Origin of the sequence: Pseudomonas sp. PA-1-3F, from assembly GCF_021609665.1 — a bacterium.
GTDB classification, from domain to species: Bacteria; Pseudomonadota; Gammaproteobacteria; order Pseudomonadales; family Pseudomonadaceae; genus Aquipseudomonas; species Aquipseudomonas paracarnis.
This window is the reverse complement of record NZ_WJZD01000021.1, coordinates 1-115343: the sequence shown is the minus strand read 5'-3', so window position 1 is coordinate 115343 and position 115343 is coordinate 1. Positions and strand designations below refer to the sequence as shown.

The following is a 115343-nucleotide window of genomic DNA, read 5'->3' as shown; positions in this document are numbered from 1 at the left end:
ATCATTTAAATGCCCACCATTTGGGCAACAACTGCCGCACCCGCTGCTCCCCAAACCGGTCATCAATCAACATCACCACCCCCCGATCCTGTTGGCTGCGAATCACCCTCCCCGCCGCCTGCACGACTTTTTGAATACCCGGGTACAGATACGTGTAGTCGTACCCCGCGCCAAAAATCGCGCCCATGCGCAGTTTCATCTGCTCGTTCACCGGGTTGAGCTGGGGCAAGCCCAGGGTGGCGACAAACGCGCCGATCAAGCGCGCGCCGGGCAAGTCAATGCCTTCGCCGAACGCTCCGCCCAGTACCGCAAAGCCGATGCCCTGGCTGTGCGGGGTGAACTGGTCGAGAAAGGCCTGGCGCTCGGCCTCGGCCATACCTCGGGATTGCAGCCACAGCGCAATCTGTGGGTGTCGCTCAGCCAGTAGCTGCGCGACCTGTTGCAGGTAATCGAAGCTGGAGAAAAACGCCAGATAGTTACCCGGTTGCGCGGCGAACTGCTGGGCGATCAATGCCACGATGGGTTCCAGCGATGCCTGGCGATGCACGAACCGCGTGGAGATCCGCTCAACGATGCTCACCTGCAACTGCTCGGCCTTGAACGGTGATTCAACGTCGACCCAGGCGGTGTCCGCTGGCAGGCCCAGCAAATCGGCGTAATAGTGCCGTGGGCTCAAGGTCGCGGAAAACAACACGCTGCTGCGCGCAGCGGTCAGCCTGGGCCGGATGAACTCGGCCGGTACCACGTTGCGCAGGCACAGGGTCGAGCTGCTGCGCTTGGCGGTGAACGAGCGCTTAGTGATATCGAAAATAAAGTGCTCGTTAAACAGCTCCGCCACTTTGGCCCATTGCAGCGCGTCGAAGTAGAAGGCTTGCAGGTCACCGGTGAGGGCATCGGGGTGATCGTTGAAGTAATCGCCCATGGCGCTGGTGCACAGGCTCAGGGCCTGGAGCAGTTTGTCGGGTTTGGCGGCGTAGGCGTGATAAGGCGCCAGTTGATCCTTGTGCAACGCGTTCCACTCACGGTTGAGGCGCTGCAAGGGTTTTTTCAGCGCTTCGGGTGCACTGTCACGCACGGTCATGAGGCTGTATTGATCCAGGCTGGCGCTGTACATCGAGCGGGCTCGCTCGACCAGGTTGTGGGCTTCATCCACCAGCACCGAGACCTGCCATTGGTTGAGCTGGGCGAGGCCGAACAGCATCGCGCCAAAGTCGAAGTAATAGTTGTAGTCGGCGACGATCAGGTCGCTCCAGCGCGCCATTTCCTGGCTCAAATAGTACGGGCAAACCTGATGAGCCAGCGCCACGTTGCGCAGGCTTTGCTGATCGAGCAGGCGCACCTGGGACGCGGCCTGGCGGGCGGCAGGCAGGCGGTCGTAAAAGTCCTTGGCCAACGGGCAGGAGTCGCCATGGCAGGCTTTGTCCAAGTGTTCACACGCCTTGTCCCGGGCCACCAGTTCAAGCACACGCAGTGGCAGATCGGGACTGCTGTCGTACAACACCTGCGCAGCATCCAGGGCCAGCTTGCGCCCGGGCGTCTTGGCGGTGAGGAAGAACACCTTGTCCAGTTGCTGCGGCGCCAAGGCCTTGAGCTGCGGGAAGATAGTGCCGATGGTCTTGCCAATGCCGGTGGGCGCCTGGGCCATCAGGCACCGGCCGGTACTCACCGCTTTGTAGACCAACTCGGCCAAGGTGCGCTGCCCGGTACGGAAGTCGGCATGGGGGAATGCCAGGCTATGCGCGCCAGCGTTGCGTGCCGCGCGGTGCTGCATCTCCTGCCGGGCCCAGTCCAGGAACAGCGCGCATTGTTGCTTGAAGAACTGCTCAAGGTCTGGCGCATCGAATCGCTGGTTGAGCAAGGTTTCGCCTTCGCCGACGATATCGAAGTACACCAGCGCCAGGTCGATCTCACTGAGCCCGAGCTTCTGGCACATCAGCCAGCCATACACTTTGACCTGGGCCCAGTGCAGTTGCCGATGGTTGGCGGGCTGGGCAGCGAGGTCGCCGCGGTAGGTCTTCACCTCTTCGAGGCGGTTGCTGTCCGGGTCATAGCCGTCCGCCCTGCCCCGTACTTTGAGTTGCTGGTACTCGCCTTCAAGCGCCACTTCATTCTGGTAGTGCGCATTGCGCCGTGACGCTACCGTGCGATGGCCGACGATGCCTTCCTGGGCGCTGGGCGACGGCGTAAAGCGCAGGTCGAGGTCACCGACCTTGGCCGTGAACTCACACAGCGCCCGCACGGCCACGCTGTAACTCAAGCGGGTTGCTCCGCCCAGCGCACGTAGCAGACGGTGACTGGCATCTGGTGCTCGCCGCAGAATTGCAGCCAACGCAACTGGTTGTCTTGCAGACGGTCGCCGGGGCCTTTGACCTCGATCATGCGATAGGTATTTTGCGCGGGCCAGAACTGGATAAGGTCCGGCATCCCGGCCCGGTTGGCACGGATATCCTGCAACAGGCGCGCAAACCAATGGCGCAAGTGTTCGGCGGGCAGGCAGGCCAGGGCTTGCTCGAGCAGTTCTTCGTTGAGCAGGTTCCAGAACACAAAAGGCGACTGAATGCCCCATTTCTCTACATAGCGTTGGCGGATGCTAGCCTTGTAGCGACCATCCTTCAGTTGTGCAAAGCACGCGGCAAACAAAGCTTCTCGACGTTGATAAAAGTCCTCGCTGTGCAAATCCGCCGGCCCACGCTGGAACGGGTGGAAGAACGCCCCCGGCAGCGGGGCGAAAATCGCCTCCCAGCACAGCAAGCCGAACAGCGAATTGATCAGGCCATTCTCGACGTAATGCACGGGCGCATCCGGTTCGCTCAGGTGCGCCAGCACACTGGATTCCACCGACAGCAGCGGCTCCTGCATCAGTGCCAGGTCCAGGCGCGCCACCGCTTGGGGTTTGGCCCTGGGCAGCGCCGGCCCGCCAAGTTTGCGCCGCAGGCGCGGCACTACCCTTAGCAGTTGTTGGTGTTCAGCGGCGCTGTGTGGGGCCTGTTGTGCCTCGGTCGCCAGGGCCATGGCTTGGGCGAAATCCTCCTGGCGCTCCAGTACGCGAATCAGCCGCGCCCGGGCACCGGGGTGCGTGCAGCCGCGGTAAATCTGTTCGGCCAGCGCCAGCTCGGCGCAGCGTTCGCAATACTGGCCGATCTGGAACAACAGCTTGGCGCGGCGCTTTTCCAGCCAGGGGTTGTCGGTACACAACGTGGCGACCTGCGCCAACACCGTATCCAGCGCTTCACCGGCTTCAAAGGCTTGCTGGCACTGGTTCAGGAACAGGAACCCATGCACGTCGTCCCGGCTGCGTAACCCACGCGACTCGGCGCAGAACTCGACTTTTTCATAGGTGTAGATGCCCAGGTCTGCCAGCACGAATTCCGACCAGTCCTGGTGCAGATTGCCGAAGAACATCAGGCGCAGGCGATCACACAACTCCATTACCGTCAGGCTGTAGAGCGCGTCGTCCACGTCGGGGCACCACTGGGCAAAGCTGCGCGGCTCGGTAAATTGCGCGGCCAAGGGTTCAAGCCAGTCGGCTTTGTTACCCTTGGGTTGGTCGATCCAGGGCTTGAAGGCACCGAGCAATTCACTCTTTTGCAGCAGCGCGAAGAGGGTGGCAAACGGCAGCGGGCTTTGATCCTCCACCCATCCCAGCTCACGCAATGGCCCCGCCGCCGCATGGGGGCAACCGATTTCCAGGTAATGGAGTTTAGTGGCGCGAAAATGCACGCCCTTGCGCATCACCATGCGCACCAACAACGCCTGGGAGGCCTGGGGTAACCTGTCAAATTGCTGAATGAATTGCTGTTCGTGCGCATTGAGCAAATCGGCGTAGCGTTGCCCCAACCAAACCAGCACTTGGCGGAAGTTATGCAGGTAATACAGGGGGTCTTCGAGGGGGTTGGCCATGGTGCAATGCAATCAAATACTGGTTATGCATACAGAGTGCCGGGGCAAAGCCGTTGTTGCAATCAGTAATAGATAAATGGCGCCTGCAACTTTTTGCAAAAAAACAATCTGATGAGTGGGTTGATCGCGTAATATTTATGGCCCCGCAAGCAGACGCTGCGGGACTTTTCAGGGTTAAAGGTAAGGGTTATGAACATGAAGAATTTGGGTCTGCCACTGGTTGCACTCACTTTTCTGGTATTGGCCGGTTGCTCCACGCAAACCGTGGTGACCTTGCAGAACGGCACGCAGTATTTGACCAAGGACACGCCCAACGCCAAGACCGCCGACGGCTTCTACGAGTTCACCGATATTGCCGGCAAGCGTATTCGTATCAAGGCCGATGATGTGGCCACGGTGCGTAAGGAAAAATGATCATCTAGCAAAACCCATCAAATGTGGGAGCTGGCTTGCCTGCGATAGCGATTTTTCAGTCACCGCATGGCTGTCTCGACCGCCGCCATCGCAGGCAAGCCAGCTACCACACCGAATGCGTTAGCTGATGACTATCCCCTCCCCCGACAGACTGCTCACACCCACCAGCGTCACCGAATCCGTCCCAAAGCCAATGACTGTATCCCCGCCCACCACCTTGATGTGATCGCGGTAATCATTGCTGCCCGCCACGTCGTTGAACACCAGCTTGTCCGTCGCCTGGTAGCCGATCACCCGGTCATTGCCAAACTGCCCGCTGAACAAAAACGTGTTGTGCCCACTGCTGTCGCGGATGGTGTCATTGCCCTTGCCACCTTCGATAAAGTCCGCGCCCCTGCCGCCTTTGATCAAGTCGTCGCCGTCGCTGCCGATGATGAAGGTATTGCCCTTGTGCGCCTCGGCATTGCGGTTGAGGTCTTGCACCCAGGTGGTGGCCCGTGCCGGGTCGGACAGGTTGGCGACGATCACCGTGGAGTCGCGGGTCATCTGTTCGTAGAACCCCGAGTCGAGGATACGGGTCATGCCGTCACCGTAACCGGTGGGCAAGTGCGAAACCCAAGTGGGCAGGTTGAGGATGGAAAACGGCAGGACGTTCCACAGGGATGAGGCGTAGTGATCGTTGAAACTGACAATGTTGTCGGTGCTCGATTCGTGGGCCTTGTCGTGCACGCCCAGGGACGACAGGTTGAATGACGAGCCATCCAGGGCTCGGAATACTGGATCGTTTTCATAACCGACGTTAAGCACCTTGTCGCCGGCGCTCTGGGTCGGCGATGCGTAGGCCACGTAATTGGCATCTTTATAAAAACCCGACCAGGTACTGTCGCTCAAGTCGGCCATGCTGTTGACCGCCATGCCACCGAGGCTGTGCCCGCTGACCACTACGTCATTGCCGCCCAGGCCCTGGGCGCTGGCGTAGTCCGCCACGTTCTTGAGCAACCCGCCAAAAGCCTCCCCCGCGTAGTTCTTGGCATAATCCTTGGGCCCGAAGGCGGCGAGCAGGTCGTTGATCACATCGCCGATGGAGTCGGTGATCACGTTTTCCCGAGGCCCTGAAGTGCCGCGGAAACTGATGCCGATTTCCAGCAGCTTGCCAGCGTCATCGTACTTGCCCAGCACCTCGGCCTGCGCCGTGCCGTAGCCGAATTTTTCGCCAAAGTAGGTGCCGCGTGCATCGACCTTGCCGCTATAGCCCAGGGTACTGGCGCTGATGGGCGTCCAGCCGGCTGCTTGCACCGCCTCAAGGGCGGCTTTTTCCGAGTCGGGGTTCCAGGGAATCCCGGGGATGACCCCTTGGGCATTGCTGCCGCCAATCAGCGCGCTGACCAGGGTGGCCGGTAACCCCAGCCCGAGGCCATTGTTCTGGTAGCCGACGGCAAAGCCGTTATCCAGGTTGTGGTAGGAATACAGCGTGATCGCCATGGCATCGGCGAACAACGCCTTGGAGCCCTCGGTACCGAGGTTTTTATAGTCAAAGATACCCATTGGTAGTGCCTCTCTGTTGTTGGATTTGTAGAGAAAGCCAAAACACCTGTTATCCGTTACCACCTGTAGGAGCGAGCTTGTGTGGCGAGGGAGCTTGCTCCCTCGCCACAACCAACTGCACCTGGCCTTTAGAACGCCCAGTCCAGGCTCAAGCCGACACCGTGCACCTTCTCCTTGCTGGCCAGCAGGCCGTTGTAATCGAAGTTCACCCGCGCATCCTTGCTCAATGCCAGGCTGACCCGTGCCCCGACCAACGCCGCATCGCGCACCATTGGCGCACTTTCCACCGTGAACGAAGGGCCGCCCGAGGCAAACGCCAGGTGCTGTTCCGAATCGGTGCTGCTCAGGTTGTGCTGCCAGCCCAGGGTGCCGGAGACTTCCAGTTGCTGATGGTCGTTGATATTGAAGGTCTTCAAGGCCCGCATACCCAGGGTACTCAGCACCAGGTCACGGCTGTCGTCGCCACTTCTCAGCGCGGCGGCGTCGCCCTTCTCTTTGAAGCTGTCAGTTGCCAGGTGCACGTAGGCCAGGTTGGCGAACGGCTCCAGGGCCAGTGGTTGCAGGTTGATGCGGTACGCCGCTTCCGTGAACACCTGGGTACTGTGGGCATCGACCTTGGCTTTTTGCTTGCCGCTGACATCGCCGTATTGCAGGTCGCGTTTGACATCGGCGCGGTGCCAGCTGTAGGTCGCGCCGCCACTCAGGCGCCAGGCGCCGATTTCATGCCCGGCATAGGCGCCGAAATGGTAGCTGTCGACCGAGGCGCGGCTGTGGGTGCCGCTGCCCATGTTCAACGACGTGTCGCTGTAACCGGCCACCAGGCCAATGCGCGTGGTCTCATCGACGGCGCCGTCCACACCGGCGAGCATGCCGCCGATAGAGGTGGTGTAGCCCGCCGTGTCGTTGCGGCTGTCGGTCTTGCCCCATGCGCCCAATGCCTTGACCCACACGTTGCCACGGCTGTCGATGGCTTGGCTGGTAGCGCCCATCTCGCCATTGCGCAGACGCTCGCCCACCGCTTCGCGTACGTAGCGGCTGTCATTGACCAGTGCGGTTTCCAGCGCCGGGTAGACTTCCCCACTCAGTTGCTGAAACGCGCCCTGGGCCGAAGCGGCCGTGGGTGCCAGCAGCAGGCTTTCATACACACCGTTGCCCGCGCCCAATTGCTCGACGGCTGCGGCCACGGCGCGCTGGTTCGGCGTGGCGGCCACACTGGCGAAGCTGTTGGTGCGTGCCACATCCAGCTGCACGCCGTTGGCGGCATAGTTCAAGGTACCGCCGACAAACAGGTAGTTGGGAACCACTGCCGCGAAGCTGCCGGTGACGCCACCTGCCGCTTGCAGGATGTTGTATTGGCGGCCGATCAGACTTTGGGCCTGGGGCGCGCTCAACAAGGTCGGGCTGTTTTCCAGGGCCAGGGTCACGGTGCCGCCGTTGAGGGTGGCCGTGCCGCCCGCGACGATACGATCGCTGCTGGTGGGCGACAGTTCTACCGCATAGGTCGAGCCCGGTTCAAAGTTGACGTTGCCCGCCACGTTCAAGGTGCCAATGGAATTGCCCGGTGCCACGGTACCGCCGCTTTTCGCGCTCAGCGAACCGATACGCCCCGAACCACCGACCACGCCGCTCTGGCTCACGGTGACGTCGGAGGTGACCGAACCGTTGATCGCCAGCAAGCCCTGGTTGACCAGCGTCGGCCCGCTGTAGGTGTTGGCGCCGGTGAGCACCAAGGTACCGATGCCCTGCTTGGTCAGGCCGCCATGGCCCGAGATGTCGTTGCTCCACACATCGCGCCCGCAGTGCAGGTCATCGCACACACGCTGGGTGGGTTTGCCGGCATCCACCACCGCGCCGACGCCCGGCAGGTCCGCCACGAACTGGCCGCTGCCGTAGGCGCCGTCGATACGGAACTCGGCCGGGATATCCTCGGCGGTGATAAACATCCCTGGGCCGTTGACCGCCTTGCCCAGGTTGATCATGCCCCAGCCATAGAGGGAGTCGATGCCCGGCGCGCCGAGGTCGGTGGCGGTGGTCTTGAGCACGGTGGATATCTGGTCGCCGCTCATGTACTGGAAGCGTTCCATCAGCACCGCTGCGCTGCCGGCTACGTGAGGCGCGGCCATGGATGTGCCGTTGAAGTTGGCGTAGTCGTTGGTGAGGTTGTCCAGGTTGGTGCCGTTGATGATCGAGCTGTAGATCTTGGTGCCGGGCGCCGATACGCAAAAGCTCGCCGCATAGCCACAGCGCGACGAGAAGGTGCTGATCACATAGGGGTTGGCACTTGCGGTGTCCGGGTTTTGCTGCAAAGCGGCCACCGACAGCCAGTTGGGGGCAATCTCCGGCACAAAGTACGCCAGACCGGAAATGGCATCCGGGTTGTTACGGTTGTAGTCATTACCCGCGGCGAAGATGGTCAGCACACCGCTGCGGGCCGCATCGATGGCGCCTTGATAAGCCCCCCCTGCAATTGTGCCCAGGATCGGTCGAATGGTATTGAATTGCGCCTGGGCTTCGTTGACGGTGAAATTGGGAAACGCCGGATCGCGCCCGCCCTTGGCGTACTGATCACCGATGCCGATACCCCAGCTGTTGTTGATGATGAGAGCGCCGCTGGCAACCAGCGCATCCCAACCGGCTTTGTACACCGCGCCATCGTTGCCCAGGATAATTCCGTCTTCCGGGCCCGGGTCACCGTTTTCGGCACTGATGATTTGCGCATTGAACGCCACGCCATGCATCGGCCCGCCATCGCGGTTACCCGCAGCAATCCCGCCGACATGCGTGCCGTGGTTGCCCAGCTTGCCATTGGAGCCCAGGGACGGAGTGCCGTCGTAACGGAATGCATCTCCGGCCTTCACCGGGATATACGGGTCGGTGTATTGGCGGATGCCCTCGGTGACAATGGTCACCACTTTGTTGGGGCTGGCGAATTCCGGATGTGGCGCATACACCGGCTGGTCGAAGATCCCCAGCTTGACGCCCTTGCCGGTATAGCCGGCCGCATAGGCGGTGTCGGCGTGCACGGCGCCCAGGCCCCAGTCAGCCTTGAACTCATTGCTGCGCCAGCTGGCGGCGTCGCCCAGTTTGCCGGTTTCCACATAGGGTGCAGCCTGGGCGGTCCCCAGGCTTGCCAGGCAACACAGCAACGCGCCGTATGGCACGCAGCTCAGCGCCTTGAGCGGATAGCCCGGGCCTGTGTGGATGGCGGTAGTTAACCCTGACTTGCGTTTTTTCACGGTGACCTTCCTTAGTTTTCTTATTGCACGTGTGTAAATCACTTTCTCCAGAACACCGCCGCTGATCGTTCCCACGCTCCGCGTGGGAATGCGGCCCCGGACGCTCTGCGTCCCAAAGCGTGACGCGGAGCGTTACAAGAGGCGTTACCACGCGGAGCGTGGGAACGATCAGCGGAGCGTGGGAACGATCAGGTTCGCGGTGTCTTCAGAACTGCCAGTTCAGGCTCAAGCCCACGCCCTGGGTTTTCGCGCGCCCACCCAGTTGGCCGTTGTAGTCCAGGTTGACCCGTGTCGATGCATTCAGCGCCAGGCTGGCCTGCACGCCCACCAGGGCGGCATCGCGCAGCAACGGTGCACTGCGCACCGCGAATGAAGGCCCGCCTGCGACAAACGCCAGGTGCTCTTCGGACTCCACCGCCGTCAGGCTGTGTTGCCAGCCCAACGAACCGGATAGGTCCAGTTGCTGGTGGTCATTGAGGGCCAGGGTTTTCAGGGCACGCACGCCAAGGGTGCTAAGCACTGCATCACGCCGGTCGCTGCCGCGTTCCAGGGCAGCGGCGTCGCCTTTTTCGTGGAAGGACTCGCTGTTCAGATGCACATAGGCCAGGTTGGCAAACGGCTCCAGGGCCACCGCTTGCAGGCGGATGCGGTACGCGGCTTCGGTGAAGACTTGCGCCGTGGTCGCGTCCAGCTTGGTTTTTTGCTTGCCGCTGACATCACCCCATTGCAGGTCACGCTTCACGTCGCCGCGATGCCAGCTGTAGGCACCGCCGACGCTCAGGCGCCAGTCACCCAGCTCGCGCCCGGCGTACGCGCCAAAGTGGTAGCTGTCGATGGACGCCGATGAATGGGTACCGCTGCCCATATTCAGCGAGCTGTCGCTGTAGCCGGCGACCACACCCACGCGGGTCTGCTCATCCAGCGCGCCATCCACGCCGGCCAACAGGCCACCGATGGAGGTGGTGGAACCCGCCGTTTCAGTGCGGCTGTCGGTCTTGCCCCAGGCGCCCAGCGCCTTGAGCCACAGGTTGCTTTCACCTGTCACTGGCACATGGCGCAGGCGCTCGCCCACGGCATTACGCAGTTGCAGGCTGTCGTTGATCAGCATCGCACCCACGGCGGGGTAGATTTCCCCGGACAGTTGCTGCAAACCCTGCTGGGCGGTGGCGGCTGACTGCGACTGCAGCAGGCTTTCATACACTGGGTTGCCAGCGCCCAATTGCTCGGCCGCCGCCGCAACGTTGCGCTGGTTGCGGGTGGCGCCGACGCTGGCGAAGCTGGCGCCATTGCGACCGACATTCAGTTGCACGGCATTGGCGGCGTAGTCGAGGGTGCCACCGAGGAACAGGTAGTTGGGCAGCACTTGCCCGAACTGGCCCTGGATACCGCCCTCTGCCTCGAGAATCGAGTATTGGCGGCCGATCAGGCTTTGCGCCTGGCTCTGGCTGAGCAACGTGGGGCTGTTTTCCAGCGCCAAGGTGACGGTGCCGCCGCCCAAGACCGCATTGCCGCCCGCGACAATACGGTCGCTGCTGGTAGGCGTCAGTTCAACTGCATAGGTCGAGCCCGCGCCGAGGTTCACATCTCCCGCTACCTGCAAGGTGCCCACGGAATTGCCCGGGGCCACACGGCCGCCGTTGTTTACCGACAACGCGGCAATACGCCCGGAACCGCCGAGGGTGCCGCTGTCATTCACCGTCACTGCCGAGGTCAGCGAGCCATTGACGGTCAACAGACCACCGTTGACGAGGGTCGCACCGCGATAGGTGCTGTCGCCGCTGAGCACCAGGCTGCCGGCACCGGCCTTGATCAGGCTGCCCTCGTACACGCGGTTGGCAGCGGCCTGCTCGCGGGCGCTGCCAATGGCGTAATCGGTCTGGTCCTGCTGGCTGGCAGTGACGCCCACGCCGTTTTGCCAGCCCTTGTCGATCAGGGTTTGCTGCCAGGCAGTGTGTTCGGCGCGGTCCTCGGCCTGGCGCTGAAGCAGCGCCTGGTCGGAGATGCCATTGCTCCACACATCGCCCTGCCCGGCGGCCAGGTTCACCTCCATAGGCCCGAGCAATTGCCCCGGGCCATGCATCGCCCGGCCCAGGTCAGGCACACCCCAACCGACAATCGCATTGGGCGCCTGGGTGATCGAGCCGTCGAGCTGCGTGGCGGTGGTCAGCAGCACCTGCAAGGCTTGCTCGTTGGTCATGTAGGGATAACGTTCCATCACCAGCGCCAACGCGCCGGTGGCATGGGGCGCTGCCATCGAGGTGCCGGACTTGACCCCGTAACCACCGTCAGGAATGGTGCTGTTGATCAGCGCGCCGGGGGTAGAAATACACCAGTACTTGGCAATGCCGCACTTGTTGTATTTCTGATTATTGGCCTTATCCAGCCCAGACACGGCAAGCCAGTGGCCTTCCAGTTCCGGCTGGAAATACGGCAAGGCCGAGCGCACGCTGGCGTTGGCATAGCCGCTGTTGCCGGCGCTGAACACGTTGATCACGCCGGCCTTGGCCACGTCCGCTGCCGCGTCCAGCCAGGTGCCACGGTTGTAATGCTGGGCGTACGCCGCGTGCATGTTGTCCAGGGTCTGGTAGCTGACGTCCTTGGGCTGGCTGCCCCAGCTGTTGTTGATGGCGCGCACGCCGGAGTCCACCAAAGCGGTGTACACGGTCTTGAAGTATTTGGGATCAGGGGTGGGGCCGAACAGGAAGCTGTCGTTGGCGTTGGTGTTGCCTACATAGACTTGCGCGTTGTAGGCCACGCCATGCATGCCCACGCCGTCGCGGGCGGCGCCCATGGTGCCGGTGACGTGGGTGCCGTGGGAATCATTGTTCGGGTTGAGCGCGCCCGTGGTGCTGAAGGCGCTGCCATCGACATAGGTGCCAGTGGCGGTGACCGGGTGGAAACGGTCTTTGGAGGCTTCGGGGTGATTGGCATCGAACCCTGAGTCCAGCGCGCCGATTTTCACGCCTTGGCCGCTGATCCCGGCGGCGTAGGCTTCATCGGCTTTCATGCGGCCCAGGCCCCAGTCGCTCTGGTACTCGGCAGAGCGCCAACTGGCGGGGTTACCCGGCTGGCCGGTCTCGGTGTATTGCGCCTGTGCCGCAACGGACAGCAAGAGCAAGGAACCTGCGGTGAAGGGTTTGAAACGCGGTGAATCGGTGATCATGTGCACACTCCCTATTATTGTTATTCCCTGCCCTGTGGCGAGGGCGCTTGCTCCCGCTGGAGTGCGAAGCGCTCCCTAAAAAAGCCGGCTCCAGCTTCGCTGTCGAGCGGGAGCAAGCTCCCTCGCCACAAAACACGCGCTCCTACAGTTTTCCATCCGGGCCGAAGGCTTCGTCCACTTTGGCCAAGTCGGTATCGCGCAAGTTGCCCGCGTAGTAGTGCAATTTGGTCCAGGCCATCAAGTAGTCATAACGCGCCTGGGCCAGGTCGCGGCGGGTGCTGTACAGCTGCTGTTCGGCGTTCAGTGCGTCGAGGTTGACGCGCTCGCCGCCGAGAATGCTTTGCTTGGTCGACACCACCAGCGCCTCCGCGGATGCCAGCGCTTTCTGATAGGCGCGCAACTTGCTCACGCCTGACAAGCACGCGCTGAACTGGCGACGCAGTTCGATCAGGGTTTCGCGGGTCTTGCCCTCCAGCTCGTACTCGGCCTGCTCCATCGCACGGCTGGCCTGGCGGGTGGAAGCCGAGATACCGCCACCGGCATACAGCGGCATGCTTACTTCGACGCCGATGGTGTTGGTGTCGTAGCGCTGGTTATAAGTGTTGCCGCTGTCGGACTCCTGTTTGCGCGAGGTGGCATACGCGGTGATTCGCGGCAAATGCCCGGCGCGGTTGCGTTCCACTTCATAGCGCGCCACTTCCAGGGACTGGCGTTGCGACGCCAGCACCGGGTTGTTGGTGAGTGCCAACTCATGCCAGGTGTCGTAGTTGGCCGGGGTCAGGGTGAACGCGGCGAAGCTCTGGTTCAGGGGTGCCAGATCGCTGATGTTGACGCTTTGCACGCCGATCAACGCGCCCAGTTCCCGGAGCGAGGCGTCCTGCTCATCCAGGGCCTGGATCTCTTCGGCGGTGGCCAGCTCATAGCGCGACTCGGCTTCCAGGATATCGGTGCGGGTGCCCTCGCCTTGCTGGAACAGATGCCGGTTCTGCTGGAACTGTTGTTCGAACGCCTTCTTCTTGGCCCTGGCGATGTCGATCTGGTCCTGGGCGAACAGCGCCTGGGTGTAATAGCTCAACACCCGCACCAGCAACGCCTGGCTCTTGTCCCGAAAGCTTTCATCGGCGAACAGCGCCTGGGCTACGCCCTTGCGGTAGTTGGCATAGGCTTCGTAGTCGAACAGCGGCTGTTGCAGGCTGAAGGTCGAGCCATAGCTGTTGTAGTTGCGGTCGTCGCGATAGCTGCCACCGCGACCGTCAGGCAGGTGCGCCTCGGAGTTGTTGCGGCCCTTGTTGTAGTTGTAAGACAGCCTCGGCAGCAGCCCGGCGCGGCCAATGGTGCGGTTTTCCAGGCCGGCGTCGCGCTCCTTGATGGCGCCCAGGAACACCGGGTCGTTGCGCAGCGCCTGCTCGTATACATCGAAGGGTCCCATCGCGGCCTGGGCACTGCCACACACCAGCAACAGCGAAATGAACACTGGCTTCATGCTCATTCCTCGGTCAACGCGGAGCCGGCACGGTCCAGCAGCGGCTTGAACAGGTAATTGAGCAAGGAACGCTCGCCAGTACGCACGAACATCTCGGCGGGCATGCCGGGCTTGATCACCAGGCCGTTGAGTTTTTCCATGGCCGCTTCGCTGACGCTGGTGCGCAGCACGTAATACGGCGCCCCGGTTTTTTCATCGAGCATCTGGTCGGCGGAGATCAGGCTGACTTCGCCCGGCACCCGTGGCGTGCGGCTCTGGTTGAAGGCGGTGAAGAGGATGTCGACCGGCAAGTGCGTGCCGACCTTGTCCACCAAATGCACCGGCAGGTGCCCTTCCACTTCCAGGCGTGTGCCCTGGGGCACGATCTCCAACAAGGTTTCACCGGCACGCACCACGGCGCCTTCGGTATGCACGCTGAGGTTGACCGCAATGCCATCGGCCGGCGCGTTGATTTCGCTGTGTTGCAGATTGAAGCCGGCGGAGGTCAGTTGTTGCTCAAGGGTCAGGGCGCGCAGTTGCGCGTCGGCCAGTTGGCTGCGCACTTCCTTCTGATACTCCTCGCCGTGCTGCTGCAATTTGAGCCGCGACTCGACAATGCCCTGCTCTATCCGGCCGCTTTCCCCGGCGTTTTGCGCCAGGTCCTGCTGCACCTGGGACAACTGGCGCTGGTAGTCCATCAGGCGGTTGCGCGGGATATAGCCGTTGTCGGCCAAAGGTTGCAGATTGCTCAGTTGCGCGCGCAGGGATTGGGCCTGGGCGGTCAAGTCACTGCGGGCACGGCGCATACCGCTCAACTGCGAGGTAGCCCCCTCGATGCTGGCGCGGATCCCGGCTTGTTCACGGGCAAACGCGTCGCGACGGCTGCTGAACAACTGGCGCTGACCTTCCAGCACCAGCATCAGGGCCGAATCGGGATTGGCGCTCAGCTCAGCAGGAAAGGTAACACCGGGCAGGTTGTCACGCTCGCTCTGCCAGCGCGCCACGCTGGCCCAGGCCATGCGGTACTGGGCTTGCAGCGATTGCACATCGGCCTGGTTCTGGGTCTGGTCAAGGCGGAACAGCGGCTGGCCTTGCTTGACCAGTTCGCCCTCTTTTACCAGGATGCGGCTGACCACACCGGGGCTGAAGGTTTGTACCGCCTTGCGCTTGCCCGACACCACCACGGTGCCTTGTACCGGGATGCCCTGGTCCAACGGTGCAAGGCTGGCCCAGAGGAAAAACCCACCGGCACCGACAATGGTCATCACCCAGCCCATTTTTACGAAAAAGCCGGCATCGCGTTCTTTGATTTGAGGTTCAACGGTAAGGCTGCTCATGCGCCTGGATTCCTTCCGGCCTGGTACTGACGACTGAAACTGACACCGGTTTTTTCTTTCGGCGCTTCCTGCTGCCCGGACAACGCCCGCAGCACCTCTTGGCTGGGCCCGAACGCTTGCAGTTGGCCTTCGCCGAGCACTAGCAACTTATCGGCCTGGGCCAATGCCGAGGAACGATGGGTGACCAGCACCACGCTGCTGCCCTGGGCTTTCATCTGCATGATGGCGCTGGCCAATGCGGCTTCGCCGACGGTGTCGAGGTTGGAGTTGGGTTCGTCCAGCACGATCAGCCGCGGCCCGCCGTACAGGGCGCGAGCCAGGGCGACCCGCTGTTTCTGGCCGCCGGACAAGCCACCGCCGTTGTCGCCCAGCACGGTGTCGTAACCCTGAGGCAGGCGCAGGATCAATTCATGCACACCGGCCTGTTGTGCGGCCTTGACCACCAGCTCCGGGTCGGCCTCGCGAAAGCGCGCGATGTTGTCGGCGATGCTGCCGCTGAACAGCTCGATGTCCTGGGGCAAATAGCCGATATGCGGGCCGAGGTCGTCGCGGTTCCAGCGGTGAATATCCGCGCCGTCCAAGCGCACGGTGCCGGCCAGGGTCGGCCATACGCCCACCAGCACGCGAGCCAGGGTGGACTTGCCGGAGCCCGACGCGCCCAGCACGCCCAGCACTTCGCCGGCAGCCAGGTTGAAGCTGACCTGATGCAGGGTCGCCATGCGTCGCCCCGGCGGGCCGGCGCTGACCTGCTCGAAACTGACCTGGCCGTGGGGCGCAGGCAAAGCCATGTGCTCGACCTCTGGCGGGAATTCGCGCAGCAGTTCGTCGAGGCGCTGGTAGGCCAGCTTGGCCGAGCTCCATTGCTTCCACACTGCAATCAATTGGTCGATGGGGCTGAGTACGCGGCCCATCAAGATGGAGCCTGCGATCATCATGCCGGCGGTCATGTCGCCCTTGATCACCAGGTAGGCGCCCAGGCCCAGCACCAAGGATTGCAGGCACAGGCGCAGGGATTTGCTCAACGAGGTGATGATCGAACCGGTGTCGCTAGCCTTGTTCTGCAAACCCAGGAACTGCGAATGCACGCCAAACCAGCGTTGGCGCAGCGCACCAAGCATGCCCATGGCCTGGATGGTTTCGGCGTTGTGCAAATGGCTGGTGGCCAGTTGGGTCGACTGCTGCGAAAAACCGCTGGCCTCGCCCAATGGCTTTTTGGTCAGGTATTCGTTAAGGCACGCCAGGCCAATCAACAGTACCGCGCCGGCCGTGGCCAGCACGCCGAGCCACACGTTGAACAGGAAAATCACGAACAGGTAGATCGGGAACCATGGCGCATCAAAGAATGCGAACAGCGCAGGCCCCGTGATGAATTGGCGCAAAGCAGTCAGGTCGCCCAAGGATTGCCCGGCATGCCCCTGGCCACGCTGCAAGTTGCGCTCGAAGGCGGCCTTGTACACGCGCAAGTTGAAACGTCGCTCCAACTGGCTGCCAATGCGGATCACGATGAAGCTGCGCACCACTTCCAGCAGGCCGATAAACGCAAAGAAGCCCACGACCATCAGCGTCAACATCACCAGCGTGGTTTCATTCTGGGAGGACAACACACGGTCATACACTTGCAGCATGTAAATCGAGGGCACCAGCATTAATAGGTTAATCAATGCCGTGAAACAGCCAACGCTGATCAAAATACTCTTGTACTCACCCAGCGCCCTGAATAAGGGCGCCACCCCATGGGACTTCGCCATATTAATTGTTTTTCCTTGCAGCGAATTACGCAAAAGGGTCACCCCTACCAAATAGGGTACGGCCGCCTAACAAATCGAGTTATATGCTTATAACTTTTAATTAAGGTTTACGTTGCAGCGTTACAACTTCGCCAGCTTTAGTGCGGGCTTGATAGTCGCCCTCTTTCTGGCGATTCAAATGGGTGATCCCCGAGCCTTCAGCGTTAAACAGCCAAATACCATCCGGCGTGGGCGACCACGTCAGCGGCTTGTCGCCCAGCCATTGCTCGGCACAGGCGATATCGCCTTCCAAGACGTTGGCTTGCTCCACTAACTTGAGCGCGCACACCTGATCCTGCTGCTTCAGTTCCCACTGCCCGGCAAGCTGCGCGGAAGTGGGTAATACAAGACTGCTAGCCATTGCGTGGGCTCCTGCCGACACGAACAACACCTGCACAACACAGGCGATCAAATGGGAAAAACGTGGCATATCCAACTCCAGCCTGGAGCGCGGCGCCGAAGCGCCGCGCGCTTTACATCAGGCTACGATGTCACTGGCAGCCGCCTGGCCAACGGTGGTGACGAGGAAATCCGCCACGCCGTGCCCGGAGAAGTCCACCGCCAAGGTGCCCAGGTTGGTACCTGAGGCATAGGTCAGTACAGCATCGCCGGCATGCCCGGTAAATGCGTTGACGAAGGTCACGCCCGCACCCTTGGTGATACCGGACAGGTCGATCTTGTCCGAACCGGAGGTGAAGTCGAAGATCTTGTCCGCAGCCCCTGGCTTGGAGTCGGAACTGGCACCGTACACGAAAGTGTCGCTGCCAGCGCCGCCCCACAGCTGGTCTGCACCGCCGCCGCCGTAGATGAGGTCGTTGCCGGCCCCGCCCTTGATGGTGTTGGCAACCTGGTTACCAATGATCAGGTCGTTACCCGAACCGCCGAACGCGTTCTCGATGGTGACGCCCTTGGCGATGGACACGTTGCCCACCAGGCCGCCCACATCAGAGAACGAGGTGGCAGTGAGGTTGATCTTCTGGTTCTGGGTGAAACCGGAGAAGTCCAGGGTGTCGTTGCCGCCACCGTCCCATACCGAAAACACCAGCTTGTCGGCATTGGAAGTGGCGCTGAGGAAATCACGCCCGGTGTTGGAGTTGAACCCGTAAGTGGTGTCCGTGGCGCGGGTGTTGAAGTTGGCACCGTAGAGCTTCTGGATCGCCGCAATGTCGTCGATCAGCGGGCCGGAAGCGTAAGCCTCGACGCCGCCCTTGCTGAAGTTCTGGTTGGTGTTGCTCTCGCTCCAGTAACTCATGAGGCTATAGCCACGCGTGTCCTGTCCATAGGTTGCGTCGTTATAGGTCGGGTTGCCGTTCCCGGCGTTGTAGTCGCCAGGGTGAGCCAGGCCCAGGGTGTGGCCGATTTCGTGGGTCAGGGTCTGCCGGCCATAGTTGTTCAGGTCCGGGGTCTTGTTCGGCGTGTAGCTGTTGTTGGTCAGGTACCACGAAGTGCCGTCGTAGCCTGCACCGGTACCGGGCAGGTAAGCGAAGGCCGCCGCGCCGTCCTGGCCGCTGCTGTAGTTGCCGAAGGTCATGTGGCCGTCACCGCCGGAAGCCTTTTCGGTAAAGGTCACGTTGGCGACATCCGCCCAGGATTGCATGGCCAGTGCGGCCTGTGCTTTCTGCTGGGTGTTGAATTGGCTGAACCCCGAGATGCCATGTTTGTTCATGGTGCTCTGGGTAGCCGAGGTGAGGAAGGTGTAGGTCAGATCGATCTTGCCGTTGCCATCAAAGTCCCGGTACGCAGCACCATCCCGCAGCAGCTGGGTCGCTGCCTGGTCCACGGTGTAGGACGGTTTGCCATTGACCGTGAGATTACCGCCACGGTCATACAAATGGCTGAAGCTATCGATTTGCGAGTAAGCAGTGCTGGCTTGCGCGGCAGATACAATAGCCTTGTCTTTTACTTTTGACATAAACGTACTTCCTTGTTTGCAAGTGCATCAGTCTTTGTTCGATAGGAACCTCGCGGGCGAGGATAGTCCTATCACTCACCTCTTTTGAAGGCGTAAGAAAACTGACACAACTTGAAATCTTTCGTCTACATCTATTTCCATCGCACAATTGTGACGCAGGTTCAAGTTGCAGAAGTCCCACGCAGTGTTTATTGGGGGCCGTTGCGTTTATGTGGCCGAATCGGCGCACACCACTATTTAAATATTAAATACAAGTAAAGCCGCTCTAAGCGAACGGCTCACTTGATTAATGGATCCAATATATTGTCACGGTGTCATTAGCAACATTAAAGAGCCACTATTCGCACTATTAAAGTGCGCTGTCCCCCATTACCGGGACATACTCCAGCCACACTGTTGCAGCGCTGCCAAGAGGGTCTCGCCAGCCAGGCCCGGCACCTCGACGCCGTCTTGGGTGGTCATGTCTTCACCTGCCAGAATGGCGTTGATGATCGCCTCCTCCACCACCTCTGCCGCCGCGCTGAACAGCGGCGAAATATGGTCGTTGTTGACCATCTGCAACCCGGTGCTGAGGGGCAGGTCCTTGCGCCCATAGTCGGCCGGTGGCAAATCACGGTTACCGGTGGCAAACGCCAGGAACAGGTCGCCGCTGGAATCTTCGGTGCCGCCACCGGTACGCGCGATGCCGATGGACGCGCGCTGCGCCAGGCGCTGGCATTGGTGGGGCAGCAAGGGGGCGTCCGTGGCGATGATCACCACGATGGAGCCCATGCCGGGGGTGCCTCGCTCGGCAAAGGGCGAAGCAATGTCCATCAAGTGACGGCCCACCGGGTAGCCATCGACCCGCAGCTCCTGACGCTTGCCATGGTTGGCCTGCACCAGTACGCCGACAGTCCAGCCGCCCTGCTCTGCTGGCAACCGCCGTGACGCCGTGCCGATGCCGCCCTTGAACTCGTGGCAAATCATGCCGGTACCACCGCCCACCGCGCCTTCCTGCACCGGGCCGCTTTCGGCCTGGTCCAGAGCCTGGCGCACATGCTCTGGGCGCACGTGCTGGCCCCAGATATCGTTGAGCAGGCCATCGTAGGTTTCCATGACCACCGGCATGCACCAGTACACCGCAGGGTCCGCCAGGCGCTCGCGCTCCAGGGCGATCAGGCTGTCGCGCACCACCCCGATACTGTGGGTGTTGGTGATGGCCATCGGCGTGGTCAACAGCCCCGCCTCGCTGATCCACTCAAGGCCCGTGGCGTCGCCGTTACCGTTGAGCACGTGGTAGCCGGCAAAACACGGTTGCTGCCGCGCTTCCCCGGCTCGCGGCTGGACCAGCGTGACGCCGGTGCGCACCTGCTTACCGTCAACACAGGCCTTGATCGTCGAGTGACCGACGCGAACCCCGGGAACATCGGTGATGGCATTCAATTCGCCGGGCATGCCCAACCCCAACGTAATGCCCAATTGACGTGCACGCATACCCACTCCTTACAGTTTCTGGAACGCCGGACTCAACCGGCCACTGATGCAATACAAGATCACCGACAGGGCCAGCAAGCCGATGATAATCATGATGTCGCGTACCGAGGCCTCCAGGATCAAGGTGACCAGCAGGTAACCGGCACCCAGTACCGCCAGCAATGCCGGCAGCGGCCATAACGGCATGCGATAGGGATGCTCGCGATCACGCAGCAGCACCCGGCTCATCAGCGCGCTCAGCGCCACCACCAGGTACACCAGCATAATCAGCAGCACGCTGAACGAGGTCAGGTCGGCCAGGTTAGAACTGAAGCTCAACAGCGCCGAGGGTATCGCCAGGAACAGCGTCGCCAGCCACGGCGAGTCCCAGCGCGGGTGAATACGCGTGAACAGCTTGTTGATGCTCGGCGTCCACAGCGCATCGCGACCGCTGCTGAACACCACGCGGCCAATCTGGATCACGATGGCAACGATGGCGTTGAACACCGACAGGAAAATCCCGGCACTCACCAGCCGCGACAAGGTTTCATTGCCATGACTGGTCAACAGATAGCCGATCGGGTCGGGGCTGCTGATCATTGCGCTCAGGGACGGCGCGCCGATCAACAGCGCAGTGATCGGCACCAACTCGATGACCACCACCAACCCCAACGACCATAGCACCGCCTTGTGCACGCCCTTGCCGCCGCACTTCATGTCTTCGGCCAGCAACACCGCCGGGCCGTAGCCGTTGAACGAGAACAGGCCGATGCCGACGGCGCCGATCACCAAGGCCCAGGGTGCCAGGTGCAACACGCCGTTTTCGACGATTTGTGGCTGCAACAACACACTGGCCGGTTGCACCGGGTTACCGAAGCCGATCACCACAATCACCAGCAACGCCGCCACTTCCAATAGCAGGCAGGTGCCGGTGATCCAGGCGTTGAGCTTGATGTTGAGGATGCCCAGGGCGTAGCTGCACACCACGATCACCAGGGCGACAGTTTGCGAATCGAATGTCGTGCCGAGGGCGTTATTCAGGTAAGTCGCCGCACCGGTCGCCAATACCGGCGGGATAAACAGCAACATCACCAACACTGTCAGGAAGGTGGCGTAACCGGCCATGCCACCAAACACGCGCTTGGCATACACATACTCGCCGCCGGCGCTGTTATGGGCGCGGCCGAGTTCGGCGTAACAGAAGGCGAACATCAACGCGAGCAACGCCGCCATCACAAACGCCAGGAACACGCCACTGCCCGCCTGCTGGATGGCAAACGGGGCGATCACGAAGACGGAACTGGCCGGCGTTACCGCTGAAACGGTAATCGCCACGACATCAAAGACGCTCAGGGTGGGCTTGAGCACGCCATCGGGCGCGGGGGTGGCACTCATATCGTTATCCTCTGTCGTTGTTTTTGGTGTGAGGCAGGAACGAAAAATGATTGTTCCTCGGGATATGCTTCCCGTTGGACAGTGTCGACGTTATCGGCTGGTGGGGCTGCCGGCCAATTCCCCTATTGGCGTACTCCCCTTGACGGTGCCCTGCAGAAGCCTAACCCTTGGCCGATCATTTGAGGGTGGGGATGTTGAGATGAGCCTGTTCCGGGAAATCGGTATGCACGCGGGGTTGGGCCGCACCCTGTCACAGATCGGCACCGAGCGGTTCTGGAAGCAACTGGTGCTGTTATTGCACCAGTGCTTGCCCTTCGATAATGCCCTGGCGATTTTCTACCCGCTGGATGGCCCGCCCCAGGCTCTGGAGGAGTACGACGCCCAACCCAGCAGCAAGCCGGCGTCGATGCTGGTGTACCTCAACGGCCTGTACCTGCTCGACCCGTTTTACCAGGCTTGCCGCGAAAACTATGCCAGCGGCGTATACCGCCTGGAGGAAGTGGCGCCGGACCATTTTCGCCAGAGTGAGTACTTCCTCAATTACTTCCACGACAATGTGCTGGAAGACGAAGTGCAAGTGATCCTGCAACTGCCCGGCGTGGGCACGCTGTCGCTGTCGCTGGGCATGCAGCGGCGCTTCAGCTTCGAAGAAACCGGGCTGTTGACCACGCTGTCGGCGTGGGTGTTGCCGCTCATGCACCAGCATTGGCAGCAAAGCACCCAGCGGGCACCGGCCATGGACAGCCAGATTCGCGATGCCCTGAGTCATTTCGGCAGCGGTGTGCTGTCGGACCGCGAGCTGGAAATCGCCCGGCTGGTGTTGCGAGGGTTCTCCTCCAAGGCCATGGCCGAACGCTTGAAGATCTCACCGGACACCGTAAAAGTTCACCGCAGGCATTTGTACGCCAAGCTGGACATTTCGTCGCAGCCCGAGTTGTTTTCACTATTCATCCAGTCATTGGGGCATGACCTGGAGAACCCATAAACCTCATTCGAGCTGAAAGCGTGGTTGGCGCCTGTCAACGCCCCGTCCGTATGGTATTCCATACCCGAGTACGCACCCGGTCGATATTCAACGGCATGGCTTGCAGTGCAAACAGCTTGCCCATCATCTCCGGGCTCGGATACACCTTGGTGTCGGCCTTGATCGCCGGGTCTACCAGGCTGTCGGCCGCCGCGTTGCCGTTAGCGTAGTGCACGTAGTTGGTGACACTCGCCATCACGTCGGGGCGCAGCAGATAGTTCATGAAGGCATAGCCGGCTTTCTCATCCGGCGCGTCGGCGGGCATGGCGACCATGTCAAACCAGATCGCCGCGCCTTCCTTGGGAATGTTGTAGCCGATATTCACGCCGTTCCCGGCTTCCTTGGCGCGGCTTTCGGCCTGCAGGATGTCGCCGGAGAAACCGACGGCTACACAGATATCGCCATTGGCCAGGTCGGCGGTGTATTTCGAGGAATGAAAATACGCCACGTAAGGCCGCACTTGCATCAGCAGGGCTTCGGCCTTCTTGTAGTCCTCGGCTTTTTTGCTGTGGTGCGGCAAGCCCAGGTAATTGAGCGCGGCTGGCAGCAGTTCGGGGCCGTTGTCGAGGATGGCGACCCCGCACTTTTGCAGCTTGGCCATGTTTTCCGGCTTGAAGATCAAGTCCCAGGAGTCCACCGGGGCGTCGTCGCCGAGTACCGCCTTGACCTTGTCGATGTTGTAGCCAATGCCGGTGCTGCCCCACAGGTACGGAAAGCCGTGAGCATTGCCAGGGTCATTGTTTTCCACGGCCTTGAGCAGCACCGGGTTGAGATTTTTCCAGTTGGGCAGCTGGCTCTTGTCGAGCTTTTTAAGGGCGCCGCCCTGGATCTGCCGAGCCATGAAATGGTTGGAGGGAAACACCACGTCGTAACCCGATTTACCGGTCATCAGCTTGCCATCGAGGGTTTCGTTGCTGTCGTACAGGTCATAGGTGAAACCGATGCCGGTGTCTTTCTGGAAATTCCTGGTGGTGTCCGGTGCGATGTAGTCCGACCAATTATAGATCTTCACGGTCTCGGCAGCCTGGCTGATAGTAGCCAGCAACATCAAGGGCAACAGGGCAATGGCTTTCATGGTTCGATTTCCTGGCGGTTTTAGGGCTGTTTTTATGGCAGGCGATCAAGGATCAAAGCGTTACAGAATCAGGACGTAGGTCTTGCGCACGGTTTCCTGGATATCCCAGATACCGGTGCTATTGGCTGGCAACATCAGTGCGTCACCGGCTTGTATGTGCAGGGTTTCCCCGTTGTCGGGCGTGAAGGTGCAGCGCCCTTGGATGAAATGGCAAAACTCCTGGGACTTGATCTGTCGACGCCAGCGCCCCGGGGTGCAGGCCCAGATGCCGGTCTCGACCCCGTCGTTGCGCTCCACGCTCAGGGTCGAGGCCACGGCGATGGGCGCGCCCAGGGGCACCGCCACCGGTGATGAATCTGGCAGAGCGGTGTTCAGCGTGTCTTTGAATTGCGTAATGCTCATGGGTTTTCCCCTGTGGGTGGAACGAGTCAGTGCATGAAGCCTTCCATGAAACCGGCAACGCCGGTTGCCAGCTTGCGGCGCCAGGGCGGGGTGTTGGGGTTGGCCAACACCTGGTCTTCATGGACAAAACTGCGAATGATCGCGTTGTAACCCAGCCAGCGGCACGGCTCCGGCTCCCAGGCCTTGAGCGCCTGGAGTCCGCCTTCGCGAATCACCCAGGGTTGTCGGGTCAACGGGGTGTCGCGGCCCAGGATCAAGTCGGCCAGGGTACGGCCGCCGAGGTTGGTGGCGCCCACGCCCTCCCCGCCATAACCGCCGGACAGTGCGATGCCAGTGGCGTGGTCACAGAGCATGTGCGGACGAAAACGGCGCGACATGCCCAGGTTGCCGCCCCAGGAGTGGGTAATCCTGGCCTTTTTCAGCTGTGGGAAGAGTTCGCCAAACAGGTAGCGACGCAACTCTACTTCGCTGTCCGTCAGGTCGAAGTTGTGCCGTAACTTGCCGGCAAATTGATAGCCACCACGGGCGCCGAACACCAGGCGATTGTCGGCCGTGCGCTGGCCGTAGGTGACTTGTCGGCTGCTCTCGCCAAAAGCCTGGCCCTGGCTGAGCCCGATGCCCTCCCAGGTGCTGGCCGGCAGCGGTTCGGTGGCGACAATCAAGCTCTGCACCGGTAACTGGTAGCGACCCAATGGGGGCAAGGTATTGGCGTAACCCTCGACAGCAGGCACCACCCAGGCGGCGCGCACGCTGGCCCTGGCGGTGCGCAGGCCGCCGGACTGCCAATGGGTCACGGGGCTGTTTTCGTAAATGGTCACGCCCAGGTTCTCAACCGCCCGCGCCAGGCCACGCACCAGCTTTGCCGGGTTGATCGTCGCGACGTGGGGGGCATAGATGCCGCCATAAGGCTTGGCAATGCGGACCTGCTCGGCCAATTGCTGCGGGCTGAGCCAGCGGTAGTCGTCTTCGGTGAGGCCCTGGGCGTACAGCTTGTCCAGATAGCGGCGCAGGCTGCCTTCCTGCTCGGGGTAGCGTGCGGCGCAATACAAGGCGCCGCCTTTGCGGTAGTCGCAGTCAATGCCTTCGCGGACCAGCACCTGTGCCACTTCATCAGGAATGCCATGCAAGAGGTCAAACGAAGCGCGACGCTGCTGGGGGGCAAGCTCAGCCAGCAGACGGTCTTCTCCCAAGAGGTTGCCCATCAACCAGCCACCATTGCGCCCGGATGCGCCGAAACCGGCCGTTTGCGCCTCGATGATTGCAATTTTCAGCTCAGGGGCCTGGCGCTTCAGGTAATAGGCGGTCCACAGGCCGGTATAGCCGGCGCCGATAATCGCCACATTGACGTCCAGGTCGTGCTCCAGCGACGGGCGCGCTACCAGCGGGTCGTCCAACTGGTCCATCCATAAACTGATACTGCGCCATGCCGGCATGCCAGGTTCCCCTACCTCGGTTCGATAGGGCCGATCCTAGAGTGCAGCGTCAGGGGCTGTCTTGCGCGCGTGCACGCACAGAAATTTGTTTGAGGTACGCCTTGGGCGATTGCCCGGTGTGCTGGCGAAAAGCGCTGTAGAACGCCGAGAGTGAATTGAAACCGGCGGCAAAGGCCAGCTCATCGACTTTGACCGGCGCGGTGGCGTGATCCAGCGAGGCCAGTACATGCTGGAGTCGCGCCTGGTTGACGTAGCGATAGAAGCTCTGCCCCAGCACCTGGTTCAGCAGGTAGGACATCTGGTTGCGACTGTAGCCACAGGCCTTGGCGACCCGCTGCAGGTCCAAGTCCGGGTCCAGGTACGGCTGCTGACGCTCGAAATATTGTTGCAGGTCATTGGCCATATAACCCAACTGCTGGGGCGACAAACCCAGGCGGCTGACCGTGGTACGCAGCGCCTGGGTCGGTTGCTCGTGCACCAGGGACGCATATTCATGCACCCGCCAGATCAACCCGTCGCGCACCGTAATGGCCTCACTGGTACGAAACGACACCAGGCCCTGGCCGCCACGCAAGGTAATGCGGTACTGGATAAACGCGGTATCGCCATCGGCGCGGATGCGATCAGTGTGTTCAATCGCCTCATCCGCCTCACGGGGCATGCTGGCCTGCAGGTACTCGCGCAACTCGGCATAGCCCACCACACGGTTCTGGAAAAAATCGTGGTACAGGATCTCGGGGTGGTAGTACGCCATCACCCCGTCCAGATCGCGATGGCGCCAGCACAAGTGATGGCGCAGCACCAGCGCGCCGGTAGCGTGGGAATTGTGACACTCATCGTCTGGAGCGATGTCGGACATATCGGGCTCTACGGCGGGGAAAATTTTTGAGAATGCCGAAGTTTACCCTTGCCTTCAATGGTCAGATTGAGCGTCTGACTAATGGCCTTTTGCCTATTCCTTTGTAGGACATGATCTATATCAAAACCAGGCGAAAGAACCGCCGAACGGGCCGAAAAAAGTCACCTTGCAGTTGCGAACGAATGCTATTTTTAAGCCCTTAGCTGTCATGACCAGTGAAGGTCCTGGCCCCTGCCGCGAGCTAAAGGAAGCGCTCAATGAACAAGGTGGGCAACATGAACAAAGTGACATTTCCCAACGCCTGCCAGCTGATGCGCTGGCATTTTCACCCGATGGGCTTCGAGGGCAGCATGGACGCCCCCGGCAGCATGATCGCCCGCCTGTTCGACCGGGCCAGCGGCGAGACATTGATCGCCATCGCGGGGATCCCTTGCGCTACGGTGATGAACGCGGCTGATGTGGAGCGCATCATCGAGGCAGTGGAGGATGAATTGGAGAGTTTCGTGCCGCCGGTTTCGTTGCGGGCGTGAGGCGGCAATAGCGTAATAACGCCCACTTTGACGGTAACCACGATGCGAAGCGAACCGCTCTTGATCTTGATCTGCTTTGGATCTTGATCTCAGGCGCCCCGTTAAACCACGCTGGCCGAACGCAGGCTTGAATTCGTGGGTAACCCGGCAGGACGCCGGGTTAGCCGCCCCGCGCCATGGATGGCGCGTGGCGGCGGCCCACGGATTCAAGCCTGCGTTCGGGCACACCGAGCCTAGGCGAGGTGCCGAGTGGTGGGGCGAAGGCCTTTTGGTTACTTTTGGGCCTTTCCAAAAGTGACCCGCTGTAAGAGCGGAACCCTAAGTGGCCGTTACCGCAGGAATGGATATGTACACAATCCAATTGTGCTGACTGTCAGGCCGCAATCGCAGGCAAGCCAGCTCCCACATTTTCGACCCCGTGTTGTCAGGTAGAGACGCGTCGGCGTCGGGCCTTCATCGAAGATCAGCCAGCCCCCTTCACTGCACGCTGATCATCAAAAAACGCTTTTCTGCCATCCACCCGCTCAGACGCCCTGGGCACATTCACGCCTTGGCCTTCCGGCTTCTCCACATACCAATAGCAATGGCTGACCGCCCGGGTAATCCCCACATAGGCCAGTCGCAACACTTCGTCTCTCTGGGCATTGTCATAAGGCTCACTGTCGCCATCCCTACCCAAGCCCGCCATGCGATACACCTGGTTCTTGTACGGCGAGCTGGTGACATGCTGACAATCACCCAGCAAAAATACCGCGTCCGCCTGCAGCCCCTTGGCACTGTGATACGTCAGCTGTTTCAACCTGCGCGCCTGAGGCGCCAAGCTAGAATCCACATTAACGACAGAATGAATATGCTCGTTAATCAATAACTTATCGCTACTTTTTCGATAAAGCATCAGGATCGAATCGCCCTGCTGATAATGCTCCAGCAACCGCTGCGCCAGTGCCGCGTCGTCACGTTCCAACACCGTGACGGGCACCAGCGTCTTGGGCTCGCCGCTGGCCCTGGCCTTTTTGCCGGGGATGGCCGGCGCGCTACGGACGATATGTTCGGCAGCGTCGATGATGTGCTGGTGGCTACGGTAGTTCTCCCCCAGCATCACGCGGGTGGTGCTGGGCGAAACGAACTCCTTGTTGAACTCCATAAAGTACTTGGGCGAACTGCCACGCCAGCCGTAGATGGATTGCCAGTCGTCCCCTACGCACAGCAACGATGAGCGTTGCGCACCAAGCCCGACGTGCATGGCCGGCCCACGGCTGCGAATTTCCCGCAGGCTGGCGCGGATCCAGGACACGATCTGCGGCGATACGTCCTGGAATTCATCGATCATCAGGTGCGACATCGGCCGCAGCAACGGATCACTCAGCAGCTTGAGGTTCTCAGGGGTGTTTTCACCAAACAGGGAAAACATCCGGTTGTAGGTCATGGTCGGCGGCGATTGTTCCAGCAGGTGATCTTCCAGGGCCTTCCAGAAAATGCTCAGGGCCTCGAAGAACAGCCGGTCCGGGTCGTCCTTGGCGAAGCTCATCTGGCCAACCGCCGTAGGCACATCCAGGCCGAGGTTCTCGATAAACCCGGCCGCCATGACAAAACTGTCCAACAGGGGGGCTGAAGCGAGTTCACCTTTGACCTTGTAATCAAAGCCTGGCCCCGCCGTGGCATCGCCGCCCAGGCTGCTCAAAAGGCGCTTTGAAGATTCGTAATTATCCATCCATATCAGTGGCTTATTGCAGAAAGCTTGAAACAAAGTGCGCTTTACCGCCCATTCCGCGCGCACCGAGAGTTTCGAGTTCGGCCGACTGATTTGAGAATTTTCGCGCCCATCGAACCCGAGCACCACCCAGGCATCCAGCTCCCGGATGTAGCCGTGGCAATGAAATTGCGCGCCGTTGATTTCAAAGGTCTGGCGGCTGGGTTCGATGCCCTTGATCGGCCAGGCACCGGCGCGAAACCATAGGTCTTCGATCACATCACAGAGTTCTTCATCGCGCTTGGCCGCCAATTCAGTCACGGCCATGCGCTTTTGCACGTCCGGATGATCGCGTTCTAGCTCTTTGAGCTGGAGACCATGACGGGCCAAGGGTGCAATCAACTCGCGAAAACGCTGATGGCGACCATACAAACGGTGATAACAAGCGTTCATCTGCTGCCGCTGGGCGTCACCGATACGCAGGTCGAAGGCGTTGCTGTCGGTGTCTTCAAAACCACCGCTGAGGTTCTCAAAGGCCTGCAGCCGTTCAAAGCCCGGCAGGCTGCGCACCATGGGCAGAATGCGCGAGTGAAAGGTGCGCACCACCGCCTGGGCTTCCTTGCTGCCAAGGGGTTGGCCCCACAGGCTGAGAATTTCCATGAGTTTGTTGATGAAGTCCTTGCGCGACTCGCGGGTGAACGTCACCACCGTCATCGAACTCAGTTCAAAGCCCAGGTAATGGCTGAGCAGCAGGATGCGCAGCACCAAGGACGTCGACTTGCCGGCGCCGGCACCCGCAATCACTGAGGTCGAGGGGGTGTCGCTGAAGATCATCTTCCATTGCGCCGCGCTTGGCTGCGCATGGGCTGGCAGCAGGCGCGCGACATCGGCCTTCATGCGCTTCTTCACCTCTGCGGTGAGCGGCAATCGCCAGTCGTCGAACAGGCTGTCATCTATGCCTGGTGCGCGGTGCTCATCAGGGCGAAAGTCTCGAATCAGCAGGACTTGCCGGCCCTCCTCGATGCCATCGGCCTTGCCCTCGCGGTAACCGTATTCAACGCCCGCCTCATGCCCACTGCGAAAACCGTCGGCCTGGCCATGTAACCAGGAAAACCTGTGCTGCGCGCGCAAACGGGTGAGGCCATGGCCGAACAGGCGCGCGGCCAGCCGTTTCAGCAGCGGCATTTCAGCCAAGGGGCGCAGTTCGGGGGGCAGATCAGGCTGTTGTTGCGACACGCGGACTCCTGCGGTGAGCTTGTTTTGACCAAGGCGCCATGGTCGCCGGAAACGCCGCTCAGTTCCAGCCAATTGCTTTGCTGTCATGCAGTTAGGCGATGAAGTGAAAGTGAACACCGGGAATAACCATCGAAAAAACGGATCATAAACCAGCATTTTTTACGCTTTTTATCGATCATGCGCTGCGGGATGATGGGCTCATCAACAGGAGACGATCATGCTTGAACTTCGACCTTTCACCAGCCTGGGCGGCGCCCACCATGGCTGGCTTGACGCTCATCACCACTTTTCCTTTGCCGAATACCACGACCCCCAGCGCATGCACTGGGGCAACCTGCGGGTGTGGAACGACGACATCATCGCCCCCGGCAGCGGCTTTCCCCAACACCCGCACCGCGACATGGAAATCATCACTTATGTGCGCGAAGGCGCCATCAGCCATGCCGACAACCTGGGCAACAAAGGCCGCACCGAAGCCGGCGATGTGCAGGTAATGAGCGCGGGAACCGGCATTGCCCACAGCGAATACAACCTGGAGGCCACGCCAACCAAGATCTTTCAGATCTGGATCATTCCCAATGAAGCCGGCTTGCCACCGTCCTGGGGCGCCAAACCGTTTCCGCAAGGCAACCGCGAGGGCTTTGTGACGCTGGCCAGCGGCAAGGCTGGCGACAGTGAAAGCTTGCGGATTCGTGCCGATGCACGCTTGGTGGCCGCGAACCTGAAGGCCGGGGAAAGCGCGGAGTACCGGTTGGACAGCGGTCGCCGTGCCTACTTGGTGCCAGCCACGGGCGTGATTGACGTCAATGGTGTGCGGGCACAGGCACGAGACGGTGTGGCGGTTGAGGATGAACAAGTGTTGCGGGTGACCGCAATCGAGGACAGCGAAATCGTGCTGGTGGACCTGGCCTGATCATGTAGGAGCGAGCTTGCTCGCGAAGAACTCACCGGCACCGCGTTCACTCAGGACGCACGCGTTATCGTTGACGTTTTTCGCGAGCAAGCTCGCTCCTACATACAGTGTCAGTTATTGGCTGATTGCGCCGTCTACCAACACCTGCGCTTCTTCCACCAGTTGCTTGAGGTGTTCTTCGCCGATAAAGCTCTCGGCGTAGATCTTGTAGATGTCCTCAGTGCCCGAAGGCCGTGCGGCAAACCAGCCGTTTTCGGTCATGACTTTCAAACCGCCAATTGCCTGGTTGTTGCCCGGCGCATGGCTGAGGATCTGTTGAATGCTCTCCCCGGCCAATTGCGTGGACGTCACCTGCTCCGGTGACAGTTTGCCCAACAGGGCTTTTTGCGCGGGAGTGGCCTTGGCATCGACGCGAATGGCGAACGGCTCACCCAGGGCATCGGTCAAGCCACGGTAGATCTGGCTTGGGTCCTGGCCTTTGCGCGAGGTCATTTCCGCGGCCAGCAAGGCCGGAATCAGGCCGTCCTTGTCGGTACTCCACACGCTGCCGTCCTTGCGCAGGAACGAGGCACCGGCGCTTTCTTCGCCGCCAAACCCCAACGAACCTTCAAACAAGCCATCGGCAAACCATTTGAAGCCCACCGGCACTTCGTACAGGCGACGGCCGATGCGCGCCGCGACGCGGTCGATCAGGCCGCTGCTGACCACGGTCTTGCCCACGGCCGCATCGGCACGCCAGTCCGGGCGGTTCTGGAACAGATAGTCGATGGACACCGCCAGGTAGTTGTTGGGCGCCAGCAAACCACCGGAAGGCGTGACGATGCCGTGGCGGTCGTGGTCCGGGTCGCAGGCGAAGGCAACGTCGAAACGCTCCTTGAGACCGATCAGGCTTTGCATGGCATAGCTGGAGGACGGGTCCATGCGAATCTGGCCGTCCCAGTCGACGCTCATGAAGCGAAAGGTGGCGTCGACCTCGGTATTCACCACCTCCAGGTTCAAACGGTAGTGCTCGGCAATCGCCGACCAGTAGCGCACCCCTGCTCCGCCCAGCGGATCCACGCCCAAGCGCAGGTCGGCGCTGCGGATCGCGTCCATGTCGATCACATTGATCAGGTCGGCCACATAGCTGTTGAGGTAGTCATGGCGATGGGTGGTGTCGGCCTTGAGCGCCTGGGCGTGAGTGATGCGCTTGACTCCGGCGAGCTTGTTGGCGAGCAGTTCGTTGGCCTTGGCTTCGATCCACTTGGTGACGTGAGTATCGGCTGGGCCACCGTTAGGCGGGTTGTACTTGTAGCCGCCACTTTGCGGCGGGTTGTGGGACGGTGTAATCACAATACCGTCCGCCAGGCCGCTGGTACGGCCACGGTTATAGCAGATGATGGCGTGGGAAATCGCCGGCGTCGGCGTGTACTCGTCACCCTCGGCCAGCATGACGTGCACGCCGTTGGCCGCCAGTACTTCCAAGGCGCTGGCACCGGCTGGCGTCGACAATGCATGGGTATCCAGGCCGACAAACAACGGGCCGGTAATGCCCTGCGCTTCGCGGTACAGGCAGATGGCCTGGCTGATAGCCAGCACATGCCACTCGTTGAAACTCAGTTCGAACGAACTGCCACGGTGCCCGGAGGTACCAAAAGCCACGCGCTGAGTGGAGATCGCTGCATCAGGCTGGCCGGTGTAATAGGCCGTGACCAGTCGCGGGATATCCACCAGCAACTGGGCTGGTGCCGGCTTGCCCGCAAAAGGACTGATAGTCATGCATAAACCTCGCAAAGAAGGATTCGGAAAAAATGACAGTTTACTGGGACTTGGACTACTGCGCGACGGTATCGATCCGACGGTCTGAAGAGAAATTTCATACGCTACATCCTGATCGGCTGTCAGGCCGCTATCGCAGGCAAGCCGGCTCACACATTGGATAGTTGTAGGAGCGAGCTTGCTCGCGAAAAACTCACAGGCGCCGCGTTTATTCAGGCAGCGCGCGTTATCGTTGACGTTTTTCGCGAGCAAGCTCGCTCCTACTCGGTCTGCGCCTGCAGGAGCGTCTGCGCCAGCGTATCCAGGGCGATGTCCAGGTTGGGATGGCCGCTGAAGGTATGGCTCAAGCGCATATGCTGGTGATGCAAACCACTGAGGCTGAACAATTCGCCCGGGGCAATCACCACCTGCTGGGCGAGTATGCGCTGAAACACCAGGCGCATATCCACCGGCGCCGTCGACTGCAACCAGAAACTCGCCCCGGCCACGGGCATGCGGTAATGCACACACCCTTGCAGACGCACATCCAAGCGGTGACTCATGGCGTGGGCCTGCTCGTGAAGGCGCTGACGCAGCGTCTGTAGGTGCTGATCAAACCGCCCACTTTCATAAAGCCGGGCAATGGCGCGTTGACGAATGGCGGACAGTCGAAACGAACGCAGCAAGAACTGGCGTTGCAATTCATTGCTCATCTGCCGCGCCAGCAGGTAACCAAAGGGCGCTTCCGGGCCCAAAACCTTTTCGAACGAAGAAAACACGATCAGCCGCTCTGGGTTGACCAGGCTGCGCAAGGCCGATCCGGGCGGCGCAAAGCTCAGGTCACCAAAGGTATCGTTCTCCAGCAACCAGCAGCCGTGCTGGTCGAGCAGACGCGCTACGTGCAGCCGCTCGGGGTCGGTCATGGCGTTACCCGAAGGCATGCTGACCACGGATGAGAGCAGCACGAGGTGCACCGGTTCATGACGCAGCAGGTGCTCCAATGTGGTCAAGTCCGGGCGACCGTCGGCACGCCAGGGCCATTCAATGACGCGCACGCCAGCGGCCTGTAGCAGGCGCAGGACCAGGTAATCGCACGGCGATTCAACTACCACCACCGTGCCTTTAAGGTCCAGGGCATCAACGAGGATTTCCAGAACGCCCTGAAGGTCGGCACCGATATACACCTCATCAGCTTGCCAACAACGGGTGGGCGACGCGGTATAACGGGCTGCCAATGCAGCACGCAACTCCCACACGCCACAAGGTTGCGACGGTTGCAGATGATGGGGATACCGGCGCACCAGTTGGCGCTCCAGCGCCAGCAACGCGCCATCGAGGGACCCCAACAGCGCCGGTTCATCATTGCTGAGCACAACCATCGCCGGGCGCCGGGCGGCTGTATACAAGCGCTCGAGCAAGTCCGTACCCGCCATGATGGGCATGGTTGCGGCCACGGGCCAGGCGAAGTAGCCGGACTTGGCCACCGAGTACACTCGCCCTTCTTTTTCCAACAGCGAGTAAGCGTACTGAATCGTCGAGATTGACACGTTCAACCGCGTCGCCAACTGGCGCAGGGACGGTAGCTTGACCGGTGCTTCCCGGCTGACTTCATTGATCAGGTTGATCATGTAGCGATACACCGCCTGATAGGCAAAGTCTGCCTGTCGCTCTCCCCTCAGGTTCATCGCTGATCACCAGTTTCCATAGGTGAATACACGCGACTAGCGTCCCGACATTTGAGTGATACGAGCCTTGGACCGCTTGAAACGAGGTTCACATACACGCGCACTGCGTTTGCCCGGCAGCGGGCATTTGCGGTACAGGTGCTGCAACAACGGCAGCGACAACCCGCTGATATCCATCAGCCACTGGTGCAGCATGTCCGCGACGGGCTTGCCCTGCAGGGCCTTGTGGAGCTCGGGGAGCGCTACCAGCATGCCGGGATGGCATTGACGCAAGTAACCCTCCAGGCGTTCGCCATGCTGGACGAACGGCGCGAACACCAGGCAGGTCAATTGGCTTTCGTCCAGGCCAGAGAACGCCTGAGCACAAGCTGTAGACAACAGTTGGCCCTGCAGAGCACACGCTTCGGTGATCAACGCAACAGGTACCTGTCTTCGATGCAGGTAGTCCGCCGCCTGACGCAAGAACCCCTCGACGCCATGTTCGTAGGAGAGTTCGCGCAGGCACTGGGCCTGCAACCCATGCATATGCGCCATGAGTAAAGGGTTGGGGTAAGCAGGATGGCTGAAGTGGAACTCGAATGGGTCCCGCTTGTGGGCGAGGAATTGAGTGAGCAGTGGCGCTTGGGCAACGTCCACGTCGTCAAGCAGGTCGGCAATGCCGATATATGCCACATGACGGTGCCCGCCCCGGCCAGGACTCTCAGCGCCTGCGTAGTGCTCGCCATACAGGTGGCGGTAGCAACCGACACTCCATTCCTCCATGCGTGCAAACCATGCACTGAGCGACGACGGGTTAGCGGGTGCGAATGTCAGGCCGGTTGCCAAGGCGCTTTTTTTCAGCCACGCGATATATTGGCTTTGCTTGCGCACCGAGTCGCCGCTGACCAGAGCATGCACGCCGCCATTCCAGGTGGCGACCCGCTGGTAGAAATCGCCGAGGGCCAAAAAAGTGTCGTTGCACAGGGTGGCACGAATGTCGCCGGACGTCAGGTGCCCGATCATCAGCTTGTTGCGCCGGCTCACTTCACGCCCGGCACTGGCCGCAGGCCGTTGATGATTGAAGGGCAGCACTTCGTGGTTTTCCACCATCAACAGTTCCACCCGTGGGTCATCGTGGAAAAATAGCGCGCCGTAGCCGTGGTGCAGCGAATCGAGCGTGGCCTGAGTCATACCCGCGTGCCGCAACGTGGCCACACGCAAATGAAAAGTCTTGGGCGCGCGCCCAGCGATGGTCAGTTGCGCAGCGCGCAGCATCGCCAAGGTGTAGCTGCTGACTGCGCCGCCGCCGTGCCCGATCAGTACTTTGTAATTCCCCACTTGCTCCATGCCACCGGCGGCCACCACGATTCGCTGGATCAGCAATTGAAGCACCGTACGTTCAGCACGGGTAAAGTGCCCCACTAAACGTTGCAAAACTTGCTGGTAAACATAGCTCATGGCTTGTTCGTGAATAGTGCTCATCGTTCTACTACCTGAGTTGAAATATTAGTTTCGAGCAACTACCACACAGGAGCGCTCGACCTATTACACTTGTAGGCTTGTCATCCGTTGCGCAGCACGACATGGATTCAACATTAGCACTCTGCAACAAAAGTGCAGGTACAACCAAAAGAACAGTCGATGACTATCCCAGGACGTGAACCACGTAGCTGCACGCCTTACAGCGCCAAAGACCGCCAGCCTTAGGAAGGCTCTGACAACGTCCTACACTGCTTTAACTAAGAAATTAGAGAAGCATCCGACAAATATTAATCATCCACTCATCCTGGCTTCTTGCAAAACGACGGGTGCACACTTTGTACTTTTCGAAAAAAAAATCAGACCATCGTTAGTTCCGCAAGCGCGAGATGTTAATGCCCGGCATTCAATCATGGCTCAATCCTTGAGATGACAAAGAAGGCTCAATTATCGGCACTCAAACAATGATTAACAGATACAGAACAGCGTCGAAAAGCAGTTCAGATGGCCTGCCAACCCAACTTAAATGACGCCCACACAACAGCGCCGCACTGGATTTCAGGGCGGCGTAGGGCAATAACGATATTGTTTACGGGGCGCAGCGCCCGTGCGGCGGCTCAACCCCGGTGCGGGTTAAGCCCTGTCAAATGGCGCATTTGCCTCATCAGCTCAGGCGCCGGAGTATTCATTTGCGAATACTCCTACAGCTCAAACAGCTTCAACCTGCAACGCCACCCGTTCGCGGCAAGGGCATTCATCCATGTATCGGTGCGCTTCGACGAACTGACTGAACGGAAATACCGTGGTTTTCAGTGGGACAAGCACACGGTCGGCTGTCAGCTGGTTGATATCGCGCAACGCACGCTGCAACGCCACCTGGTCCTGGATAATGCCCAGCTCCGGCTTGCCGGTGAAGTTGCCGATACAGTGCACAAAGAACTGAATGTTCTTCTGGAACGCCGCACAGGCCGGGAACGGCGTCTGGTTGCCACCTTGCAGGCCATACAGCACCAGGCTGCCACGCGGCGCCAGGACGTCACCGAGCAGCGACATCTGCGGGCCACCCAGGCCATCGAACACCACGTCGACGCCACGGTTGTCCGTGAACTTGTTGATCTGCATCAGCAGGTCCTGTTCTTCGGTAACGATGATCTTTTCCGCCCCGAGGGACAGCAGGTATTCACGTTCAGCACTGTCCTTGGTGGCGGCAATCACCCGCACACCCAGCGCCTTGCCCAACTGCACAAACGAAGGGCCGGCACAGTGGCTGGCGTCGGTCACCAGGGCAAACTGGCCCGGTTTGACCCGCGCCAGGTCCATATACGCAAAGTACGCGATGAGCAACGGCGTGTAATGCACGCTGGCTTCAATCGGGCTCAAGACATCCGGGTACCGGGTCAGGGCCGAACGGGGCAAGACGATCTGCTCGCCATACACCGGGTAATCATTGGGGCTCTCGGCCGGAAAACTGGCGACTTTATCGCCCACCGCCAAGTCATCCACGCCGTCGCCGAGGGCAACCACAACCCCGGCCATCTCATGGCCCAGGCCAGAAGGCAGGCGTGCATGAGAAGACGCCAGGTTCTGGCGCCACAGAATGTCGTACCAACTGATGCCGATCGCGTCGACACGCACCTGCACTTCGCCCGGTGCGGGCTGCGCGGCCGCATGCTCTTCGCATTTGAGCACCTCGGCCGGACCAAACTTGTGAAAACGGATCGTGCGGGACATCGCAAACCTCGTCAAAGTAACCTCTAATGCCATGAACTTTATCTGGGCTTTGGGGGTAAGACCACCGGTCACCATTAATAGTCGACATGCCTGTCATTGATTCCGCGAGCGAGGAACACACCTCAACTATCGTAGGAAAAATCAATTAGCCGGTGCAGAGTACCAGCCTTTCCCCGTAAGATTCATGCCGGTCATCCTTCTGAAGCGAACCTCAGGGGGTTGGTACGTGACCGCTCACATCAAGTTTGCTGACTCTTCCAGGACACAAGATGAACCGTAACGACCTGCGTCGTGTCGACCTTAACCTCTTGATCGTATTCGAAACCTTGATGCATGAGCGCAGTGTGACCCGCGCCGCCGAGAAATTGTTCCTCGGCCAGCCGGCCATCAGCGCAGCGTTGTCACGCCTGCGCGGGTTGTTCGATGACCCCCTGTTCGTGCGCACCGGGCGCAGCATGGAACCCTCGGCTCGCGCCGTGGAAATCTTCGCCCTGCTCTCCCCGGCCCTGGACTCGATCTCCACCGCCGTCAGCCGCGCCGCCGAATTCGACCCGGCTACCAGCACCGCCGTGTTTCGCATTGGCCTGTCCGACGACGTCGAGTTCGCCCTGCTCCCGCAGTTGCTCAAACGCCTGCGTTCCGAAGCCCCCGGCATTGTGCTGGTGGTACGCCGCGTCAATTACATCCTGATGCCCGGCCTGCTGGCCTCCGGTGAAATCTCCATTGGCGTCAGCTACACCGCCGACCTGCCCGCCAACGCCAAGCGCAAGGTACTGCGCCGCAGCCTGCCCAAACTGCTGCGCGCCGACAGCGTACCGGGCTCGCTGAGCCTGGATGACTTCTGCTCACGGCCCCACGCGCTCGTGTCCTTTGCCGGTGACTTGAGCGGGTTTATCGATGAAGAGCTGGAAAAACTCGGCCGCAAGCGCCACGTAGTGCTCGCGGTGCCACAGTTCAATGGCTTGGGTACGTTGCTGGCGGGTACTGACATTCTGGCCACCGTGCCGGATTATGCGGCGGAAGCGCTGACCTCGGCGGGTGGTTTGCGTGCCGAGGACCCGCCGTTGCCGGTGCGCTCGTTTGAGCTGCACATGGCGTGGCGGGGGTCGCAGGATAATGATCCGGGGGAGCGGTGGTTGAGGTCGCGGATTCAGATGTTTTTTGGCGCCCCTGAGAGCCTTTAGGCTTCGTCTGGCAGGCTGTTTAGCTGAGCATTTCTGGCTTTTCATGGGCATGGAGATCCATTCATTTGCAAGCCCGCCAGTCCCGTTGCCTCACCGAAATCGCCATCAATTTATTCTGGCCCAGCAAATACAACCGCGCCCCGTCAATAAATGGTTCAGGCACCTGATGTTCGATCTGTTCGGCGATTAACTGCGCGCGCAGCCTTTACTGCCAATGCGAAAACCTTGGAGCGCAGGTGCGACACCTTCGGCCAGACCGCATGCACATCAGCGTTACCGAAAAACGACTTGCGACACGAAGCAGACATTAGAGCAGGTAAATAAGCCCGTCGTTTTTCTTCCTTTGGCCTCGTTTTTTGCCAGCAGATTTCAGGTTGCTCACCGAGCACTCCGATAGAATCAGGCAATACTAAAATCGAATCAGGCATAGTTCCCACCCACTCTCCGCCCTAGCATAGCCTGACCTTATATATTCAGGAGTGCGCCCCATGCGTGCAGAAAAAACCATTTTTATCACGGGCGTTAGTAGCGGCTTTGGCCAGGCCCTGGCTAAGGAAGCTCTCGCTCAGGGCCATCGAGTGATCGGCACTGTTCGCAGCGAATCCTCTCTGGCAACGTTCCAGGCGCTCTTGCCTGAGAGAGCCCATGGCGTGGTGCTGGACGTTACCCACTTTAATGCCATCGACGCCGTCGTCGCCGCTATTGAGGGTCAGTATGGCCCGGTGGACGTGCTGGTTAACAACGCGGGTTATGGCCACGAAGGGGTTTTCGAGGAGTCGTCGCTGGAGGAAATGCGCCGTCAGTTCGACGTCAATGTATTCGGCGCGGTGGCGATGACCAAGGCGTTTGTGCCCTTTTTTCGCCAGCGGCGGGCGGGACGTATCCTCAATATCACGTCCATGGGTGGCTATATCACCATGCCAGGTATTGCTTACTACTGCGGCAGCAAATTTGCCCTGGAGGGCATCTCTGATACGTTGAACAAAGAGCTTGCGCCCTTCAATATTTTTGTAACGGCCGTGGCGCCGGGGTCTTTCCGAACGGACTGGGCAGGTCGTTCGATGCAGCGTACGCCGCGCAGCATCAGTGACTACGATGCGACTTTCGACCCGGTGCGAAAAGCCCGTGAGGAAAAAAGCGGCCTTCAACTGGGCGACCCGCAGAAAGCCGCACGCGCCATGATGACTATTATCACCAGCCCTAATCCGCCGGCTCAACTGCTGCTGGGCAGCGACGCCCTGGCTCTGGTGCGTGACAAGCTGCAGCGGACGGCGGAGAGTATTGAGCAATGGGAAGCGCTGAGCTGTTCCACGGACGGCTGAGCATAAAAGTGGAGAACGTACAATCGATGCCGAAATCCAAGGACCCGAGCACTGCGCGTATGGTGCAGTTGATGGGCCAGCTTGCACCGCTGGAGGGTTACAACCTGAGTCCGCTGGATGATGTGCGTTTTCTGCGTTCCAACCGGCCGCTGAAGCGCACCCCGGTTCTATATGAGCCGGGCATCGTCATCCTCTGTCAGGGGCAGAAACGCGGCTATCTGGGTGATGAAATTTACATCTATGACGCCCAGCATTATCTGGTGGTGTCAGTGCCAGTGCCTTTTACAATGGAGACCGACGCTAGCGAGGCGGAGCCAATGCTGGCGGTGTACATACGTCTGGATTTCAATCTGGCCGGCGAGCTGATTCAGCAGGTAGATGAGGTATGGAACATCCGCGTGGCTCAGCCTATGGGTATGTACGCCTCGCCCATGGACGAACCGCTGCGCCAGTCGACCCTGCGTTTTCTGGAAGTCATGGGCGACTGCACCGACGCGCAAATCCTCGGACCAGCGATGTTGCGCGAACTCTACTACCGCATTCTCACTGGCGAACAAGGCGGTACCCTACGCGCGGCTATCGCCCAGCAGGGTCAGTTCGGCAAGGTGACGCGCGCCATTCACAAAATCCACCGCTGTTACCACGAGCATCTGGATGTAGAAATCCTCGCCCAGGAAGCGCAGATGAGCGTGCCTAACTTTCATCTGCATTTTCGCAAGGTGACCGATTCCTCGCCTATGCAGTACCTCAAGTCGACGCGGTTGCATCAAGCGCGATTACTGATGCTGCGTAACGACCTGACAGCGGCCAAGTCGGCATTTCTGGTGGGTTATGAAAGTGCTTCGCAATTTAGCCGCGATTTCAAGCGCCTCTTCGGACGCACGCCAATAGCGGAGGTGGCGCGGATGAAGCAGGCTTATACGTTGCCGGCACCGACAACCCCGTCGCCCTTCGTGTCATCACACTGAGTTTCAAACAATCCTGTCTTGCCCGTCGCCAGTAGGCGTGGGAACGTGCGGATGGCGTGCCTGCCGACACAACGGGCGAGTGAAGTGTCACATCTGCTGCCGCATAGATAAACACCCATCCAGGATTTGTATATTCAGGGGCCTATCAGAAAAGCTATCGCTCTACGGCGATGCATTTGATCTCCACGAGAAGGCCGGGGCGAGCCAGTTCACCGACACCTATGCATGTCCATGCACAAGTACTCCGAGGAAAGACTTTATCCTTCACGCGTCTAAAAATTGGCATGTGGCGGTGCATATCGACGTGATAAGTTGTCATTTCGACGACATCTTCAAATTCGCACCCGCCGGCTTCCAAGACGAGCCGGAGATTGTCCCAAGCTGCCAAAAACTGCTGCTCTGGGTCTTCGATAACTGATAATTCCGGCGTCCGGCCTACCTGACCAGCGCAGTAAAGAGTCTTTCCTACCTTTACAGCTGGTGCATAACCAGCATGCTCGCAGAGCAATCTCATGCCATCTGGAACAATGATCTGACGATCAGTCATGGTTGTGGAGCCCAAAATATAAACGGATACGAAAGCTAACTCACGTGCCAGAACGGCGTCCAATCGGGTCACTGGGACTCAGCCTCATAAAACCGCATTCGCCACTCTAGAAACCCCGGCCAGTAAGCGAACGACAGACCACTAATAAATAAAGACGCGCATTGGCGTAGCTGCTTTCTCGATAGAAATACTAGCCCCGCGGCGAAAGAGCTATCGAGATCCGCCCGTTTAACGCCCTTACTCTGAAATTGACTTGTCGAGAAGGTGGCTCTCGACTGAAGAGGACTTGCGACGGCGAAAAATCCGTACGCCAGGCGACCGTAGCGGTGCTCTAACAATCTCAATCGGTAACCAGGTGAGGGTTATCGGGGAAAGAGCCACTGCGGTAGCGAACGCATTCAATCCCTCTTTGCAGATCACATCAGAAGAGAATTCGCTTTCCTCGCCATTGAAAGTACACACGATTCGCTCATCAAAGGACTTTGAGTAGGGCCGTCTACCCTCCTCATTTCCGCAGGTGTGTTTGATAATCTCACTGCTATCCAGAATGTTTCGATCAGGGAAGTTGAAGTCCGCAATATCCAAGCCACTGGCTCGCGTACCTGGCACTGATCGGCCCGGTCTGCTGAAAGAACCGTCGGCGTTCCTTCGCCATGGCAACAATTGAAGCAGCGCTCGCATCTCCGGCCGGCATGACAGGTTTGTGGTCGATTCCGATAACAGATGAGCGCGGGTTGTATCCGGCTCCTGCACAGGTGATCTGGACTGAGCCTGCAATTGGGATTGGAAATCTGCACTATGGGTCGTTGCCCGCTTCTTGTTTTCTGAAGTCGGTAACACTGATGAAGCTGGCGGTACCGCAGATATATAGGTCATGGGGACGCCTCATATCAGGTCTGGTGTCATGAGTCTCGCCAGCATTCCTGGCGTGGCTGTTCAGTTTTTGCGCCATCAGATCCCGCTGAACCAGTTGTATCCCTGGTCTTCCCAATACCCGCCCGGGTTGTCGTTGCTCACGAAAATCTCGACAACATGCTTGGGGTTTTTGAAGCCCAATTTGGTGGGTACTCGAACCCGCAGCGGATAGCCGTACTCGGGCGGCAACGCGACATCAGCGTAATCCAGCGCCAGCAGTGTCTGTGGGTGCAAGGCCGTCGGCATGTCCAGACTGGAGTAATAGCGATCAGCACATTTGAAACCGACGAATTTCGCTGTGGTATCGGCACCGATGTGTTCCAGAAAGGTTTTGAGCGGTACACCTCCCCATTGTCCTATGGCGCTCCAACCTTCAACACAGATCAAACGGGTGATATCGCTACGTTGCGGCAGTTTGCGCAAGCTTTCGAGTGTCCATGGAGCCTTGTGCCTGACCCGGCCGGAGACGGCGAGCGAGTAACTGGCGAGGTCCACTTCAGGGATATCGTCCTGGCCATAGAATGCGTTGAACGGAAATGGCGTAGTGATCTGCGCGCGGGTGAAGGTCGGCGCCAGTTTCTGTCCGCTGAACAGCCATGCCTGGACCCTATCGTTCCAGCGCGACATGGCCCAAAGGACCTTGTCAACCTGATCGCCGTCCTGCAGGTTGCAGCCGGTCAGCATCGACATCGCACCAACGGTCAAGCCGGCACGAAGGAAATGCCGGCGCTGGATATTCTCCAACTCAAGCTGTTGCGCAGGTTCAAGCCTGACGCGCTGAACAGTTCCTTTTCTGGATTCAGTCATGGCCATTTCTCCTGATATCAAGCGACCGCACCCCACCTGAAATCATTGGCAGCAGGGTTTTGGGTACCAGCATTACCAACCCAAGATGAATCACGACGAATGCAGCAATTACCGCCATCGCCGCAAAATGTACGTAGCGAGCGACGTCATAGCCGCCCAGTAGCGCGACCAGCTCTTGAAGTTGAATGGGTTTCCAGATCGCCACACCCGAAATGACGACGAGTGCGCCTGCTGCCAGCACCATCCAGTACATCAGGCGCTGCACAGCGTTATAGACACCCTTTTCATGCACGAGCCGGAAGCGCAAAGCGTCCGTAAAATCACGCTTCAATGCGACAAGCCCAATGGGCAGCAACTCACGTTTGAAATGGCGACTGACGACGCCATACAGCACATAGATTGCTCCGTTGATCAGCAGCAGCCACATGAATGCAAAGTGCCAGGCCAGCGCCCCACCCAACCACCCGCCCACGGTTACCGACACTGGAAACCTGAAGCCGAACAGTGGCGAGGCGTTGTAAATGGCCCAACCGCTCATGAACATGCAGACCATGCAGGCGGCGTTGAGCCAGTGGGTGAGGCGAACCGGCCAGGGATGAAGCTTTTTCTGTCTCACGTGTTTCCCCCTCGAAACCAGCCATGTAGCGGAGCGTTGCCAAGCGGCAGCGCCCCTGCCTTTTCAGGTGATTACATCGGTGGCTGGAAGCCATCCTTGCCAACTGCAATGCCGCGCGCGGTGGTTCCATCTGCGGCGGGGAACACGACAATTTTCGTACCTCTGACCAGTTCATCGGCTTTGCCTGGCTCGACGTAGGCAATTGGCACATCGTCCGGTACGACGATTTGTTTCTCGCCACCCTTGTAGTTGACGGTCAATGTGCGGCCGTCAGCTTTGGACAGTTTCCCCACTGTACCGTTGGTCATGGTGCCTGTGCTGCCATCCGCGTTCTGCCAGCCATAATGACCTTCGCCGCTGCCCTTCAGGCTGGCGTCAAAAACCGTCACCTCCAGCGCCTTCAATGTTCCGTTGGCCTGCGGGATGGCCGCCGAGCCAATGAAGCTGTCGGATTTGATCGATTCGATATTGGCCTTCGATACCCGGTTGATACCGGTCTTGTCAGTCAGTCCGATAGTCTGCTGGGCGCCGGAGCGGACAGTGAATGTCAGCGTATTGTTGCTGACGCTTTCCACCGTGCCACGCAGCGGTTTGATCACCGGCATGTCAGCCGCGGTAGCAATGACGGCAGCACTGAGCATCAACAAACCGAATGTGGTAGACAAGGCGTTTTTTAGTTGCATGGTGACGATTCCTCATGGGGTGATGTGCCGCCATCCTCGACCGCAGACCGGGACGTCACGATGACCGCCGAATGACATTTTTGTCATTCGTCAGCCCTGCCCATGAATGACAGAAATGTAACCGACTGCGCCCGCTCATCCCGTTACACTGCACAGCCGAGATACCGATGTCGCGGGCTGAATCCTGTCATGAAGAGACCCGAGCGCGCCTCACGATGCATATCCTGCTAATCGAAGATGACACCAAAACAGGTGAGTACCTCAAAAAGGGGCTCGGCGAGTCCGGTTACAACGTCGACTGGACCCAGCACGGCGCCGACGGCCTGCACATGGCCTTGCATACGACCTACGATCTGATCGTGCTGGACGTGATGTTGCCCGGGATTGACGGGTTTCAGATCATCGAGCTTTTGCGCGCCAGACAAGACGTCCCCGTGCTGTTCCTGACCGCGCGCGACCAGTTGCAGGACCGCATTCGCGGCCTGGAACTGGGCGCCGATGACTACTTGGTCAAACCTTTTTCGTTTACTGAACTGCTGTTACGCATCCGCACCATCTTGCGTCGTGGTGTCGTGCGCGAAGCCGACCATTTCCACCTCGCCGACCTCGAGCTGGATCTGGTCCGGCGCCGCGTTACACGCCAGCAGCAGGTGATCGTGCTGACCAACAAGGAGTTCGCCCTGCTGCATCTATTTCTGCGCCGGGCAGGCGATGTGCTGTCCAGGACACAGATCGCTTCGGAAGTCTGGGACATGAATTTTGACAGCGATACCAACGTGGTGGACGTAGCGGTCAAGCGCCTGCGCAGCAAGGTCGATCAGCCCTACCCTATCAAGCTGATCCATACCATTCGCGGTATCGGCTATGTCTGCGAGGTGAGGCCATGCGGTCCCGACGCCAACCCTCTCTGACCCTGCGATCGACCGTGGCGTTTTCCATGGTAGCGATGCTGGCCGTGGCCGGTGCAGGCGTTTATCTGTATCAGACGATGAAAGCCTCGGTATTGGTGTACAGCGATCATGCGGTCATGGGCCGCCTGGAACATTTTCGCAAGCTGCTGCACTACGAGCTCGCCATCGAAAAGCTGCGCGACAGCCCGCAGATTTTCAAGAACATGCTCGACAGCGAAGACGACATCTTCATCATTGAAGAGCCCGGACAGCAACCGGTAATCCAGGTAAATCCACTGAACGTCACGTTGCCTGAACTGCCCGTGATCGGCCAGGATACAAAGCTGAGCGTCAGTGACCTGCGTAGCGGCGTGACCGACTCGGGAACAATGCTGCGCGCCGCCTCCGTCGTCACGACGTCGGGGGGACGTGAAGTGCGCCTGACCGCCGCGCACCTCATGGGCAAGGAAATGGCTATGCTCGCGGCGTATCGCGAACGTATCTACCTGGCCGTTGCCCTTGCGTTTCTGGCCACCGCGTTGCTGGGTTACCTGGTACTGCGTCGAGGGCTGCGTCCGTTACGCAAGATGGCCGCGCATGCGGCAGCGATAACACCCGAGCGTCTGCACAGCCGTATGGACAGCTCCGATACGCCGGTTGAACTGCAACAGCTGAGTGACGCCTATAACGCGATGCTCGATCGTCTTGCCCGGGGTTATCAACGATTGACGCAATTTTCCGCTGACCTTGCCCATGAAATCCGCACGCCGGTGGGGTCGCTGATGGGGCATTGCCAGGTCGCCCTTCGCCAGCGCCGCAGCGAGGATGACTATCAGGCACTGATCGCTTCGAACCTTGAAGAGCTCGAACGGATCTCGCGCATCGTCGAAAGCATTCTGTTCCTTGCGCGCGCCGATGAAGCGCACGCACTGGTGGAGCGCCAGCAACTATCGCTGCATGACGAATCGCAGCGCATTGCCGACTATTTTGAAGGCTTGGCTGAAGAGCGGCGAATGACCGTACAGATAACAGGCGATGGAAACGTGCTCGCTGACCCTTTGCTGCTGCGCAGAGCCTTGAGCAACCTGGTGGCAAACGCCGTTCGCTATGCCTACGAGGGCACCGAGATTCAGATCCGGGTGATGGAAACCCCCGGCGGAGCCCGCATTGAAGTGAAGAACCAAGGGCCTGTGCTGAGTGATGAAACCGTGGGCAAACTCTTCGACCGCTTTTACCGCGGCGATGCGTCTCGCCACCAGAACTCTGACTCCTACGGCCTTGGCCTCGCCATCGTCGTGGCAATCATGCAACTGCATGAAGGTCACGTGCGTGTCGAACAGCCAAAGCCCGGGGTTATCTGTTTTTCGCTGTCATTCCCTGGAGCTTGAACGACGTCGGCGGACAGTGCTTGTCGTTCGCTGCCCCCAACTGAAACTCATGCGCGCAGGTCAACTGTCTGAGGGCTTGCCCAGGCTCTGGTGCTCGACCGGCGCATACTTTTCTTCGCCAGCAACGGGTACCCAGTCCTTCAAAGGTGTAAGAAAGTGCAGTTCAAAACGACGTGACAAGAACGCCCATCTTCCGTCCCGACGTTCAAACCTGTCGTGGTACAGCCCGCTGACTTGCACCGGGCCTTTTTCAATGTCGTGAAACAGGCAATCCGCAGCCACCGTACCCACCGCGCTGTCACCCTTAATATCGATCAGCGGGTTGGCCATCCAGTGATGCATATGTGGCATCTGGCGCCAGCTGTTTTGCGCCATCGCGAGGATTTCGTCACGGTTTCCGGCTTGGCCAAAACCCGGTAGATCCAGTGTTGATTCTTCGTGCCAGATACCGCTCAGGAGCGAGGCGTCGATGCGGTCGAAGGCATTGGCGTAGGCGTTTATCAGCGACTCGATGGCGGCGCGACTTTCCAGGGCGTCCAGTCGGGCGGTCAGTTGTTCCATGTTCATGATGGGGTTTCCTGCTGAGGCTTCGCATAAGCGACGAAGGCAGCCCTCCGCGAGGGCTGCGCTACGGTTGAGCACGTGTTCAGATCTGCGACAGGCCGCCGTCGACCATCAGCTCCACACCGTTGACATATTTCGCATCGGCAGATGCAAGGAACAGCGCCGACGAGGCGATTTCTTCAGGTTGGGCCATATACCCCAGCGGAGTGATCTGCTCGACGTGTTGGCGCAGCGCGGCAATGTCGCTCTCGCTCATCTTCAAGCCGTTATCCATCAGAGGCGTGCGGGTGAAGCCAGGGCTCAGGACATTCGCTCGAATCTTGCGACCTTTGAGTTCGTTGGCCCAAGTCCTGGCGAAGGACCGTACTGCGGCCTTGGATGCGTTGTAGAGGCTCAGTCCTTCCATCCCATTGCTGGAACAGATAGAGGCCGTCAACACGATCGACGCACCGTTTTTCAACAATGGCATCAACGTTTGAACGGTAAAAAAAACCCCCTTCACGTTAATGTCGAACATGTTGAAATAAGCCGCCTCGGTGGTCTCGCCCAGCGGGTTCTTTTCGCAAATACCCGCGTTGGCAAACACTGAGTCCAGCTGATCGTCGCGCGCCTCAATTGTAGCTTTGAGTTTATCGAGATCAGCCTGGCTGGCGACATCGGAAATGACCGCTACGACTCTGTCGCCTAGCTTCGCCACCGCCGCCTCCAGCGTGGCTGCAGAACGACCCGTGATGTAAACACGCTTGGCTCCCTCGGCAATCAAACCTTGCGCAATTGCAAACCCGATCCCTGTGGATGCCCCGGTGACGACTGCAACCTGATTAGCGAATTTGCCTGACATATCTGACTCCTCAGTCTCGATTGTGTGGCTCGACTGGAACCACAGTGCGGCCATTTTGAGAGGAGTCAGGGGCTGAGCGGCACTGCCATAAATGAACATTGGCCGTTCATTTATGTGAGGCGTAAGGGAAGGTTTGATCGTTTAGATTGGAGTCAGCTGATTCAGAGCATGACCTGCAATCGAGAATATTCTGGAACCGAAGGGTTCCAGGAAGGAGACCTTATGCCTAAGACAAAAGTCGCCCCCCCGGAACCGCGGCGTTGGTTGATGTTCACCATCTTGTTGGTCGGTGCATTTTTACCGCCGCTGGATTTTTTCATCGTCAACGTAGCGCTGCCTTCAATTCAGCAATCGCTAGGCACGGCCTCCTCCGCCGAACAGTTGATCATCTCCTCGTATGCGGCGCTTTATGCCGTGACACTGATTACCGGTGGACGGCTGGGTGACATCTATGGCCGCATGAGAATGTTCTTCGCTGGTCTGGTTGGCTTTGCCGTTGCCTCACTGATCTGCGGTGTAGCCGAGTCACCCTGGGTGTTGATCGCCGGACGTTCGCTGCAAGGCGTGACGGCAGCCATCATGGCACCTCAGGCACTCGCATCAGTGCAGGCGATATTCCCCGACTCCGAAAAGCCCTTGGCACTGAGCCTGTATGGCGCGGTCTTTGGTCTGGCTTCGGTAGTCGGCCAGGCACTTGGCGGAATATTGATATCGCTCAACCTGATGAACCTGGGCTGGCGGGCGATATTTCTGGTGAATTTACCGATTGCGTTACTGGTCATCCTTGTCGCCATTCCAGTGGTCAAGGAAACCCACGCACCACAGACAAGCAAGCTGGATCTGGGCGGAACGCTATTGTCGATGGTGACGCTTGCGGCTCTGATCATTCCTCTGATCGAGGGGCGTGAATCGGGTTGGCCTTTGTGGGCCTGGCTGTCGCTTGCAGCGGTGCCGCTGCTGGCCTGGCTGTTCTGGCGCTACGAAGCCCGCCTGCATCAAGCGCAAGGTGCGCCGTTGCTGAATCCTGCCGCACTGCGCGCGCCCGGTCTTGCCCGGGCACTGCTCGTCGCCCTCACCTTTTACGCGATCGGCGTGTTTTTCCTGCTGCTTTCCATTTATCTACAGGGAGCGCTGCACACGAGCCCACTCAATGCAGGCCTCGTCTTCCTTCCTTTCGGCGCGGGATTTTTGCTGGGACCGCTTTCCACCCCTCAGTTCAGGCGTTTTCTGGGGGCATACGTCAATCCCGTCGGAATGGGGCTTGAAGTGTTGGGATTTGTGCTCTTGGCCTGGCTCGTGGCGCACACGCCGATGTCCGCCAGCCCCGCTGCGCTGCCCCTTGCCGTCATTCTGTTTCTGATCGGTTTCGGACAAGGATTAGCCCTTCCGACATTGATGCGCATGATCACAGGACGTGTGGCACCCGCATACTCCGGCATGATTGCAGGCATTACCAGCTCCACCCTGCAAATCAGCACGTCACTGAGCGTGGCAATAATAGGCGGCATTTTCTACACCCTTCTAGGCACGGATACGGACGCGGCTGCCATCACCCACGCTTTCACCGTCTCCATACTCTGCATCGCAGCATGCCTGGCGGTAGGCGCGGGATTGAGCCTTACCCTGACGCGCCAACCTGCTACTGATCCGCAAACGGCGGCCATGCACCCAGCAGAGTGAGTCAACCGCATGCCTGATTGCCGATCATGATGGAAGCAAGATCGGCAAGAGCACGAAGGCTGTCCATCTGGCGCATGTCCTGGTGGTAGCCCATCCATATGTCGCGACCCGGTGGCGGCTCGTGCGGATCAATCAACCGCAGCGCCGTTAATTGGTCACCCAAGGCGCGGGGCAATACGGCAACGCCCTGCCCCTGCGTGCACATTTGCGCCTGGACTGTGCGGCTGCTACTGGTGAACAAGGTACGCGCCAGAGGGTAACGCTGCTGCAGCCACTGCACATCGGGATAATGAGACTGGGCAACACTCATGGTAATCAAACCAACCCCCTCGCCCTGTGGCTCGGGATCAGCAGATCCGACGGCCGTGTATAACCCATAGCTCAGGGAGATCAGCTTGCGGTGAACAATATCGGGTTCGGTGAAAGGGACGATTCGAAACGCGATATCGGCGTCGCGACGAGCCAGGTCAAACAATCGATGCCCGGCGATAACCTCAGGCACAATCAGAGGGTAACGTCGCCCCAGTTCACTGAGGACGGGGGCCAGCACATAACAGGCAAACCAGTCAGCGCAAGAAATGCGCAACACACCTTCTGGCTGGGCGCTGTCGCCCGCCAGGCGCCTTTCGATGGCCAACGCACTCTGCTCCATTTCCTGCGCTAGGCTGAGCAGCTTCTCTCCGCTGTCGGTCAGTACCAAACCTTGGGTGGTACGCAGGAAAATGGGCTGGCCACTGGACTGCTCAAGCACCTGCAAGCGCCGCCCCACGGTCGGATGGCTAACACCCAACAGCTTGGCAGCAGCGCCCAATGACCCACTGCGGGCAATCGCGAGAAAGATCCGCACATCACTCCAGTCCATACTCTACCCCGTACAAAAATGAACAGTGAGAGTGCAGTAATGGCAGTGCCGTAGCAATCCCAGGCTCGACATACTTCTCTGCATACACCTTCGTCGAAACACCAACCGAGGGACTGCAAATGAAGATTGGCTTTATCGGTGTGGGAAGCATGACCAGAGCGATCATTCCGTTGCTCATCCGGGCCGGCCATCACGTATCGGCATGGAACCGTAGTCACGCTGCGATTATGGATCTCGAAGGAGTAAGCGTTCTCGAATCCCCGTCCTCGGCCTTTCAGCAAGAGGTCGTCATCAGCCTGCTGGCCGATGATGCCGCCGTCAGGGAAGTGCTGCTGTCCAGCGCTGCTCTGGAAAATGCAGACAAGGCCTGCGTGCATGTCGTGATGTCGACTTTGTCGCCTTCACTCATGGTCGAGTTGCAGGGCATGCATGATGCAATCGGCATGGCATTGGTCGCGGCACCGGTTTTCGGCGTGCCCGCCGTGGCCGCGAGCGGCGAGTTGAACATCCTGGCGGCCGGATCGCAGCTAGCTGTCTCGACGGTTCAACCGCTGTTTGACCTGCTCGGGAAAAAAACCTGGTATCTGGGCGATCAGCCTGAACACGCGTGTATCGCGAAAATCGCCGGCAACATGATGATCACTCAAGCCATCCAGTCGCTGGGCGAAGCAAGCGGACTCGTTCAACGCCACGGACTGACCCCTTCGATTTTCGTCAACCTCATGACCCAGACCCTGTTCGCCTGCCCCAGTTATCAACGGTATGGACAGAACATCGCCAACAACAGCTTTGAACCGGGTTTCAAACTGTCTCTTGGCCTCAAGGATATAAATCTGGCTATTGATGCGGGCCGTCTCAAGGACCTGGAACTGCCTGCTGCGGATGCAGTGCGATCGAAAATGACGTCGGCAGTTGCCCGGGGAGACGGGCACAAGGACTGGTCGGTCTTCGCTACGCAGACACTTACCCAATCAGCCGATCATGCCCAGCAACCCTGGCGAAGCGCACCGATAAAACGTACGCGGCGTGGCAACTTCTGGGTGACCGGCGCCCGTGTTACCCAGAACGGTAAAAATTTCCAGAAGGGTCCGATGTACGTAGCCTGGGAATCCCCTGAGCACATCACTCAAGCCTATCCCGTGGTGCTGGTGCACGGCGGCACGCTGCAGGGCACCGAATGGCTGGATACACCCGATGGTCGCCCGGGATGGGCGCAGCGGTTCCTCGAAGCGGGCTTCGTAGTCTTTCGCGTCGACAGACCCGGCCACGGGCGATCGCCGTATCACCCCGACATCATGGGACCGATGGGGCCAGCGTTCTCCTATGAACGCGCCCGCGAAGTTTACTTTCCAGAGGGAGGTGGAGAAACGCAGTGGCCGTTTGAGTCGGATGACGAAGCAGCGTTTGACGCCTTCATTGCAGCTTACGGCCCCATGCCGGCTGACCTTGCGGCCTCGCAGACCCTGGACGCGGACCGACTGGCCGAACTGCTCGACAGAATCGGTAAGGCCATCATCGTTACGCATTCCGCTTCCGGGCCCAGTGGCTGGTTGGTCGCCGATCGTCGACCCGACCTGATCGCAGGGATTGTGGCAGTGGAGCCTATGGGGCCGGTATTTGGCCATACGCCGGGTATAGGCAGCCTCGAATGGGGACTGACCGCCGCCCCTTTGACCTTTGATCCGCCTCGCGAGACGGCGGAGCAAGTCCGCACAGCAGAACCATCAACCCTGAAAATTCCCGGATTGCAGGGCGTTCCGGTAGCGCTGATGACAGGTGAGACATCAGCGTTTGCTTCTTACGCATCCAGCATTGTCCCTTTCCTGCGAAATGCCGGTGCCAACATTCACCACCTGGATCTACCGGCACTGGGTATTCACGGCAACGGCCACGGATTGATCTATGAACGCAATTCAGACTCGGCTTTCAAGGTAGTCATGCAGTGGCTGGAGGAATCGTTGAACATGCCCGATCCCGCGTAAAGCGCCTGCTCAGGTTCTCCGTCCAATCATGGAAGGACCAAGGAAGGGTACAGACAAGCCCCTTAGAACAACTGCCACGAGGTTATCCATGGACAATTCCGACATCACGCGTCAACTCTCGGCATTCAGACAAACCATCGACAATATCGACGCCGCGCTCATCCACATGCTTGCTGAACGGTTCCGCTGTACTGATGAGGTCGGCTTGCTTAAAGCCCGACATCAATTGCCAGCGGTGGACAAGAAGAGAGAGCAGCATCAATACGAACGTCTGACAGCCCTCGCCCAGGAGGCCAACCTCGATACGGCCTTCGTCCAGAAGCTGATGCAGTTTGTCATCGGTGAAGTGGTCGACCGCCACAGACAATTTGCGGCCAGGCATAACCCAGGACTCTGCGAGGGCGCTGTCCTCAAACCTGAAAACACCGCCGTCTAACCCGCCGCCTCCCCTCACTAGACGCCCGGGAATTGCTGATAGATCGCAGACAACTCGATAGAGAAGCGACTGAATAAGCCCCTTTCTCCGACCGATTCCTGAAAGGCAATTAGACTATCAAGACGAGCAGAACCGCATGAAATGGCCAATGATCGATCAGATTCGCAGTTTCACTGTTTTACCCTCTGGCTACACATGGGATTACCTGAAACGCGAGGAGATCGATGTAGCGATAATTTTTTTCCAGACGTGGTTTCCCTCCATTACGGTGGGGTTAGGGAGCCCTTTTCTGAACCAGCAATTTTATGAAGACAACGTGGTGCTCGAAGACGATCTGGAGCGGGCGATGTTCGCTATAGTGGTCCGCCGAAATCATGAAATCGTCGCGATAGCAACGTGGGAAAAAATTGACGGCGCTGATGTCATCTTCGGGCGAGTGGGCGCGGTAGCCAAACATCATAGACAAACCAAACTGGCCGTAGCTGCCCAAGACCTCGGAGAAAAAATGGGAAGGTTCATGGGAGCGGGCTTGATCTATGGTATGGCGACAACCAGCGCTCCGTATATGCAACAAGCACTGGAGCATGCGGGTTACAAAGCCGTAGGAATAATGCCTGGCTTCGACCAAGAGGAAACAGAGCCAGGAATCGTTCGCAGGGTTTACGAAGTCATCTACGCAAAACGACTCGCCCCCAACTCAAATTTTCTGATTCCTTCAGTACACAACCTCACACCGACCGTCGCTCGGCTTTATGCAGAAATATTTCACGAAACAATCAGGGCTGAATGAGAGGCAAGCATAAAACCAGTGTGTTTCGGATCAAATAAAGATCCTCGCTCACGCTGATTGCGTTGCTCGGGAGCGCCGCTTTAGCTTGCGTGCACCGAATACCAGGTACTGCCATACTGGAGTCAGTCGCAGGTCACCATTCAAGATCACTCGCACACTCAATGCGATTGGGGGCAAAAGGGGGGGCAAATAACAGCATTATCGACCTGAAAACGCCTTCCTAGAGCCTAGTCAAAATGTTCTTCGGGGACCCCGATAGCCTGTAATGGAATTCCACTAAATTCCATAAAATCATTTGTGGGGATCCGGATAGCCTCTTTCATTCCTGGCTTTTCAGAGGCTCGCTACCCGGCACAAGCGCTCCTTCTTGCAATTCAATCGCGGCGTAAAAGCGTATTCGGTGCCACGCCAAACGCCTTGCGAAACGCATGGCTGAAATGCGAGAAATCAGAAAACCCAAAGTCCAGCGCCGCTTCGGACACACTGCGTACCTGGCCACGCTCGATTGCTTCTCGGCTGGCATTCAGGCGCTCTTTCCAGATCTCTGCAACGGGGGTTTTCTGGTAGCGTGCGAAGGCCCGTGTAACGGTGCGGGTGGACACATTGTGGGCTTTGGCGATGGCTTCAATCGACAGGTCCGGCTCGGTCAGGTGGCGTTGAATGTACTGCATGATGCGGCCGTAGAGGTCCATTTCCTGATGGCTGGTTTTCAGGTCCTGGAGTTCCAGGCTGATTACAAGCAGATCAAGCACAGCACTTGAGTAACGATTCGAGATGCGCTCATCCTGCAGCGACGCAGGCGTGCTCGCGGCCTGGTGCAGCATTTCACGCAAGGGCACGACGCCTGGGCGCCGGTCGTCGAGGACCATCGCGGTGTACTCGGCAATACGCGGCAGGCGTTCGGTGAGCAACGCTCTGGGAATACGGATCAAGTGGTTTTCGGTACCTCCCAGGCTGAAGCGAAACGCCTGGGTTGCGTCATAAAGAAACAAGTTGCCCGTCGCCAGGTTGGCTTTTCTTGAGCCTTGTTCGATTTGCCCATGGCCCTTTCGAGCGAAACCCAACCATAAATCTTCGGCCGGACCGCTGCGCAGGTGCTGCTCGGAACGCTCCCAGTAATGCAGCGGCGAAGACAGCGTACAGATGTCCAGCGCGCCGACTGTATTAAGGGTGAGCGAGCCATCAAAGCGGCTCTGGGACAAGGGTTTGCTATCGGCCGCCAAGCAATGACGACAGACCACTTCTTTCCAATAATCAAACCGACGTGTTGCAGGGACGGCAAGGGTCGAATACTGAGTGTTCGGGTTCATGACGCTGACCTCGACAACGATGCAATAGGCGCTCGAGAAGTTGTAACGTGCGGCCGATTGTCAGCCATCGAAGCAATTAACACGCCAAATGCAGTGGCAAGCCAGCTTCCACATTTGCACCGACGGGTGTCAGATAGAGGGAGGCGGCTGTCAGGCCGTCATGGGAGCAAGCTCCCTCGCCACAGGTCTCGCGCCTATGCCCGTTTAAGGGCACATCACATCACGCCATCAGCCCGTGTGCACCAGCGCAGACCACAGGTGAACCTCCGTAGCAGGACTGTCTTTGCCAACCAAGCGGTTGTCTCGCCTAACAAAGCGCGGCCTTCTCTGCCGGCCTAATTTCCACCTCGCAGCAGCTCATACCCCGCTGATGAGGCACGCCATGCATCGACACTCTGCACCACGACTGGCTGATTCCTCCTGGCTTCTGCAACGGCGCGACCTCGCGCCTGAGGAGTCGGCTTATTGGTTGATTGAATGGGGGGCCATGCAGCTGCTGCACCGACGGCAGGTCGCCAAGCGCCCCCTGCCGCCGACGCGATGACGCCCACCCGTAGGCCTGAACGAAAATAACGAGGAGCTCAAGATGGAATCTGCAATCGACACACATCTGAAATGCCCACGCACCCTGTCCCGCCGTGTACCCGAAGAGTATCAACCGCCGTTCCCGATGTGGGTGGCGCGCGCCGATGAGCAACTGCAACAAGTGGTGATGGCTTATCTGGGCGTGCAATATCAAGGAGATGCCCAGCGCGAGGCGGCCTTGCAGGCTATGCGCCACATCGTCGGCAGTTTCAGCCTGGCAGAGGGCCCGCAGAACTACGATTTGACCCAGCACACCGACAGCAGCGGCTTTGATAATCTGATTGTGGTCGGGTACTGGAAAGACCCTGCCGCCCATTGCCGCTGGTTGCGCTCACCCCAGGTGAATGACTGGTGGAGTTCACCGGATCGCCTGGGTGAAGGCCTGGGTTACTTCCGCGAAATCACCGCGCCACGCGCCGAGCAGTTCGAGACGCTATACGCCTTCCAGGAAAACCTGCCCGGTGTCGGCGCAGTCATGGATGCCACCAGTGGCGAGATCGAAGAGCACGGCTATTGGGGCTCGATGCGCGACCGTTTCCCGATCTCCCAGACCGACTGGATGAAGCCCACGAGCGAGCTGCAAGTGGTCGCGGGCGACCCCGCCAAGGGCGGACGCGTCGTGGTGCTGGGGCACGACAACCTCACACTGATTCGTTCAGGCCAGGACTGGGCGGATGCCCAGGCAGAGGAGCGCTCCCTCTACCTCGACGAAATTTTACCGACGTTGCAGGACGGCATGGACTTCCTGCGTGACAACGGTCAGCCGCTGGGCTGCTACAGCAACAGGTTCGTGCGCAATATCGACCTGGACGGCAACGTTCTCGACCTGAGCTACAACATCGGTCACTGGCGCTCGGTGGAGAAACTCGAACGCTGGGCTGAATCCCACCCTACCCACCTGCGTATTTTCGTGACGTTCTTTCGCGTGGCCGCGGGTTTGAAGAAGTTGAGGCTGTACCACGAGGTGTCCGTGTCCGACGCCAAGAGCCAGGTCTTCGAGTACATCAACTGTCACTCGCAAACCGGCATGTTGCGCGACGCCTTGCCGCCCACAGCCTGAGCGCCCGCGGCGTTTAACAACCCGGCTTCTACCGCCTGCCACCCTTCACGGGTGGCCCGGTCCCCTGTGCGAGGAATAAACAATGAACAAGGTCCACCTGCTGACTCTCTCAACCCTGTTGCCCGCCCTCCACGCCAACGCGGGTGAAGTCGCGCCTGGCGATTACGAGCAATATCCAGTCGGCGCCACTATCGGTGCGATTTATTATCAGCACGCCACTACGGACTCGGCTTACGCCAACGGACACAAGGTCAGCTCTGACTTCAGGGTGACCTCCGACGTTGGCATCCTGCGTCTGCTCCATGTGTATGCGCTCAGCGACACAGTCACTATCGACCCGCAATTCCTCTTGCCTTTCGGGCACGTCTCCGGCGCAGGTGACGCCTCAGCACTGGGCAGTACTCGAGGCGTGGGCGACTTGATCCTCACCGCGCCGGTGAAATGGCGGTTCAACGAAGCCCGCGACACCCTCAGTATCGCCCCCTATGTGTATGTGCCTTCGGGGACGTATGACAAGGACGACGCGCTTAACCTAGGGGAGAACCGCTGGAAATTCGAACTGCAGAGCGCCTACGTCAAGCACTTCACAGAGAAATGGGCGATGGACCTGGTCGGCGGCGCGACCTGGTATGGCGACAATACGGATTACGGTGCAAATGCCGACCGCATGAAGCAGGACGTGTCCTACGCAGCGCAGATCATGGGGCGTTACATGCCGGACGCCACCACCACCTTTGGTATTGGCTTGGGGCGTACCTGGGGTGGCGAGACAAACGTCGAGCATGTCAATCAGGACAACGAACTAGGCACCACCAACTTGCGTCTCACCGCCACCAAGTTCGTCAGCCCCACCGACCAAGTGCAACTGCAATTGGGCAAAGACCTCTCGGTGGACAACGGCACCCGCGAAGACTTCCGCATGAACCTGCGCTACGCGCACATTTTTTAACGCCAGAAACTGCGACCGCGCGCCCTTGGCGCCTGGGTGTCCGGCTCAACCAAGTCGATGTCTTTCTCAACCAAGCCGCCGGCTGGATCCGCGGACTATCTTGAGCCCCAGGCTCGCTGATATTGAGCACGCAGTGCTCTTCGGCCACTTACGATAAGGACAGCCCAACCATGGCAATCGCTCGCCCCACCCTTGAACAGCTATTGGATATTTCGAGCCGCCTGCACATGCAACTCAGTGCAAAGCAAGCCGATGAATACCTGGCGCTTATGCAGGCAAGCTTCGACGCATATGACCTGGTTGACGAGCTGCCGGACTTCATCCCGCCGGTCCGTTATGAACGCAGCTCGGGCTATCGTCCCTCGGCCGCACACAACACGCTCAACGCCTGGTACTTCCGCACCGAAGTCAACGGTGCGCGCGAAGGCAAGCTGGCGGGTAAAACGGTCGCCCTCAAGGACAATATTTCACTGGCTGGCGTCCCCATGATGAATGGTGCCAAGCCGCTTGAAGGCTTCGTTCCCGCCTTCGATGCCACGGTTGTCACGCGCTTGCTGGATGCCGGCGCGACCATCCTCGGCAAGGCAACGTGCGAACACTACTGCCTGTCCGGCGGCAGCCACACCTCAGATCCTGCACCGGTGCACAACCCCTTTCGCCAGGGCTTTGCCTCGGGAGGCTCGTCTTCCGGCAGCGCAGCACTGGTTGCCGCCGGCGAGGTCGACCTGGCAGTCGGCGGTGACCAGGGCGGGTCAATCCGCATCCCTTCCGCCTTCTGCGGCACTTACGGCATGAAGCCGACCCACGGACTGGTGCCCTACACCGGCATCATGGCCATCGAAGCGACTATCGATCACGCCGGCCCCATTACCGCAAACGTGCGCGACAACGCCTTGATGCTGGAAGTGATGGCCGGCGCCGATGGGCTCGATCCGCGACAAGCCGCGCCGCAGGTCGACGCTTACAGCGATTACCTGGAACGCGGTGTCAGCGGGCTGAGGATCGGCATCCTGCGCGAAGGTTTTGAACTGGCCAACCAGGACCCACGTGTGGCCTCTTGCGTACGTCAAGCCATTGCAGCGTTTTCGCGGCTGGGCGCGCAGGTCGAGGAGGTGTCGGTGCCTGAGCACAGCATTGCCGGTTCGCTATGGCACCCCATCGGCTGTGAAGGCTTGATGATGCAGATGATGCACGGCAATGGGGCCGGTTTTAACTGGCAAGGGCTGTATGACCTCGGGTTGCTGGACCAGCAAGCCGGATGGCGCGATCAGGCCAATGACCTGTCCGCTTCTCTCAAGCTGTGCATGTTCGTCGGGCAATACGGTCTGGAACGCTACAACGGACGTTTCTACGCCAAGGCACAAAACCTCAGGCGCGTGGCACGTGCCGGGTATGACGCCGCGTTGGCGCGGTATGACCTGCTGGTGATGCCCACCGTCCCGATCATCGCCCAACCCCACCCGCAGCCGGGTTGCTCGATTACCGAGTACGTGGCCCGTGCACTGGAAATGATCGGCAATGCCTCTGCCCAGGACATCACCGGGCATCCGGCCATGTCGATTCCCTGTGGTCTGGTAGACGGTTTACCTGTCGGGATGATGCTGGTCAGCAAGCACTATGCCGAAGGCACGATTTACCAGGCTGGCGCAGCGTTCGAGGCGTCGGTTGACTGGAAAAACTGTTAGCCGGTAATCCCGCGCAGCGCAAAAAGAACAAGCCGCCAGGCGCTGCCCAGAAGCTCAACGATGAGGAGTCAACTTATGAGCGCACATGAAGCAACCACATCAACACCGGGAGAACGCGCGCAAGCGCTACTGCAAGTGCTCAAGCAGAAGGATCTGATCCCCGACGGTTACATCGACCACATGACACAGCTGATGGCACACCAGTGGAGCCCGGAGAACGGGGCTCAAGTGGTCGCCAGAGCCTGGGTGGACCCGCAGTTTCACGAACTGCTGCTCAAAGACGGCACCGCGGCGTGCGCCCAATTTGGCTATACCGGCCCGCAGGGTGAATACATTGTTGCGCTGCCAGACACGCCCAGCGTGAAAAACGTAATTGTGTGCAGCCTGTGCTCCTGCACCAACTGGCCTGTCCTGGGTTTGCCGCCGGAGTGGTACAAGGGCTTCGAGTTCCGCGCCCGACTGGTGCGCGAAGGGCGCACCGTCCTGCGGGAGCTGGGCACCGAGCTGCCGGCCGACGTCATCGTCAAGGTGTGGGACACCAGCGCCGAAACCCGCTATCTGGTGCTGCCTTTACGGCCCAAGGGCAGCGAATCCATGGATGAAGAGGCCCTGCGAAAACTGATCACCAAGGATGTTCTTATCGGCGTGGCGCTGCCTTACGTGGCGTAAACGGTGCCCTTTGTTTTTTGCATTTTTCAGAGGTATTCACAATGGATGGCTTTCACGATCTCGGTGGGTTTCAAGGCTTTGGCAAAATCCCTCACACCATCAACAGCCTGAGCTACCAACCCGTGTTCAAGCAGGACTGGGAACACCTGGCCTACAGCCTGATGTTTGTCGGTGCCGATCACTTGAAAAAGTTCAGCGTGGACGAAGTTCGCCATGCCGTGGAGCGCCTCGACGTGCGCCAACATGTCGGCACCCAATACTACGAACGCTATGTCATCGCGACCGCCACCCTGTTGGTCGAAACCGGTGTGATCACCCAGGCGGAACTCGACCAGGCCCTGGGTTCGCACTTCAAGCTGGCGAACCCCGCGCATGCCAGCGGGCGCCCGGCGATCAGCGGCCGCCCGCCCTTTGAAGTGGGCGACCGGGTGGTGGTGCGCAACGAGTATGTGGCCGGGCATACCCGCATGCCGGCCTACGTGCGCGGCAAAGAAGGCGTGGTTGTGCACCGCACCGCGCAAAAGTGGCCCTTCCCTGACGCTATCGGCCACGGCGATCTGAGCGCGGCGCATCAGCCGACCTACCACGTCGAGTTTCGCGTGAAAGATCTCTGGGGCGATGCAGCAGATGAGGGGTTCGTGGTGGTCGACCTGTTCGAAAGCTACCTGGACCACGCCGATGGCACGGTGAACGCATGATGGACGGTGCCTTGGCAGGCCGACTGCCGGTGACGGTGCTTTCCGGCTTCCTCGGCGCCGGCAAAACCACCCTCCTCAACCATATCCTGCGCAATCGCGACGGCCTGCGCGTTGCGGTCATCGTCAATGATATGAGCGAGGTCAACATCGATGCCGAGCAGGTGCGGCGCGACGTAGCGCTGCACCGGGGCCGCGATGAGTTGATCGAGATGAGCAATGGCTGCATCTGCTGCACGCTGCGCGCCGATTTGCTCGAGCAGATCAGCGCCCTGGCACGCCAGCAACGTTTCGACTACTTGTTGATCGAGTCCACGGGGATTTCCGAGCCGATGCCGGTTGCCGAGACGTTCGCCTTCCTCGACGCGCAGGGCTTCAGCCTAAGCGAACTGGCGCGGCTCGATACGTTGGTGACGGTGGTCGATGGCAGTCGCTTTGAGGCATTGCTCGAATCGCCGGACATTGTGGACCGCGACGACGCACCCACGCGCCACCTGACCGACCTGCTGATCGAGCAAGTGGAATACGCCAATGTCATTCTCGTCAACAAACTGGACCTGATCGACGAGTCCGGCTACAAGGCCGTGCACGCGATCCTCGCCGGCCTTAACCCGAGCGCGCGGATCATACCGATGACTCAGGGTAACGTGGAGTTATCCGCCATCCTCGGTACTCACCTGTTTGATTTGCCTAGCCTTGTGGCCTCGCCCGGCTGGATGAAAAAAATGCAGGCCGACGACGCGCCGGCCTCTGAATCGGACACCTATGGCGTGACCTCCTGGGTGTACCGCGAGCGTGCCCCTTTTCACCCACAGCGATTACTCGATTTTCTCCAGCAGCCCTGGCGAAACGGGCGACTGTTGCGCAGCAAAGGTTACTTCTGGCTCGCCAGCAGGCACTTGGAAACCGGCCTGCTGGTGCAAAGCGGCAGGCAATTCCAGTGGGACTACGTCGGGCACTGGTGGAACTTCATCGAGCAGGCGCAATGGCCGCTGGATGAATATCGGTTGCAGAACATCATGGCCAAGTGGGACAGCATTGTCGGCGATTGCCGGCAAGAGCTGGTCTTTATCGGCCAGGGCCTGGACACCCAGGCACTGCAGCGCGCACTCGACAATTGCCTGCTGAGCGCTCAGGAAATCGCCGCTGGCCCCTCGGCCTGGCAAGCCCTGCCGGGGGCGACAACCTTTGACTCCCTGGCCTTATCGGCGCCGACGCCGTCCTTGCAGGCTGACCCCATTTGACCGAGGTAGAGGTGGCCGCGCAGCCTGCGTGGGCAAAGCACATATTCCAACAATAATAACCAGGTACGTTATGCGCGATTACGACTCAGCAGTCTCATCCTTCGATTATCTACAACTGGCTGCCCGGGACTTGCACGGCGAACCCGGCGCCTTGAATGCCTGCATTGAATGCTGCGACCGGCATGCCCATGGCAATGGCGTGGCGTTGTATTGTGAAACGCGCGATGGCCACGCCACGCAGCACACCTTCAGCGAACTGCAGGCGCACGCGGCGCGCTTCGGCAACTTCCTGCGAGCCCATGGCGTGCAGCCGGGGGATCGGGTTGCCGGCCTGATGCCACGCACGGTTGAACTGGTGATTGCCATCTTGGGAACCTGGCGCATCGGGGCGGTCTACCAACCACTCTTTACCGCGTTCGGCCCCAAGGCCATTGAACAGCGACTGGACTGTTCCAACGCGCGCTGGATCGTGACCGACGCCCACAATCGTCCCAAGCTGGACGAGCTCTTCGACTGCCCCCACGTCATCGTGACCGACGCCACCTCACGGCGTCCCAGCGACTACGCGTTTTGGGATGTGCTGGAACATCAACAACCCGACTGCACACCTGAGCTGCTGGACGCCCGTGCGCCGTTCCTGCTGATGTGCACCTCGGGCACCACAGGGCCGGCCAAGCCGCTGGAGGTGCCTTTGAGCGCCATCCTTGCCTTCAAAAGTTATATGCGCGATTCAATCGACCTGCGCGAAGACGACCGTTTCTGGAACCTCGCCGACCCCGGCTGGGCCTATGGCTTGTATTACGCAGTGACCGGGCCACTGGCGTGCGGCCGGGCCACGCTGTTCCATGACGGCCCTTTCACCACGCAAAGCACCAGCCGGATTATCGCCAAGTACGGGATCAGCAACCTGGCCGGCTCGCCTACGGCCTTTCGCCTGCTGATTGACGCCGGGGCCGAGTTCGCCGACGCCGTACGTGGCCAACTGCGTGTCGTCAGCAGCGCCGGCGAACCGCTCAACCCACAAGTCATCCGTTGGTTCGCCGAACAGCTAGGCGTGGTCATTCACGATCATTACGGCCAAACCGAAATCGGCATGGTGCTGTGCAATCACCATGGGTTACGCCATCGGGTCCGCGAGGGTTCTGCCGGTTATGCGGTGCCGGGGTACCGGATTGTCGTGCTGGACGATGCGCAAAGGGAGTTGCCGACAGGCCAGCCGGGCGTACTGGCGGTGGATCGCGAGCGCTCGCCCCTGTGCTGGTTCAATGGCTACCTTCACATGCCCACCAAGGCGTTTGTGGGCCGTTATTACTTGAGCGGCGATATCGTGGAGCTCAATGAGGACGCCAGTATCAGCTTTGTCGGCCGTAACGACGATGTGATCACCACGTCCGGCTACCGCGTGGGGCCTTTCGATGTGGAGAGCGCGCTCGTCGAACATCCGGCAGTCGTCGAAACCGCGGTGATCGGCAAGCCCGACCCGCAACGCACCGAACTGATCAAGGCGTTTGTCGTGCTCAATCGTGAGTACCTGCCCAGTGTCGAATTGGCAGAAGTCTTGCGCCTGCATGTCCGACAGCGCCTGGCTGCGCATGCGTACCCACGGGAAATCGAGTTCGTCGAGCAACTGCCCAAGACCCCCAGTGGTAAGTTGCAGCGGTTCATTCTGCGCAACCAGGAAATTGCCAAGCAGCAGGCACTCGACACATGAGGACGGCTCTCGCGCTCAGCCGCTCGGAGTTTCAGCGCAGAGCCCTGGAGCTGTTCAAGGAGCGTAGTTTCAGCCAGGTCAGCATGCGCGAATTGGCAGCGCATGTTGGCATCAGCCCGGGAGCGATTTATCACCATGTAGAGAGCAAGGAAGCCATGTTGTATGAGTGGCTGATAGAGCTATATCAGGCGCTCTTGTCGCACGTCGACCGGATCAACACCCGTAGATTGACGCCGGCACAACGTCTGACAACACTGATCGAAGGCCATCTTCAATTGCATGAACAGATGACCGGGCACTTCAAGTTAGCGGTCATGGACGCCAATTGCCTGGGCGCTCCGATGCAGGCGAGCGTTGAGCGATTGAGGCGAGCCTATGAGTCGCAACTCATGAAGGTGATCGGCCAGCAGGGCCATCAGCCCGGCGGGCCGTTGCGTGAGGGCGCGCTCACGGCGATTTTGCCCGTACTGAACAGCCTGCCCACATGGCTGAGCCCGACGATTGATAACTGTCAGCGTCGGCTTATTACAAAGACCATCGCCGATGCGGTCATAAAGGCCATTAATTCCCTACCTTGAGTGCCGCTGCGCAGGCCCAGTAGCCTCCTACACGCCTATCGCCTTCGCCAAGGCGCTTAGTCGCTCCTTCTCATGCTGCAGTGTCAGTGTTGTATGCGCGCGTGTGATGAGTTGGTCCGCCTGCCTAAGGCACGCCGTTTTGAACAGAACAGGGTTTATTTCGGCAAGGCTGATAAGGGCTTTCAACAGGCGAGCATCCACTTCGAACACACCTGCACCGTCTCTGCTGATCGGGGCGAAGAAATCCTCAAACAGATCATCGACGTTCAGCCCTCGAACAAATACCTGCTCACACTGCTGATCTGTCTGCCGGCCAGACCCGCCGGGCTTACCCCAGCATGTCAACGTTCTCACTCCCCGGCCAATCACATCAATAGCGGTACCTGGATCGTTGACGGCAGGTGACAACGCGCGCGAAGCGATTTCAGAGAGGACGCAGAGCCCGAAACGGGGATCGTGTTCGAATGTGCGACGGTTACCGATGGTCAGCGTAGACAGGATCTTTTCCCTGGTGGCCTGTGTGCCATCGTCTTGCCTGGTGCCCAGGCTGACCACGTGCAACAGTGGCATGCCTTCGTGTACGAAGGTTCCCGGCACCACCTCCAGGTAAATATGCGTGCAGTCATGCTGCGCGATAGCGCCCAAGGCCAACACGTCGATATGCTGCACATAGCCCGTCTGCTCGCTTTCGATGGTCATTGCGCCGGGGGCCAGAGCGTGATCGGTCGGGTAGGCTGCAGCGCCGAGGCAGGGCCATTGGGCGCGTTGGCTGATGGCCGCCATGGCCGCTTTTTCGACGCGGTCGATGGTTTCTCCTACCCTGCCGAGCTTGGACAAATGGTCGATCCACCGCAGCAGGGTGTAGACCACCAGTACAACCACGGCGATGGTCACCGCGAACAGCAGCACGCGACCCTGCGCGCCGTAGGCGCCGGTGCTCAGGGCAATGATGCCTACCAGGCTGAAAAGAAATGAGCCAATAAACGTAGCGAGGGCGTTTTGCGTCGTAGTGTCTTCCATCACCAAAGTGGTGGCTCGCGGGGTCACACCACTACTTGCGGCACCGTACGCGGTGACCATCGTGCTCAACGAAAAGGTCGTGACGGCCAGCATGCTGGACGCAATGATGCCCAGAATCTTGTCCACCGCATCTGCACCGATGCGCGTGGGCAGGGACTCGGGAACGAAGTCTTTGAACACAACGGCAAGCAGTGCCGTAGCGACCCCTAGAAGCGAGAACAAGGAGGCTCTGAACCACAATCGCTTGGTGAGACGATGGGTTGCCCAGCGCAAACGGTCGATCATGTGGTGCCCTCGGTGACTGCGTCGATTTGAACGGAGTGTACATGGCTGTCGATACTGGCTAAGTTGAATTAATCTTGGCCATCTCAAAAATGGAACACTGCCCATGTTCGACCTCAACGAACTCTTCCTCTACGCCAAGGTGGTCGAGCACGGCGGCTTTGCGGCGGCGGGCCGTGCGCTGAACCTGCCCAAATCGACCTTGAGCCGCAGAGTCAGCCAGCTTGAAGCCAGGCTGGGGGCGCGGCTGATACAGCGTTCGACGCGCCAGTTCCAGGTCACCGATATCGGCCAGGCCTATTACCGCCATTGCGTGGCGATGATTGCCGAAGCCGAGTCGGCCGAAGATGTGATTGCCTTCAACAAATCAGAGCCGCGGGGCGTGATCCGCTTGAGTTGCACCACTGCGCTGCTCAACTACTGGGTGGCGCCGATGCTCGCCCAATTCATGGCGCAATGCGCCAGCGTCGAACTGAACGTGAAAAGCTTCAACCGCAAGGTCGACATCATCAGCGAAGGCTATGACATGGCCTTGAACCTGTGTTTCCCACCGCTGGAAAGCAGTGAGCTGGTCATGAAGGTACTGGCGAAAAGTCCTCAGGTACTGGTGGCGAGCGCGACTTTTCTGCAGGACGCTCCCCTGCCATCGCTACCGGCTGACCTTGCCGGGCTGGCGACGATCCATTGGGGCAACCCGTTGCTTGCGTACCTGTGGGACATGACCGGGCCGGACGGCGCGACGGCCCAGGTCGCGCACACGCCACGCCTGGTCAGTGATGATATGTCGACCCTGAAAAACGCAGCACTGGCGGGCGTGGGCATCGCCAACCTCCCGCAGGTAGTCGTGAAAGACGAACTGGCCGATGGCCGCTTGATTGCCGTATTGCCTGAATGGCAACCCGCTGAAGGCGTGATCACCGCCGTGTTCCCCTCCAGGCGTGGGCTGATGCCGTCGGTGCGGTCCTTGATCGACTTTCTGGGCGACGCGTTTGAGGCGCCGTGATGCTCCCACGGATTGCTGGGAAAGTTCCTTGCACCCTCAGCAACAGTCTTTTGTCATCAATCACATTGATAGCTCCCTAACAAAACCCCCATGCTAGAGGGCTGACTCCGCGCTTATATCATTCCGAATGATAGTTACCTTTGCTTCATTCGATTCGTGACATAGCACCTCCCCGCGCATGATCCGCCCATCTCAAATACATTGGCGGATGCACCTCATGGAACAGTCACTCAAACATTTGCGCTTCCCTCTGGCGATATTGGCCGTGGTGGTGATGAGCGCGTGCGGCAAGACCCAGGAACAGGCGGCCGCCATGCCTCCTGCCAAGGTCAGCGTGGCCAAGGTGCTGGAACAACCGGTCAACGAGTGGGACGAGTTCACCGGGCGCCTTGAAGCGCCGGAAACCGTGCAGATTCGTCCTCGGGTGTCCGGCCAGATTGACCAAGTCGCTTTTACTGAAGGCGCTTTGGTCAAGAAAGGCGACCTGCTGTTCCAGATCGACCCGCGCCCGTTCCAGGCCGAAGTACGCCGCCTGGAGGCCCAACTGGCTCAGACCAAAGCCGCCGCCACCCGCAGCGAAAACGAAGCACAACGCGGCGAACGCCTGCGCCAGAGCAATGCGATCTCCGCCGAACTGGCCGACTCGCGCACCACCGCCGCCCAGGAAGCCCGTGCCGCCATGGCCGGGATCCAGGCGCAGTTGGACCTGGCCAAGCTGAACCTGAGCTTTACCCGCGTGACCTCGCCCATCAGTGGCCGCGTCAGCCGTGCCGAAATTACCGCCGGCAACCTGGTAACCGCCGATACCACTGCGCTCACCAGTGTGGTCTCCACCGACAAGGTCTATGCCTACTTCGATGCCGATGAGCGCGTGTTCCTCAAGTACACCGAACTGGCCCGTGAAGGCCGGCGTGGCGCAACCACCCCTGTGTACCTGGGCCTGTCCAACGAAACCGGCAACCCGCACCTGGGCCAGATGAACTTCGTCGACAACCAGGTCAACCCGGCTACCGGCACCATCCGTGGCCGTGCGGTGTTCGACAACAGCAAGGGCGAATACACCCCTGGCCTGTATGCGCGCTTGAAACTGGTCGGCAGCGGCACCTATTCGGCGGTGTTGATCAACGACGAAGCCGTCGGCACTGACCTGGGCAAGAAATTCGTGCTGGTGATGGACGGCGACAAGCCGGCTTATCGCGCGGTGGAACTGGGGCCGAAAATCGAAGGTTTGCGCATCGTGCGCAGCGGCCTGACCAAGGACGACACCGTGATCGTCAAGGGCCTGCAGCGTGTACGCCCAGGCTCGCCGGTCGCACCTGAAACCATCCCGATGGCCAGCAAGGAAACCCTCGCCGCCTTGGCCCAACAACGACAAGCGCTTGAAGCCAGCAACCTGGAGCAAGTGGCGCCGGAAAAACCCGCGCCCAAGCTCGCAAGCGTCGCGACTCCACGCGGTTAAGGGATACGACTCAAGATGAATTTTTCCAAGTTCTTCATTTCACGGCCGATCTTCGCAGCGGTGCTGTCGCTGTTGATCCTGATTGCCGGTGCAATCTCGCTGTTCCAACTGCCGATCAGCGAATACCCGGAGGTGGTGCCGCCGACCGTGGTAGTGCGCGCCAACTTCCCGGGTGCCAACCCTAAAGTCATCGGTGAAACCGTGGCCGCGCCGTTGGAGCAAGCCATCACTGGTGTCGAGAACATGCTGTACATGTCCTCGCAGTCCACCGCCGACGGCAAGCTGACCCTGACCATCACCTTCGCCCTGGGCACCGACCTGGACAACGCGCAGGTGCAGGTGCAAAACCGTGTGACGCGCACCCAGCCCAAGCTGCCGGAGGAAGTGACGCGCATCGGTATTACCGTGGACAAGGCCTCCCCCGACCTGACCATGGTGGTGCACTTGACCTCCCCGGATCAGCGTTATGACATGTTGTACCTGTCCAACTACGCGATCCTCAATATCAAGGACGAACTGGCCCGCCTGGGCGGCGTCGGTGACGTGCAGTTGTTCGGCATGGGCGACTACTCCCTGCGCGTGTGGCTGGACCCGAACAAAACCGCTTCGCGCAACCTGACCGCCACCGATGTGGTCACGGCGATCCGCGAGCAGAACCGCCAGGTGGCAGCCGGTGCCCTGGGCGCCCAACCTGCGCCGAGTGACACCAGCTTCCAGTTGTCGGTCAACACCCAGGGCCGCCTGGTCACTGAGGAAGAGTTCGAGAACATTGTGATTCGCGCCGGCGCCAACGGTGAAATCACGCGCCTCAAGGACATCGCCAGGGTCGAACTGGGCTCCAGCCAATACGCGCTACGCTCGTTGATCGATAACCAGCCCGCCGTTGCGATTCCGATTTTCCAGCGTCCAGGCTCCAATGCCATCGACATCTCCAACGATGTACGCAGCAAAATGGCCGAGCTGAAAAAGAGCTTCCCGGCGGGCATGGATTACCGCATCGCCTATGACCCGACTATCTTTGTGCGCGGTTCCATCGAAGCGGTGGTGCATACCCTGTTTGAAGCACTGATCCTCGTGGTGCTGGTGGTGATTCTGTTCCTGCAGACCTGGCGCGCCTCGATCATTCCATTGGTGGCGGTGCCGGTATCCTTGATCGGTACCTTTGCGGTGATGCACCTGTTCGGGTTCTCGCTCAACGCCCTGTCATTGTTTGGCCTGGTGCTGGCCATCGGTATCGTGGTGGACGACGCCATCGTGGTGGTGGAGAACGTCGAGCGTAATATCGAACTGGGCCTGGAGCCGTTCCCGGCGACCGAAAAAGCCATGAGCGAGGTTACCGGCCCGATCATCGCCACGGCGCTGGTGCTGTGTGCGGTGTTCATTCCAGCCGCCTTTATCAGTGGCTTGACCGGGCAGTTCTACAAGCAGTTCGCCTTGACCATCGCGATCTCAACCGTGATCTCGGCGTTCAACTCCCTGACCCTGTCCCCTGCCCTGGCCGCTGTGCTGCTGCGCGGTCACGACGCGCCGAAGGACCGTTTCTCCAAGTTCCTCGACAAGGTCTTCGGGGGATGGCTGTTCCGTCCCTTCAACCGCTTTTTCGAAAAGGCCAGCCATGGCTATGTAGGCACCGTGCGCCGTGTGATTCGCGGCAGCGGTATTGCCTTGTTCGTCTACGCGGGTTTGATGGTGCTGACGTTCTTCGGCTTTGCCCACACGCCGACCGGTTTCGTACCGGCCCAGGACAAGCAATACCTGGTGGCCTTCGCCCAACTGCCCGACGCCGCGAGCCTGGACCGCACCGAAAACGTGATGAAGCGCATGTCGGAGATCGCCCTTAAACAACCCGGCGTGGAAGCCGCAATTGCCTTCCCGGGCCTGTCGATCAACGGGTTCACCAACAGCCCGAACAGCGGCATTGTGTTCGTGACCTTGAAGCCCTTTGATGAGCGCAAAGACCCAAGCATGTCTGCCGGTGCGATTGCCGGTGCACTGAACGGCCAATACGCCAATATCGAAGAAGCCTACATGGCGATCTTCCCGCCGCCGCCGGTACAAGGCCTGGGCACCATCGGCGGGTTCCGCCTGCAGATCGAAGACCGTGGCAACCTCGGCTATGACGAGCTGTACAAAGAAGTGCAGAACGTGATTGCCAAGAGCCACGGCGTGCCTGAACTGTTCGGCCTGTTCACCAGCTACACCGTAAACGTGCCGCAAGTCGACGCCGCCATCGACCGCGAAAAGGCCAAGACCCACGGCGTGGCGATCAGCGACATCTTCGACACGCTGCAGGTCTACCTGGGTTCGCTGTATGCCAACGACTTCAACCGCTTTGGGCGTACCTACCAGGTCAACGTGCAGGCCGAGCAACAGTTCCGTCAGGACTCCGACCAGATCGGCCAACTGAAAGTGCGTAACAACAAAGGCGAGATGATCCCGCTGGCGACCTTTATCAAGGTCAGCGACACCTCGGGCCCGGACCGCGTCATGCACTACAACGGCTTCATCACCGCAGAAATCAACGGCAACGCCGCGCCGGGCTACAGCTCCGGCCAGGCCCAGGCCGCGATTGAAAAACTGCTCAAAGATGAACTGCCCAACGGCATGACCTACGAGTGGACCGACCTGACCTATCAGCAAATCCTCTCGGGCAATACTGCGCTGTTCGTGTTCCCGCTCTGCGTACTGCTGGCGTTCCTGGTGCTCGCCGCCCAATACGAAAGCTGGAGCCTGCCGCTGGCGGTGATCCTGATCGTACCGATGACGCTGCTGTCGGCCATTACCGGGGTAATCATCTCGGGCGGCGACAACAACATCTTCACCCAGATCGGCCTGATCGTACTGGTGGGCCTGGCGTGCAAGAACGCGATTCTGATCGTCGAATTTGCCAAGGATAAACAGCAGGAAGGTCTCGATCCGCTCGCCGCGGTACTGGAAGCCTGCCGCCTGCGTCTGCGGCCGATCCTGATGACCTCGTTCGCGTTCATCATGGGTGTGGTGCCGTTGGTGCTCTCCAGCGGTGCCGGCGCCGAGATGCGCCATGCCATGGGCGTGGCGGTGTTCTCCGGGATGATCGGTGTGACCTTCTTCGGTCTGTTGCTGACACCAGTGTTCTACGTACTGATCCGCCGCTATGTCGAACGCAGTGAAGCGCGCAAAGCGGCCAAGGCCTTGAAGCTGGAGACACAGCAATGAGTGTGAAAGTATTCCTGCCGAGCCTGTTGGTGCTGGCGCTCGCCGCCTGTGCCGTAGGCCCGGACTACAAGACCCAGCCACTGGAGGCGGCCAATATCACGGCCGCCGCCGACACCAAGAGCTACGACCACGCCAAATACGAAGGCATCTGGTGGCAGCAGTTCGACGACCCGACCCTCAACCAGTTGGTGACCCAGTCCCTGAGCGGCAACCGCGACCTGCGCGTGGCCTTCGCCCGTCTGCGGGCGGCACGGGCCATCCGTGATGATGCGGCCAACGACATCATGCCGGTGGTCACCTCCCGCGCCAGCAGCGATGTGGGCAAGGGCCAGATTCCCGGCCAGACCACCAAACGCGTCAACAGCGAGCGCTACGACCTGGGCCTGGACATGGCCTGGGAAGTGGATTTGTTCGGACGTATCCGCCGCAACCTGGAAGCCAGTGACGCCGACCAACAGGTGGCCGAAGCCGACCTGTACCAGCTGCAAGTCACCATGATTGCCGAGCTGGTGGATGCCTACGGCCAACTGCGCGGTGCGCAACTGCGCGAACGTATTGCCCTGGACAACCTGAAGAACCAGCAGGAGTCGCGTGCCATCACCGTCAGCCTGCGTGATGCTGGCGTCGGTGATCAGCTCGACGTGGAACGTGCCGATGCGCGCCTGGCAGCGGTGGAAGCCAGCGTGCCGCAACTGCAGGCCGAACAAGTGCGCGAACGCAACCGCATCGCCACCCTCCTCGGCCAGCGCCCCGACAAGCTGAGCGTGGACCTGAGCCCGAAAGACTTGCCAGCGATTGCCAAGGCGTTGCCGATTGGCGACCCAGGGCAACTGCTGCAACGGCGCCCGGACATCCTCAGCGCCGAACGCAAACTGGCCGCCGCCACCGCACGTATCGGCGTGGCCAAGGCCGACCTGTTCCCACGGGTGAGCCTCAGCGGTTTCCTCGGCTTCACCGCCGGGCGCGGTTCGCAGATCGGCTCGGCCGCCGCGAATGCCTGGTCTCTAGGGCCGAGCATCACTTGGGCCGCGTTTGACCTGGGCAGCGTACGCGCGCGTTTGCGTGGCGCGAATGCCGAAGCCGATGGCGCGCTGGCCACCTATGAACAGCAAGTGTTGCTGGCATTGGAAGAGTCTGAAAACGCCTTCAGCGACTACGGCAAACGCCAGCAACGTTTGGTCTCGCTGATCCGCCAAAGCGAATCCAGCCGCGCCGCCGCCGACCTTGCGGCGATCCGCTACCGCGAAGGCACCGTGGACTTCCTGGTCCTGCTCGACGCCCAGCGCGAACGCCTGGCCGCCGAAGACGCCCAGGCCCAGGCCGAAGTCGACCTGTATCGCGGCATCGTCGCAATCTACAAGGCCCTTGGGGGTGGTTGGCAGCCGGATACAGTGGTGGCTAGCAACAAGTGATGTAAAGAGCTCCTTTGGTTGGTCGCATCCAGCCAATTTTTAGCCCTGCGGTCCATTCGGTCGCGGGGCTTTTTTTTAGCCTGGCATTGGCGGATCAATCAATTTGGCCTACGTGTAATACTTATCTGAAAGAAGTTTCCCAAATATTCAAACAGGTTAAATATCTGTCGCAAGGGGTCGATAGCAGGGTGAACCTTTCATCCTATAAGGAGACGAGCATGGATATGAGAGTGGTAATGCCCAATACACTTTCCAAACAGACAGATGCTTTTGTTGTCAAAAATCCAGAGAAAACGACGAACACATTTACTTTTGTTGAAGAATCCAAAGCCGTTGATGAGCTGCGAATGTGGCAGCAAGACGACATTGCAGAGCTGAAAGCTTTTTTAAAAAACTATGATATGACTTCTATAAGCACAGATGAACTTAAGGCGATCGGAAGGAGACTGTACGACAGTAAAATCATCGATACACAGGCTTTCCTAATATTCATATCCGGAGATGGTGCATCTGACGTCAATGGAAAGCAAACAAACACGCACGTGAAATTCAATGCGATAGCCTTGTTTGATGAAAAGTTGGCTGACTACCTCGCGTTTGTGAAAAGCAACCCGGATGTAGGGCGCTCACAGGGAATTCCGGAGTATATACAGGGCATGGTTGACGCCAATCGCGCGATTAATGCGCTTGCGTATTTTTCGGGCTCCTCAAAAAATGATTTATCAGTGGAAGAACGTGCTTGATTTAGAGTCAGATTGCACAGACTGCAGTGTGCCAGAGGACCTGACACACTGCTTTTGTTACCGCTCAGCGCCCGTATCTTACGGTTCCTGAGTAGGTCTTGGAGACGGCGTCAGGGTTGTGCACTCGGATTCGATATGTGCCAAAAGGCCCCAGCCAGGACACGCGAGGTGACAGAGGATTGGCCGCTACCTTTGTCCAAGAAGAGCCAACTTCTCGCTCAATAGAAATCTGGGGAGCCCTCCCCGCCCCGCCTGCTGACACCATTGCTTCAATATTGGCTGCGGAACAGCCGCTATTACCGCCTATCGTGAACGGCCCATGCGCGGTAGTTTCGCTGTCTGCCTCTACTCCCCCACTAAAGCTCTCTGAGATATTCAAGCAAAGAGCAGACACCTGAACAGACACCATCATCAACGCACTAAAGGGTAACGCAATCAAACGCTTCATAAGTTCATCCTCATAGTATGGATTGAAAACTTAACGCATGAAGGTCATTACACCACGTGCTCATTCGCCTGTAGCAACACCCTCAGAGTTAAGTACTGCGATCCATCCACGACCGATTCAACCCAGCTGCCGATCAGGATCACCGTTAAAACCGTGCACGATTTTTTATTTCGGATATGCCAGCCACTTCCTAAAAACAATAAGGCAGGGTCTGTCATACTCAAGCGAAGGGCGCTGTGAGTTATTTCCTAATCCCGCCTGTAACGCCACTTTCAAGCAAGTCAGGTGCCGTCCTGACGGCCCATTCTGAAAAGAACTTTTTTCAAAATACCAAGTGCTCTTGCACATAGGCCTTGAACGCCTTTTCACGTGCCGGTTGATACTTGGGCGGGCGATCGGGAAGCACGGTACCGGGAGGCTGCTGCATTAATCGATAAACTCCGATCAGCTTCTTGGAGCCCTGGTCCATCGCGTAGATCAACCCTGGCGCAGAGTTTTCGCTGGCGATTCTTATGGGTACCTGATCGGTGATCGGTAATTCGCCGAAAGCCGCCTGCGCGGCTTCAATTATCGCGCGGTTCTGCTTGAACAAGTTGGGGTCTGTCTTGAGCTGAGACAGCAGGGCAACACTGGTCATCGTGGACTCCCCGTTGAGGCTGCCGGCGCGCGAGCCATACATGTTGATGCCCGTCTTGCTCACCAGGTCTGGTGCATCTTCACCTGGCAGGGCCAACACTGCAGGGTCGGTATGCCCTTTGGCCAGGTTGAGCAAGCCTGCCGCATTTTCTTCGTCTGTTCTCAACCGCGTGAGGTAGGCGAAATCAAGCGTACCTCGGCTCACAGGGCCTGGCAGGTGGTCCAATTCATGAATCAACGCGTTGCTCATAGCGCCTTCGTGGGAGCCGAAATGCTGGTAATAGCGCTTGGCACCATCGATGTTGACCTCCATGAATTTCCCCGTCTTATCGACCTTGAAATCTTCCGGGATGACCTGCGCCACCCATCGTTGGTCCCGGGAGCGCATGAACCTTATATTTCTGGTAGTCAGCGCTTGAGCGTTGGTCTTGAGCCGTGAAAGGCGAGAGGTCATCAGTTTTCGCGCCTGAACAGGTGTCATGCCCTGGAAGCTCTTGAGCACAAAGTCCACGTCTTCAGTCAGCGCAGGGTCTGCTAGCGCTTTAAGTGCATCGTCCACCTTGGACACCATCAGCGGCTGCGAACGCTCGATGAGTTCCTTGACCTCCGCGCGTGTGGCTCTCGGCCCTGGCTTGACCTTGCCTTCGTTCGGTTGCGTCTCCACCGGGCGCTCTTCCTGCGGCTTTTCTGTGCTTTTTAGCGAGTCGCGGCGCATTTGCCGAACGCGCCCGACCCGTTGTTCTTCGAGTTGCGCTTTCCAAGCGGCGCGCACCACGCTCTGGGACTTCTCTCCAAGCCGATACAGGCGGCTTCCTACCCACTTGGCGGCTTTGAGCAGAGGTTCAGAGAGGCCGGCGAATGGATTGAGCAAACCGTTGGTGACTGTCCCCACCGCCCGGGTAGCCGCCGCCAGCCTGGAAAAGCCGGTTTGCGCCTTATCGAACGCTGCAGCCCCCTCCGCTGCACCTCCTGCGACGACAGTAATGGCTACCGCAACGTCGGTGGCGCACCCTGTCAACGCTCTCAGATCTTTTTTGACGTGCCCGGAGACAATGTCGTCGTAGCAAGCCTTGAAGGGAATCAATGTATTTACAAGTGTTTTACTGACCCGTTTGACCCGATCATCGAAACGCTCCGAGGCCGTTTGCCCCATTGCGGTAGTGAGGAGTTGTTCGGGATCCAGCACCAGATTGCGTTGGGCTACGTAGTCAGCAATCGCAGTGGCCCGCTCCGAAAAAAAACCAAGCGGTGCCAGCGTTTGTGAAGATGTCGCCGCCGGCAGTGTTTCGCGCAATGCCCTGATCTGTACCTCGGATGCCCCCGCCCGTGGACCGTCCACGTGGGACTTCATACGGGTCACCCACAACCGCGGGACGATTGCCTCGCCTTTGTCCAACATCGCCTTGAAGTCGTGCCGTTCGACATAGGTCCCGCTCATGGGAAAAAACTCATAACACTTGGCATCTTTGCCCTGCCCGACGCCGATCAGGAAGCCATAGCGCCCCCTCACCGCCTGGAGTTGCTCATCGGCATCTGTTATGGAAGTACCTGCGCCATTAATGGACTCGGCCTCGACTCGATAAAAGGTCAGTTCCTGAGTGGCCAGTGCCTGCCGGTCCGCGTAGGGCATTTTGCTGAGAATGTCTTTCAGGCCCGTGGAGACGGCCTTTTGAAAACGCTCGGTATCACCCTTGACAGCCTCGGCAAGGGACTGCCCGGAATGTTTCAACCTCGTGAAGTGCACCCGCAGGGAAGCCAGCCTGGGGTCATATTCATCTTTGAACAACGTGGCGCCAGTCATATCCACAAGCTTGGTCGAGGCAAATTCACCGTACTTGAGATTGCCGCTCATGTGCAGGTCAACCAGGCTTTCCTTAAAGCCGAGACTGCGCTGCAACCAGGGTAACCCGGGCACCATATTAGACAGCAACTGGGGAAACCGGTACGCCACGGTATGCATCGGTTCGTTCAGATCGTGCCCCGGAAGCACGCGTTCGAGGTCAGCCTGCGCTCGCGCTCGCCGGTCTTTTATCGGGGTGCTCAGTGTTACAAGGGCCTGATGAGAGCTCTCGATATAGTCGTTGTATTTTGTCGCCGCGACTTGCAGGTCTTGGGCGGTGTACTGATCGTCCGCTCGCCGAGCAATGACCCCGTGCATCGTTGCCCAATCAAGCAGCGGTTCTGTTTCGATGGCATGAAACAACACCACTTGCTCCGGCGTCTGGGCCTGGAGGATGGCGCGCTCCAGCACCTGGTCATAGGTGAGGGTGCGGCTGGAGCCCTCTGCTGACTCCTCCAGCAACGCGACAGTTTTCCTGAGTACCACCCAGGCAGGAGAGCCGATGCGCAACGTATCCGGCGTGTCTGGCAGCACAAACTCTGGAGCGACACTGGCCAGCATGATATGCACAGTGGCATCCACCGCCTCGGGCCGCACGCGCCCATTGCGCACCAGATGCGCCTTCAAGTCGCCCTTGACTTCTGCCAGGGTACGCCCGGCGTTAGCCAGTGAATACAGGTCATAACCTGCGATATGGTTTCTACGCTGCCCCAGCTCGGGGTCAATGCTCAACATCAGGGCAGTCAGCAGCAATTGGTTGCGCTGCTTGTTTGAAAACCCGGCAGGATCACGCCCAATCGCAGCCAGCAGTGTGTTCTGCCGATAGCGATTGAGCGGTGCATGGCTACTCAGATGCCGAGTGATCTGATCATCCATGTTTTGCGTGGTCACGTTCATGCTGGTGAGGATGCCGTCGCCGACATAGGTTCTTAACGCCTCGACCAAGCGTTGGCGTTCGTCAAGGCTCAGGCTTGGGTGGCCTGGCTCCGGTGCCTGCGCAGATGCCCAGGTGTAGTTGCCCAAGGCAGGGCTCGATGGTAGCCCAAGACGCTGCCAATTGATCAGGTTACGCACCTGCGCGGCCGTTCGCGGCAGGTTTTCACCACTCAGAGCTGGAAAACTTTGTTGCAGAAACGCCAGTGCGGTGGTGTCTTTGTCGACGGCGCCAGGACGGGGTGCCAGGTTAAACCGCAGGTTCGCCAGGTCGACGAAGGCATAGTCAGCCTTATCGAGCACACTGCGCTCCAACACGGTCAACCAGGCTTGCCGGTCAATCGCGTCCGCCTCGCCTTGAGTGAATCTGTGTTGCGCGGGATCCGACCCGGCAACCCACGATGACGAGACCTCAGGGGGGGTAACAAAAGGTGGGGGACCGAAACGCGCTGAAGAGAGAAGAGGTATTGCTGCAGGAACTTTTGATAACACGTCCATGACCCAGCGTTCAATAAGGGTTTCCAGACTGAGAGAAGGTCTGCGCTGGCTCCATAGGAAAAAGACGAGGCGCAAGCCAGACCTTTCGCTACGCTAAATGCCGCCGACTCAACTCGCGTCGCGCAGAATCAGGCTGCGCAAGTGCCCCGGATTGGACCCGGACCACTTGCGGAACGCCTTGTAGAACGAACTGGTATCGGCAAACCCCAACCGCGACGCAATCTCGGCAAAACTGATCTGCGGTTCAGCCAGCCACACAATCGCCAGCTCCTTGCGTACACCGTCTTTGAGCCCCTGATAAGTCTGCCCCTCCTCTGCCAGGCGGCGGCGCAGGGTGGAAGCGGAAATGCACAAGCTGGCCGCAAGGCCCTCGGTTTCAGGCCAGGTATGGGGCGGCATCTGGCGCAGGTCGTGCTTGATGCGGGTGGCGAGGCTTTCGGGATCGCGGTATTTGACCAGGATGTTGGCCGGCGCACGGGCAAGGAAGCGCTTGAGTTCTTCCGGACTGCGCTTGATCGGCAGGTCGAGACAATCGGCTGAAAAAATCATGCGTGTGCGTGGTCGGTCAAAGCGCAGGTTGTCAGAAAACATCACCCGGTAATCGTCACAGAAGTCCGGCTGCGCGCAACGCAGTTCAATGGCGAGGATCGGGATGCGCCGCCCCGCCAGCCAGCAGGCGACGCCGTGGACGATCATCCAATAGGTGAAATAGGTAAAAGCGCGTTTTGGCTCATCAGGTTCGAGCAGGACAATCTCCGCCAGACTCTGCTGGCGAACCAGTTGGGCCGGAAGATGCTCAAGCATCAACGAGAGAAACCCCAAGCCGGTTTCCAGGCCGGCCGCCAGGCTGGGTTGCGCCATGGAGGCGCGACACAGGAACGCCAGGCTACCGGACTTGAGTGTGCGTGGGTCCATGCCAAAAAACTCATCGTCCCTGCGCCGCGCCAGCAAGCGCCACAGACGTGCATAGGCCGTGGCCGCCACGCGAGCGTCGGGCTGCTCAAGCAACGCCGGGTCAATCCCGACTTTGCTCAATGCCTCAACGGTGGCCGCTCCCGGCGCGCAACTGTGCAACAGCGCTTCGCGCACAAGGTGGATGGAGATAGTGTCTTTTTCCGACATGGGGCGTTGAACTGTCCGGCTGCAGTCTGGGTGGTCTGCATCATAAAGGCGGTTGCGCTTCGCCACCACCGTTCAGCCCACGTTCAGCAAAGGTCAATATTTCTTGTTTAGCAATGAGTATCATTATGTTACAACTTAGCTCCCTAACTAGTTGTGCCCGGGTGCCCGATGCTCGTTCCTTTTTTAATCATGCTGCGCGAAGGCATTGAAGCGGCATTAATCGTTGGCATTATCGCCAGTTACCTGCAACAGACCGGGCGTGGCCAGTGGATGCCTGCAGTGTGGATCGGCGTGTTCCTGGCGGCAGCGCTGGCGCTGCTGGTGGGCGGCGGCCTGGAGTTGGTCAGTGCGGAATTCCCGCAAAAGCAGCAGGAATTGTTTGAAGGTGTCGTCGGTCTGGTGGCCGTGGGCATCCTCAGTTCCATGGTGTTCTGGATGCGCAAAGTGGCGCGCTCGATTAAACACTCGCTGCATGAATCCCTTGATCATGCGCTGGCCGGCTCCAGGCATCAGGTGTTCGCCTTGATCGCCATGGTGTTCTTCGCCGTGGCCCGCGAAGGGCTGGAGACGGTGTTCTTCCTGTTGGCCGTGTTCCAGCAAAGCGAAGGTCCGGGCGCTCCGGTGGGCGCCCTGCTTGGCCTGGCGCTGGCCATTGTTGTGGGTTTGCTGATTTATTCCGGCAGCATGCGCCTGAACCTCAGTGCGTTTTTCCGCTGGACCGGCCTGTTCATCCTGGTGGTCGCGGCCGGCATTCTCGCCAATTCGGTGCAAGCCCTGCATGAAGCCGGCGTGTGGAATCACTGGCAGACCGTGCTATTCGACTTCAGCGCTGCGTTGCCCATGGACAGCCCGCTCGGTTCGGTACTGGCCGGTATGTTCGGTTACCAGGAGGTGCCGACCGTGAGCACCCTGGGCGCCTATCTGATTTACCTGGTGGTGGCCCTGGTGATGTTCTTCCTGCCCGCGGCCCCTACCCAGCCCGTTGCCAATACCTCTTCCGTTTCCAGCCAGTAAGGACCGTCTCTTGTCCAACCCAACCCCTCAATCGGCCCCGCCGTCCCGCGCCCTGCGCTGGGGCGTGGCCGGCTCGGTGGTGGTGATGATCGCCGCCGGAGGCCTGTTCTACTACGCCTCGCAATTGGCCGCCGGCAAGCGCCAGACCAACCACAATGAAATCGCGGTGACCATCCACGGCCACGCCTGCGAACCCAACGCCCTGACGGTACCAGCAGGACATGCCAGCTTTCGCATCATCAACCGCTCCGACCGCGCGGTGGAGTGGGAAATCCTCGACGGCGTGCTGGTGGTCGAAGAGCGGGAAAACATCGCCCCAGGCCTGAGCCAAGTGATCAACGCCAACCTGCTGCCCGGCGACTACGCCATTACCTGTGGCCTGCTGAGCAACCCTCGCGGCACCTTGCATGTCACGCCCACGGCAGAGTCTGACGCCCAGGCCAAGGCCAAGCCGTCGATGGTGGCCTTTATCGGCCCGTTGTCGGAGTTTCGCGTGTACCTGAGCAGCCAAGGCGGTGCGCTGGTCAAGGCCGTAACGATCCTGCAACAGGCCATCGCCGCCGGCGACCTGGCCCAGGCCCAGGCGCTGTATGTACCGGCGCGCGAGGCGTATCAGCGCCTGGCGCCGGCGTCTCAGCGTCTGGCCGAATTGGATAACGCGATCAATGCCCGCGCCGATTATTTTGAACAGCGCGAGCAGGACCCCGCCTTCAGCGGCTTCCACCGCCTCGAATACAGCCTGTTCCAGCAACACAGCCTTGATGGCCTCGCGCCGGTCGCCCAACGCCTGGTTACCGACGTCACCACGCTCAAGCAGCAATTACTGGCCCAGTCCCTGCCCCCGGAGCAACTGGTGAGCATCGTGGTCCGCAACCTCAACAGCCTGGCGGACGTGCGGGCGGCGAGCGGTGAAGAGGAACGCTACAGCCACATCGACTTGAACGGCTTTGCCGCCAATCTGCAGGTCGCGCGCAAGGTGGTCGACCTGATGCGCCCGTTGCTGGTCAAGTCCGCCGCCGACCTGTTGCCCGCTATCGACAGCGCGCTCAACGCCTTCGACAGCGAACTCGACGGGCTCAAGGTGAATGACCGCTACCCCAGCTACGACAAGGTTACAGCCGATCAGCGCAAGCAGATCGGCGACAAGGCCAAGGCACTGGCCGTTGCACTCGATGGAATCGACCCCGCCCTTGGCCTTTCCGGCCTGCAGTGAAGACGACCGCATACATGAGTGATACAGAACAGTTTGACCTCCAACGTCGCCGCGTCCTGTTGGGCATGGCCGCCACCGGCGCTGCGATTGCCGGCAGCAGCCTGACCTGCCCGGCGATGGCGGCAGCGGCTGAGCAAGTCACCACCGCACCGCGCAGTGACAAGACCCAGGACCACCAGGCGTTTTTCGGCAAGCACCAAAGCGGCATCGTCACCCCGCGCCCGGCCTGCGGCATGGTCGTGGCGTTCGATGTACTGGCCAGCGACCGCCAAGACCTGGAACGTCTGTTCCGCACCCTCAACGAGCGCATCGCATTTCTGATGACCGGCGGCACCGTGCCCCAGGTCGACCCGAAATTGCCGCCCACCGATTCCGGCATCCTTGGCCCTGTGGTCACACCGGATAACCTGACCATTACAGTATCGGTCGGTGAGTCGTTGTTCGACGAACGCTTCGGCCTTGCCGCCGCCAAGCCCAAGCGCCTGAGTCGCATGGTCGGCTTTCCCAACGATGCACTGGAACCGGCGCAGTGTCACGGCGACCTGAGCCTGCAGTTCAGCTCCAACACGCCGGACACCAATATCCACGCGCTGCGCGACATCGTCAAAAACCTGCCCGACCTGCTGCTGGTGCGCTGGAAGCAAGAAGGCAGCGTGCCGCCCCAGGCACCGGCCAAGCCCGGCGAACCGGCACAGAGTGCGCGCAACTTCCTGGGCTTTCGCGATGGCTCGGCCAACCCCAACTCCAACGATGACAAGGCCATGGACCAGATCGTCTGGGTACAGCCCACCAGCGACGAGCCGGCCTGGGCCGCCCATGGCAGTTACCAGGCCGTGCGCATCATCCGTAACTTTGTCGAGCGCTGGGATCGCACCCCGCTGCAAGAACAGGAAAGCATCATCGGCCGTATCAAACCCACGGGCGCGCCCATGGACGGCCAGCACGAAACCCAGGTCCCGGACTACCGCAAGGACCCGCAAGGCAAGTTGACCAAGCTTGATGCTCACATCCGCCTGGCCAACCCGCGCACCCCGCAGACCCAGGCCAACCTGATCCTGCGGCGGCCGTTCAACTACTCCAACGGCGTCAACAAAAACGGTCAACTGGACATGGGCTTGTTGTTCATCTGCTACCAGGCTGACCTGGAGAAAGGCTTTATCAGCGTGCAAACCCGGCTCAACGGCGAACCGCTGGAGGAGTACCTCAAGCCAGTGGGTGGCGGGTATTTCTTTACCTTGCCGGGTGTCACCGGGCCCAAGGATTTCATCGGACGCACGCTGCTCGCCGCAACGCACCCTCACCCCCCTGCCAAGACCTAAAACACCCCACAGCGGAATGCATCCCATGAAGAAGTCGTCTATCGCGTTGTTGTTACTCAGCCTTTCGCCACTGGCAAGCTTCGCCGCTACTGCGCCGTTGGACCTGGTGGGCCCGGTGTCGGATTACAAAATCTACGTCACCGAAGAAATCGCTGAGCTGGTCACCCAGACTCAGGCGTTTACTGACGCCATCAATAAAGGCGACCTGGCCACCGCCAAGAAGCTCTACGCGCCGACTCGCGTGCACTATGAGTCCATCGAGCCGATCGCCGAGCTGTTCAGCGACCTCGACGCGTCCATCGACTCACGCGTCGACGATCACGAGAAAGGCGTCAAGGCCGAAGACTTCACCGGCTTCCACCGCATCGAGTACAGCCTGTTCTCCGAGAACACCACCCAGGGCCTCGCCGCCCTGGCCGATAAACTCAACAAGGACGTGCTGGACCTGAAAACCCGGGTTGACGGCCTGACCTTCCCGCCGGAAAAAGTCGTCGGCGGCGCCGCAGCGCTGCTTGAGGAAGTCGCCGCCACCAAGATTTCCGGTGAGGAAGACCGTTACAGCCATACCGACCTGTACGACTTCCAAGGCAACATCGACGGTGCAAAGAAAATCGTCGACCTGTTCCGTGGCCAGATCGACCACCAAGACAAGGCATTTTTGGCCAAGGTCGATAAAAACTTCGCCGCCGTGGACAAGATCCTGGCCAAATACAAGACCTCGGATGGCGGCTTCGAGACCTACGACAAAGTCAAGGAAAACGACCGTAAGGCTTTAGTGGGCCCGGTCAATACACTGGCGGAAGATTTGTCCACTTTGCGTGGGAAGTTGGGACTCAACTGATCGAAAGCGCCCCCCGTACGTCACGGCGAGGGCGCTGCCTGAAGTGTTTCAGGTCGTCATGCTGGCAGTGCTTCAAACCCATCCAGCGGCGTGCCGGTCGGCAACCCGGTCTTTGGATGGGTCGCGTACCAACGTCCATCGGTCTGTACCGCGTACACCGGTATCGAATGATTGTGTCCGTTATGAGCACCAGGCTGAACCGCCTGCTCCTGGACATTGTGCGGCGCCTGCAACTGGTTTGATACACCCAGGCAAGTGCGCAGTTTTTCTTCCACCACGCCAAGCTTTAAAAGCACTGAGGGGTTCGATGCCCTGCCTAACGCTTTAGGCAGCGCGACGAGCCCTTTCCCTCCAGCGGCCATCAAATCTGCCGCGCCATCCAGTGGGTTCAAGAAGCCACTGACCACCTCAACCCCCTTTTCCAGTACGCGAAACGCCTTGACGCCGAAGGGAGCCACAGCTTTTGTGGACTTGACGAGCGGTTTCAAGGTTCCAAATGCCCCACCTGCGAATGCCCCGGCGGTGTCGATGATCAGCCCGCGCATCCCTTCAACGATGTTGCCTTTGGTCAGGTCAATGACGGCCCCGACAAACGGGATCATGCTCAACAAAATACTGTCGTTGCGTCGCAATATTTCGCGCTTTTGTTCCAGCGGCAACATGCCATGCGCGACCTTCAGCACGCTGGCACGATGATGGATAAAATTGCCCTGCATGATCCGATCGACAATTGACTGGGTGCGGGGCGACGAAAAACTGTTAGGCACCTGGTTGGATGCCTCGCCCTGTACAGAGACCGGCGTAGCGTGCAGGGTCTCGCCCAGCTTATCAATAATGACACCTGGCGAGGTCACACCGGGCCTGGGCACGGCATTGGAGCTGTAAGCGGCAAAATCAAATGGTTCCACCGCGCCCAGCCGCACGGGGAGCTCTGACACCGCCCATGGCCCATACGTCTTCGGCACCGTTTGAAAGGTCCCTCCGAGGGCCAAATCACGCGGCAGGTCTTCGCGCTTGACGATCAACAGCTTGTCCGGGAACACCTCGAAGTAGCTGATTACCCCGTTGTAATTGCAGCGTATCAGCGTGCCCTTTCGCCCTCTGCGCTCCTCCACCTGCTCCGGTGTTACATCTATCTCAGGCACGCTATCGGTTGCCTCACGCAAGGCAAACAGGTCCACGTCCCCCCACTCCAAGGCTTGGCGATCAGCCAACGGCAGTTGGGCGATCATGCGTCTTGTGGCGATGCTCAAACCCTGCTTGAGTTTTTCCAGGTAGGCATCGACTTCACCGGGCAACTGGGCCTGCACATCCGGTAAATGGGCGATCCTGGCGTTCAACGCTTGCACGTTGGCATCAACGGCTGCCTGGTCGGATGCGCTCAGCCGCGGAATGACAAATGGAGAGGTGCGCCGGGCTGGTTGTGGCGGCTGCTCCCCGGGCGCCAGCAGCATCCACCGGTCCCTTGTAAGGTCGCCGGTCATGTACGTCTCGATCAGCGTACGCGTTCTCGGCTCGGACAGCTTCATGTTGCGGCGTTCATCCGGGTCTGCGATGTATACCCGCATGGCTTTCAACTGTTCCGCGCTCAGGCCTGGAAATACTGTCTGCAAGTTCCTGATCGCCGAGTCTTCTCGTATAGGCAGCGGCAGGTTGAACTGCTCCAACGCATAAACGAGTTGCTCGCACTCCTCATTGAAAGCCGTGATGGCCTGCAGATGGTGCTGCTGTGTGTAGCGGCCATCCACTGGCTTTTCATAAAGCCCGCGCATCAAGCCCCAATCGAGTAACACGTCGATCCCATAATTATCCAATACCGCCGCTTCGCCCGGCGTACTGGTGCTCAGCCGGCTGAGCCCCATAATTTCGGTGTAGCTCATGCGCCGCGAGCAACCAGGCCCACCTTGACGCTCGGCAAACGTGACCCCCAGGCGAAAGTCGGCCCATTCCACCGAGCCTATCCGCATCGTGGAAGGGATATCCCGGACCAGAAACTCGGGCGCGCTACTGGCCAACAACAGATGCGCGGCCAGCGGTACCGTCTTTGGATCGAGCAAGGTGTTCTGAGCCAGTTGGGTCTCGATTTCAGCGCGTACCGATGCCATCGTCCGTCCACTGTTGGCGGGCTGATAGATGTCATAACCGGCAACGTTTCCAGGGCGCCGAGGCATCTCGGGGTCGATCTGCAGCAGAACCGCCGTGAGTTCCCACTGCTTGGCTTCGAGGGTTGATAAGTCATAAGTACCGGACGTGCCCTGAAAATACAGACTGCGAGCAGCGGCCTTGCCCCATTCCAGAGCTAACGGTTGGTCAAGTATCCGCTCCAGTATCTTGTCGGCGTTGGCACGCACCTCCTGCGGGGTGTGCTCATCGAGTACGCCTTGAAAATCCAAGGCGCGCAATAGACTCGGTTCGCTGCGACCGATGGCATCGTCGCTCAAGAGTTGCGCTATCAAGCGTTTGTCATTTTCAGACAACATGCCCGGTACCCATGGTCGTGCAAGCAATTGCGCGTAATTACCCAGCGCGGGGGCAGGCGCCACCGCAGCTTGCAACCAGCGAATGACATTGCGCACTTCCTTCGCGGTCTTGGGTACGAGGAAGCCGTGAGAAATCAGTACATCACGCACGGCAGCCTTGTCGGCACCGTCTGTGGCAAGCACCGACGTGGCGCCGATCGGCGTCTGCGCATCGGCCAGCGACACCTCTTCGTCGTCGGGTCGATTGCGAACCAGATCAGCCAGACAACCTGCCAGGTATTGACGCTCGTCCAGCCGGTCGATGGTTTTTCTTGCCGCAAGGCTGCTGCCCTGCAGCCGGCCTTTTGTCTCGGTTGACCAACCGGACCATTCCTCCGCCAACAGTTGTCCACGCACCAACGCCAACTCATCGGCATTCGTTGGCGGGGTGATGTCATGCCACTGCAAGACAGCATTGCGAGAAAACCGGTCGGACTGTTCCGGCACATAAGCCACCCCATTACCCGCCCTATCCAGCGCCGTGGCAGCGGCGCGCAATCGGGCCCCGACCTGCCACCAGCCAGAATCGTCGTTCAGAGTGAACGTCTTTCGCGTTCCCACGCGACCGCTTAAGACCAGCCCTGTGATCGAATCCGGTTTTACCACCACGGTGTCCAGGGCCATGCCTTTGCTCATAATCCACGCCTTGACTTCATCAGTATTGAACGCACTGCGCAAAGCGGCAAAGCCTGCGTAGAAAGTGCTGTCGGTGGGGATCTGGACGAGGGAATCCCACGCGTGGCGCGTGGCTGATGTCGCCAGCTCGTTACGCAGGCGGTGATCACCCTCGCTCGACGCCAAGGGCACAGGTTGCAGCGTCCATCGTCGGGGACTATCTACAGCAGGATTTGAGGCTGCTTCGCGCTTGCTGCGAACAACGGGGTCGGGGAAGGCGTTTGCCGCCGGGCTCACAGAATGTAGCGGCGGCGTAAACGCAAGGGTGTCGCGACTAGGGCTGATACTCGACATGTCTGTTTCCTCTGAACCAATCAAGGGCAGAGTTCTCGTCCCTAAGAACCGTCGAGAAACAACGTAGCAACCAACACAAGCTATGCGAGTAGGTAAACTCCTAAGGCGGTGAAAACAGTCCTACAGAATACGGTACAGCAACCGCTCGATGCGCACTCGACTGACCCGGCGCAGGAACTTGCCCACCGCGGGTGGATAATCCACCAGCGTTTGCAACTGTTGGTAGCCCTCGATACGGGTTACGTGCTGGAAGATCTGGGCCAACTCTGTACGCCGCGGCGCTAGCCACTGCCCTTGTGGATCATCGATCAGCAAGCCGTTTTCCAAATCGAGGCGAAACGCCCGAGGGTTGAGGTTGTTGCCGGTGAGCAAGGTGTAGCGCTCATCCACCCACATGCCCTTTAGATGGTAGGTGTTATCGCCGTCGCGCCATAAGTGCAGGTTCAACTGGCCGCTGTTGATCATCGGCTGATGCCGCTTGGCAAAGCGTCGCAAGCTGATCTCGTACAGGTACGGCAACGCCGCAATCACCTTGAAAGGTTCGGTGGGCGGAATGTAGAAATCGTTGGCGGTCTTGTCGCCCACCACGATGTCGATCTTTACACCGCGTGCCAGAGCGCGGTTGATCTCACGGGTCACCGGCAATGGGAGGTTGAAATACGGCGTGCAAATAGTCAGCTGCTGCTGGGCGCTGGCGATCAATTCGAGGATCACCCGGCTCAACGGGTTGTTCTTGCCGACGCCCAGCAATGGGCTGACCGACAGATGACCGTTGGGCAACTGCCCGGCCGTAGTGTCGTAGGCCGCATGCTTGAGACGGCTGCGCAGGTCGCCGATATCGTTGCGCAGGCTGCGAGTGGTGGGCGGGTTCGGCAGGTCCAGGCGATGCACGGCCTTGGACGCCACCAGGCCGTGTTCCACCAGGTGCTGCATCGAATCGGCCAGGGGTTGGCTATGGATCAGATGGTAACGGTCGAAGCGGTATTTATCGAACTTGTGCAGGTACACATTGTTCAGGCTGGCGCCGCTGTACAGCACGCTGTCATCGATCACGAAACCCTTGAGGTGCAACACGCCGAACAGCTCGCGGGTTTGCACCGGCACGCCGTACACCGGTACTTCGGTGGCGTGGCGCTGGGTCATCGCCCGGTACCAGGCGCTGTTGCCCGGTTGCTTGCCCGCGCCGATCAACCCGCGCTGGGCGCGCAGCCAATCAACCATCACCACGATGTCCAGTTCGGGCCGTGCGGCCTTGGCGGCATGCAGCGCGTCGTAGATTTCCTGCCCCGCCTCATCCTGCTGCAAGTACAAGGCAACGATGTAGATACGCCGCGTGGCCTGGGCGATTTTCTCCAACAAGCAGCGACGGTAGGCGTCGGCGCTGGGCAGCACTTCAATGGCCTCGTTGGACAACGGGAAACCGCGCAGCTTGGGCAACAGGGAGCGTTTGAAGAACGACGGCATAGGGCTCGCAATGGGTCGAATCCGAAGAGGCCCAAAGCTTACACCATGAGGCTGCTCAGGTCTCGCAGTGGGCAATTCAAAAAACCGGTTGACCATGAAGAACGATCGTTCTACTGTGCGAAACATGAACGATATTACTCAGAATGAAACCCGCGACATCATCCTCGACGTCACCGAAAAATTGATCTATCGCCACGGCATTGCTGCCACCGGCATGGACTTACTGGTGAAAACCGCCGGGGTGTCGAGAAAGAGTATCTACCGCTACTTCGCCAACAAGGATGAGTTGGTGATTGCTGCCCTTCAACGCCGCGACGAGCGCTGGATGCAGTGGCTGCGCAGCGAAGTGGAACACAGCGACGACAGCGGCCAGCGCCTGCTGGAGCTGTTCAGCGCGCTCAAGCGCTGGTTCGGCTCGGCGGACTTTCGCGGCTGCGCCTTTATCAACACCAGCGGTGAAACCGGCGACGCCCAGGACCCGGTGCGCCTGTTGGCCAAGGCCCATAAACGCAAACTGTTCGAGTACGCACTCGAACTGTGCCAAGCACATGGCACTCCCGACCCGGAGCAGCAGGCCGCGCAACTGCTGATCCTGATCGATGGTGCCATTACCGTCGCCCTGGTCATGGGTGATTCAACAGCTGCCGATAATGCGCAATGCATGGCGCGGACCTTACTGCAACTTTGAACTCACAGACCAGGCAACTTTCGACCCAACCTTAATTACTTTGAGGAGCCGCCCATGTCAGCCCAAGAAGACGTCCGTCCACCCCTGCCGCCGTTTACCCGCGATTCGGCCATCGAAAAAGTCCGCCTGGCGGAAGACGGCTGGAACTCCCGCGACCCACAACGCGTGTCTCTGGCCTACACCCTGGATACGAACTGGCGTAACCGCGCCGAATTTGCCCATAACCGCGAAGAAGCCAAGCAGTTCCTGAGCCGCAAATGGGCCAAGGAGCTGGATTATCGACTGATCAAGGAATTGTGGGCCTTCACCGATAACCGCATCGCCGTGCGCTATGCCTATGAATGGCACGATGATTCGGGTAACTGGTTTCGCTCGTACGGCAATGAGAACTGGGAGTTCGACGAGAACGGCTTGATGGCCAACCGCTTTGCCTGCATCAACGATATGCCGATCAAAGAGAGCGAGCGCAAGTTCCATTGGCCGCTGGGGCGGCGCCCGGATGAGCATCCCGGCCTGTCAGAGCTGGGGCTATAACCCCGACTCTGCAGACCGAATGAGATCCAATGTGGGAGCTGGCTTGCCTAAGAAAGCGGTGGTGCAGTAACAGATTCAGCGCCTGACACACCGCCTTCGCAGGCAAGCCAGCTCCCACACTTGGATCGCAGGGCATCAATTGGATCAGCGTCTGCTACAGCCCCCACATTTCTAGTCCTGATTCAGCCCAACCCGATACAACACGCCGTCATCCTCATCGGTCAGCACATACAGAAAGCCATCCGGCCCCTGCCGCACATCGCGAATTCGCGCTTTCAATTCGCCCAACAAGCGTTCTTCGTGGATCACCTTGTCCCCCTCGAACTGCAACCGAATCAGCTCTTGGCTGGCCAGCGCGCCGATAAACAGGTTGTGCTGCCATGCCTTGAATCGGTCGGCGTCGTAGAACGCCATGCCACTGATGCCCGGCGACTTCTCCCAGACATGATGGGGCGCCACTGTGCCCTCTGCCGTTTTGCCCTTGGCTTCCGGAATCGGCAGCAGGGAATAGTTGATGCCATGGGTTGCCAACGGCCAACCGTAGTTCTTGCCGCGCTCGATGATATTGACTTCGTCGCCGCCACGGGGCCCGTGTTCATGTTCCCAGATCGTGCCGCTCCAGGGGTTCAGGGCCAGCCCCTGAGGGTTACGCTGCCCGTAGGACCAGATTTCCGGACGCACGCCGGGTTGACCGACAAAGGGGTTGTCGTCCGGCACGCGCCCATCCGGGTAGATGCGCACCACTTTACCTTGCAGCTTGTCCAGGTCCTGGGCCGTGGGGCGGTCGTTGTTCTCCCCGAGAGTCACGAACAGGTAGCCATCACGGTCGAAGGCCAGGCGCGAGCCGAAGTGGTTGCCAGTAGACAGCTTGGGCTCCTGGCGCAGTATCACCTTGAAGTCTTCCAAGCCGCTCAAGTCGGCCGCCAAACGCCCGCGCCCTACGGCTGTACCGGCCTTGCCGCCCTCGCCACCGCCTTCGGCGTACGACAGGTAAACCAGGCGGTCTTGCTTGAAGTCTGGCGACAGCACCACATCCAGCAACCCACCCTGCCCTTTGGCCCATACCTGCGGCACGCCCTTCAAGGGCGCAGACAGCTTGCCGTCCGGGCTCACAAAACGCAGGTTTCCAGGCAGTTCGGTCACCAGGAAACCTTGCTGGTCCGGCAAAAACGCCAGTGCCCACGGATGGTCAAGGCCCTTGGCAACCGGCGTGGCGGTGATGCTGCCTTGCTCGCTGGGGAACTGTTGGCTATCAGCGGCATACGCCGCGCTCAACGGCAGTAACGCGCTGGCGCACAGGGCGGCTAGCAGGGTTTTACGTACAAACATAAGGCGAAATCCTTAGCGGCGATTGCCGTTGGCATCATAGGTGGGCGCTTTGGGTGCGGTGGCTGGTCGGCTGGGGGCCGCCTCCTGCTTGTGGTAGCGGTTGCCGATGCCGCCGTTTTCCAGCGTCGGCCGCGGGTTTGCCGGGACAGGCTGGATACTGCGAACCGCCGGTGCATTGGGCTGGGTGCCCTGCATGCTATTGGGGTTGGCCCGGTGAATAGGGCCGTAGTCGCTACGCCCTGGCAGATTTTGCGCCTGGGCCAATGGCGCAAGGGCCAGGCCCAGCGCCAATGCTGAAAGATGACGTACACAACGGTTCATGGCCAAACCTCTCTATGCCAAGTACTACGTGCTTTCGATAACACGCTACGCCGTGGGTTCGCGTTGTGACACTAAATAGTTTCTCATCAGGTGTAACACGATCTGTCCGAGCATCTATCCGCCGAAACTTTTGCCGTGCTCTGCGAGTCACCAGCACACAGGCTCTTCGTTGAGGAATAACACCTATGCCACGGGCAATCTGGAAAGGCGCCATCAGTTTCGGCTTGGTTCACATCCCGGTATCGCTGGTCTCGGCGACCTCTTCACAAGGCGTCGACTTCGACTGGCTGGACAAGCGCAGCATGGACCCGGTGGGCTATAAGCGCATCAACAAAACCACCGGCAAGGAAGTCACCAAAGACAATATCGTCAAGGGCGTGGCCTTTGAAAAAGGACGCTATGTGGTGCTCAGCGAAGACGAAATTCGCTCGGCCCACCCCAAGTCCACCCAGACCATCGAAATCATCGCCTTCGTCGCCAGCGACCAGATCCCCCTGCAAAACATCGACACGCCTTACTTTCTCGCCCCGGATAAACGCGGCGGCAAGGTCTATGCACTGCTGCGCGAAACGCTGAAAAAAACCGGCAAGGTCGCCCTGGCCAATGTGGTGCTGCACACCAAGCAGCATCTGGCTGCGTTGATGCCGCTGGAGTCGGCGCTGGTGCTGGTCATGCTGCGCTGGCCCGCCGAAGTGCGCAGCCTGGATGAGTTGGAATTGGGCAGCGATGTGACAAAGCCGACCCTGGCCAAAGGTGAATTGGACATGGCCAAGCGCCTGGTGGAAGACATGAGCGCCGATTGGCAGCCCGATGAATACCGTGACAGCTTCCAGGACAAGATCAGGGCGCTGGTGGCGAAGAAGGCCAAGGCCGGCAAGATCGAAGATGTGGAAACGGCCGAAGGCGGCGAAGAGCGAAAATCCGCGGATGTCATCGACCTGACGGAACTGCTCAAACGCAGCCTGGCGGGTAAACCTGCGGCGAAAAAGAGCGCCGCGAAAAAGTCCAATAACAAGGCCTCTTGAGCCTGCCATTGACGGGAGAACGACATGGCAAAGCCCCTGAGCGAGTACAACCGCAAGCGCGATTTCAAGATCACCGCCGAACCCGCAGGCAGCTCACCCGCCAGCAAACGTAACGCTTCGGCCCTGAGCTTTGTGATTCAAAAGCATGATGCGCGCAACCTGCATTACGACTTTCGCCTGGAACTGGATGGCGTGCTGTTGAGCTGGGCGGTGCCCAAGGGCCCAAGCCTGGACCCGAGCCAGAAACGCCTGGCGGTGCATGTTGAAGACCACCCACTGAGCTATGGCAGTTTCGAGGGCAGTATCCCCACCGGCCAATACGGTGCGGGGGATGTAATCGTGTGGGACCGAGGCATCTGGCAACCCCACGATGACCCGCGCAAAGCCTACGCGGCGGGTAAACTCAAATTCACCCTGGTGGGTGAGAAACTCTCCGGTGACTGGGCGCTGGTACGTACCCGCCTCAAGGGCAGCGGTGACAAGGAGCAGTGGCTGTTGATCAAGGAAAACGATCAGCAGGCGCGCCCGGCCTCTGAGTTCGATATTGTCGAGGCCGAGCCCGCCAGCGTGCTCAGCGACGCGGTCGTGGGCAAGCCAAAAGCCAAGGCCAAGGCCAAACCCAAGGCCGCGCCAAAAGCCAAAGCGCCCAAGCGCAACGCTGCGCTGCCTGACGAGTTTGCCCCCCAACTGGCAACCTTGGTCGACCGCGCCCCCGAGGGTGATTGGCGCTACGAAATCAAGTTCGACGGCTACCGCATCATGGCGCGCATTCGCGACGGTGAAGTGCGCCTGTTCACCCGCAACGGCCACGACTGGACCGAGCGCCTGCCGCGTCAGTGCAAAGCCTTGCAAGCGCTCAAGCTCAAAGACAGTTGGCTGGATGGCGAAGTGGTCAGCCTCAATGGCGACGGGCTGCCGGATTTCCAGGCGCTGCAAAACGCATTCGATATCGGCCGCAGCCTGGACATCGTCTATTACCTGTTCGATGCACCCTTTTTGAATGGCCGCGACCAGCGCGAAGACCCGGTCGAAGAGCGTCGGGCTGCGCTTAAATCCGCACTGTCCGCCAGCCGAAGCAAACTGCTGCGATTCTCCGAAGCCTTTGCCGCCAGCCAGCGCGATATTTTCGAGAGCGCCTGTGACCTGGCGCTCGAAGGCGTGATCGGCAAGCGCGCCGGCAGCCCCTACGTGTCGCGGCGCAGTGCCGACTGGATCAAGCTCAAATGCCGCCTGCGCCAGGAGTTCGTGATTGTCGGCTACACCCGCCCCCAAGGTTCGCGCAGCGGCTTTGGGGCGCTGCTGCTGGCGGTCAACGATGACACCGGCCTGGTATATGCCGGGCGCGTGGGCACGGGCTTTGATCAGGCGGCGCTGAAAACCATCTATGCCAAGCTCACGCCGCTCGAGCGCAAGGACTCGCCACTGCAAAAGCCATTGACCAGTGCCCAGGCCCGCGGCGTGCATTGGGTTGAGCCGAGCCTGGTAGGCGAAGTGCAATTTGCCGAATGGACCCGTGAAGGCGTGGTGCGCCAGGCCGCGTTTGTGAGCCTGCGCACCGACAAGCCAGCCTCGCAGATCATTCATGAACAGCCGCGCGCGGCCAAGTCGGTCAAGGCACCGCAAGCATCGAAAGCCGATAAAGCGCAGGCAACGGTGAAGAACGTGAAAATCACTCACCCCGAGCGCATTATCGACAAGCACAGCGACACGCAAAAACAGCAATTGGCACAGTTCTACACCGATATCAGCGAATGGATCCTGCCCTTTCTGCGCGCACGTGCCGTGTCCCTGCTGCGCGCGCCGGAAGGGATCGAAGGTGAGCAGTTCTTCCAGAAACACTCAGAGCGCATGGCAATCCCCCACATCAAGCAATTGGACCCGGCGCTGGATCCAGGCCATGCGCGCCTGATGGAAATAGACAGCGTGGAAGCCCTGGTCGGCGCGGTGCAAATGGGTACGGTCGAGTTTCACACCTGGGGCGCTCCCGCAGACAAGATTGAAACGCCCGACCTGTTCGTGCTCGATCTCGATCCGGACCCGGCCTTGCCCTGGAAAGCCATGCTGGAAGCGGCCCAACTGACTCTGTCGGTACTTGATGAGCTGGGCTTGCAGGCTTTCGTCAAAACCAGCGGCGGCAAGGGCCTGCACTTGATCGTGCCATTGGCCCGGCGCGATAACTGGGACACCGTCAAGGCATTCGCCAAAGCCATTGCCCAATTCATGACCCGCCAACTGCCCGAACGCTTTACCGCCACCAGTGGCCCCAAGAACCGCGTGGGCAAGGTCTTTATCGATTACCTGCGTAACGCCCGCGGCGCCAGTACCGTGGCTGCGTATTCAGTGCGGGCACGCCCGGGCTTGCCAGTGTCGGTGCCGGTGAGTCGAGAGGAGTTGAAAGGATTGCGCGGCGCCCAACAGTGGACAGTGGCGAACCTGCACCAACGGTTGCAGGCCTTGAAGGACGACCCGTGGGCGGGGTATGCCAATCGGCAGAAGATCAGCAAAAAAATGTGGGACAAGTTGGGCGCGCAACCCCCTGGGTGATCCGCGCCCTGAGCCAGGTCAGATAAGAATGAAGATCAGCGCCAGACCGGCAAAGATCGCCCACTTTTCCAGGTAGTAGCGCGTGCGGTTGCGCTTTTTGAGCTCCTTGCCACGCAGGCGAATCTTGTACAGCCGGGTGAAGGCACGGTTGAGGCCGCCGGTCTTGTCACCCTCATCGTTGGGCGAACCTGCGGCCGCCATCACATTGCGGCTGAACCAGCGATTGAACGCAGCCGCCCAGCGGTACTTCATGGGCCGTTCGATATCACAGAACAGTATGATGCGGTTCTGTTGGGTGGTGTTTTCCGCGTAGTGAATGTAGGTCTCGTCGAACATCACCGGCTCGCCGTCGCGCCAGTAATAGCTTTCGCCGTCCACGTTGATGTAGCAGCCTGGATCGTTAGGCGTATCCAGCCCCAGGTGATAGCGGTACGAGCCCGCATACGGGTCGCGGTGACGCACCAGCTTGGAGCCCGGAGGCAGTTCGGCGAACATCGCCGCCTTGATCGAGCCGATGCTCTGCACCAGTTCGGTGGTACGCGGGCACAGCTTCATCGCCGAGGGGTGACTGTCGCCGTACCACTTGAGGTAGAAACGCTTCCAGCCGGTCTTGAAGAACGAGTTGAAACCTACGTCGTTGTATTGCTCCGAGCGCTTGATTTCCCCCGCTCGCATCAGATTCTGGCCTTCTTCGCGGATCTCTTCCCAGTGCTCCTGCAATGGGCTCAGGTCTGGAAAGTCGCTGGGCGAGAGGTAGGGACGGCTGGGCTGCTTGGAGAACAGGTACAGGAAACAGTTGATCGGCGCCAGGAACGTCGAGTGATCACTAAGCTGGCGACCCAGCTTGTGTCGCACCCGACCACGCAGGTGTACATACGCAATGGAAGCAACGTAGAGAGCAACAATGATGAGTTTCAAGGGATTCGTCACACGTCAGGGAGAGAACAGGCTGCTCCTGCGGGCCCACAACGGCCGAGGATGGATAAGCAGCACCTGAAATCACAATTCACATACAGGTGACACGGCCGGCGGATAACCGCCTGCGTGCCACCATTGGCAGTTATTTAGCCACACTTTGTAACCAAAGGTTAACTAAGAATTGTGAAAAGCTGTCTATTGAGTGTGCTGGGGATAGGAGCAGGCAGGCCCTTGAGCCTGCCTGTTTGAGGGCGTTTGAAGGGTTACAGCGGCGAATCTTTACCCTCGCGGCGATCCCCTAATGCCGTATAGGGCACGGCCTGAGTGCGGCTGCGAACGAAGTAGCGGATCAGCGCAATCATCAGGCCCAGCAGCAGACCTCCGACAAGGCTCAACGCGATAACCAGCGGCTTTTTCGGCTTTATCGGTGACAGAGGCTCCTGGGCTCGACGGTCAATCGTCACCAGCTTGAGGTTGCTCATATCGATATTCAAACCACGCAACCTGGCGACTTCAGCGCGAAGCGGCTCGACGTCCTGCAAGAAGATGTCTTCATTGCCCCGCTTGCGCAGCACCTCAACCTCGCGGTTGCTTTCCAGCAGTTGCAAGTCTTTGCCGATCTCGGCAATGCGCGGGTTGGTGAAATCGTCACTGGTACGCTGCTGCAATGCAGCGCGCTCGGCTTCCAGCGCCTCGGTCCCCATGAAATACAGCGGGATCTTCTGGTTGTTCACCTCGGTCCGCATGACCTGGCTCGAACCCGTGCGCGTGGAGTCGGCCATAGAGGACGGCGTTGTTGGTGTACGAATGCCCATGGACTTGGCAATGCTGATAGCTTCGGCCAACTCGGCGAGGCGGTTGGTGCGTTCCATCTTCATCTGCAGGCGCAGGGCGCTGAGTTCATCCTGCAGTTGGGCACGCTTGAGCCGGTCCGCTTCCAACAGCTTGGCGATTTTCGATTCTTTATCGGTATCGTAGTTGGCGCGGGCGGCGTCGATCTTGCCCTTGAGCTCGCTCAAGCGGTTATTGACGATAACCTTCAGGTCGGCACCCACCTGCTGACGCTCGGCGGCGATGGCGTAGTCCACAAAACCGTTGAGGATCGCAACACCATCGACGTCGGTCGGGTATTGCAACTCCAGACGGATATAACTGCTCAACGAATCGGATTTCTTGGGGTCGGGCAGAATCAGATTGACGGAATTGCGGTTGAACGCCTCAAAGCTCTGCTCAAGGGTTTGCCCCGGTTTCTTGAACGCCTTGAACAACTCCTCATGATCCTTGAAGAACCCCAGGCGCGCATCATAGGAATCCAACTGCGCGCCCACTTTGAGCAGCGCATCGGCAGGCGGCAACTTATACACTTCCGAACGGTTCAAGGCGTCCAGCTCGTTGATAGCCGCAGGCCGTAACACACTGCTGACCTCATAGGTCTTGGGTGCCAGGAAGGCATAACCTGCGCCTAATACCCCGGCCAGAAGCGTACACCCGACCACCAGCTTTTTTTGTCGCCAGATGGCGTGAAACAATTCAAATAAATCAATTTCATCAGACGCTGCGGAAGGCGGAAGCGGGGAAGTACGATTCAAAATAAGAACACCTTAAAATAATACTAAAAGGCCATCATTCTCAGAAGTCTGAATGACTTCAAAAATCAGGGACAACGCCCTGGATACGGCAGACCAATGGCGATGTGACCACTCAGTCCCCTGAAATATCCCACAAACTTAGGGATTATTTCGGTTTCATTTCGGTGAGTAAGCCAAATCACACAGCCATGTCAGACTGATCTGTCTGCAAGCGTAGTCAATCCAACATGAAAAAGCTGTCAAATACCTGTCTTATAAAGAAAAAAATTTCGCCTTCATGTGGGACAGTGGCAGCCTCAAGACAATTGAACATTTTTTTGAACAGCAATAAGGAGTTTGCATGTCACCGCTTTCAGCCTCGGACTTTCACGCACTGCAAGGCAAATGGGAACAAACAGCCCTTGAAGACAGTGGCGTGCTCAACCCCGTGGATGCCCACAGCGCGCCGGGAGCAACGACGACAATTGCGGGGGATCGATTCGAAGTGACCACGGTCAGTGGCGAAATATTGCTGGCGGGTCGGTTCGAGCTGGACGCCAGTACCACGCCCAAAAGCATCACCTGGACGGACGCCATCGGCGAAGATGCAGGCAAGCAACTCCCCGCCAGTTACCGGCTCGACGGCGATGATTTCGTATTTATCGCAGCGGATGAGGGCATGCCCAGGCCCACTGTATTCAGCACTGGCCCAGGGCAAACCATGCGCACCTTCGTACGGCGCTCTTGATCAAATGTGGGAGCTGGCTTGCCTGCGATAGCGGTGGGTCAGTCAACTAATCTGTCACTGATACACCGCTATCGCAGGCAAGCCAGCTCCCACATGTTGGAACGCGGGGCGTCAGGCAGATAGGCGGTGGCTGGCACGCCGTTACGGGAGCAAGCTCCCTCGCCACAGGTGAACATATAAGACGTGGCTATCCGATTTGATCACGGCATTTTCACAAGGCCTTCACTTTTCGACCTATAAGGTCAGGCCTACCTACTCCAGTGAATCACTTGGCCCGCCCTCTCCTCGCGGGCCTTTTTTTTTTGCGTGCGCAAACCTTGATTAGCCATTACGCCTGATCGCTGTCATGGTAAAGCACAGGGGCAGTTGCGCGGCCTGATGCTCATATTGATCGTAGAGCTCTTCCCGGTTGGAATGCGGGTATTCCTGCAAATGAGCGATCTGCAACTGCGCTGCGATAGCCCCGCTGACTACATTGCCCAGGGTATGTACATACCAATAGGAGGTCGGCCCGGGCCGCTCATCCTTCCCTTCATAGATAATTGCCTCCTGCAGCACAAAGGGTTCACGCTGGAAGTAAGAACTGGCAGGCAGCATAGGGTTGGCCCCACAGGGGTCAAACATCTCAAGAAAGGGATGGGTTTCGTACATGACCAACGTACCGCCGGGCTTCAGCACACTGGCAACCTGGCGCATGAACAACGCCACATCCGGCATCCAGCCCAGCACGCCGATGGTCACCAGGGCAATATCGAACCGTGCCTGCAAACGCTCGGGCAAATGGTGGATATCGGTCTCAATGAACTCAGGGCTGTGTGGCGAGGCCTCGGCCAACTCCCGCGCCTGTTCAAGAAACGCCCGGGATTGATCAACCCCCACCACCGAACGGGCGCCCAAGCCATACAACGAAAGGCTTTCGCGCCCGTTGTTGCAGCACAATTGCACCACGTCCTTGCCCACCACGCCTACCTCTTGCAGCAAGGTGGTGATGGTCGGGTCCAGGCAGGAAAAATCAGGCTCGGCTACCGAGTCCAGCAGTGCCGCCCAGGTCGCGGTGTCTTTATGCAACCCGGCGGATTCGTCCCAGGCATTTCTATTGCTGGCGATCGCCTCTTGCGCTGAGGGCATGTCCATTGCTTCTCCAGAAATTCATTCCAGTGGGCTTCGGAAAGTAAATTAAATGCGCGCAGGAGGAAACCCTGGCCCACCGCGAAACTTATCGCCCAGCCAACAGGTCATTATCCCAACGCGCGCTCAGCCCCTGAACGCCGCTCTTGAAGGTCGCACCGTGGCCCGTCATTCAGACCTGCGCATCGCTCTATCCCTGGACAGCCTGAACTTCTTTCTTGCCGATGTGCGCGACGGTCTCGGACCGTACCTGGCGATCTATCTGTTGGCCGTCCATCAATGGGAGCCGGCCAGCATTGGCGTGGTCATGACCCTCGCAGGCATCGCTGCCTTGCTGACCCAAGGCCCCGCGGGTGCGCTGATCGACCGCACTCGCAGCAAACGCGCGGTGGTTGCCATTGCCGCGCTATTGGTGACGGGCAGTTGCCTGATGCTGCCCTTCGTCAGTTCATTTGGCTGGGTGGCGCTGACCCAAGCTGCCAGCGCCGTAGCTGCCTCTGTCTTTGCTCCGGCAATTTCCGCCATTTCGCTGGGGATCACCGGGCCGCGTGCCTTCACCCGGCGTACCGGGCGCAACGAGACTTTCAACCATGCCGGCAATGCCGTGGCCGCGCTGCTGGCCGGCGGGCTGGCCTACCTGTTCGGGCCGGTGGTGGTGTTCTACCTGATGGCGTTTATGGCCGTCGCCAGTGTCATTGCGGTCAGTTGCGTGCCGGCCGAGGCGATTGACCATGAGGTCGCCCGTGGTTTTGATCCGGCCCATCACACCGACCACGAACAGCCCTCGGGCCTGAAAGCATTGCTGGCCAACCAACCGCTGCTACTGTTTGCCATCTGCTGCGCACTGTTTCACCTGGCCAATGCCGCGATGCTGCCGCTGGTCAGCCAGAAACTGGCGCAGATCAATCTGCAGATGGCCACTCCGCTGACGTCAGCCTGCATTGTCGCCGCACAGTTGGTGATGGTGCCGATGGCCTGGCTGGTCGGGCTCAAGGCCGATATCTGGGGGCGCAAGCCGCTGTTGCTTGCAGGTTTCCTGATACTGCCGTTGCGTGGCGTGCTCTATACCTTATCCAGCGACCCCTACTGGCTGGTGGCCGTGCAGATGCTCGACGGTATCGGCGCCGGCATTTTCGGCGCCCTGTTCCCGGTGATCGTCAAAGACCTGACCCAAGGCACCGGCCGCTTCAACGTCAGCTTGGGCGCCCTCTCCACCGTATTCGGCCTGGGCGCGGCACTCAGCAACAGCCTGGCCGGCTTCGTGGTGCAGCAGGCTGGCTACAACGCGGCCTTCCTGACGTTGGCAGCGGTTGCAGCCGCTGCCTTGATGCTGTTGTGGCTGGCTATGCCTGAGACATTGGCAAAACCATCCTTCGCTCGCCATACAACTGTCGCCTGACATATGCGACAATGCGCGCCAAATTCCAACACACATCCCCAATTTTGTGTTCAGCGACCGGGTTTCGCGCCTTGATGTCGCTGTTGACGCATGCCTGAAGGCACCTGCCGTCACGCTCGCAACCCATTGATAGGTAAAGTAATTGATCTCCACAGCTAACATCACCATGCAGTTCGGCGCCAAGCCGCTCTTCGAGAACGTCTCGGTCAAGTTCGGCGCCGGCAACCGCTATGGTCTGATCGGTGCCAACGGTTGCGGCAAGTCGACCTTCATGAAAATCCTCGGTGGCGACCTCGACCCGTCCGGCGGCCAGGTCATGCTGGAGCCGAATGTGCGCTTGGGTAAACTGCGCCAGGACCAGTTCGCCTACGAAGAATTCACCGTGCTCGACACCGTGATCATGGGCCACGAGGAGCTGTGGAAGGTCAAGGCCGAACGCGACCGCATCTACTCGCTGCCGGAAATGAGCGAAGAAGACGGCATGGCCGTGGCCGAGCTGGAAACCGAGTTCGCCGAGATGGACGGCTACACCGCCGAATCCCGCGCCGGCGAGCTGCTGCTGGGCCTGGGTATTCCCCTGGAACAGCATTTCGGCCCGATGAGCGAAGTGTCCCCAGGCTGGAAGCTGCGCGTATTGCTGGCCCAGGCGCTGTTCTCCGACCCGGAAGTGCTGTTGCTCGACGAACCGACCAACCACTTGGACATCAACACCATCCGCTGGCTGGAAAACATCCTGACCCAGCGCTCCAGCCTGATGATCATCATCTCTCACGACCGTCACTTCCTGAACAGCGTGTGCACCCACATGGCTGACCTGGACTACGGCGAGCTGCGCCTGTTCCCGGGCAACTACGACGAGTACATGACCGTGGCGACCCAGTCCCGCGAGCAATTGCTGTCGGACAACGCCAAGAAGAAAGCGCAGATCTCCGAACTGCAATCCTTCGTCAGCCGCTTCTCGGCCAACGCCTCGAAAGCCAAGCAGGCGACCTCCCGTGCCAAGGCGATCGACAAGATCCAGCTGGCCGAAGTCAAGCCGTCGAGCCGTGTGAGCCCGTTCATCCGTTTCGAGCAGAACAAAAAGTTGCACCGCCAGGCGGTCATGGTCGAAAAGATGGCCAAAGGTTTTGACGGCAAGCCACTGTTCAAGGATTTCAGCTTCCAGGTTGAAGCCGGCGAGCGCGTGGCGATCATCGGCCCCAACGGTATCGGCAAGACTACCCTGCTGCGTACCCTGGTCAACGAACTGACCCCGGACGCCGGTAGCATCAAGTGGACCGATGCCGCCGAACTGGGCTACTACGCCCAGGACCACGCCCACGACTTCGAAGACGACGTGAGCCTGTTCGACTGGATGGGCCAGTGGACCCAAGGCGAGCAAATGATTCGTGGCACCCTGGGCCGCATGTTGTTCTCCAACGACGAAATCCAGAAGTCGGTCAAAGTGATCTCCGGTGGTGAACAAGGTCGCATGCTGTTCGGCAAGCTGATCCTGCAAAAGCCCAACGTGCTGATCATGGACGAACCGACCAACCACTTGGACATGGAATCCATCGAGGCGCTGAACCTGGCGCTGGAGAACTACCCGGGCACGCTGATCTTCGTCAGCCACGACCGCGAGTTCGTATCGTCCCTGGCCACCCGCATCATCGAGTTGAGCCCAAGCGGCGTGATCGACTTCAGCGGCACCTATGACGACTACCTGCGTAGCCAGGGTGTGGTGTTCTAAGAACAGCACTTAGCTGCAAGCAAAAGCCCTGTCCCTGTGACAGGGCTTTTTGCATACGCTCTACTACTGTAGGAGCGAGCTTGCTCGCGAAAAACCTGAGGACGCCGCGCAGAATCAGGCAACCCGCGTTATCGTTGACGTTCTTCGCGAGCAAGCTCGCTCCTACAGTAATGCGGGATATGCCATGATGCTTTACCGCCCGCCAGCGATTGAGTACTCATGCCTGCCGCCCCCTCCTCCCTGTCGATCACCCTGCAGATCGTTTCCATCGTTTTCTACACCTTCATTGCCTTTATCTGCATCGGCCTGCCGATAGCGGTGATTCCAGGCTATGTGCACGAGCAACTGGGTTTCAGCGCCGTGGTGGCCGGGGTGACCATCGGTTCGCAGTACCTTGCCACACTGCTCAGCCGTCCGATGGCCGGGCGGATGTCGGATAACGTCGGTACCAAACGCGCGATCGTGCTAGGCCTGGCCGGCATTCTGATCAGCGGTGTACTGACCTTTATCGCCACGCTGCTGGAAAGTCTGCCGAGCTTGAGCCTGGGTATTCTGATCGCCGGTCGCCTGTTACTCGGCGTGGCCCAGGGCCTGATTGGCGTGGGGACCATCAGTTGGTGCATGGGCGCGGTGGGCGCCGAGCACACCGCACGCTCGATTTCCTGGAATGGCATCGCCTCCTACGGCGCGATTGCGATTGGTGCGCCACTTGGCGTGGTGATGGTGGCTGATTACGGCTACACCAGCCTCGGTCTTGCCCTGGCGGTGTTGGCGTCGTTGGGACTGGTGCTGATCCGCAATAAACCGTCGGTGCCGGTGGTACGTGGCGAGCGGCTGCCGTTCTGGGCGGTGTTCGGGCGTATCGCACCGTTCGGCGCCAGCCTGTGCCTGGCTTCGATTGGCTACGGCACGTTGACGACTTTTATCACGCTGTATTACCTGAATCGTGGCTGGGCCGGTGCGGCGTATTGCCTGACGGTATTTGGTATGTGCTTTATTCTCTCGCGCCTGGTGTTTATCTCAGCCATCAGCCGGTTTGGCGGGTTCACCGCCGCCATCGCCTGCATGATCATCGAAACCCTGGGCCTGACACTGTTGTGGCTGGCACCGTCTACCAGCGTGGCCTTGATCGGCGCAGGGTTGACCGGTTTTGGTTTGTCACTGGTTTACCCGGCGCTCGGCGTGGAAGCTATCAAGCAAGTGCCGGACAGCAGCCGCGGCGCGGGGCTGAGTGCGTATGCGGTATTTTTCGACCTGGCCCTGGCGATTGCCGGGCCGTTGATGGGCGCCGTGGCGTTGAATCTTGGCTACGGCTGGATATTCTTCTGCGCCGCGTTGCTGTCGGTCAGCGCGCTCGCGCTGACCGTACTGCTCAGGCGCCGCGCCTACTGATCAGCCGTCTGCAGGCCGGCACGCGTTGCCTCACCGAGGGTGCGACTGAAAAAGCGCCCGGCCTCGGAGACCATATCGCGGTGAATCCCTTCGCGGTCGACACCATCGGCATCGGTGCAGATGCCTGGCATTGTCGCCAGCTGATCACTGTCGCACGGGGCCATGAATACAAAGTGCCCTGCCCCGGCCAACAGCTTGAAGTCCGGCGGCTCTGGCAGTTTGCGCGCCAGGGCGGCGGCGTTTTTGTCCACTGCCACCAACTGGTCGCCATCGCCACTGTAGAGCAGCACTGGCACATGCACGTCCGCCAGGGTATGGCGGCCAAACATCAAGCTCAGCGGCGCCATCAGCATCAACGCATGGATGCGCGGGTCAGCCTGGGGTTGCAAGTCGTCGCGATCAACCACCAACTCGCCCTTGGTGGTGCACGCGTCGCGGTCTTCGGGGCGTTCCTGGCAGTAGCGGCGCAGACGTTCGAAATCCGGTTTGGCGCCCGCCAGGATCAATGCCGTTTCGCCACCGGCGGAATAACCAATGACGCCGATCTGATCGACATCGACAAAGGGCGACAGCATCGGATCGGCCAGGGTGGCGGTGATCGCCTGGGATATCTGGATCGGCCGGCCATACAGATTACTCACGGTGCCCAGGCGGCTGTGGTCCTTATAGTTGTCGCCGGGATGCAGGACCGCCACCACTACGAATCCCTTACGCACCAGTGACGTAGCCAGGTCGTGCAGGGCCAGGGGCGTGCCGGTGTTGCCGTGGGACAGCATCAGCATCGGAAAACGGCCGATAGCAACCTTGGCATCTTCACTGGCCGCGACCTGATAGGCGCCCAGCGGCGTGGTGCGTTCGGTATCGGTGGAAGGGTAAAACGCGATGGCCTTCATCGGCTGCGAATCCAGCGGGTCGAGCACACTCATGCGATGAAACCCCACACTCCAATGGGGGTGCGGTGCCGGTGCGGCGTGCACTGAAACCAGGCCGCCCAACAGCGAAAGTACCAAAACAGCACAAAGACGCATCATGGGGACGTCCACCTTTGCTGCACAAGAACCGGCCTGTCGAATAAAAAGTCCAGGGTATCGCAGGGATGTGTGCATATCCTGGGCCACAACGAAAAAACTCCGTACTCCGCTCGCGTTCAGGCGATCAGAATACAGAGTTTAGGCGCTCGGTTTCAGAATGAAACCGAGGACAGGCCAAATTTACATAAGCCTTACGCAGCGGCGAACAGTTGCTCGTTGATGCGCACGTTGGCGTCGCTCATGGCTTTGCTGCGCACTTCATCACCGTAGGCCAGGCCTTCAGCGCGCACGATCTCAATGTCGGTGATGCCCAGGAAGCCGAACAGCAGCTTCAAGTAGCCTTCGTGGGCAGCGCCCGAAGCTTGGTCGGCATGCAGGCCGCCGGCGGTGGAGACAATAATGACTTTTTTGTTGCCGCACAGGCCTTCAGGGCCGGCTTCGGAGTAACGGAAGGTCTGGCCGGCCACTGCGATGCGGTCGATCCAGGCTTTCAATTGGGTTGGGATGGTGAAGTTGTACATCGGCGCACCGACTACCACAGCATCGGCGGCGAGGAATTCAGCCAGCGACGATGCACTCAGTTCAGCCTCGTGCTTTTGCGCCGCATCGCGCAGTTCCGCAGCAGTGCCCAATGCGCCCAAGGTAGCGCCGGAGAAATGGTTGATGCCTTCGCTGGCGAGGTCGCGGTAGGTCACTTCCACACCCGGCTGCGCGGCTTGCCATGCCTTGACCACACCGGCGCTGAGCTGACGGGAGGCCGAGTTGTCGCCGAGGATGCTGGAATCGATGTGCAACAGTTTCATGATGGATCTCCGAGGTGGGATCGACAGTGGCGATCAGATGGTGGTGATGCTACGCATGAAACCAATGGTCGATAAGCCACCCGAAATGCGATAGTTTGTCCCACTGACAGGACAATAGGCCCACCATGCAAGACCTCAACGACCTCTACTATTTCGCCAAAGTCGTCGAAGCCGGCGGTTTTGCTGCGGCTGGCCGGCTGCTCGGCATTCCCAAATCCAGGCTTTCACGGCGCATTGCCGAACTGGAAGACCGCCTGGGTGCACGCTTGCTGCAACGCACCACCCGGCAACTGACGCTCACCGCCGTCGGCGAACGCTACCTGCGCCACTGCCAGGCCATGCTGCTTGAAGCGGAAATGGCCGACGAGGCCGTGGCCAGTATGTCCAGCGAACCACGGGGGCGCTTGCGGGTCAGTTGCCCGGTGGGCCTGGCCCAGCAGATCCTGCCGGAGCTGGTAGCCGGTTTTTTGGCCGCGCACCCGTTGGTGCAGTTGGACATGACCCTGGTGAATCGCCGCGTCGACCTGGTGGCCGAAGGCATTGATGTAGCGCTGCGCGTACGCGAACTGGGCGACGAAGACCCGTTGCTGGTCACCAAACGCCTGCGCCAGGCGCATACCGTGCTGGTGGCCAGCCCCGTTTTCATGCGTGAGCGGCGGGTCGAAACCCTGGAAGACCTCAAGCAGTTGCCAATCCTTGGCGCACTCGAGGCGGACCGAATGGTGCACCAACGCATCATCGACCCCCAGGGCAATATGCACGAGCTAGTGATGGAGGCGCGCCTGGGCATCGAAGACTTTATCGTGCGCAAGGCCAGCGCAATGATGGGTGTGGGCTTTACGGTGCTGCCAATGATGTACTGCGAAGAAGAACTGGCCAGCGGCCGGCTGGTGCAACTGCTGCCGCAATGGTCATTGCCAGGCGGCTGGCTGCAGGCGGTCTACCCGCACCGGCGCGGCGTGCTGCCGGCCATCCGGGCCTGGATCGACTATCTGGAAGAAGGCTTCAAAGGCTGTGGAGATCGGCTGTTATGAGCATGACGGAAGAACAAGTCGCACGTTTTTGCCTGAGCCTGCCAGGCGCCCGCGAAGACTATAAATGGGGTGGCGTGCGGGTGTTCTCGATTGCTGGCAACAAGATGTTCGCCTTGCAGAACCTGCGCGGTGAGTCGCTGGCCTTCAAGGTCGACAAAGAACTGTTCCTGGGTCACGTCGACCGCCCGGGCATTCACCCGGCGCCTTACCTGGCGAGGGCGCAGTGGGTCATCATGAACACGCCCTACCCTTTGGGCGCAGAGGAACTGCGTGGCCTGTTGCAGCGCTCCCACCAGTTGGTGGTAAGCAAGCTGCCCAAGCGCACACAGATTGGCTTGCGGCTAGAGGATTGACAGCAAGGTGCCGCCGAGGAACAGCTGGTCCAGCCAGAACACCTGGTGCAACAGCACAATCACCCAGAACAACACCTGGTAAGACACCTTGCGCGTCTTGTGCCGGAACACCTGCTGGGCAATCAACGCCCCCGGCCAACCGCCCGCCAACTCCACCGCATGCAGGATGTTTTCCGGGGTGCGCCAGCCTTCGGTCTGCGCCTTGCGCTTATCGCTCCAGTACAAGAAGAACGCCACCACGCTGACCACGCCATAGGCCATCAACGGGATCACCGTTTCGCCGCGATACCACAGCAACGCCGAGCCCAGCAGCGGCGCGGCACACAGCAGTACAAAGATCAGCGCCTTCAGGCGTGGGTGCTGGATAGTCATGGCTTGACCGCAGTCCAGTCGATCCAGCCGAACTGCCAGGTCGCCAGGATCACCAGGCCGAACGCAATCCGGTACCAGGCAAACGCCGCGTAGCTGTGGCTGGCGATGAACTTGAGCAGGGCCTTGACCGCAATCATGGCGAAGATGAACGAGGTGACAAAGCCAATGGCGAACACCGGCAGGTCCGCGGGCTGGAACAGGTCACGGTATTTATAGCCCGAGTACACCGCCGCACCGACCATGGTCGGCATCGCCAGGAAGAACGAGAACTCGGTAGCTGTCTTGCGCGACAGGCCGAACAACAGGCCGCCGATGATCGTTGCACCGGAGCGCGAAGTGCCCGGGATCATCGCCAGACACTGGGCCAGGCCGACCTTGAGGGCGTCTTTCCAGGTGATGTCGTCGACGGTTTCAGCCCGCACTGCATGTTGGCGGCGCTCGGCCCACAACATGATCACGCCACCCACTACCAGGGCAGTCGCTACAGTGATCGGGTTAAACAGATAGTGCTTGATCAGGTCGGCAAAAATCACCCCCAATACCACCGCCGGCAACACGGCGATGATCAGGTTGACGGTAAAGCGCCGGGCCTTGGGCTGGGTCGGCAGGCCGATGACCACGTCAAAGATCTTGCGCCGAAACTCCCAGACTACCGCCAGGATCGCGCCCAGCTGGATGATGATATTGAAGGCTTCGAAACGCTCGCCGCCAAAATTGATCAGGTCGGCGACGATGATCTGGTGGCCAGTGCTGGAGATCGGCAAGAACTCCGTAAGCCCCTCGACGATGCCGAGAATCAATGCCTGTATGGCGGTCCAAAAATCCATGCTGTCTCCAAAGGTCATGCGCGTGGCATGCCTCTTAGTCTTTTTTAAGTTCACTGACGACGAGCGCACACAAGCGCCCGCAGTTGATTCTCAACGCCGGTCTGCAAAAATTCCGTGAAAAATCAGGCAGTACTCAGGTTTTTCGATTCCGGGCCGAAAGCCTATCAGACACGCCGGAAATCTCGAAGCAGCACCACAATTATAAAGAGCAGGGAGTGACAGGACGATGAACAGTTTGCGCAGCATGTCGATCAGCCGCCGCCTTTGGCTGATCCTGATAGTCGCCGTGTTGATGCTGCTGGCCTTGGGGCTGTTGATGCTCAACCAGATCCACGGCGACCTCTACCAGGCCAAGCGCCAGCAGACCCAGCACGTGGTACAGACCGCCAGTGGCGTACTCAGCTATTACCAGAACCTGGAGAAAACCGGCGTACTGACCCGTGACGCCGCGCAACAACAGGCCCTGAGCGCGGTGCGCGGCCTGCGTTATGACCACGATGATTACTTCTGGATCAACGACCTCACCCCCGTGATGATCATGCACGCGGCCAACCCCAAGCTCGACGGCCAGAACCTCTCGGCGATTCGCGACCCGGACGGTTTCGCCGTGTTCAACGAATTCGTGAGCCTGGCCAAGGCCAAGGGCGCCGGCATCGTCAACTATCGCTGGCCGAAGCCCGGCGCCGAAGCGCCGGTAGAGAAAACCTCGTACATCCAACTGTTCGAACCCTGGGGCTGGATTATCGGCTCCGGCGTCTACGTCGACGATGTACAGGCTGAATTCAGGGGCCAGGTGTGGAAAGCCTCGGCCATTGGCCTGGGCATTGCGTTGATGATGGCCGTGCTGGTGGTGTTGATCGCTCGCAGCATCGTGCAGCCGTTGCAGGCGGCGGTGAATGCCATGGGCAATATCGCCAGCGGCGAAAGCGACCTGACCCACAGCCTCGACACCCATGGTCGTGACGAACTGACCGCACTGGCCCAGCACTTCAATAGCTTCACCGCCAAGCTGCGCCAGGTTGTCGGCCAGTTGCAGGTGTGCGCGAACGCCCTGGGCCAGTCGTCCACCGAGCTGGGCCACAACGCCAGCCAGGCCCATGACCGCAGCCAGCAGCAATCGCAGCAGATGGAACTGGTGGCCACCGCCATCAACGAAGTCACTTACGGCGTGCAGGACGTAGCGAAGAATGCCGAACACGCCGCCAGCGAAATGCGCGATGCCCAGGCCCAGGCACAACAGGGCCAGGTCAACATCGACGGCAGCTTGCAGCAGATCGACCAGCTCTCCACCACCATCAGCCAGGCTGTGGAGGTGATCCGCACACTCTCCAGCGAAAGCACGCAGATCGGCGGGGTACTGGAGGTGATCCGCTCCATCGCCGACCAGACCAACCTGCTCGCCCTCAACGCCGCCATCGAAGCCGCCCGCGCCGGGGAGCAAGGCCGTGGGTTTGCGGTGGTCGCCGATGAGGTGCGGCTGCTGGCCCAGCGCACGCAGAAATCCACCGCCGAGATCCAGGTAATGATCGAGCGCCTGCAAGGCCACTCGGAAGCGGCGGTCAAGGTCATCAGCGACAGCCACAGCGCCTCGCAACTGACCATCGAGCAAGCCGGCCAGGCCGGTGCAAGCCTGACTGCCATCGGCCAGGCGCTGCATAACCTCAACGGCCTGAACGCCTCGATTGCCAGCGCCACCCTGCAGCAGGCCCATGTGGTGGAAGACATCAACCAGAACGTCACCCAAGCGGCCGGGCTGTCCCACAGCACGGCGCTGGCGGCGGAGCAATCGAGCGTGGCGAGTGCGCAGTTGCGTGGCTTGAGTGAGCAGCTTGATGGGTTGCTGCGCCAATTCCGAATCTAGCGCTGATTAGCCTTTTGTAGGAGCGAGCTTGCTCGCGAAAAACCCATAGGCACCGCGGTTATTCAGACAATACGCGGTAACCTTGACGATCTTCGCGAGCAAGCTCGCTCCTACAGAGGGCAATGACGCATTGCTGTGTTTGAGGATCGGTGAGCTCTGGGTACAATCACCGCCCTCTCCCACTCTCCCAAGGATCCACCATGTCCGGGCTTGAACTGTTCGCCGCCGCCCTGGGGGTGATCGCTGTCTGGCTGACGGTCAAACAAAACCCCTGGTGCTGGCCCATCGGCCTGGTGATGGTGTTGCTCTACACCTGGGTGTTTTTCGAGGTCAAGCTCTACTCGGACATGCTGCTGCAAGTGGTCTACGCGGCGCTGCAAGTTTACGGTTGGTGGCAGTGGACCCGCGCTGGCGAGGTCAAGCAAGGCCGCCAGGTCACCAGCCTGAAAGCGCCGGCAATCATGGCCAGCCTGGCTGTGGGCGCCGTCGGCAGTCTGCTGCTGGGCGCCGCCATGGCCCACTGGACTGACGCCGCCCAGCCCTGGCTCGACGCCGCCCTCACCGGCTTCAGCCTGGTCGCGCAGATGTGGATGGCGCAAAAACGCGTGCAGTGCTGGCCGTTGTGGATTGTGGTGGATGTGATCTTCGTCGGCCTGTTCCTCTACAAAGGCCTCTATCTCACGGCTGCACTCTATGCATTGTTTACCGTGATTGCCGTGCAAGGCTGGCGCGAGTGGCGCGCCGACCCGGCGTTACGCGCATGAAAGTGGTGGTATTGGCGGGCCCCGAATCCAGCGGCAAGAGCTGGCTGGCGGCGCAGTTGCACGCGCGCTTCGGCGGGTTGATGGTGGGGGAATATGTGCGGTACTTCATCGACCAGCATCAGCGCGACACCACCCTGGCGAATATCCCGGCCATTGCCCAGGGCCAGTTGGCCTGGGAGGATGCCGCCCGCGCCAAACGCCCCGCCTTGCTGATCCTCGACACCCACCTGCTGACCAACAAGCTCTGGAGCCAGACCCTGTTCGGCGACTATCCCGGCTGGCTTGATGACGAACTTCTGGCGCGGCATTACGACCTGCACCTGCTGCTCTCACCCGAGGATGTGGAATGGAGTGCCGACGGCCAGCGCTGCCAGCCGGAACTGGCGGATCGCCGGGCGTTTTTTCAGGCCAGCCTGGAGTGGATGCAGGAGCATCGACAGCCGCTGGTGGTGATTGGCGGGGATTGGGAGCAGCGCCGCCAGGCGGCATTTACCGCCGTCAAGCAGTTGCTCGCCTTCCCCCTGTAGGAGCGAGCTTGCTCGCGAAAAACCGGAGTGCGCCGCTGTGAATCAGGCACCCCGCGTTATCGTTAACGATCTTCGCGAGCAAGCTCGCTCCTACACCAACGGTGTGAAGCCTTAGTAACCCAACGACAACCCCGTATTGCGTCGCGGGTCATTGGCCCCATAGAAGCGGTTGTTACCCACCGGCTTGCCATCCAGAGCAGGCGCACCGACCAGGATCGCCGCCAAATGGTTGGCATCTTGCGGACCAGCAAACTTATGGCCCCAGCTCTCGAGAATCTTCTGGGTATCCGGGCTCACGGCAAACGTCTCAAGGTTGGTGGTCTCAGGCATCCACTGCTGGTGGAAGCGCGGCGCGTCCACGGCTTCCTGGATATTCATCTTGTAGTCGATGACATTCAGGATGGTCAGCAAGGTGGCAGTGATGATGCGACTGCCCCCCGGTGTACCGACGACCATCACCGCCTTGCCGTCCTTGGTGACGATGGTCGGGCTCATCGACGACAGCGGCGCCTTGCCCGGTGCGATGGCGTTGGCTTCGCCCTGCACCAGCCCGTACATGTTCGGCACGCCGACCTTGACGGTGAAGTCGTCCATTTCATCGTTGAGAATCACCCCGGTCTTGCTCGCCATCACCCCGGCACCAAACCAGTCGTTGAGGGTATAGGTCACCGAGACCGCGTTGCCCCATTTGTCGACGATGGAATAGTGGGTGGTGTTATTGCCTTCATGGGGCGATACACCCGGTTTGATTGCCTGGGAATCACCGGCCTTTTGCGGTTCGATCGCCGCACGTAGCTTGGCCGCGTAGTTCTTGTCCAGCAGATGCTCGATGGGGTTCTTCACGAAGTCCGGGTCACCGAGATAGCTGTTGCGGTCCACGTAGGCGTGGCGCATCGCTTCGATCTGGTAGTGCAGGCCCTGGGCCGAGTGATAGCCCAGGTCGGCCATTGGGTAGCCTTCGAGGATGTTCATGATCTGGCAGATCACCACACCGCCGGAGCTGGGTGGCGGCGCCGAGACCACATGGTAGCCACGGTAGTCGCACTCGATGGGGGCCAGTTCGCGGGTTTTGTAGGCGTCGAGGTCGGCCTGGGTGATGATGCCTTTGCCGGCCTGGCTGGAATCCACTACCGCCTTGGCGACCCAGCCTTTATAGAAACCGTCGGTGCCCTTGGCCGAGATTTCCTTCAGGGTTTTGGCCAGGTCCTTCTGCACCAGCTTCTGGCCTACCTGCATCGGCTCGCCGTTATGCAGGAAGATGCCACGCATATCCTGGTCTTTTTCGAACTCACCGGTGGCGGTGTGCAACAGGTCGATATCGCCCTGCTCCAGCTCAAAGCCGTTTTCCGCCAGCTTGATCGCCGGGGCAATCACTTGGGCGCGCTTGAGGGTGCCGTATTTGCTCAGGGCCAGCTCCATGCCGGACACCGTACCCGGTACGCCGACCGCCAAATGGCCTTTGGCGCTGAGGCCCTCGACCACATTGCCGGCCTTGTCGAGGTACATATCGGCCGTCGCCGCCAGCGGGGCTTTTTCGCGGAAGTCGAGGAAGGTCTTGCGCCCGTCCGCCAGTTGCACCGTCATGAAACCGCCACCGCCGAGGTTGCCCGCCGCCGGGTACACCACCGCCAGTGCGTAACCCACCGCCACCGCCGCATCGACTGCGTTACCGCCGGCCTTGAGCACATCGACACCCACATGGGTTGCCAGGTGCTGGGCCGTGACCACCATGCCATTTTCACCCGCAACCGGGGCTTGGGAAGCTGCGTGCACCCCGTTGACCGTTAATACCAGCGCGGTAGCAATCAAGGTGTGACTCAAGGGTTGGTATTTCATCCATGGCTACTCTGATTATTGAGATGCACCAAAATAGCCCCTCGCTGATTCAATCCCCAGCGCAATGGCGTTTTTATTACAGAACTTGTCGGTCATGGAACGCACACCGCTGTGCAAGGCGGCAATCAGCTCTGGCCTATAAAATTAATGGCGCTAGAATCGGCGCCATTCTTTCGCAGCCGCCCTGATACGAGCCTGTCCATGAGCTTTGATTTCGACACGATCCACCCACGCTTCGATACCGGCAGTACCAAGTGGAGCCGTTACCCGCAAGACGTTCTGCCGATGTGGATCGCCGACATGGACATCGCCGCGCCGCCCGCCATCTTGCAAGCCCTGCACGCGCGGCTCGACCAGCAGATTCTCGGCTACAGCGTGGCCGGCCCGGACGTGCGCGATGCCATCGTCGCTGACCTGTGGGCCAAGTACGCCTGGCGCGTACAGCCCGAAGAACTGCTGTTCCTGCCTGGCGTCGAGCCTGGCTTCAATATGGCCCTGCACGCCTTCGTCCAGCCTGGCCAGGCGGTGGTGCTGCAAACCCCCAACTATCGGCCGATTCGCCTGGCGCCGGGCAACTGGAATCTGCCACGCATCGAAATGCCGTTCGAGTTGCTCAACGGCGAATACGTCACGCCTATGCCTGCGATGCGCCAGGCATTGAGCGGTGCCGGTGCGTTGCTGCTGAGTAATCCGCACAACCCCATCGGCAAGGTATTTCCCAGGGAGGAACTGACGGCGGTAGCCAATGCCTGCCTGGAAGCTGGCGCGCTGCTCATCAGCGACGAGATCCACGCAGAGCTGTGCTTCGACGGCCGTCGCCATATCCCCACCGCCAGCCTCAGCCCCGAGATTGCCCAGCGCACCATCACCCTGATGTCGGCGAGCAAGGCTTATAACGTGGCCGGCTTGAAGACCTGCTTTGCGGTGGTCCAGAACGCGGCAGTGCGCGAGCGTTTGAATAACGCGCGCTGCGGCATGGTCGACAGCGTCAGCCCCCTGGGCCTGGAAGCCACCCGTGCCGCCTACAGCGAATGCGCCGACTGGCTCAGCGCGCTGTTGCAGTACCTGCAGGCCAACCGTGACTACCTGCTCGATGCAGTAAAGACCCGCTTGCCTGGTGTGGTGATGCATGCACCACAGGGCACCTTCCTGGCGTGGCTCGATTGCAGCGCTCTTGGCCTGGATGACCCGCAGCAGTTTTTCCTGGAGCAGGCCAAGGTCGGCCTGAGTGCAGGGATCGAATTTGGCGATGACAGCCAGCAGTTCGTGCGCCTGAACTTCGGTTGCCCACGGGCGATGCTGGAGGAAGGTATACAGCGCATGGAACGTGCCTTGCGCCAGCGCTAACCTGCCCGACGAAGCATTCGTGGGAGGGGCAGGCAATCCCCTCCCACATTATTCATTCACAACTTGGCGATGGACACTTCAGTCGATTTCACGAAGGCAATCACTTCACTGCCCACCTTCAATTCCAGATCACGCACCGAACGTGTGGTAATCACCGACGTCACAATGCCAGACGCGGTTTGTACGTCGATTTCCGACACCACTTCCCCCAATAGAATCTCCTTGATCACGCCTTTGAACTGGTTGCGCACGTTGATCGCTTTGATGGTCATGTCGGCTTTCCTTTTGGCTGTTGGGTCAATCCGCACGAATGCGCAGGCCCTCAAATTGCGCCTCGATAGAAAAGATTAAAAGGAATAAATAACTATTTATCTATTCCATAAAGACATATTGAGTAAATATTCTTCGCCTCCCATCTGCCCGGCGCCCAACGTTCGGCAGCGACTTATAACCGCACATCTTGTGCGTTGACCAACCTTGTTACACACCATATAGTGTGCCCACAAACAAAACAGACCACTACATAGTGTGCAGAATCGGTATTTACCGACCACACTCAGCGCAGTATTTCAATGCCTGGTAGCCTGCAAATCGCACATTTTTTGGACGGGTTGAACACCGTCAGAACGGATCAGAAGGGAGTATTTCAATGCTGAGTTGGGATGAAGTCGATAACGAAGACACCGGTGCAGCGGTGATCAAAGGCGCCAACGCCGGCCACGCCACCGAAGCCAACATGGACCGTCTCGACGGTGCCGGCGCCGCTGCCGCCGTGGAAGCCCGCGCCGTCACCGCCAACGACTCCGCCGCCATCGTGCGCGCCAAGGCCGCCCTGGACAAACTCGACGTCGCCGAAGGCCTCGCCGAGCTGGAAGGCGCCTCCGCCCGCGTCGCCGTTGACGAAAAGCGCATGATCAACTGCCGCGCCGACCTCAACCAACTCGTGCCATTCAAGTACGACTGGGCCTGGCAGAAGTACCTCGACGGCTGCGCCAACC

General features: G+C 59.7%; 90 protein-coding genes and 1 pseudogene. 45 read left to right on the top strand and 46 right to left on the bottom strand.

All coding sequences use genetic code 11. From position 1 onward, the window contains the following. Position 1: 1 nt before the first annotated feature. Both GIV26_RS16735 and GIV26_RS16730 read right to left on the bottom strand, forming a co-directional pair. The gene (locus GIV26_RS16735) at positions 2-2257 is read right to left on the bottom strand and encodes an ATP-dependent DNA helicase (protein ID WP_236281573.1); all 2256 of its coding nucleotides are present in this window, start codon (positions 2255-2257) and stop codon (positions 2-4) included. Continuing rightward, entirely contained in the window at positions 2254-3900 is a 1647-nt protein-coding gene (locus GIV26_RS16730) for a VRR-NUC domain-containing protein (RefSeq protein ID WP_236281571.1), read from the bottom strand. Before GIV26_RS16730 ends, GIV26_RS16735 begins: the two co-directional genes overlap by 4 nt. Before the next feature lie 189 nt (positions 3901-4089). Between GIV26_RS16730 and GIV26_RS16725 the strand changes: the two genes are divergently transcribed. Beyond that, complete coding sequence (locus tag GIV26_RS16725; RefSeq protein WP_003191162.1) at positions 4090-4314, top strand: YgdI/YgdR family lipoprotein; 225 nt, start codon at positions 4090-4092, stop codon at positions 4312-4314. Positions 4315-4434: 120 nt separating this feature from the next. On the opposite strand, the gene GIV26_RS16720 is transcribed toward GIV26_RS16725, so the two are convergent. The 10 genes from GIV26_RS16720 to GIV26_RS16675 form a co-directional block, all read right to left on the bottom strand. Further along, entirely contained in the window at positions 4435-5859 is a 1425-nt protein-coding gene (locus tag GIV26_RS16720; protein ID WP_236281569.1) for a polyurethane esterase, read from the bottom strand. Between the two features lie 128 nt (positions 5860-5987). Beyond that, a complete protein-coding gene (locus GIV26_RS16715) occupies positions 5988-9095 on the bottom strand; it encodes an autotransporter serine protease (RefSeq protein WP_236281567.1) in 3108 nt (1035 codons plus the stop codon). Between the two features lie 205 nt (positions 9096-9300). Continuing rightward, on the bottom strand, positions 9301-12258 hold the full coding sequence (eprS, locus tag GIV26_RS16710) for an autotransporter serine peptidase EprS (protein ID WP_236281565.1): 2958 nt from the start codon (positions 12256-12258) through the stop codon (positions 9301-9303). A gap of 142 nt (positions 12259-12400) precedes the next feature. Continuing rightward, positions 12401-13741: a TolC family outer membrane protein gene (locus tag GIV26_RS16705; protein ID WP_034127692.1), complete on the bottom strand. Its 1341-nt coding sequence runs from the start codon at positions 13739-13741 to the stop codon at positions 12401-12403. 2 nt (positions 13742-13743) lie between these two features. After that, positions 13744-15057 carry an HlyD family type I secretion periplasmic adaptor subunit gene (locus GIV26_RS16700; RefSeq protein WP_236281563.1) on the bottom strand — a complete coding sequence of 438 codons (1314 nt, stop codon included), beginning with the start codon at positions 15055-15057 and terminating at the stop codon, positions 13744-13746. Continuing rightward, positions 15054-16805: a type I secretion system permease/ATPase gene (locus GIV26_RS16695; RefSeq protein ID WP_034127694.1), complete on the bottom strand. Its 1752-nt coding sequence runs from the start codon at positions 16803-16805 to the stop codon at positions 15054-15056. Before GIV26_RS16695 ends, GIV26_RS16700 begins: the two co-directional genes overlap by 4 nt. 100 nt (positions 16806-16905) lie before the next feature. Next, a complete protein-coding gene (locus GIV26_RS16690; protein ID WP_054898107.1) occupies positions 16906-17274 on the bottom strand; it encodes an AprI/Inh family metalloprotease inhibitor in 369 nt (122 codons plus the stop codon). Positions 17275-17322: 48 nt separating this feature from the next. After that, positions 17323-18756, bottom strand: coding sequence for a serralysin family metalloprotease (locus GIV26_RS16685; protein WP_054898106.1), 1434 nt, complete (start codon positions 18754-18756; stop codon positions 17323-17325). 369 nt (positions 18757-19125) lie between these two features. Next, complete coding sequence (locus GIV26_RS16680; RefSeq protein ID WP_236281561.1) at positions 19126-20229, bottom strand: DmpA family aminopeptidase; 1104 nt, start codon at positions 20227-20229, stop codon at positions 19126-19128. A 9-nt stretch (positions 20230-20238) separates the two neighbouring features. Further along, entirely contained in the window at positions 20239-21603 is a 1365-nt protein-coding gene (locus tag GIV26_RS16675) for an APC family permease (RefSeq protein ID WP_034127698.1), read from the bottom strand. Between the two features lie 199 nt (positions 21604-21802). On the opposite strand from GIV26_RS16675, the gene GIV26_RS16670 reads away from it, so the two are divergent. Continuing rightward, positions 21803-22588 carry a helix-turn-helix transcriptional regulator gene (locus GIV26_RS16670; RefSeq protein WP_054898104.1) on the top strand — a complete coding sequence of 262 codons (786 nt, stop codon included), beginning with the start codon at positions 21803-21805 and terminating at the stop codon, positions 22586-22588. Positions 22589-22622: 34 nt separating this feature from the next. On the opposite strand, the gene GIV26_RS16665 is transcribed toward GIV26_RS16670, so the two are convergent. Genes GIV26_RS16665 through GIV26_RS16650 form a run of 4 tightly spaced genes read right to left on the bottom strand, consistent with a single transcriptional unit; the run spans position 22623 to position 26396 of the window. Next, complete coding sequence (locus tag GIV26_RS16665) at positions 22623-23702, bottom strand: polyamine ABC transporter substrate-binding protein (RefSeq protein WP_198791620.1); 1080 nt, start codon at positions 23700-23702, stop codon at positions 22623-22625. 60 nt (positions 23703-23762) lie between these two features. Continuing rightward, the gene (locus GIV26_RS16660) at positions 23763-24104 is read right to left on the bottom strand and encodes a cupin domain-containing protein (protein ID WP_034127701.1); all 342 of its coding nucleotides are present in this window, start codon (positions 24102-24104) and stop codon (positions 23763-23765) included. Between the two features lie 26 nt (positions 24105-24130). Further along, positions 24131-25537 (bottom strand): NAD(P)/FAD-dependent oxidoreductase, encoded by a 1407-nt coding sequence (locus GIV26_RS16655; RefSeq protein WP_236281559.1) that lies wholly within the window; start codon positions 25535-25537, stop codon positions 24131-24133. A 49-nt stretch (positions 25538-25586) separates the two neighbouring features. After that, on the bottom strand, positions 25587-26396 hold the full coding sequence (locus tag GIV26_RS16650; protein ID WP_236281557.1) for a helix-turn-helix transcriptional regulator: 810 nt from the start codon (positions 26394-26396) through the stop codon (positions 25587-25589). Between the two features lie 257 nt (positions 26397-26653). Between GIV26_RS16650 and GIV26_RS16645 the strand changes: the two genes are divergently transcribed. Beyond that, positions 26654-26926 (top strand): DUF1652 domain-containing protein, encoded by a 273-nt coding sequence (locus tag GIV26_RS16645; RefSeq protein WP_014718395.1) that lies wholly within the window; start codon positions 26654-26656, stop codon positions 26924-26926. A 463-nt stretch (positions 26927-27389) separates the two neighbouring features. Here the strand turns inward: GIV26_RS16645 and GIV26_RS16640 are convergent, their stop codons facing one another. Beyond that, a complete protein-coding gene (locus tag GIV26_RS16640; RefSeq protein ID WP_236281555.1) occupies positions 27390-29852 on the bottom strand; it encodes a UvrD-helicase domain-containing protein in 2463 nt (820 codons plus the stop codon). A gap of 217 nt (positions 29853-30069) precedes the next feature. Between GIV26_RS16640 and GIV26_RS16635 the strand changes: the two genes are divergently transcribed. Next, on the top strand, positions 30070-30765 hold the full coding sequence (locus tag GIV26_RS16635) for a pirin family protein (protein ID WP_034127382.1): 696 nt from the start codon (positions 30070-30072) through the stop codon (positions 30763-30765). A 114-nt stretch (positions 30766-30879) separates the two neighbouring features. On the opposite strand, the gene pgm is transcribed toward GIV26_RS16635, so the two are convergent. The 4 genes from pgm to GIV26_RS16615 form a co-directional block, all read right to left on the bottom strand. Beyond that, a complete protein-coding gene (pgm, locus tag GIV26_RS16630) occupies positions 30880-32523 on the bottom strand; it encodes a phosphoglucomutase (alpha-D-glucose-1,6-bisphosphate-dependent) (protein ID WP_034135596.1) in 1644 nt (547 codons plus the stop codon). Between the two features lie 260 nt (positions 32524-32783). Further along, positions 32784-34187, bottom strand: a complete 1404-nt coding sequence (locus tag GIV26_RS16625; RefSeq protein ID WP_236281553.1) for an aminotransferase-like domain-containing protein — start codon at positions 34185-34187, stop codon at positions 32784-32786. Positions 34188-34223: 36 nt separating this feature from the next. Next, positions 34224-35648 (bottom strand): hypothetical protein, encoded by a 1425-nt coding sequence (locus tag GIV26_RS16620; protein ID WP_172415478.1) that lies wholly within the window; start codon positions 35646-35648, stop codon positions 34224-34226. Positions 35649-36353: 705 nt separating this feature from the next. Continuing rightward, a complete protein-coding gene (locus GIV26_RS16615; protein ID WP_236281551.1) occupies positions 36354-37376 on the bottom strand; it encodes a zinc-dependent alcohol dehydrogenase family protein in 1023 nt (340 codons plus the stop codon). 269 nt (positions 37377-37645) lie between these two features. Here GIV26_RS16615 and GIV26_RS16610 point away from each other — a divergent pair, with 269 nt between their 5' ends. After that, entirely contained in the window at positions 37646-38560 is a 915-nt protein-coding gene (locus tag GIV26_RS16610; RefSeq protein WP_120248019.1) for a LysR substrate-binding domain-containing protein, read from the top strand. A 155-nt stretch (positions 38561-38715) separates the two neighbouring features. On the opposite strand, the gene GIV26_RS16605 is transcribed toward GIV26_RS16610, so the two are convergent. Beyond that, on the bottom strand, positions 38716-38988 hold the full coding sequence (locus tag GIV26_RS16605; protein ID WP_133257290.1) for a hypothetical protein: 273 nt from the start codon (positions 38986-38988) through the stop codon (positions 38716-38718). Positions 38989-39048: 60 nt separating this feature from the next. On the opposite strand from GIV26_RS16605, the gene GIV26_RS16600 reads away from it, so the two are divergent. Further along, positions 39049-39882, top strand: coding sequence for an oxidoreductase (locus tag GIV26_RS16600; RefSeq protein WP_058426034.1), 834 nt, complete (start codon positions 39049-39051; stop codon positions 39880-39882). A gap of 26 nt (positions 39883-39908) precedes the next feature. Continuing rightward, on the top strand, positions 39909-40850 hold the full coding sequence (locus GIV26_RS16595) for an AraC family transcriptional regulator (RefSeq protein WP_056859947.1): 942 nt from the start codon (positions 39909-39911) through the stop codon (positions 40848-40850). A gap of 154 nt (positions 40851-41004) precedes the next feature. Here GIV26_RS16595 and GIV26_RS16590 read toward each other — a convergent pair whose 3' ends face one another. The 4 genes from GIV26_RS16590 to GIV26_RS16575 all read right to left on the bottom strand — a co-directional run bounded on the left by GIV26_RS16590 (position 41005) and on the right by GIV26_RS16575 (position 44418). Further along, a complete protein-coding gene (locus GIV26_RS16590; RefSeq protein WP_056860328.1) occupies positions 41005-41397 on the bottom strand; it encodes a RidA family protein in 393 nt (130 codons plus the stop codon). A 951-nt stretch (positions 41398-42348) separates the two neighbouring features. Then, positions 42349-43119 (bottom strand): molybdopterin-dependent oxidoreductase, encoded by a 771-nt coding sequence (locus GIV26_RS16585; RefSeq protein WP_236281549.1) that lies wholly within the window; start codon positions 43117-43119, stop codon positions 42349-42351. Further along, complete coding sequence (locus tag GIV26_RS16580) at positions 43112-43735, bottom strand: cytochrome b/b6 domain-containing protein (RefSeq protein ID WP_056859945.1); 624 nt, start codon at positions 43733-43735, stop codon at positions 43112-43114. The genes GIV26_RS16585 and GIV26_RS16580 overlap by 8 nt, the downstream gene beginning before the upstream one ends. Before the next feature lie 71 nt (positions 43736-43806). Next, positions 43807-44418 (bottom strand): hypothetical protein, encoded by a 612-nt coding sequence (locus GIV26_RS16575; RefSeq protein ID WP_236281548.1) that lies wholly within the window; start codon positions 44416-44418, stop codon positions 43807-43809. A gap of 215 nt (positions 44419-44633) precedes the next feature. On the opposite strand from GIV26_RS16575, the gene GIV26_RS16570 reads away from it, so the two are divergent. Next, positions 44634-45329, top strand: coding sequence for a heavy metal response regulator transcription factor (locus GIV26_RS16570; protein WP_056859943.1), 696 nt, complete (start codon positions 44634-44636; stop codon positions 45327-45329). After that, positions 45302-46696, top strand: a complete 1395-nt coding sequence (locus GIV26_RS16565) for a heavy metal sensor histidine kinase (RefSeq protein ID WP_056859942.1) — start codon at positions 45302-45304, stop codon at positions 46694-46696. Before GIV26_RS16570 ends, GIV26_RS16565 begins: the two co-directional genes overlap by 28 nt. Positions 46697-46756: 60 nt before the next feature. On the opposite strand, the gene GIV26_RS16560 is transcribed toward GIV26_RS16565, so the two are convergent. After that, complete coding sequence (locus GIV26_RS16560; protein ID WP_078828237.1) at positions 46757-47263, bottom strand: nuclear transport factor 2 family protein; 507 nt, start codon at positions 47261-47263, stop codon at positions 46757-46759. A gap of 79 nt (positions 47264-47342) precedes the next feature. Continuing rightward, positions 47343-48101, bottom strand: coding sequence for an SDR family oxidoreductase (locus GIV26_RS16555; protein WP_056860326.1), 759 nt, complete (start codon positions 48099-48101; stop codon positions 47343-47345). A gap of 222 nt (positions 48102-48323) precedes the next feature. On the opposite strand from GIV26_RS16555, the gene GIV26_RS16550 reads away from it, so the two are divergent. Beyond that, complete coding sequence (locus GIV26_RS16550; RefSeq protein ID WP_236281546.1) at positions 48324-49781, top strand: MFS transporter; 1458 nt, start codon at positions 48324-48326, stop codon at positions 49779-49781. Between the two features lies 1 nt (position 49782). On the opposite strand, the gene GIV26_RS16545 is transcribed toward GIV26_RS16550, so the two are convergent. Continuing rightward, positions 49783-50643, bottom strand: coding sequence for a LysR family transcriptional regulator (locus tag GIV26_RS16545; RefSeq protein ID WP_056859940.1), 861 nt, complete (start codon positions 50641-50643; stop codon positions 49783-49785). Between the two features lie 119 nt (positions 50644-50762). Between GIV26_RS16545 and GIV26_RS16540 the strand changes: the two genes are divergently transcribed. From GIV26_RS16540 to GIV26_RS16530, 3 genes are all read left to right on the top strand, one after another. Next, the gene (locus GIV26_RS16540) at positions 50763-52625 is read left to right on the top strand and encodes an NAD(P)-binding domain-containing protein (protein ID WP_223271419.1); all 1863 of its coding nucleotides are present in this window, start codon (positions 50763-50765) and stop codon (positions 52623-52625) included. Between the two features lie 88 nt (positions 52626-52713). Beyond that, positions 52714-53061, top strand: coding sequence for a chorismate mutase (locus GIV26_RS16535; RefSeq protein WP_058426038.1), 348 nt, complete (start codon positions 52714-52716; stop codon positions 53059-53061). A gap of 148 nt (positions 53062-53209) precedes the next feature. After that, a complete protein-coding gene (locus GIV26_RS16530; RefSeq protein ID WP_065873175.1) occupies positions 53210-53851 on the top strand; it encodes a hypothetical protein in 642 nt (213 codons plus the stop codon). Between the two features lie 374 nt (positions 53852-54225). On the opposite strand, the gene GIV26_RS16525 is transcribed toward GIV26_RS16530, so the two are convergent. Beyond that, the gene (locus GIV26_RS16525; protein ID WP_003191111.1) at positions 54226-55161 is read right to left on the bottom strand and encodes a helix-turn-helix domain-containing protein; all 936 of its coding nucleotides are present in this window, start codon (positions 55159-55161) and stop codon (positions 54226-54228) included. A 586-nt stretch (positions 55162-55747) separates the two neighbouring features. On the opposite strand from GIV26_RS16525, the gene oxdA reads away from it, so the two are divergent. The 8 genes from oxdA to GIV26_RS16485 all read left to right on the top strand — a co-directional run bounded on the left by oxdA (position 55748) and on the right by GIV26_RS16485 (position 64337). Further along, a complete protein-coding gene (gene oxdA, locus GIV26_RS16520) occupies positions 55748-56806 on the top strand; it encodes an aliphatic aldoxime dehydratase (protein WP_057977317.1) in 1059 nt (352 codons plus the stop codon). Between the two features lie 82 nt (positions 56807-56888). Continuing rightward, a complete protein-coding gene (locus GIV26_RS16515; protein ID WP_236281544.1) occupies positions 56889-57755 on the top strand; it encodes a transporter in 867 nt (288 codons plus the stop codon). Between the two features lie 170 nt (positions 57756-57925). Continuing rightward, positions 57926-59440, top strand: a complete 1515-nt coding sequence (locus GIV26_RS16510; protein WP_236281542.1) for an amidase — start codon at positions 57926-57928, stop codon at positions 59438-59440. A 75-nt stretch (positions 59441-59515) separates the two neighbouring features. Next, a complete protein-coding gene (gene nthA, locus GIV26_RS16505) occupies positions 59516-60109 on the top strand; it encodes a nitrile hydratase subunit alpha (protein ID WP_186527739.1) in 594 nt (197 codons plus the stop codon). A gap of 41 nt (positions 60110-60150) precedes the next feature. Next, positions 60151-60807, top strand: a complete 657-nt coding sequence (nthB, locus tag GIV26_RS16500; RefSeq protein ID WP_096144579.1) for a nitrile hydratase subunit beta — start codon at positions 60151-60153, stop codon at positions 60805-60807. Beyond that, positions 60804-62048 carry a GTP-binding protein gene (locus tag GIV26_RS16495; protein ID WP_236281540.1) on the top strand — a complete coding sequence of 415 codons (1245 nt, stop codon included), beginning with the start codon at positions 60804-60806 and terminating at the stop codon, positions 62046-62048. Before nthB ends, GIV26_RS16495 begins: the two co-directional genes overlap by 4 nt. Positions 62049-62118: 70 nt before the next feature. Then, on the top strand, positions 62119-63759 hold the full coding sequence (locus tag GIV26_RS16490; protein ID WP_054895916.1) for an AMP-binding protein: 1641 nt from the start codon (positions 62119-62121) through the stop codon (positions 63757-63759). After that, positions 63756-64337: a TetR/AcrR family transcriptional regulator gene (locus GIV26_RS16485; RefSeq protein WP_034127369.1), complete on the top strand. Its 582-nt coding sequence runs from the start codon at positions 63756-63758 to the stop codon at positions 64335-64337. The genes GIV26_RS16490 and GIV26_RS16485 overlap by 4 nt, the downstream gene beginning before the upstream one ends. A gap of 27 nt (positions 64338-64364) precedes the next feature. Here GIV26_RS16485 and GIV26_RS16480 read toward each other — a convergent pair whose 3' ends face one another. Then, complete coding sequence (locus tag GIV26_RS16480) at positions 64365-65642, bottom strand: DUF2254 domain-containing protein (protein WP_236281538.1); 1278 nt, start codon at positions 65640-65642, stop codon at positions 64365-64367. A 103-nt stretch (positions 65643-65745) separates the two neighbouring features. Between GIV26_RS16480 and GIV26_RS16475 the strand changes: the two genes are divergently transcribed. The 5 genes from GIV26_RS16475 to GIV26_RS16455 all read left to right on the top strand — a co-directional run bounded on the left by GIV26_RS16475 (position 65746) and on the right by GIV26_RS16455 (position 73451). Beyond that, on the top strand, positions 65746-66642 hold the full coding sequence (locus tag GIV26_RS16475; protein ID WP_236281535.1) for a LysR substrate-binding domain-containing protein: 897 nt from the start codon (positions 65746-65748) through the stop codon (positions 66640-66642). Between the two features lie 217 nt (positions 66643-66859). Further along, complete coding sequence (mexE, locus tag GIV26_RS16470; protein ID WP_034127407.1) at positions 66860-68101, top strand: multidrug efflux RND transporter periplasmic adaptor subunit MexE; 1242 nt, start codon at positions 66860-66862, stop codon at positions 68099-68101. A gap of 15 nt (positions 68102-68116) precedes the next feature. After that, positions 68117-71296, top strand: a complete 3180-nt coding sequence (locus tag GIV26_RS16465) for an efflux RND transporter permease subunit (RefSeq protein ID WP_034127367.1) — start codon at positions 68117-68119, stop codon at positions 71294-71296. Next, positions 71293-72708 carry an efflux transporter outer membrane subunit gene (locus GIV26_RS16460; RefSeq protein ID WP_236281533.1) on the top strand — a complete coding sequence of 472 codons (1416 nt, stop codon included), beginning with the start codon at positions 71293-71295 and terminating at the stop codon, positions 72706-72708. The genes GIV26_RS16465 and GIV26_RS16460 overlap by 4 nt, the downstream gene beginning before the upstream one ends. Positions 72709-72926: 218 nt before the next feature. Then, entirely contained in the window at positions 72927-73451 is a 525-nt protein-coding gene (locus tag GIV26_RS16455) for a hypothetical protein (protein WP_236281532.1), read from the top strand. Positions 73452-74221: 770 nt separating this feature from the next. Here GIV26_RS16455 and GIV26_RS16450 read toward each other — a convergent pair. Then, positions 74222-77611, bottom strand: a complete 3390-nt coding sequence (locus GIV26_RS16450) for a hypothetical protein (RefSeq protein ID WP_236281530.1) — start codon at positions 77609-77611, stop codon at positions 74222-74224. Positions 77612-77914: 303 nt separating this feature from the next. Then, a complete protein-coding gene (locus GIV26_RS16445) occupies positions 77915-78928 on the bottom strand; it encodes an AraC family transcriptional regulator (RefSeq protein ID WP_054895923.1) in 1014 nt (337 codons plus the stop codon). A 168-nt stretch (positions 78929-79096) separates the two neighbouring features. On the opposite strand from GIV26_RS16445, the gene efeU reads away from it, so the two are divergent. The 4 genes from efeU to efeO (GIV26_RS16425) are packed head-to-tail and all read left to right on the top strand — an operon-like array spanning position 79097 to position 83315. Next, positions 79097-79942 carry an iron uptake transporter permease EfeU gene (gene efeU / locus GIV26_RS16440; RefSeq protein ID WP_236281528.1) on the top strand — a complete coding sequence of 282 codons (846 nt, stop codon included), beginning with the start codon at positions 79097-79099 and terminating at the stop codon, positions 79940-79942. 10 nt (positions 79943-79952) lie between these two features. Then, positions 79953-81155, top strand: a complete 1203-nt coding sequence (efeO, locus tag GIV26_RS16435; protein WP_236281527.1) for an iron uptake system protein EfeO — start codon at positions 79953-79955, stop codon at positions 81153-81155. A 14-nt stretch (positions 81156-81169) separates the two neighbouring features. Continuing rightward, positions 81170-82474, top strand: coding sequence for an iron uptake transporter deferrochelatase/peroxidase subunit (gene efeB / locus GIV26_RS16430; RefSeq protein WP_034127406.1), 1305 nt, complete (start codon positions 81170-81172; stop codon positions 82472-82474). Positions 82475-82499: 25 nt separating this feature from the next. Next, entirely contained in the window at positions 82500-83315 is an 816-nt protein-coding gene (gene efeO, locus GIV26_RS16425) for an iron uptake system protein EfeO (RefSeq protein WP_034127360.1), read from the top strand. 56 nt (positions 83316-83371) lie between these two features. On the opposite strand, the gene GIV26_RS16420 is transcribed toward efeO (GIV26_RS16425), so the two are convergent. Together GIV26_RS16420 and pssA are read right to left on the bottom strand one after the other, a co-directional pair. After that, a complete protein-coding gene (locus tag GIV26_RS16420; protein WP_236281525.1) occupies positions 83372-86803 on the bottom strand; it encodes a hypothetical protein in 3432 nt (1143 codons plus the stop codon). Between the two features lie 120 nt (positions 86804-86923). Next, positions 86924-88267 (bottom strand): CDP-diacylglycerol--serine O-phosphatidyltransferase, encoded by a 1344-nt coding sequence (pssA, locus tag GIV26_RS16415; protein WP_236281524.1) that lies wholly within the window; start codon positions 88265-88267, stop codon positions 86924-86926. 124 nt (positions 88268-88391) lie between these two features. Here pssA and GIV26_RS16410 point away from each other — a divergent pair, with 124 nt between their 5' ends. Then, on the top strand, positions 88392-88955 hold the full coding sequence (locus tag GIV26_RS16410; protein ID WP_054921956.1) for a TetR/AcrR family transcriptional regulator: 564 nt from the start codon (positions 88392-88394) through the stop codon (positions 88953-88955). Positions 88956-89009: 54 nt separating this feature from the next. Beyond that, positions 89010-89489: a nuclear transport factor 2 family protein gene (locus GIV26_RS16405; RefSeq protein ID WP_236281522.1), complete on the top strand. Its 480-nt coding sequence runs from the start codon at positions 89010-89012 to the stop codon at positions 89487-89489. A gap of 171 nt (positions 89490-89660) precedes the next feature. Here the strand turns inward: GIV26_RS16405 and GIV26_RS16400 are convergent, their stop codons facing one another. Both GIV26_RS16400 and GIV26_RS16395 read right to left on the bottom strand, forming a co-directional pair. Continuing rightward, positions 89661-90818: a PQQ-dependent sugar dehydrogenase gene (locus tag GIV26_RS16400; RefSeq protein WP_223023400.1), complete on the bottom strand. Its 1158-nt coding sequence runs from the start codon at positions 90816-90818 to the stop codon at positions 89661-89663. Positions 90819-90830: 12 nt separating this feature from the next. Beyond that, a complete protein-coding gene (locus tag GIV26_RS16395; RefSeq protein WP_236281520.1) occupies positions 90831-91139 on the bottom strand; it encodes a hypothetical protein in 309 nt (102 codons plus the stop codon). A 185-nt stretch (positions 91140-91324) separates the two neighbouring features. Between GIV26_RS16395 and ku the strand changes: the two genes are divergently transcribed. Beyond that, positions 91325-92164, top strand: a complete 840-nt coding sequence (gene ku, locus GIV26_RS16390; RefSeq protein WP_205548102.1) for a non-homologous end joining protein Ku — start codon at positions 91325-91327, stop codon at positions 92162-92164. Positions 92165-92188: 24 nt separating this feature from the next. Continuing rightward, a complete protein-coding gene (ligD, locus tag GIV26_RS16385) occupies positions 92189-94708 on the top strand; it encodes a DNA ligase D (protein ID WP_236281518.1) in 2520 nt (839 codons plus the stop codon). Between the two features lie 18 nt (positions 94709-94726). On the opposite strand, the gene lpxO is transcribed toward ligD, so the two are convergent. Together lpxO and GIV26_RS16375 are read right to left on the bottom strand one after the other, a co-directional pair. Continuing rightward, positions 94727-95626: a lipid A hydroxylase LpxO gene (lpxO, locus tag GIV26_RS16380; RefSeq protein ID WP_014718362.1), complete on the bottom strand. Its 900-nt coding sequence runs from the start codon at positions 95624-95626 to the stop codon at positions 94727-94729. Positions 95627-95889: 263 nt separating this feature from the next. Then, positions 95890-97215, bottom strand: coding sequence for a Wzz/FepE/Etk N-terminal domain-containing protein (locus GIV26_RS16375; RefSeq protein WP_054895931.1), 1326 nt, complete (start codon positions 97213-97215; stop codon positions 95890-95892). A gap of 340 nt (positions 97216-97555) precedes the next feature. Between GIV26_RS16375 and GIV26_RS16370 the strand changes: the two genes are divergently transcribed. Beyond that, entirely contained in the window at positions 97556-97942 is a 387-nt protein-coding gene (locus tag GIV26_RS16370; protein WP_236281516.1) for a TIGR03067 domain-containing protein, read from the top strand. 321 nt (positions 97943-98263) lie between these two features. Here the strand turns inward: GIV26_RS16370 and GIV26_RS16365 are convergent, their stop codons facing one another. Continuing rightward, on the bottom strand, positions 98264-99076 hold the full coding sequence (locus GIV26_RS16365) for a class I SAM-dependent methyltransferase (RefSeq protein WP_236281514.1): 813 nt from the start codon (positions 99074-99076) through the stop codon (positions 98264-98266). 154 nt (positions 99077-99230) lie between these two features. Between GIV26_RS16365 and GIV26_RS16360 the strand changes: the two genes are divergently transcribed. The 3 genes from GIV26_RS16360 to GIV26_RS16345 all read left to right on the top strand — a co-directional run bounded on the left by GIV26_RS16360 (position 99231) and on the right by GIV26_RS16345 (position 103590). Beyond that, complete coding sequence (locus GIV26_RS16360; RefSeq protein ID WP_034127348.1) at positions 99231-100469, top strand: MFS transporter; 1239 nt, start codon at positions 99231-99233, stop codon at positions 100467-100469. Positions 100470-100611: 142 nt separating this feature from the next. Beyond that, positions 100612-102198 (top strand): ABC-F family ATPase, encoded by a 1587-nt coding sequence (locus GIV26_RS16355; RefSeq protein ID WP_003191057.1) that lies wholly within the window; start codon positions 100612-100614, stop codon positions 102196-102198. Positions 102199-102417: 219 nt separating this feature from the next. Next, a complete protein-coding gene (locus GIV26_RS16345) occupies positions 102418-103590 on the top strand; it encodes an MFS transporter (protein ID WP_236281511.1) in 1173 nt (390 codons plus the stop codon). Here the strand turns inward: GIV26_RS16345 and GIV26_RS16340 are convergent. Together GIV26_RS16340 and GIV26_RS16335 are read right to left on the bottom strand one after the other, a co-directional pair. Beyond that, positions 103584-104621 (bottom strand): alpha/beta hydrolase family protein, encoded by a 1038-nt coding sequence (locus GIV26_RS16340; protein WP_034127346.1) that lies wholly within the window; start codon positions 104619-104621, stop codon positions 103584-103586. The genes GIV26_RS16345 and GIV26_RS16340 overlap by 7 nt on opposite strands. 191 nt (positions 104622-104812) lie before the next feature. Further along, positions 104813-105424 (bottom strand): FMN-dependent NADH-azoreductase, encoded by a 612-nt coding sequence (locus tag GIV26_RS16335; RefSeq protein WP_034127345.1) that lies wholly within the window; start codon positions 105422-105424, stop codon positions 104813-104815. A 125-nt stretch (positions 105425-105549) separates the two neighbouring features. On the opposite strand from GIV26_RS16335, the gene GIV26_RS16330 reads away from it, so the two are divergent. Next, complete coding sequence (locus GIV26_RS16330; protein ID WP_014718355.1) at positions 105550-106458, top strand: LysR substrate-binding domain-containing protein; 909 nt, start codon at positions 105550-105552, stop codon at positions 106456-106458. Continuing rightward, positions 106455-106811, top strand: a complete 357-nt coding sequence (locus GIV26_RS16325) for an MmcQ/YjbR family DNA-binding protein (RefSeq protein WP_034127343.1) — start codon at positions 106455-106457, stop codon at positions 106809-106811. Before GIV26_RS16330 ends, GIV26_RS16325 begins: the two co-directional genes overlap by 4 nt. Here GIV26_RS16325 and GIV26_RS16320 read toward each other — a convergent pair. Together GIV26_RS16320 and GIV26_RS16315 are read right to left on the bottom strand one after the other, a co-directional pair. Beyond that, on the bottom strand, positions 106800-107183 hold the full coding sequence (locus tag GIV26_RS16320; protein ID WP_034127342.1) for a DUF1294 domain-containing protein: 384 nt from the start codon (positions 107181-107183) through the stop codon (positions 106800-106802). The genes GIV26_RS16325 and GIV26_RS16320 overlap by 12 nt on opposite strands. Then, entirely contained in the window at positions 107180-108010 is an 831-nt protein-coding gene (locus tag GIV26_RS16315) for an undecaprenyl-diphosphate phosphatase (protein WP_044273643.1), read from the bottom strand. The genes GIV26_RS16320 and GIV26_RS16315 overlap by 4 nt, the downstream gene beginning before the upstream one ends. A gap of 226 nt (positions 108011-108236) precedes the next feature. Between GIV26_RS16315 and GIV26_RS16310 the strand changes: the two genes are divergently transcribed. The 3 genes from GIV26_RS16310 to GIV26_RS16300 all read left to right on the top strand — a co-directional run bounded on the left by GIV26_RS16310 (position 108237) and on the right by GIV26_RS16300 (position 111162). Further along, positions 108237-109871 (top strand): methyl-accepting chemotaxis protein, encoded by a 1635-nt coding sequence (locus GIV26_RS16310; RefSeq protein WP_034127340.1) that lies wholly within the window; start codon positions 108237-108239, stop codon positions 109869-109871. Between the two features lie 200 nt (positions 109872-110071). Then, complete coding sequence (gene pnuC, locus GIV26_RS16305) at positions 110072-110635, top strand: nicotinamide riboside transporter PnuC (protein ID WP_034127339.1); 564 nt, start codon at positions 110072-110074, stop codon at positions 110633-110635. Beyond that, positions 110632-111162 (top strand): AAA family ATPase, encoded by a 531-nt coding sequence (locus tag GIV26_RS16300; RefSeq protein WP_236281509.1) that lies wholly within the window; start codon positions 110632-110634, stop codon positions 111160-111162. Before pnuC ends, GIV26_RS16300 begins: the two co-directional genes overlap by 4 nt. A 111-nt stretch (positions 111163-111273) precedes the next feature. Here the strand turns inward: GIV26_RS16300 and ggt are convergent, their stop codons facing one another. After that, on the bottom strand, positions 111274-112998 hold the full coding sequence (gene ggt / locus GIV26_RS16295; RefSeq protein WP_054895942.1) for a gamma-glutamyltransferase: 1725 nt from the start codon (positions 112996-112998) through the stop codon (positions 111274-111276). A gap of 201 nt (positions 112999-113199) precedes the next feature. Here ggt and GIV26_RS16290 point away from each other — a divergent pair, with 201 nt between their 5' ends. Further along, positions 113200-114345 carry a MalY/PatB family protein gene (locus tag GIV26_RS16290; protein ID WP_236281508.1) on the top strand — a complete coding sequence of 382 codons (1146 nt, stop codon included), beginning with the start codon at positions 113200-113202 and terminating at the stop codon, positions 114343-114345. Between the two features lie 56 nt (positions 114346-114401). Here the strand turns inward: GIV26_RS16290 and GIV26_RS16285 are convergent, their stop codons facing one another. Beyond that, positions 114402-114617, bottom strand: a complete 216-nt coding sequence (locus GIV26_RS16285; RefSeq protein WP_003173733.1) for a TOBE domain-containing protein — start codon at positions 114615-114617, stop codon at positions 114402-114404. 377 nt (positions 114618-114994) lie between these two features. Between GIV26_RS16285 and GIV26_RS16280 the strand changes: the two are divergent. Continuing rightward, positions 114995-115343 (top strand): annotated as a pseudogene (locus GIV26_RS16280) (ribonucleotide-diphosphate reductase subunit beta); the annotation flags it as partial.

Coding starts and splice junctions, on each gene's coding strand:
- GIV26_RS16730 (WP_236281571.1), bottom strand. CDS start 3,900: ATGGCCAACCCCCTCGAAGACCCCCTGTATTACCTGCATAACTTCCGC.
- GIV26_RS16725 (WP_003191162.1), top strand. CDS start 4,090: ATGAACATGAAGAATTTGGGTCTGCCACTGGTTGCACTCACTTTTCTG.
- GIV26_RS16720 (WP_236281569.1), bottom strand. CDS start 5,859: ATGGGTATCTTTGACTATAAAAACCTCGGTACCGAGGGCTCCAAGGCG.
- eprS (WP_236281565.1), bottom strand. CDS start 12,258: ATGATCACCGATTCACCGCGTTTCAAACCCTTCACCGCAGGTTCCTTG.
- GIV26_RS16705 (WP_034127692.1), bottom strand. CDS start 13,741: ATGAAGCCAGTGTTCATTTCGCTGTTGCTGGTGTGTGGCAGTGCCCAG.
- GIV26_RS16700 (WP_236281563.1), bottom strand. CDS start 15,057: ATGAGCAGCCTTACCGTTGAACCTCAAATCAAAGAACGCGATGCCGGC.
- GIV26_RS16695 (WP_034127694.1), bottom strand. CDS start 16,805: ATGGCGAAGTCCCATGGGGTGGCGCCCTTATTCAGGGCGCTGGGTGAG.
- GIV26_RS16690 (WP_054898107.1), bottom strand. CDS start 17,274: ATGCCACGTTTTTCCCATTTGATCGCCTGTGTTGTGCAGGTGTTGTTC.
- GIV26_RS16685 (WP_054898106.1), bottom strand. CDS start 18,756: ATGTCAAAAGTAAAAGACAAGGCTATTGTATCTGCCGCGCAAGCCAGC.
- GIV26_RS16680 (WP_236281561.1), bottom strand. CDS start 20,229: ATGCGTGCACGTCAATTGGGCATTACGTTGGGGTTGGGCATGCCCGGC.
- GIV26_RS16675 (WP_034127698.1), bottom strand. CDS start 21,603: ATGAGTGCCACCCCCGCGCCCGATGGCGTGCTCAAGCCCACCCTGAGC.
- GIV26_RS16670 (WP_054898104.1), top strand. CDS start 21,803: ATGAGCCTGTTCCGGGAAATCGGTATGCACGCGGGGTTGGGCCGCACC.
- GIV26_RS16665 (WP_198791620.1), bottom strand. CDS start 23,702: ATGAAAGCCATTGCCCTGTTGCCCTTGATGTTGCTGGCTACTATCAGC.
- GIV26_RS16660 (WP_034127701.1), bottom strand. CDS start 24,104: ATGAGCATTACGCAATTCAAAGACACGCTGAACACCGCTCTGCCAGAT.
- GIV26_RS16655 (WP_236281559.1), bottom strand. CDS start 25,537: ATGCCGGCATGGCGCAGTATCAGTTTATGGATGGACCAGTTGGACGAC.
- GIV26_RS16650 (WP_236281557.1), bottom strand. CDS start 26,396: ATGTCCGACATCGCTCCAGACGATGAGTGTCACAATTCCCACGCTACC.
- GIV26_RS16645 (WP_014718395.1), top strand. CDS start 26,654: ATGAACAAGGTGGGCAACATGAACAAAGTGACATTTCCCAACGCCTGC.
- GIV26_RS16635 (WP_034127382.1), top strand. CDS start 30,070: ATGCTTGAACTTCGACCTTTCACCAGCCTGGGCGGCGCCCACCATGGC.
- pgm (WP_034135596.1), bottom strand. CDS start 32,523: ATGACTATCAGTCCTTTTGCGGGCAAGCCGGCACCAGCCCAGTTGCTG.
- GIV26_RS16625 (WP_236281553.1), bottom strand. CDS start 34,187: ATGAACCTGAGGGGAGAGCGACAGGCAGACTTTGCCTATCAGGCGGTG.
- GIV26_RS16620 (WP_172415478.1), bottom strand. CDS start 35,648: ATGAGCACTATTCACGAACAAGCCATGAGCTATGTTTACCAGCAAGTT.
- GIV26_RS16615 (WP_236281551.1), bottom strand. CDS start 37,376: ATGTCCCGCACGATCCGTTTTCACAAGTTTGGTCCGGCCGAGGTGCTC.
- GIV26_RS16610 (WP_120248019.1), top strand. CDS start 37,646: ATGAACCGTAACGACCTGCGTCGTGTCGACCTTAACCTCTTGATCGTA.
- GIV26_RS16605 (WP_133257290.1), bottom strand. CDS start 38,988: ATGCCTGATTCGATTTTAGTATTGCCTGATTCTATCGGAGTGCTCGGT.
- GIV26_RS16600 (WP_058426034.1), top strand. CDS start 39,049: ATGCGTGCAGAAAAAACCATTTTTATCACGGGCGTTAGTAGCGGCTTT.
- GIV26_RS16595 (WP_056859947.1), top strand. CDS start 39,909: ATGCCGAAATCCAAGGACCCGAGCACTGCGCGTATGGTGCAGTTGATG.
- GIV26_RS16590 (WP_056860328.1), bottom strand. CDS start 41,397: ATGACTGATCGTCAGATCATTGTTCCAGATGGCATGAGATTGCTCTGC.
- GIV26_RS16585 (WP_236281549.1), bottom strand. CDS start 43,119: ATGACTGAATCCAGAAAAGGAACTGTTCAGCGCGTCAGGCTTGAACCT.
- GIV26_RS16575 (WP_236281548.1), bottom strand. CDS start 44,418: ATGCAACTAAAAAACGCCTTGTCTACCACATTCGGTTTGTTGATGCTC.
- GIV26_RS16570 (WP_056859943.1), top strand. CDS start 44,634: ATGCATATCCTGCTAATCGAAGATGACACCAAAACAGGTGAGTACCTC.
- GIV26_RS16565 (WP_056859942.1), top strand. CDS start 45,302: ATGCGGTCCCGACGCCAACCCTCTCTGACCCTGCGATCGACCGTGGCG.
- GIV26_RS16560 (WP_078828237.1), bottom strand. CDS start 47,263: ATGAACATGGAACAACTGACCGCCCGACTGGACGCCCTGGAAAGTCGC.
- GIV26_RS16555 (WP_056860326.1), bottom strand. CDS start 48,101: ATGTCAGGCAAATTCGCTAATCAGGTTGCAGTCGTCACCGGGGCATCC.
- GIV26_RS16550 (WP_236281546.1), top strand. CDS start 48,324: ATGCCTAAGACAAAAGTCGCCCCCCCGGAACCGCGGCGTTGGTTGATG.
- GIV26_RS16545 (WP_056859940.1), bottom strand. CDS start 50,643: ATGGACTGGAGTGATGTGCGGATCTTTCTCGCGATTGCCCGCAGTGGG.
- GIV26_RS16540 (WP_223271419.1), top strand. CDS start 50,763: ATGAAGATTGGCTTTATCGGTGTGGGAAGCATGACCAGAGCGATCATT.
- GIV26_RS16535 (WP_058426038.1), top strand. CDS start 52,714: ATGGACAATTCCGACATCACGCGTCAACTCTCGGCATTCAGACAAACC.
- GIV26_RS16530 (WP_065873175.1), top strand. CDS start 53,210: ATGATCGATCAGATTCGCAGTTTCACTGTTTTACCCTCTGGCTACACA.
- GIV26_RS16525 (WP_003191111.1), bottom strand. CDS start 55,161: ATGAACCCGAACACTCAGTATTCGACCCTTGCCGTCCCTGCAACACGT.
- oxdA (WP_057977317.1), top strand. CDS start 55,748: ATGGAATCTGCAATCGACACACATCTGAAATGCCCACGCACCCTGTCC.
- GIV26_RS16515 (WP_236281544.1), top strand. CDS start 56,889: ATGAACAAGGTCCACCTGCTGACTCTCTCAACCCTGTTGCCCGCCCTC.
- GIV26_RS16510 (WP_236281542.1), top strand. CDS start 57,926: ATGGCAATCGCTCGCCCCACCCTTGAACAGCTATTGGATATTTCGAGC.
- nthA (WP_186527739.1), top strand. CDS start 59,516: ATGAGCGCACATGAAGCAACCACATCAACACCGGGAGAACGCGCGCAA.
- nthB (WP_096144579.1), top strand. CDS start 60,151: ATGGATGGCTTTCACGATCTCGGTGGGTTTCAAGGCTTTGGCAAAATC.
- GIV26_RS16495 (WP_236281540.1), top strand. CDS start 60,804: ATGATGGACGGTGCCTTGGCAGGCCGACTGCCGGTGACGGTGCTTTCC.
- GIV26_RS16490 (WP_054895916.1), top strand. CDS start 62,119: ATGCGCGATTACGACTCAGCAGTCTCATCCTTCGATTATCTACAACTG.
- GIV26_RS16485 (WP_034127369.1), top strand. CDS start 63,756: ATGAGGACGGCTCTCGCGCTCAGCCGCTCGGAGTTTCAGCGCAGAGCC.
- GIV26_RS16480 (WP_236281538.1), bottom strand. CDS start 65,642: ATGATCGACCGTTTGCGCTGGGCAACCCATCGTCTCACCAAGCGATTG.
- GIV26_RS16475 (WP_236281535.1), top strand. CDS start 65,746: ATGTTCGACCTCAACGAACTCTTCCTCTACGCCAAGGTGGTCGAGCAC.
- mexE (WP_034127407.1), top strand. CDS start 66,860: ATGGAACAGTCACTCAAACATTTGCGCTTCCCTCTGGCGATATTGGCC.
- GIV26_RS16465 (WP_034127367.1), top strand. CDS start 68,117: ATGAATTTTTCCAAGTTCTTCATTTCACGGCCGATCTTCGCAGCGGTG.
- GIV26_RS16460 (WP_236281533.1), top strand. CDS start 71,293: ATGAGTGTGAAAGTATTCCTGCCGAGCCTGTTGGTGCTGGCGCTCGCC.
- GIV26_RS16455 (WP_236281532.1), top strand. CDS start 72,927: ATGGATATGAGAGTGGTAATGCCCAATACACTTTCCAAACAGACAGAT.
- GIV26_RS16445 (WP_054895923.1), bottom strand. CDS start 78,928: ATGTCGGAAAAAGACACTATCTCCATCCACCTTGTGCGCGAAGCGCTG.
- efeU (WP_236281528.1), top strand. CDS start 79,097: ATGCTCGTTCCTTTTTTAATCATGCTGCGCGAAGGCATTGAAGCGGCA.
- efeB (WP_034127406.1), top strand. CDS start 81,170: ATGAGTGATACAGAACAGTTTGACCTCCAACGTCGCCGCGTCCTGTTG.
- efeO (WP_034127360.1), top strand. CDS start 82,500: ATGAAGAAGTCGTCTATCGCGTTGTTGTTACTCAGCCTTTCGCCACTG.
- GIV26_RS16420 (WP_236281525.1), bottom strand. CDS start 86,803: ATGTCGAGTATCAGCCCTAGTCGCGACACCCTTGCGTTTACGCCGCCG.
- pssA (WP_236281524.1), bottom strand. CDS start 88,267: ATGCCGTCGTTCTTCAAACGCTCCCTGTTGCCCAAGCTGCGCGGTTTC.
- GIV26_RS16410 (WP_054921956.1), top strand. CDS start 88,392: ATGAACGATATTACTCAGAATGAAACCCGCGACATCATCCTCGACGTC.
- GIV26_RS16405 (WP_236281522.1), top strand. CDS start 89,010: ATGTCAGCCCAAGAAGACGTCCGTCCACCCCTGCCGCCGTTTACCCGC.
- GIV26_RS16400 (WP_223023400.1), bottom strand. CDS start 90,818: ATGTTTGTACGTAAAACCCTGCTAGCCGCCCTGTGCGCCAGCGCGTTA.
- GIV26_RS16395 (WP_236281520.1), bottom strand. CDS start 91,139: ATGAACCGTTGTGTACGTCATCTTTCAGCATTGGCGCTGGGCCTGGCC.
- ku (WP_205548102.1), top strand. CDS start 91,325: ATGCCACGGGCAATCTGGAAAGGCGCCATCAGTTTCGGCTTGGTTCAC.
- ligD (WP_236281518.1), top strand. CDS start 92,189: ATGGCAAAGCCCCTGAGCGAGTACAACCGCAAGCGCGATTTCAAGATC.
- GIV26_RS16370 (WP_236281516.1), top strand. CDS start 97,556: ATGTCACCGCTTTCAGCCTCGGACTTTCACGCACTGCAAGGCAAATGG.
- GIV26_RS16365 (WP_236281514.1), bottom strand. CDS start 99,076: ATGGACATGCCCTCAGCGCAAGAGGCGATCGCCAGCAATAGAAATGCC.
- GIV26_RS16345 (WP_236281511.1), top strand. CDS start 102,418: ATGCCTGCCGCCCCCTCCTCCCTGTCGATCACCCTGCAGATCGTTTCC.
- GIV26_RS16340 (WP_034127346.1), bottom strand. CDS start 104,621: ATGATGCGTCTTTGTGCTGTTTTGGTACTTTCGCTGTTGGGCGGCCTG.
- GIV26_RS16335 (WP_034127345.1), bottom strand. CDS start 105,424: ATGAAACTGTTGCACATCGATTCCAGCATCCTCGGCGACAACTCGGCC.
- GIV26_RS16330 (WP_014718355.1), top strand. CDS start 105,550: ATGCAAGACCTCAACGACCTCTACTATTTCGCCAAAGTCGTCGAAGCC.
- GIV26_RS16325 (WP_034127343.1), top strand. CDS start 106,455: ATGAGCATGACGGAAGAACAAGTCGCACGTTTTTGCCTGAGCCTGCCA.
- GIV26_RS16320 (WP_034127342.1), bottom strand. CDS start 107,183: ATGACTATCCAGCACCCACGCCTGAAGGCGCTGATCTTTGTACTGCTG.
- GIV26_RS16315 (WP_044273643.1), bottom strand. CDS start 108,010: ATGGATTTTTGGACCGCCATACAGGCATTGATTCTCGGCATCGTCGAG.
- GIV26_RS16310 (WP_034127340.1), top strand. CDS start 108,237: ATGAACAGTTTGCGCAGCATGTCGATCAGCCGCCGCCTTTGGCTGATC.
- pnuC (WP_034127339.1), top strand. CDS start 110,072: ATGTCCGGGCTTGAACTGTTCGCCGCCGCCCTGGGGGTGATCGCTGTC.
- GIV26_RS16300 (WP_236281509.1), top strand. CDS start 110,632: ATGAAAGTGGTGGTATTGGCGGGCCCCGAATCCAGCGGCAAGAGCTGG.
- ggt (WP_054895942.1), bottom strand. CDS start 112,998: ATGAAATACCAACCCTTGAGTCACACCTTGATTGCTACCGCGCTGGTA.
- GIV26_RS16290 (WP_236281508.1), top strand. CDS start 113,200: ATGAGCTTTGATTTCGACACGATCCACCCACGCTTCGATACCGGCAGT.
- GIV26_RS16285 (WP_003173733.1), bottom strand. CDS start 114,617: ATGACCATCAAAGCGATCAACGTGCGCAACCAGTTCAAAGGCGTGATC.